Source organism: Williamsia herbipolensis (assembly GCF_036153515.1).
GTDB classification, from domain to species: Bacteria; Actinomycetota; Actinomycetes; order Mycobacteriales; family Mycobacteriaceae; genus Williamsia_A; species Williamsia_A herbipolensis.
In genome coordinates, this window is record NZ_CP108021.1 from 1,958,858 (window position 1) to 2,072,166 (window position 113,309).

The following is a 113,309-nucleotide window of genomic DNA, read 5'->3' on the forward strand; positions in this document are numbered from 1 at the left end:
CGCCGGCGCGACACCGCCGGTGAGCGTGATGTTGTTCATGAAGAACTGGCTGCCTGCCGTCACCTTGTCGTACTGCGGGACACCGACGCGGCTGACCGTGCCGCCGGAGCGGACCGCGCCGAGCGCCATGTCAATCGCGGCCTCGTGCCCGACGCATTCGAGCACCTTGCGGGTGCCGTCGCCGCCGGTGAGTTCGCGAACCTTCTCGATGCCCTCGTCGCCCCGTTCGGCGACGACATCGGTGGCGCCGAACTCGCGACCGAGATCGGTGCGCGCGGTGTGGCGCCCCATCAGGATGATCTGCTCCGCGCCAAGCCGCTTGGCGGCGAGGACCGCCGACAGGCCGACCGCGCCGTCACCGATCACGGTGACCGTGTCACCCTCGGAGACACCGGCGGTGACCGCGCAGTGGTGGCCGGTGGAGAACACATCCGACAGCGTCAGCAGCGACGGCAGCAGCGCCGAGTCCTCACCGACGGGGAGTTTCACCAGCGTGCCCTGGGCCTGCGGGACGCGAACCGCCTCGCCCTGACCGCCGTCGACGCCGTTCATGCCCCAGCCCCCGCCGTGGCGACACGAGGTCTGCAGCCCCTCGGCACAGAAGTCGCACGTGTTGTCGGCCCAGACGAACGGCGCGACGACAAGGTCGCCCTTCGCCAGTCCGTCGACCTCCGACCCGATGTCCTCGATGATGCCGAGGAACTCGTGCCCGATGCGGGCGCCCTCGTCGGACACCTCCTTCGACCCGTAGGGCCACAGATCGCTGCCGCAGATGCACGAGCGGACGACGCGGACCACGGCGTCGGTGGGGTCTTTGAGCTCGGGATCGGGGACGTTCTCGATGCGGATGTCGCCCTTGCCGTAGATGAGTGTTGCCTTCATGGTGATCCTCCGAAAAGCACGGCCGAGCCGCGCACAACGCATGTGAGGGCTTCGAGGTCTTCTTCGTCGACAGCCGCACGATTCAGCCTACGGGCGGCGACCGAACACGGTCGGGGATTTCGACCACCGCGGCGGGATCGCCGGGGTCGCTAGTGTGGCCTTGTGCCCCGCCCGAGTACGCCTCTGCTGTCGGTCGACCTCATCGTCGACACCGCGCTGCGTTCGGTCGACTCGACTGGCGACTTCACGATGCCGGGTATCGCTGCAGCACTCGGAGTTCGACCATCGTCGCTCTACAACCACATAGGCGGCCGCGGCGAGATCATCGAACTTCTCCGCGACAGAGCCATGGCCTCGGTGCGGATCGAAGCCGACACCGACACAGGGTGGGCCGATACCGTGGCCGCGATCGCACGGTCGTATCGCGACGCGTACGCCGCCCACCCCCGGCTCATCCCGCTGCTGACCACCCACACGGTGCGTAGCCGAGCAGCGCTCGCCATGTACGAAGCGCTGGCCCGCGCCTTCGACACCGCGGGTCTGACCGCGCCGCAGATCCTCGATGCGATCACCGTGCTCGACGCGTTCGTGCTCGGTTCCGCGCTCGATCTCGCGGCGCCCCAGCAGGTATGGGCTCACGACGATGTGACCGAACCCGCGTTCACAAGCGCGCTCGACCATCTCGACGACCCGGACCGCTCCCACCGCGCCTTCGAATCGGGCCTCGCCGCACTCCTTGTCGGCTGGGGTACCTGAGGCTCGACACCGTGTTCAGCTGGGGTCGCTTCCGCCGATCGCCGACGTCCAGATCGCGACGATCGCCGCCAGCACCGTCACCGCGATGAAGTCGACCACCCCGCCGCCGGCGACGAGCACCCACAGCAGCCCGATCACCGGGGCCCCCACCGCGGCGGGCGCATCGAGCACCAGCCGCCGTCGGATCGAGCCGAAGCGTTCACTGCGGGCTCGTAGGTCGGCGGGATTGAGGCGCGGTGCGTCGAGCACGGTTCCCTGTGGGCGTTCACTGCGTTCGCGTCCGACGGGGAGCGCGATCACCCCGTCCCCGATCTCACATGCCGCCCATCGACCCAGGCGAACGATGCGCGCGGGAGCGTCCGGCGCAATCGCCAGCAGACCCGTGTGGAAGTAGACCGGGACGTAGGTGATCGCTCCCCCGGCCTGGACCTCGAGCAGACCGCGCGACCGCATCCTGCGCTGCACCCGGACGCGCCGCACCACCACGCGGTCACCGCGGTCGCGCCCGAACCGTCGTCCGCAGGCGACCGCGGTGCCGAGCCGAAACACGCTGACCAGCAACACGATCAGGAACACCAGGGCGGAGAGCGCCCCGAGTACCGGGACCGTGGCCGCCGCGACGACCAGACAGGCCGCCGCGGCGCCGCGCGGGTACCGCAGACCGGCTATTTCAGGAACCCGACCTTGGACATGTCCTGGTCACCGAAGGCCGGCGCACCGAAGTTGGCCAGAGTCTTGGTCACCGCGTAGGTGGACGGCCGCTGGAACAACGTCAGGCTGTGGCCTTCGGCCCAGACGGCCTTGTCGAGAGCGTTGTAATCGGCGAGCCGCTTGGTGTCGTCGGTCTCGGTGAGCGCCGTGTCGGCGAGAGCGTTGATCTCTGGAGATCCGACCTGTCCGTAGTTCTGCAGCGTGATGCCCGGCGTGAGACGGTAGATGCCGTCACTGCTCGATGAGTACGGTGTTCCCTCCCAGGTGAAGTGCGTGACATCGAAATCTCCGACGAGGATGTACTTGTTGAAGAAGTCGTCCGACGGGACCGTGTCGATCGTGAGGTTGACGCCGACGTCCTTCAGGTTCTGCTGCATGATCTGCGCCTCCTGCGTCGCGTTCGGCGCACCGGACGGGATCACGTCACGAAGATCGAGCTGCTTGCCGTCCTTCTTGCGGAACTGTCCCGACATCGTCCAACCGGCCGCATCGAGTTCCTTCTTCGCCTGCTCCGGATTGAAGGTGATGTCACCGTTGTTGGCCTGATACCCCTTCTGCCCGTTGACGAAAACGTGGTTGTCCAACACCGCGGGCTTCGAGGTGATCTGGCCGAGCTGGGTCTGGGCGAGGTACGTCCGGTTGATCGCCTTCATCAACGCCAGGCGAACAGCCTTGTCGGACGTGATCCGACCCTTCGCGCCATTGAAGTCGAAGTGGCGGTACTGGTAACCGACACTCTGTCGGAGGTCGACGTTCGGCAATCCTCGTGCAGTCTTGAACGAATCGGCGTTGCTGCCGAGTTCCATCTGGTCGATCTCACCGCTCTGCAACGCGCCGATGGCTGCAGGAACATCGAGCGGAATGTAGGTGATGGTGTCCAGCACGGCCTTGTTCTCGCCCCACCAGTCGGGGTTGCGTTCCACGACGATCCGCTGCCCGCCGGGCGCGATCGAACGGATGCGGAAGGGTCCCGCCGTGGCGGGGAATGTCGTCACCGCAGCCTTGTTGAAGGCCTCGGGTGTGTCGACGCTCTCACGGGGCAGGAGCGGCGCGAAGTCACCCCTCCAGTCGCCGTACTTCTTGGCGAACGTGACGATCGCCTGCTGGTCGCTGGACCCACGGACGACCGATTCGATGCGGTCATAACCGGCGGTTGACGAAGCTTCGTACGCTGTGTCCTTGCCGCTCTGCGCTGTCCAGTTCGCGACGAGATCGCGGTAGTCGAGTGGGCGTCCGGTGCTCCACTTGGCTTTGGGGTTGATGTCGTAGGTGATCGTCTGTTTGCCGTTCACCTCGCTCTCGACGATGTTCGTGAAGTAGTTCTTGTTCACCGAGAGGCTTGCATCGGCAGCAGCGAGGAACGGAGTCGGCATGGTCGCCAGATAGACGCGGTTCAGATCGCCGAGCGTGCCGTCGATCTGGAGGTAGTTGTAGTTGGGGATCACCGACTCGATGCGGTAGTTCATGTTCCCGCCCTGCTTCAGGTCGCTGATCGGGTGCGGGTTGTTCTGCGCCTGGGCACTGAACGACGACGGCGCGTTGGCGTTCCCGCTGTTTCCCGACGAGCAACCGGCGAGCAGACCGGCGGTGGCGATGACCGCGGCCAGGGGCACGATCGCGCGGATTGTCCTGCGTCTCATGGTGTTGCCTCTCATATCTTCTCGGCCAGTTCGGCGGCGGTGGTGATGCGTTCGCGTTGTCGGGCGGGGTCGGGGACGGGGATGGCTGCGAGCAGGGCTCGCGTGTAGGGGTCGCGGGGGGTGGTGAACACCTGCTCGGTGGGCCCCTTCTCGACGAACACGCCGTTGCGCATCACGGCGACGTCGTCGGCGAGATGCCGCACGACCGAGAGATCGTGCGACACGAACAGATACGCCAGTCCGAGTTCGGCCTGCAGATCCTGCAGCAAATTCAGCACACCAGCCTGGATCGAGACGTCGAGCGCGGACACCGGTTCGTCGAGGACGAGGATCGACGGCCGCAGCGCGAGCGCCCGGGCTATGCCGATACGCTGCCGCTGCCCGCCGGAGAACTGGGTGGGATAGCGGTCGGCGAAGGCCGGTCGCATGCCCACGGTGTCCATGAGTTCCCGTACGCGGGTGGCACGTTCGGACGCCGCGACTCCGGTGATCTTCAGCGGTTCGGCGATGATCTCACCCACCGGCATCCGGGGGTCGAGAGATCCCATCGGATCCTGGAAGACCATCTGGATGTGCGCCCGGAGGTCGCGCTGCGCACCTCGTCCCAGCGCGTACGGCTCCTGTCCACGGATGGTGATCGACCCCGACTCGGGTCGGGTGAAGTCCATGATCTGCATCAATGTGGTCGACTTGCCGCACCCGGACTCACCCACGATCGCCAGTGTGTGGCCGGCCCGGAGGTCGAAACTGATCCCGCCCACCGCCTCGAACGACCCTGTGCGGCGCCGGATCACCGAGCCCTTGTACAGCGGGTAGCTCTTGTGCAGATCGGTCACCGACAACACGACATCGGAGGCCGTCTTCTCGGAGGCCGCGCCGGCATGCTGCGCCTCGACCTCCACGCCGAAGACCTCGGCGGCACTGCCACCGGTGGCGGACTCGATGTTGATGCAGGCGGCCCGATGGCCCTCGGCCACCTCGATCAGTGGTGGCTCGGCGGTGTCGCAGGCGTCGGTGTGGACCGGGCAGCGCGGGGCGAACGGGCACCCGACCGGTAGGTCGACCAACGCGGGTGGGTTGCCGTCGATGGGCACCAGACGCTGCTGCGCCGGGCGGTCGGGACGAGGAATGGAGCCGAGGAGTCCGATCGTGTACGGCATCGACGGCTGCGCGTACAGGTCCTCGACAGCAGCGGTCTCGACGGCGCGTCCGGCGTACATCACCATGACGCGATCGGCCACGCCCGCAACCACTCCGAGGTCGTGGGTGATGAACACGACACCGGCGCCGGTCACGTCGCGAGCGGTGCGCAGCAATTCGAGGATCTGGGCCTGGATGGTGACGTCGAGAGCCGTGGTCGGTTCGTCGGCGATGATCAGGTCGGGGTCGTTGGCGATGGCCATCGCGATCACCACGCGCTGACGCATGCCCCCGGAGAACTCGTGCGGGTACGACCGCGCACGGGTCGTCGGATCGGGGATGCCCACGAGGTCGAGGAGTTCGACGGCACGGGTCTGCGCCGCCGACCGCGACAGCGACGGGTTGTGGATGCGCACGGCCTCGGCGATCTGGTCGCCGACCCGGAAGATGGGTGTCAGCGCCGTCAACGGATCCTGGGAGATCATCGCCACCGAACGGCCCCGCTCGGTGGACATCTCACGGTCGGCGAGCCCCAGCAGCTGTCGTCCGTTCAGTTCGATCGACCCCGACACGCGCGCCGACGGTGGCAGCAGACCCATCACCGCCAGCGACGACACCGACTTGCCCGACCCGGATTCGCCGACGATGGCCAGCACCTCACCCCGGGTCACCGAGTAGTCGAGCCCGCGGACCGCGGTCACCGTTCCCTCTTCGCTGGGGAAGGTCACCTTCAGGTCGGAGACGTCGAGGACCTTCGCGTTCTCAGCCACGGGCTTGGCCTCTCGTGGAGGTGGGATCAAAGGCGTCGCGCAGGCCGTCACCGACGAAGTTCGCGGCCAACACGATGAGGACGAGTGCGCCACAGCAGAATCCGAAGAGCCACGGGTACGTGAGGGCGGACGAGGTGCCGTCGGCGATGAGCGTCCCCAGTGACACATCGGGGCGCTGCACACCGAACCCGAAGTAGCTCAGACTCGCCTCACCGATGATGGCGATACCCACGTTGAGCGTGACGTCGACGATGAGGATCGATGCCATCGACGGCAGGATGTGCTTGCCGATGATGGTTCCCGGCGCGGCACCCATGTATTTCGCGGCCCGGATGAACTCCCGTTCGCGCAGCGAGCGCGTGAGGGCACGCACGATGCGGGAGGTGATCATCCACGAGAACGCGGCGAGCAGGACGACCAGGATCATGAAGCTCTTGCCCCGGAAGTACGGGCTCGAGATGGCGATGATGAGAAAGCTCGGCACGACCAGCATCACGTCGGCGATCCACATCAGTCCCCGATCGGCCCATCCACCGAAATAACCTGCCATCGCGCCCACCACGCCGGCGACGACGGTCGAGATGAGTGCGACCAGGATTCCGATGATCAGCGACTTCTGCAGACCGCGCAGGGTCTGCGCGAGAACGTCCTGCCCGATCTGGTTGGTGCCGAACCAGTGGGTCGTGGTCGGCGGCGAGTTCAACGCGAATGCGTCGAGTTCCTCGTAACCGTAGGGGATCACGTAGGGCAGCAGGAACGCCGCGAGGAACATCGCGACCAACACCACGATCCCGAACAGCGCGAGTCGGTTGCGCAGGAAGCGACGCAGGATCAGTCGCCGTTGGCTGATCGGCGGCGCGAGCACCACGGCATCGACGGTGTCGAGTGCCTCGTCGCCGACCGGCCCGACGGACCCGTCAGCGGGACGGATGGGTACCGACATCGTCGGCTCCTCTCTCGACGGGGGGCATGGGGGTCGCGGCGATCGGATCGGTGGCCATCACACGCGGATCCGTGGATCGAGTGCCGCGGTGAGGATGTCGGTCAACATCCCCGAGATCAGCACCGACAACGCCGTGAAGAGCGACACCGCCATCGTGATGTTGACATCCTGGCTGGTGATCCCGTAGATCAGCCAATCGCCCATGCCGTACCACCCGAAGACGCGCTCGGTGAAGGTCGCACCGGTGATCACCGCACCCATCCCGAACGCGAACAGCGTCGCCATCGGGATCAACGCCGTGCGGAATCCGTGTTTGAAGATCGCCCGTCCACGGGTCAGACCCTTGCCGCGCGCGGTGCGGATGTAGTCGGAGTTCAGCTCGTCGAGCATCGAGCTGCGCATGTAGCGGCTGTAACTGCCCAGGGTGAACAACAACAGCACGAGGGTGGGAAGAACGAGATGTTGTGCGCGATCGATGATCTCGTTCCACAGACCGGGCGACAGCGTGGTGGAGGTCTCCCCGGTGTACTCGAAGAAGGTCGAGCCGGTCGACTGGTTGACCCTGACCGCCAGGTACTTCAGGACCGGCGCGAGGACCAGAACGGGGATGCTCAGCAGGACGAACGTCACGACGGTCGCGATGTGGTCGAAGATCTTGTACTGCCGCACCGCGCCGTACGCACCGACCAGGGTGCCGATCACCGCGCCGAGGACGGTTCCGAGCACCACCAGACGCAGCGACACGAGAATGCGGCGCCACAACTCGTCGTTCACCGATCCCGCCGCGATCGTCTGCCCGAAGTCCCCGGTGAGGACATCGCGGAGCCATTGGAAGTACCGCAGCACCGGGTTGTCGTCGAGATGCAATGCCTCGCGTTTCGCCGCGAGCACCCCCGCCGACGGCGGAGGGTTGCGTCCGAGGAGATTGGCCAGCGGATCGAACGTCAACGACGCCAACAGATACGTCAGGAAGGTCGCCACGAACAGCAGGACGATGTAGTTCAGGAGCCTCCGAACCAGATACCCCGCCACGCACCCCACCCTTCGAGAACCCTGTAAACAACTTGCGTCATTGTGCACACGTCGTGTTTCACATTCGTTTCGTTTTGCTCCGAAAGGTGAAATGTCGGTGCGTCTGCAGCGCTTGCCGGACCCGCGAACTGGCGTTATCTTTAAACGAACACCATTCGTTTAAAGACGAGGAGACCTGATGCGCACGATCGTCGCCCCCGCGGTGCCCGCGCCGCCGTGCCGGTACGAGGCCCCGACGCGCGATCCGTTGCGCGTCGCGCTGGTGCAGCATCAGTGGCACGCCGACCCCGACGACCTTCGGGCCGAGCTCGCCGAGGGGATCGCCGCAGCGGCGCGCGAGGGTGCCCGCGCGGTGTTCCTTCCCGAGCTGACCCTGCGGCGCTATCCCGCCTTCGAACGCGCAGGCACCGACCCGGGCGCCGACGCCGAGGACCTGCACACCGGACCCACGGCCACGTTCGCCGCCGAGATGGCGCGCACCCACGACCTCTTCGTCCATGCCTCGATGTACCAGCGGTCCCCCGCCCCGACCGGCTCGACAGACGACGGACTCGGGCTCAACACGGCGATCCTGGTCTCGCCGGCGGGCGAGATCGTCGCGCACACCCACAAACTGCACATCCCGATCAGCCCGGGCTATTACGAGGACACCTACTTCCGTGGCGGCCCGGCTGATGACCCCTACCCGGTGCACCGCCCCGAGGGACTCGACGCGGCGATCGGACTGCCGACCTGTTGGGACGAATGGTTCGCCGAGGTGACGCGCAGCTATTCACTGGCCGGGGCCGAGATCCTCGTCTATCCGACGGCGATCGGTTCCGAGCCCGACTTCCCCGAGTTCGACACCCAACCCCTGTGGCAGCAGGTGATCGTGGGCAACGCGATCGCCAACGCGACCTTCATGGTGGTGCCGAACCGTCACGGCAACGAAGGCGTGATCACGTTCTACGGGTCGTCGTTCATCTGTGATCCGTTCGGCCGCATCCTCGTTCAGGCCCCGAGAGACGAATCGGTGACCCTGGTCGCCGATCTCGAACTGGACCAGCGGCGCGACTGGCTGGCACTGTTCCCGTTCCTCGCGACACGTCGACCCGACACCTACGCATCCCTGACGGCTCCGGTGACACCGTGACCAGCGGCGGCAGGAACTGGCGGATGCCCGCGGAAACCGCGGTGCAGGAACGTGTCTGGATGGCCTACCCGGTAGCGGGGTATTCCCTCGGGGACACCGAGACCGAACGCGAAGAGGCACGGGCGACATGGGCAGCGGTCGCGCACGCGGTCGCCGAATTCGAACCGGTGACGGTGATCGCCGATCCCGGCGAGATCAGCCACGCGCGACGCCACCTGTCGACCGAGATCACCCTCGTCGAGGCACCGCTGGACGACGCCTGGGCCCGCGACATCGGCCCCACCTTCGTGCTCGACGAGAACGGGACGCTCGGCGCGGTCGACTGGGTGTTCAACGGCTGGGGCGCCGCCGACTGGGCGACCTGGGACAACGACCAGCACATCGCCACGCTCATCGCCGAACTCGCCGGCGCGGAACTCGTCGACTCGCCGATGATCAACGAGGGCGGCGGTATTCAGGTCGACGGCGCGGGGACCGTGCTGCTCACCGAGACCGTGCAACGGGGCGAGGGCCGCAACAGCACCTGGTCTCGTGAGCAGGTCGAGGCCGAACTCGCCCGCACCATCGGCACCACCACCGCGATCTGGCTGCCGCGCGGGCTGACCCGCGACAACGACACCTTCGGCACCCGTGGCCATGTCGACATCGTCGCGGCCTTCCCGACACCGGGCACGGTGCTGGTGCACGACCAGACCGACCCGACCCATCCCGACCACGCGGTGACCGCCGAGATCATCGACGTGCTCTCGGCTGCCACCGACGCCGCGGGTTCGACTCTGGATATCATCCGGGTGCCCGCTCCGCACAACCTCACCGACGCAGGTGGTTTCGTCGACCACAGCTACATCAATCACCTCGTGGTCAACGGTGGCGTGATCGCCTGCGCCTTCGACGACCCGTCCGACGCGCCCGCCGCCGAGATCCTGGCCGACGTCTACCCCGGACGCGAGGTGGTGACCGTCGACGCCCGGCCACTGTTCGACCGCGGCGGTGGCATCCACTGCATCACCTGCCAGCAACCGAGTCGACGGCACCCGTGAGCCGCGGGCCCACGGGTGCCGTTGTCGGAATCGGGCTCTGGGTCAGCTGGTGGATTCGGCCTCGATCGACCGCGGCGAATCCTTCTGGCGCACTTCGATCGTGCGGGGCTTGGCGCGTTCGGCCACCGGGATCGTCACGCTGAGGACCCCGTTCTCGTAGGAGGCCTCGATACCGGCGGCGTCGATGTTGTCGCCCAGGCTCAGCTGGCGTCGATAGGTGCCGGAGAACCGCTCGTTGGCCAACCACTGCACCGCATCGTCCGACCGCGCGGTGCGTTGCGCGGCGAGGGTGAGTGTCCCGTTGTCCACACTGACCTCGACCGATCCCGGGTCGACACCCGGCAGATCCGCGGTCAGCAAGAAATGGTCGTCCACCTTGCAGAGATCCATCGGCATGAATCGCGGGGTCCGCGTCGATCCCGTCGGCTGGCCGCTGAGCAGACCGCGGGCGAGTGCGTCCATCTCGGTGAAAGGATCAAATCGAAGCACAGCAACCCACCTCCTGTGTCGCCATGGCCCGCCCCGGTGACGAGCCCTCCATCACTGTGCAGCACCGACTTTAGCACTCGACACCCACGAGTGCCAGATCTTGTCGAGAAGATATTCTTCCCAGTCCTTCACCCGCACAGTATGTTCGGACCCTCGGCGCGCACGTCCACCCATCCGCAGTTATCGTTCCGTTATCCGACACGCCGACCACCGCTGTATTCCGGATGTCAACTGTGATCATCATTTCCGTCGAGCCCGGTCCGGCTCTGCGTAACGTGGGTATATGTCAGTCACCGATGCGGCAGTACCCGAAGAAGTCACCCCGGACCTGAGTGAGACCGGCGCCGACGACACCGTCGATCGTGAACTCCTGGTCGACAACCTGCGCTACACCCTCGACGGCCGCTGGCGTGAGACGCGTCAGTATGCGCGGCGCAACATGGACCGCGTCGATCTCCTTCCCGACCCGACCCTGACGATGCAGGAGTCGCGGGACCGGACGTTCGAGCACATCCGCGAACTCGGCAAGCTCGATTTCGCCGCCGCCGGATTCCGCACCGAGCACGGCGGCACGGGCGACGTGGGCGCGTCGATCACCGCGATCGAGATGCTCGGCTACGCCGATCTCTCGCTGATGGTGAAGGCCGGCGTCCAGTGGGGCCTGTTCGGCGGGGCGATCGAGAACCTCGGCACGCAGCGCCACCACGACAAGTACGTGAAGCCGCTCATCGACCTCGACCTCCTCGGCTGCTTCGCGATGACCGAGAAGGGCCACGGATCCAACGTCCAGGCACTGGAGACCGTTGCGACCTACGACCGCGAGACCGACGAGTTCGTCGTGCACTCGACCACGCCCTCGGCCACGAAGGACTACATCGGCGGCGCCGCGCAGCACGCCACCCTGGCGACGGTGTTCGCGCAGCTGGTGACCGCGGGTCCGGGGCAGGAGCCCGAAGACCATGGCGTGCACTGCTTCGTCGTGCCGATCCGCGACGACAACCACGAGCCGATGCCGGGCGTGACGATCGGCGACGACGGCCCGAAGGGTGGCCTCGCCGGTGTCGACAACGGACGCCTGAGCTTCGACCATGTCCGCATCCCGCGCGAGAACCTGCTCAACAAGTACGCCGACGTCGATGACGACGGCAGCTACCACTCCCCCATCGACAACCCGAACCGCCGCTTCTTCACCATGCTGGGCACGCTGATCCGTGGGCGCGTGTCGGTGGCGGCGACCGCCGGTGCCGCCGGCCGCAAGGCGCTGGCCATCGCCACGCACTACGGACTCGAGCGCCGTCAGTTCGAGGCACCCGACTCCGACAGCGAGATCGTGATCATGGACTACCTGGCGCATCAGCGGAAGTTGTTGCCGCTCATCGCCAAGTCCTACGCCCTGGCCTTCGCGCAGAACGAGGTCGTGGAGGAACTGCACGAGGTCCAGACGGCCAAACCCGAGGACACCGAGGGTGACGACTCGATGGCCGGCCGCCAGCGGGAACTCGAGAGCGCGGCCGCCGGACTCAAGGCGATGACGACCTGGCACGCCTCGCACGCGATCAACGTGTGCCGCGAGGCCTGCGGCGGCAACGGCTATCTCGACGAGAACCAGCTGTCGATCATGCGCGGCGACATCGACGTGTTCACCACGTTCGAGGGCGACAACACCGTGCTCACCCAGCTGGTCGCGAAGGAACTGCTCTCGGCATACGCCGAGGACGTCCGCGGACTGAACACCGTCGGCTGGGCACGCTTCATCGCCGACATGGCCCGCGACGTCATCCTGGAGAAGTCCGCCGCGCGTCAGGTGGTGCAGACCCTGCTCGACTCCTCCGGCGAGGACCCCGAGGAGTCCGAGCTGTCGAACCGCGCCACGCAAGTCCGCCTGTTCCGCAACCGCGAGGACCACCTGCTGCGTACCTGCGCCAACCGCCTGCGCCGCGCGACGGCCGAGGACGCCGACGCGTTCGCGGTGTTCAACAACGCGCAGGACCACCTGCTGAAGGTGGGCCACGCCCACATGGAGCGCGTGGTTCTCGAGGCGTTCATCGAGGGCATCGAGAACTGCGACAGCAAGGCCGCCGCCGACCTGCTCGGCACCGTCTGCGACCTGTTCGTCTACTCCGCGTTGGAGGATGATCTCGACTGGTTCCTCATGCACCGCCACGTGTCGGTGGAGCGCGCCAAGGCGATCCGGCGTGGCGTGAACGAACTGTGCAAGGAACTCCGGCCGCACGCACAGACCCTCGTCGACGCCTTCGGCGTTCCCGAGGCGTTGCTCACCGTGGCGATGGAGGGCTGAGAACCCCTGCTCCCGTGTCGCCGCGGCGGCGCGGGAGCACCCGGGTGACCGCGACGTAGGTGGCGACGACGGCGGCGAGGACGCACGCCGTCGCGCCGCCGATCCGGTTGCCGCTGTAGGTCGTCAACGAATACGGGCCACCCACAGTGCGGTCGTCGATCGTCAGCGGTGGGTAGTCGGCCGTGGTGACCGAGGTGAGTGCCAGCCACACCGCCAGCGCCACGAACACCAGCGCGACGACCACCGCCACCCCGGCGACCAGATGTCGTCGGCCGTTCACGACGTCTCGTCCGAGTCGTCGAGGTTCGGTGTGGGGTTGGGCTTCGAGTCGCTTCGTGGGCCGAGGCCCATCTGCACCGCGAGGAGCGCCTCGGTCAGTTCCTGACGAAGACGTCGATGATCGCGAGCCCACGCCTGGGTCAACTTCCCCGAGGTGAGGGTCAGGCCTATGCCGGTGCGCCGACGCGGCACACCCGACAGCTCACCGAGGGCCGAGGCGCTCTCCCAGTCCTTCGGATCGGGGGCGTTGTTCTCGGGGTGGATCTTCTCGATGTCGGTGAGCGGGATCGTCTTCACGCCCTGCCGCAGCGTGGTCTCGGTGAGGCACACGCTGACGTGTTGGCGCGCGGCGTAGACCTGGATGAGTGCGAAGCCGGTGAGCACCACGAAGAAGATCGACAGCACCGGCCAGTGGATCTGACCCGGGCCGGTCGCCTCGACCGCGACGACCGCCGCGATGAGCAGCGGCCCGATCGACACCACCCACCAGCTGCCGCCGTTCTCACGGAACAGCACCGCGCCGGCGTCCTCGTCGGATCCCGTGTCGGAGTCCTTCTCACGACCGGGGTCGCGCCGATCAGCCACCGATCGCACCCCCGCTGAACCACTTCTCGGCCGCGGGCCGGTACGCCATCATCGATCCGACGAGACCCACCAATCCGCTGACCAGGAGGAACGGGTCGAAGAACAGGACCGCGACCAGCATCCCGGCCATGGTGACCACCAGGGTCAGCACCGACACCGTCGACCGCCAGCGTGCGTCGGGCGTCGCGGCTCGGCGGCCCAGGATGTAGACCGCCGCGGCGATCGCGATGCTGATGACGCCCAGGCCGATGCCGAACGCGCTCGCACTGCCGATCCCGATCCACAGGAACCACACCGCCGAGACCCCGAACAACACCGCCGAGGCCAACCACAGCCTCGCGGCCCACACCGCCATCGTCGGGACGACGACGTCACCGCCGCTCATCGACGTGACTCGTCGTCGGAGGGGGCATCTCCAGAGGGGCTGTCCCCGGATCGATCGTCGGGCGCGGACAGGTCGCGCTCACGCACGTTCTCCCCCGTCGCCGGTCGCGCGGATGCACGGTCGTCGACGGGCGGTGACGGTGGCGACTGCTGATACGCCTGCGGATCGAACGTGCGGGGGTCATAGGCGTGCGGGTCGTAATAGGGGCTCGGCTGCTGCCCCTGGTTGTGCTGCTGCCCCGGGTACGGCTGCGTCGGTGGCTGGTACCGGTTCGGGTCGTACTGCGGGGAGGGCGGGTACTGGGCAGGCGGGTACTGACCCGGCTGCTGCGCGCCCGGCGGCGACGGGGCCGGCGGGTAGTGGGCCGGCGGGTATTGCGCGGGCGGATACGCGGTGGGCGGGTACGGGGCGGGCGGGTATCCGGGCGTGGGGGTCGCGCCTCCGCGGCGGTGCACCGCCATCTCACGGCAGTACTTCTCCGAGTCCTTTTGCAGCAACAGGTATCCCGCACCGAGAGCGGCGACCCCGCTGATGACCGACGGGATGGTCGTCCACGCGGGACCACCGTCACCGAAGAGCGAGAACACCGCCTGCACCACGAGGAAACCGCTGAGGAACGACAGCACCAGGCGCGCCCAGTTGTGCCCCGACCGCGCCAGCCACACCAGCAGCAACGACACCGCCGTCACGACCACACCGACACCCACGAACACCCCGACGATGAGACCCGTCGACGCCATGAGGTCGGACTGCTCGGTCGACGCCTCGCGCGCCGCCCTGCGCACCGAATCGGCCGCGGCGGAGTACTGACCGCCGTAGGCGACGGCCTGCATGACGATCACCACCAGCCACAGCTCGGTCCCGATCGCCATCGGCGTGGCCAGGGTCGGCTTCGTGTTCTGCGGACCGGACTCCGGATGGGTGCCCTGGTGGGGCGGCCCCGGCTGAGGCGGCCGCGGATTCGACGGGTACGACATGGCACACAGAGTAGTGCCCCAGCCACATCCGACGGTGTCCGCCCAGCTCAGGTGGCCGAAAGGGGGTCAGCCCAATCGCTGCGCGACCTCGGTCGCCCAGTAGGTGAGGACGATCGAGGCACCGGCCCTGCGGATCGAGGTCACCGACTCCATGATCGCGGCGTCGCGGTCGATCCACCCGCGCTCGGCCGCGGCGGTGATCATCGAGTACTCACCCGAGATCTGGTACGCCGCGATCGGTGCGTCGGTCGCGTTCGCCACGTCACGCACGATGTCGAGGTAGCTCATCGCCGGCTTCACCATCACGATGTCGGCGCCCTCGGCGAGATCGAGTTCGAGTTCCCGCATCGCCTCGTCGCGGTTCGCCGGATCCTGCTGATAGGTGCGCCGGTCCCCCTGCAACGTGGAGCCGACGGCCTCGCGGAACGGTCCGTAGAACGCCGAGGCGTACTTCGCGGTGTAGGCGAGGATGCCGGTGTCGGTGTGGCCGGCGTCGTCGAGCGCGTCGCGGATCACCCCGACCTGGCCGTCCATCATCCCGCTCGGACCGAGCAGATGCGCACCCGCGTTCGCCTGCGCGAGCGCCATCGACACGTAGCGGTCGAGCGAGGCGTCGTTGTCGACGCGACCGGAATGATCGAGCACGCCGCAGTGCCCGTGGTCGGTGAACTCGTCGAGACAGGTGTCGGCCATAAGCACGGTGGAGTCACCGAATTCGTCTCGCAACGCCCGCAATCCGCGGTTGAGGATCCCCTCGGGATCATCGGCCCCGGAACCGGTCGCGTCCTTGTCCTCGGCGCGCGGCACACCGAACAGCATGAGCCCTCCGACACCGGAAGAGACCGCCTCGGCGGCGGCTGCGCGCAGCGAATCGAGCGTGTGCTGCACGACGCCGGGCATCGACGAGATCGGCTGCGGCTCGTCGAGGCCGTCGGCCACGAACATCGGGAGCACGAGATGCCGTGGCTCCAACGATGTCTGGGCCACCAACCGACGCATGGCCGGAGTGGTGCGCAGCCGGCGCGGCCGGATGTAGGGATGCGAGGTCATGAGATCAGGACCGGGAGCGCCGGGCCTTCTTGCGCGGCGGGGGCAGAGCACCTTCGGCGCGCAGACGCGAGGCGTGCTCGGCGAGGGCGTCGACGAGATCGGGCACCGACGCCGACTCGGGCTGGACATCGACCCGCAGGCCGAATTCCGTTGCCGTCTCGGCGGTCTTGGGTCCGATGCACGCCACGATGGTGCGCGCATGCGGCTTGCCCGCGATGCCGACGAGGTTGCGGACGGTGGAGCTCGAGGTGAAGCAGACCGCGTCGAACCCGCCGGTCTTGATCATCTCGCGGGTGGTCGCCGGCGGCGGCGCCGCCCGCACGGTGCGGTAGGCGGTGACGTCGTCGATCTCCCAGCCACGATCACGCAGACCCTCCGAGAGCGTCTCGGTCGCGATGTCGGCGCGCGGCAACAGGATCCGGTTCACCGGGTCGAACACGTCGTCGTAGGGCGGGAAGTCGTCGAGCAGACCCAGCGACGACTGCTCGCCACTCGGGATGAGTTCGGGGTTGATGCCGAAGGTACGCACCTTCTCGGCGGTGGCCTCGCCGACGCAGGCGATCTTGACGCCGCTGAACGCGCGTGCGTCCAAACCGAATTCGGCGAACTTCTCCCACACCGCACGCACCGCGTTGGTGGAGGTGAACACCACCCACTGGTAGCGGCCGTCGACGAGACCCTTGACCGCACGTTCCATCTGCGCGGGACTGCGCGGCGGCTCGACGGCGATGGTCGGCACCTCCATGGGGATCGCACCGTGCACCACGAGCCGATCGCTCATGTCGCCGGCCTGATCCTTGGTGCGCGGCACCAGAACGGTCCAGCCGTACAGGGCACGCGACTCCCACCAGCTCAGCTTGCCGCGCTGGGCGACGACCTTGCCGATGGTGACGATGAGCGGTCCCTGCAGACCCGCACCCTTGTCGTTGAGCGTCGCCAGCGTCGCCTCGATGGTGCGCTGCTGGCAGGTGGTGCCGTTGACGGTGACCGCGACCGGCGTCTGCGCCGCCACACCGTGCTCGGTGAGGGCGCTGGCCGTCTCGGCCAGGTGACCTGCGGTGGCGTGGAGCACCAGCGGGCCGGGGGCGGCCGCGAGCGCGGCCCAGTCGACCTCGCCGCGGACGTCGGCCTCGGTGTGCGACGAGCCCAGCGGCATACCCGCGTAGCTCGGCACCGCGGCGGCGGCCGGGAGACCGGGGATGACCTCGAAGCCGACCGAGGTGCGGGCGACGGCGGTGACCTCGGCGAGAACGGAATCGGTGGTCAATGGATCGCCGGAGACCAGCCGGACCACGTCGTCGCCGGCCTTCGCGGCGGCGAGCAGGGTCTTGGCGACCTCACCCGGATCGCCCAGGGCCGGTCGGATGCGTGCGCCCGCGGCGTCCTGATCGTCCACGGCGGGCGGGGTGTCGACGGGGGCGTCGTCACCGTCGGCGGTCGCGTCGGCCGACGAGGGTTCGGGCCGGCGGACGACGGGCTCCTCGACCGGGATGTCGGCCCCGATGAGAGCGGTGACACCCGCGGGGACGTCGGCGTCGACGAACACGGTGCTCGCCGAGGCGATGGCGTCTCGGGCGCGAAGCGTCAGCAGTGCCGGATCTCCGGGGCCCGATCCGACAAACAGGATCCGACCCGGACTGGCCTTCTTCGTACGGCTCATTCGTGCGCTCTCCTGACCCGTGCGGGGGTCCGTTGCGTTCGGTGGCTACTGAGAACGCATGACCTCCGCGGCCCCGCGATCCAGCAGTTCTACGGCGAGTTCCCGCCCGAGATCGGCAGCGCGTTCGACCGGTCCCACCAGCGACGACCGGATCACATGGGATCCGTCCTCCGCAGCGACCGCAGCGCGCAGCGACAGCTCGGTGAAGATGCGCCCGTCGTCGTCGAGCGACTCCACCACCTCGGCGATCGCTCCGACCGGGGCCGTGCAGCCGGCTTCCAGGGCTGCCAACACGGCTCGCTCGGCATCGACCGCCGCCCGTGTGGGGGCGTCGTCCAACTCGGCGAGAATGCTCACCAGTTCGGCATCATCGGAGCGGCACTCCACAGCGAGGGCACCTTGTGCAGGTGCCGGAAGCAACACGACCGGGTCGAACGCCTCGGTGACCTCATCGGCACGACCGATACGAACCAGCCCGGCACGGGCCACCACCACTGCGTCGAGTTCGCCGCTGGCGACTTTGCCCAACCGAGAATCTAGGTTGCCTCGTAGGGGGCGGATTTCCAAACCGAGACCCAGTGCGTTAAGCTGCGCGATCCTGCGCGGCGCCGAGGTCCCCACGGTCGATCCCGGTGGCAGCTCGCCCAGCACCCGACCACCCGACGCGACCAGCGCATCACGCGAATCCTCACGCGGCGGGACGGCGGCGATCGTGAGCACCGGGTCGACCGCGGTCGGCAGGTCCTTGTAGGAGTGCACGGCGACGTCGATGTCGCGGGCGTGCAGCGCGTTGCGGATGGCGGTGGTGAACACGCCGACGCCGATCTTCTCCACCGGCTCGGCCGACATGTCGCCCGCCGTGGTGATGACGACCAGCTCCGCGTCGTGGCCCGCCGCGATCAACTGGTCACGGATGACCCCCGACTGCGTCGTCGCCAACAGCGAACCACGCGTTCCTATCCGGATGGTCAACGGTCGCTCCCCGTGACCGGCAGGCCGGTCTCGGGAGCCGAGACGGATTCGGCCGCACCGGGAGTCAGTTCGAACAGCTCGCGCAGCGCCTCGGCGTAGTGGTCGCCGTTGGGGGTCGAGGCGAGCTGCTTCACGCGCACCGTCGGCGCGTGCAGGAGCTTGTCGACGACGCGACGGACGGCCTTGGCGACCTCGTCACGCTGGGGGTCGTCGAGTCCGGGCAGCCGGGTCTCGAGGCGCATGATCTCGGCCTCCACCATCTCCGCGGCGCGCTGGCGCAGGGCGGTGACGGTCGGGGTGACCTCGGCCTGACGCTGCAGGGTGAGGTACTCGGCGAGCTCCCCGGCGACGATGGCGCGCGCGGCGGAGGCGTCGGCGGCCGCGGCCTGGGTCGCCCCGTCGGCGCGCAGGCCCTCGATGTCGACGATGTGGACGTGCGGCAGCTTCGCCGCGGCGGGATCGACGTTGCGCGGCAGTCCGAGGTCGCAGATGACCAGAGGCGTGGTGCGGGTGCGCTGCGCCAGGGCCGAGTGCACCTCACCGACGCTGACCAGCGAACCGACCGTGCCGGTACAGCTCACCAGGACGTCGGCCTCGGCGACCGCGGCGGCCAGGTCGGCCATCGGCACCGACGTCGCCCGCACACCGTGGTTCTTCGCGACGTTGGCCGCGAGGTGGTCGGCCTTCTCGGCCGTACGGTTGACGATCGACAGGTCGAGGACGCCATCGCGGGCGAGGTGGGCCGCGGCGAGCGCACCCATCGCGCCGGCGCCCAGCACGACCGCCGACCCGATGGCGCCGGGGGTCTCGCGGGTGCCCAGGAGCGCGCGGGCGCGGTCGAGGGCGACCGACACCACCGATGCGCCGGCGCGGTCGATGCCCGTCTCGGTGTGCACGCGCTTGCCGACGCGCAACGCCTGCTGGGCCAGTTCGTGCAGGACACGTCCGGCTGAGGAGTGCTCGTCGGCGCTGGCGTAGGCCGATCGGATCTGGCCGAGGATCTGCTGCTCGCCGACGACCATCGAGTCGAGTCCGGCGGCCACGGTGAACAGGTGCTCGACGGCGGCCTCGGAGTACCGGACGTACGCGTGCTGCGTCATCTCGTTCACGGTCATGCCCGAGTGCTCGCCGATCACCGCACCCACCGCCTCGAGCGCGGGGTGGAACGCGTCGACGACGGCATAGATCTCCACCCGGTTGCAGGTCGAGACCATCATGACCTCGGAGATCTGCGGGGTGTCGAGGAGTTGGTCGACCAACTTGGGTCGGTCACCGTCGGACACCGCGAGGCGTTCGAGCACCGAGACCGGCGCGCTGCGGTGGGACACTCCGAACAGGAAGATGCTCACACTGACACTGCTTTCTGGGTGGCTCCGCTCACGGCGTTCTCGGTCGATGCACTCGTCGAGTCGCGCCGCGAGGCGTTGAACGCGAGGACCTGGAGCTCGAGAGCCAGGTCGACGGGTCGGACGTGCACCGACGGCGGCGTGTGCAGCGCCACGGTCGTGAAGTTGAGGATCTGCCGCACGCCCGCCAGCACGAAGGTGTCGCAGGTCTGCTGCGCGATCGCGTCGGACGTCGCCACCACGGCGATGTCGACGTTCTTCGCTGCGCATTCGGCGGAGAGTTCGGTCATCGGTGCCACGATCATCTCAACGCCCCCGGTACCGAATGTGGTGCCCACGAGGTCGGGATCAGTGTCGAACATCGCAACCACGCGGAACCCGCGTCCGAATCCTGTGTGTGCGAGAAGGGCCCGCCCCAGGTGGCCGGCGCCGGCCAGCGCGACGTTGTGGGTGTCGGACGTGCGTAGGGCCAGCGCGATGCGGGCGGTGAGGCGACCGACGTCGTAGCCGACTCCGCGCACCCCGTTCGCGCCCACGTGGGAGAGGTCCTTGCGCAGGATCGCGGGGTTCACGCCCGCCGCGGTGGCCAGTTGCCCGCTCGACGCCACCACGACACCGTGCTCACTGAACGACCGCAGCACGTGCAGATAGGCAGCCAACCGCGCCACGGAGGCAGCGGGGATCGACGATGTCACGTCGTCGTCGGCATGAGGCACGGGTCGAGGGTATACCGCTTGTGAACGCGTTCACAAAGAAGGGCCGACTCACCTCGCGGCGTCGAGGTCGGCCCGCAGTCGGGGCATGTCCACCTCGCCGTAACTGTGCTCGCGCTCGTCGAGCAGCACCACGGGCAGACGATCACCGAACTCCGCGCGCAATGCCGGATCATGGGCGGCCGCGGCGTCGACGTCGACGATCTCCAACGCTGTGTCGTACTCGACAGAGACCGGCTGCAACTCCTCGAGCGCGCGGGCACACGCCGGGCAACCCGCGCGGGTCAGCAGGGTGATCACCATGGACACCGATTGTGCACCCGAACGCGCCGGACCAATCGGATGCTGTGGGCCGGGTGCGGTGGGCGGGGTGTGACGAGCGGGTGCGGCTAGGCTTGGAGTCCGAGGAGCAGGAGGCGATCTGGTGACCGATACGCCCGGCGACACCGACCCCGAGGGGTCGATGCACACCGGCCCCACCGGCGATGGTGCGCACGAGCCCGATGCCATCCCCCCGGTGCCCGCCGAGAAGTCCGTCGACGCCGTGACCAGCACAGGTCCTGTCGGTGCCGAGGATCGCGAACCCGGGGGCACCGTCAGCAACTGGATCTCCTCGCGAGCGAATCGCTCGGCACAGTCGGGGCGGGTCGGCCGCTTCCGGCAGTCCGCCGCCGAACTGCGACACTCCCTCGCCGGTGAGGCGAGCGCGCAGGCTGCCTACGCCACCCTCGAACGTCGCGGCCGGCTCGCCGGACCCGTGCACGACGACGACGAGCCCGGCGCACCCACCGACGTCCCGCCCGACCTGACCGCCGCCGCCTTTTTCGACGTCGACAACACGCTCGTGCAGGGCGCGTCGATCGTGCACTTCGCGCGCGGGCTCGCCGCTCGCGACTACTTCTCCTACCGCGACATGGCCGAATTCGCCTGGGCGCAGGCCAAGTTCCGCATCAGCGGGCGCGAGAACGCCGACGACGTCGCCTCGGGTCGGGAGAAGGCCCTGGCCTTCATCGCCGGTCGCTCGACGGAGGAACTGCGCAGGCTCGGCGAGGAGATCTTCGACGAGACCATCGCCGACAAGATCTGGCCGGGCACGCGCACCCTCGCGCAGATGCACCTCGACGCAGGGCAACAGGTGTGGCTGGTGACCGCCACCCCACTCGAACTCGCACAGACCATCGCCGACCGCCTCGGCCTCACCGGCGCCCTGGGCACCGTCGCCGAGAGCGTCGACGGGAAGTTCACCGGGCGTCTCGTCGGCGACATCCTCCACGGACTCGGCAAGGCCCACGCCGTGCGACAGCTCGCGGTGCGTGAAGGCCTCAACCTCAAGCGCTGCACCGCCTACTCCGACTCCCACAACGACGTCCCGATGCTGTCGCTGTGCGGGACCGCGGTCGCGATCAACCCCGACGCCGACCTCCGCGACGTCGCCCGCGTCCGCGGCTGGGAGATCCGCGACTACCGCACCGCCCGCAAGGCCGCCAAGATCGGTCTGCCCACCGCGGTGCTCTTGGGTGCCGCCGGCGGCGGCGCCGTCGCCGCGGCCCGTCGCCTCCGCGACTGACCGCTTCTCGCGACCGTTTCGTCCTCGCGCGACCGTCGCAACGGTCGCGCGAGGTGCAGTTGGTCGCGGGAGACGTGACGGGATCCGATCGGTTGTCGGCCGCGTCCAAGCTCCATGGCCACATTTCCCGTCGACGACAACGGTCTCGTACACCGCGACTCCGTCCTCCGCGTCGGCCTCGCTGACAAACACCTCGCGGCCGCAGTCCGCGAGGGCCGCCTGACGCGCCTGCGCGCGGGGACCTATCTCCTCACGACGCCCTCGTCGCCCGAGCACCGACACCGCTTGCGTGTCGTGGCATCGACGCAGCCCGACACCGTCGTCAGCCACCATTCCGCGGCGGTCCTGCACGGGTTCGCCATGCTGCGACCGGCATTCGAACGGGTGCACACGACGTCGGGTTCCTCGGCCGGCGGCCGGATCTCGCGCACCCGTCACATGCACGCGGGTCCGCTCGACGACGTCGACGTCGTCGGTCACGACGGACTTCTCGTCACATCCGCGGCGCGGACGGCGGTCGATGTCGCGTGTCACGGCGACTTCGATCAGGCGCTGGTCGTCTTCGACTCCGCACTCCGCGGCGGAGTGGAGGCCGTCGACCTCGCCGCCGAGCTGGATGGTCGCCGCCGTCGCGGGATCGGCGTCGCTCGACGAGCCCTCGCCGTCGCCGACGGGTCCTCGGCATCGGTGGGCGAGTCGTGGAGTCGCGCCCAGATGATCACCGCCGGACTCCCCATCCCCGTCCTCCAGCGTGAACGCCGCCTGTCGGGACGGCGCATCATCACCGACTTCGACTGGGACGACCGCCTCGTCGGGGAGTTCGACGGGCAGATCAAATACGGCCGGCTGCTCGCCCCGGGACAACGTATCGAGGACGTCATCGCCGACGAGAAAGCCCGAGAGGATCTGCTGCGGTGGAGCGACCGGATGGTGGTCCGATGGGTGTGGGCTCAGCTCGTCCGACGCGAGGTCGTGGGACTCATCCGTCCGTGGCTCGATCGGTTGGAACGCGTATGACCACATTCCCGCGACCGACTCGGCCACCGGCGACCATTGCGACGGTCGCCTGAGGCGGGAACGGTCGCGTGAAGCGTGGAGATCAGCCGAAGTAGACCGAACCGCGTCGGGAGAGCATGCGGAAGAGGGTCTGTTGGATCTCTTCGCGAACGTGGTCGGTGAGGTCGAAGACGACCATGGGGTCCTCGGCGGCCTGTTCGTCGTACTGGCTGGTCTCGATGGGCTTGCCGAAATGGATGTGCCACTTCGAGGGCAGGGGCACGAGACCCAGCGGGCCGAGCAGCGGGAACGTGGGCGTGACCGGGATGTAGGGCAGTCCGAGCACGCGGGCGAGCGGCTTCAGATCGCTGAGCATCGGGTAGATCTCCTCCGACCCCACGATGGACACCGGGATGATCGGCACGGCCGCCCGCAGCGCGGTGGTCACGAAGCCGCCGCGACCGAACCGCTGCAGCTTGTAGCGGTCCTTGTAGAGCTTGCCGACACCCTTGAAACCCTCGGGCCACACCGCGGTCAGCTCGCCGCCGCGCAGGAGTCGTTCGGCGTCGGCGGTGCAGGCGAGGGTCGAGCCGGTACGCCGGGCGAGCTGCCCGACGAACGGGGATTCGAAGGCGAGGTCGGCGGCGAGCATCCGGAGGAACCGCGCACGGGGGTGGTGATCGTGGACGGCGACAGATGTCATCAGCGCGTCGATGGGAATGGTGCCGGCGTGGTTCGCGACGAGCAGCGCACCACCCTCGTCGGGGATGTTCTCGATGCCGGTGACCTCGACGCGGAACCACTTGTCGAAGAGCACACGCATCGCGGGGAGGAAGACGCCCTCGGTGAAGTGGGGGTCGAAGCCGAAGTCGTCGACCTCGTAGTCGCCGGTCAGTCGCTCGCGAAGATAGCCGGCGCCGGAGATCACCGAATCGGCGACCGCGGACCGCAGTCCGGTCAGGCTGAACAGTGGGCTGCCGGTGCGCCCGACGGGCAGACCGGCGGCGTCGAGGCGCGCGACGACGTCGGCGTTGATCGGGGTGATCTCGGCGGTCGTGGCGTCGGCGTCGTTCGAGGCGACGATGTCGGAAGACGTTGGGGCCGAGGGTGTTGCCGGCTTCTGCTGCGACGGATGACGACGACGGACCTGCTCGCGACTGGGCGCGTCGGGTGGGGTCGCGTACAGCTGGATCACCTTGGCGGTCCGTGCGTCGGATGCGCCGTTGTTCTTGACCACTGTGCCGACACCCTTCCGCAAATCTCGCCGCGCTCTCCCCGACAACGTCTCCAGCCCCCGGTCGTGCCACCGCCTGCTCAGTGTAGAAGGTGGGGCAAGTCGGTGCCGGTTCAGACCAGCGAGCGCGCGGTCTCCGCGATCCGCTGTTCGAGGCGGTGCCACGCCCCCGCCGACACCACCGGCTCCAGGGGGCGCCGCGCGATGAAGTCGTCGAGCGTCTCGAGGCTCGAGTACCTCGGCGCGAAGCCCAACTCGGCGCGCATGCGGGCGGTGTCGAGGACGCGCCCGTAGGTGAGGTACGACGCCTGGTCGCCGTGCAACGTCGCCACGCGCATCCCGCGGAACACCCCCGCCACCGAACCCAACAGGTTCGCCGGCACCGGCAGTTCGACACGACCGGCACGACGGATCGCCTGGGTCAGTGTCACGACACCGTCGGCGGCGAGGTTGAACGTGCCGGGTCGGCCGAGCAGCGTCGCGTGCTCCAGCGCGGCCAGCGCGTCCTCCTCGTGCAGGAACTGCAGTCGCGGCTGGTAGCCGATGACGACCGGGATGATCGGCGAGGAGAAGTAGATGCTCATGCGGGTCGAGATCTTCGGGCCGAGCATGGCCGTCGGCCGAAGGATGGTGACGTCGATGTCCTGACGTCGGCGCGCCAGACCGCGGGCGTACGACTCGACGTCGAGCAGGTCGCGTCCGTATCCGGTGGTCGGTTCGACGCGAGCCCGGTTGTCCTCGGCGAAGTGCGCGGGATCGGCGGCGCTCGAGCCGTAGACCATCCCCGTCGACCGCAGCACCAGTCGCCGCACCGACGGTGCCCGCTGGCACGCGGCGCACACCTGCATCGCGCCGATGACGTTGAGTTCCTTGATCGCGGGCGAGTGCGCCACTGTGTCCATCACCGACGTCGCCGCGTGCACGACGGTGTCGACGCGCGCGTTCTCGATGACCTTCGCGATGGTGGGGCGCCGGATGTCGGCACGCACGAACTCGGCACGCCCCATCCTGCGGATCATGTCCTTGCTGGGGACACGCGCATCGACGGCCAGGACCCGTTCGATCGAGGGGTTCTGCGCGAGGCGGGTGGTGAGATAACCGCCGAGGAAGGTCGACGCACCCGTCACCAGCACCACCTTCGGTGCATCCGACCGTGCGTTGGCGTCGCTCATGGGGTCACCCTAGCCATCGCGGGCGTCGGGCGCAGATATGAGAAAACCCGCCGACCAGCGGCGGGTTTCGTCATAGGAGAACTCAGTCGATCACTTACCGAGTTTCCTGCGCTGCACTCGCGTGCGACGCAGCAGCTTGCGGTGCTTCTTCTTCGACATGCGCTTGCGGCGCTTCTTGATGACTGAACCCATCTGGGCACCCTCACGATCTGACCTAATGGTCCTTGCGGTCTGCGGACTGCACTCGTTCCGCAGAACCGCGGGGCCGGTGGGCCGTCGAGCACAACAATGGTCCACGTTACCGAACGCCGGCCCGGAGATGAAATCGGCGGGCCTGCGACGACGGCGATCGTGGACTCGGCGGGTGCCGGACAACACGGAGGTCGCAGGCACCCGGAGACGTCGGTGTCAGCCGACGTCGAAGTACGACGTCTCGAGGTAGTCGTGAACCGCCTTGGCGTGCACCCGGAACGAGCGCCCGACACGCACCGCGGGCAGTTCGCCGCTGTGGACGAGCCGGTACACGGTCATCTTGGAGACACGCATCAACGCGGCCACCTCGGCCACGGTCAGGAACTGGGTTCCCGAGCCGACAGCATTGAGTTGGCCGCCAGAGGCGGGAGTGCTCGAGCCGCTCGAGGCCGGTGTGACCGGTGACCCACTGGGGCCGTTCCGGTCGCCGGCATTACTTGCAGGCGCCATGAAATTCTCATACCTCCGGTGCACGCGTCGCGGCCGCGGGCTTCCCCTCCCGCGGACACCAGACACGCACGTGCTCCAGGGAGCTTAGCGTGGCGCGTGGGAAAGATGCGACGTGAGTGGGTAACCATTCTGAGATTGACCAGTTAGCGAACCGACATACGGCGTGTCGCGGTCAAACGTCGGCGTGGCGTGTGCAGACGCACACGCCGGCGGGGTCAGTCGCGGTCGGAGATGTCCGATGTCGAGGGTCCGGAACCGCCCGAAACGGGCCGCGCGTCGGCCGCCGCCATCGACACACTCGCCGCGACGTTGGCCCGCATGGCCTCGTAGAACGCGTGCCGGAAGCCGTTGGCCTCGAGCTGCCGGATCGCCTCGGCCGTGGTCCCGGCCGGCGAGGTGACCGCCGCGCGCAGGTCCACCGGCGACACCTTCGACTCGGTCAGCAGCACCCCGGCGCCGCGGATGGTCTGACCGGCGAGCTCGGTGGCGACGGCCCGGGTGAGCCCCAGCCCGACACCGGCGTCGATCATCGCCTCGGCCATGAGGAACGCGTACGCCGGACCCGACCCGGACAGCGCGGTGACCGCGTCCATCTGCTTCTCGGCCACGACGACGACCCGCCCCACCGACTCGAGCAACCCCACCACCGTCGCGACGTGCTCCTCGGTCGCGTATCGACCGGGCGCGACCGCCGACATCGCCTCGTTGACGAGCATCGGGGTGTTGGGCATGACCCGCACGACCGGCGCACCGGCGGGCAGGGTGTCCTCGTAGCGACGGGTGGGCAGACCGGCGACGAGGGTGACGGTGAGTCGTTCGACCTCGGCGTTGTCCTCCACCGCGGCGACCTTGGCCACGACGGCGTCGACATCGGCGGGCTTGATGGCGAGCACCACGATGGCCGCACCCTCGACGGCGTCGGCGACGTCGGTGACGCGGACGCCGTACTCCTCGACCAGCTCGGCCCGTCGCTCCTCGGACTTCTCCGCGACCACCAGGTCACGGGTCGGTCGGCCCGAACGGATCAGTCCGGCGAGCAGCGCCTCCCCGATCTTGCCGCCGCCGATGATCGCCACCCGCTGAGTCACACGCATCCCTCTCTGAACGAAGTCGGACCCCAGCTGATCACGGCGCGCCCTCCGGGATCAACGCGAGCTGCCGCGACTGGGCGACGAGCGCACCGGTGGAGTCGATCACCCGATGGTCCTCCTCGAACCAGCCGGCACCGACCTCGCTGGTCGACGACTCGATCCGCAGCCAGCCCGGTGCGGGTGCGCGACGCAGGTAGGCGGTGAGCTGCAGCGTCGGGGCCCAGCCGATGAGGCCGAGGTTCATCACCACCGGCGCCGACAGGTCGCCGCAGAGCACGGCGAACGGGCCGTCGGGATCGGAGTCGCTCGGTCGGGCCCAGATCCGCATCAGCGGCGCACCGGTCTCGCCACGGACCATGGGGGTGGTCGCGGGGTCGTAGGCCATGTCGATGGCGCCGGTGAGGTGCACGATGTCGGCCATCGCCGAGTCCTTCGTCCACTCGACGTCGGCGGGCGGTTCGACCGGCATCTCGGTGATCGCCTGCGGCGCGACGTAGTGCGGCTCGGCGGTGTCGGGACGGCCGAGGGTGATCGACGACGACACCCGGGTGCGACCACCCTGCACGATCTCGACCTCGACGAGCGAGATCCGACGCCCCCGTTTGCGCACCCACACCACGACCTCGACCTCGGCGGGGTCGGGGGCACCGAGGAAGTTGCTCGCGACCGCGATCGGGGCCAGGTCGGCGGGGACCTCTGTCCCGTCGGGCGCGGTGTCGGCGAAGGCGCGCAGCGCGGCGTACGACGAGATGGCCTGCAGCGCACCGCCGTGCACCTTGCTGCCGATGGTGAACACCGGATCGATGGTGATGAGATAGGTGCGGCGGTCGGCGGTGGCCTCCGCGGTGTCGCTGGGGCGTAGGTCGGCGAGCCGTTTCACCGGCGGTCTCCTTCAGGTCAGGTTCGGGCCAGATGCTCGCGCGCGAACGCGAGCGACCGGGCGAGGATCTCACTGCGTTCGGGCTTGGTGCGCGCCGAGCCCGTGGTGACCTCGAGCACCACTCCCCCGGCGAAGTCGCTCTCGGCGAGCCGACGGCACACCTCGACACAGGGCTGGTTGCCGTCGCCGGGCACGAGGTGCTCGTCGACCGCGGCCCCGACACCGTCGGTGAGGTGCAGGTGGTTGAGGTTCGAGCCCATGCGCTCGAAGAGGGCCAGGGCGTCGACGCCGGCGGTCGCGGTGTGCGACAGGTCGAGCGTGTAGTGCGCGAACCCGTCGTCGGTGGGGTCGATCGAGGTGCCGAAGGCCGAGACGTTGATGCCGGGGCCGCCGCGACGCTGCATCCGCTGCGCGGCCTCGTCGTACTTGCCGAAGACCCGGTCGGCGCGCATGGGGAACATGTTCTCCACCGCGACCGCGACACCGCTGTCGGCCTCGAGTTCGGCGACGAGCGTCGAGAACTGCTTCACGTAGCGACGCTGCCACCGGAACGGCGGGTGCACCACGACGGTCGAGGCGCCGAGCTCCTGCGCGGCGGTCACCGACCGCGCGAGTTTGGCGATGGGGTCGCGACCCCAGACCCGTTGCGAGATGAGCAGACAGGGCGCGTGCACCGACAGCACCGGCATGGCGTAGCGGTCCGACAGATAGTGGACGTGGTCGATGTCCTGGCTGACCTGTTCGCCCCACACCATCAACTCGACGCCGTCGAACCCCAGCTCGCTGGCGTACTGGAACGCGGCCTCGGTGTTCTGCGGATAGACCGACGCGGTCGACAGTCCGATGGGGATGTCGACCTCGACCGGCCCCCGATCGGCCATCAGTTGCCCGAGGCGAGCAGGGCGAGGGGTCCGATGGTGACGACGAGACCGACGGCGAGCGCGAGCAGGGTGCTGATCAGGTCCTGGCTGCGGCGGACCACGTGCACGAACGTGACGAGTCCGAAGATGACGACGACGCTGAGGACCAGCGCGAAGTAGACGTTCCAGCGCCAGAGTTCGGTGAAGCCCAGGAACAGTCCGACCCCGATCACCAGGCCGGCGAGAACCTGCAGGCCGAGCACGACCCACTGCCGCGTCGGGGACGCCTCCTCGGTCGCGGCGGCGCGGCGCGAGGCCCGGGTGGGGGTCGATGCCGTGTCGTCGACGGTGTCGGCGGTGTCGGTGTCGGCGATCGGTTCGAGGGACGTCGCGCCGAATGCCGAGGTGGGCGCGGCCGACCTCGGGGCGGTGTCGTACCCGCCGAGCTGCGCACGGTCGAGATCGACCACCTCGGTGTCGGGGTCGTCGTCCACGCGGTTCTCGACCACGGCACTGGGCTCGATGTGGTCGTACGGCAGGTCCGCGGGCGGGAGTTCGTCGAGATCGACGTCGTCGCGTTCGGGCTCGGGCGCGAAGCGGTACGGGTGATCGCGAGGCGCCTCGGCGACCGGATCGGCCGCCACCTCGTCGGTCGGTGTCGCCTCGGCGATCGGGGCGGGCTCGGCGGGGGCACGGTCGCCGCTCAGGCGCCGCAGCACGCCGCGCAGACCACCGGGCTTCGCCGGCGGCTCGACCTCCTCGGCGGGGATGTCCTCGAAGTTTCGGTAGCGCTCGAACGCCCGCTCGCGTTCCTCGGGCGACAGGTCGTCGAGGTCCTCGTCGGCGGGCAGCGTCGGCCACGCCACCAGCGGGCCGTCGGCGTAACGCGGGACGATCCCGGTCGCCTCCTCCCCCGCGGGCTGATCGGCGCCGAGTCGGTCCCGGACCGCGCCGGCGCTGATGTCGCGGGTCGGCGGGTGCACCGGCCGCCCGGTGTCGGGGCGGGCGGTGTCGGGGCGGGCGGTGTCGGGAGCGGCCCAGCGCGCGGTGTCGGCGACCGGTGGCCGACCCACCGGGGGCTCGGAGCGGGGGTACGGATCGGGGTCGCCAGCCGGGCGCGGCGCCTCCGACCGGGGGAACCGGCGCGACCGCGGTTCGTATCGCGGGGTCTCCGACGGCGCGATGTGCGCCTCGCCCGGGTTCGGGACGAACGAGGACTCCGCGGCGAGGGTGGCGTCGTCGGGTACGGCGTCACCGCTGGTCACGTCCCCGAAGGCGGTCGAACGGTCGATGGCGGCGAAGCTGCCGGAGTGCGCCGAACCGCCGCCGATGCGGGGTTGCTCACCGGTCAGTTCCGACACGGAGAACGAGCCGGCCCCACCACGACGGCGACGTCCGCCGCCCGAGTCGGCGGTGTTCGCGGCGTCCTGCGCATCCGCCTCGGCCCGCCGGGCGAGGATCTCCGCGACCGAGATCGGGCGCGAATCCGGATCGGGTTCTCTTGCCATCACGTACTGCCCTTTCTCACGAGCGAGATCAGCGTCATCGGGTGCCGGGCGCCCGCGGATCGCCGACAGGTGCCATCGGCTCCACGTCGAGCCTGCGCAGGATCACGCCCTCGCGCAGGGCCCACGGACAGATCTCGAGGGTATCGACCGACAACGCCCGCATCGACGCCTCGGCCACCAGCGCGCCCGCGACCAGCTGACCGGCGCGGTCGTCGCTGACCCCCTCCAGTTCGGCGCGGTCGCGCACCGACATCCGCGAGATGAACGCGATGAGCTGGCGCAGGCCGTTGCTGGTCAGGGTCCGGGTCACCCGCGGGCCCGCGCTCGACGGCGCGGCGCCGGTGAGTCGCGCCAGCGACCGGAAGGTCTTCGAGGTCCCGACCGCGAGATCGGGGGCACCGGCGTCGGCGAGCGCCTTCGCGGGACCGGCGAGTTCGGCGTCGAGCCAGTCGCGCAGGACCGCGACCCGTCGTTTGCCGGGCGGGTCCTCGGTCAGCCACTCACGGGTGAGACGACCGGCACCGAGCGGCAACGACAGCGCGACGTCGGGTTCCTCGTCGACACCGTTCGACAACTCCAGCGACCCGCCGCCGATGTCGAGGGCCAGGATCCGGCCCGCACTCCAGCCGTACCAGCGGCGGACCGCGAGCGACGTCAGCCGCGCCTCGTCCTCCCCGGTGAGGACCTCCACCTCGACGCCCGTCGCGGCGGCGACCTCGGCGAGCACGTGGTCACAGTTGGTGGCGTCGCGGACCGCGGATGTCGCGAACGCCATCACCTGCTCGCAGCCCGAGGTGCGGGCGATCGTGGTGAACTCGTCGACCGCCTCGACCAGCGCGCGAGCGCCGCTGTCGGACAGGCGACCGGAGCCGTCGATCTGCTCGGCCAGGCGCAGCGTCGATTTCGTGGAACTCATCGGCGTGGGGTGCCCACCGCGATGGGCATCGACCACCAACAGGTGGACGGTGTTGCTTCCCACGTCGAGAACTCCTAAGCGCACGCAGTACAACCTAGTGCGTCTACCGTTGGCTGTTGTGCAGGCAGCCACCGACAAGATGACACCCGCTCCCGAGGTCGAACTCGACTTCCCCCGGGAATGGTTCGATTTCTTCGATCCCGATGACCCCGAACACCTCATCAGCGCCGACCTCACGTGGTTGCTGTCGCACTGGACGTGCGTGTTCGGGACGCCCGCGTGCCAGGGCATCATCGAAGGGCGCGAGAACGACGGATGTTGCAGCCACGGGGCGTATCTCTCCGACGACGACGACCGCAAGCGGCTCGAACACGGGATGTCGATGCTGACGCCCGCGGACTGGCAGTTCCACAGCAAGGGCACCGGCAAGGACCCGCTGGGCAAGCGCGGTTACCTCGAGGAGGACACGCTCGACGACGAGCCGGCCATCAAGACACGGAAACACAAGGGCGCGTGTATCTTCCTGAACCGTCCCGGTTTCCCGGGCGGCGCGGGGTGTGCGCTGCACGCGATGGCGCTACGCAAGGGACTCGAGCCGCTGACCGTGAAGCCCGACGTGTGCTGGCAGCTACCGGTGCGCCGCGAGCAGACCTGGGTCGACCGCCCCGACGGCACCCAGATCCTCAAGACCACGATCACCGAGTTCGACCGTCGCGGTTGGGGTTCGGGCGGCGAGGACCTCGAGTGGTACTGCTCGGGCTCACCCGACGCCCATGTCGGTGCCACCCAGGTCTGGCAGTCGTACGCCCCCGAGCTGACCGAACTGCTCGGCCAGGCCGCCTACGACGAACTGGCCGCGGCCTGCCGTCGCCGTAACGGACTCGGCCTCATCGCCATCCACCCCGCCACCGCCGCGGCCACCACCCGCCGCGACACCGACATCAAGTACGTCGAACTCGACGCCGAATAGGCGCCGCTGCTGCTGAGATCGTCCCCCTGACGGGCCACCGAGGGCATATCGCCGCCGGACCCCGCTCACGGGGACGATCTCGACAGGATGTCGCCGGAACCGTCTGGTGCTCTGCCCCGTCAGAGCGAGATGACAAGCGGCGTCCACTCCCGAATCCGCCTACTCGCGCAGGGCCACACCGACTCCGACATCCGGCGAGCCGTGCGCTCGGGGGATCTGATCCGACTCCGGCCCGGCTGGTACGCGACGACGATCGCCGACCCCGAGACCGTCGCGGCGGTGCGCGCCGGCGGCGTGCTCGGGTGCGTGTCCGCGCTGAGGTTCCACGATCTCTGGATCCCACCCGGCCACGAGGGACTGCACGTGCGGACCAGCAAGTACGGGAAGGGGCGACGGCCGGGTTCGTGCCAGGGCGTCGGGCGGCCACTCCCCCTCGATGACGCCGTCGACTCGATACCCGTGGCCCTGCACTGCGCCGTCGGCTGCCTACCCGCCGACCATTGGGTGGTGGTCTGCGACTCGGCGTTGAACTCGAGGTCGGTCACCACCGACGAACTTCGAGCGTTGCTGCCGACGGCGACACGTCGGATCGACGAGTTGTTGGCCCGATGCGACCCGCGCTCCCAGTCCGGCACCGAGACTCTCGTCCGTCTGCGACTGCGGGCCGCGGGGTACGAGGTCCGTGTCCAACCGCGCATCCGCGGCGTCGGCAAGGTCGATCTGCGCGTAGGCCGTCTGCTCATCGAATGTGACTCGGTGTCGCACCACACCGGTTTGGCCCAGTACCGGAACGACCGTAGACGCGACCGGAAAGCCCTGGTGGGTCGATGGCTCAAGCTGCGGCTGACCTACGAGGAGGTGATGTTCGGCTGGGAGGAGGTGTTCGCCGACATCATGGCCATCACCCGGGCCGACCGTCACCGCCGCCGCGGCCGACATCGTCCCCGTGAAGGGTGACCGGCGGCGATTTGCCCTCGGTGACCACTCAGGGGGACGATCTCAGCAGCTCCGCCGGCTGCTACGGCTCGAGCTTGTAGCCCAGTCCGCGGACGGTGACGAGGTGTTCGGGGTTGCCCGGGTCGGATTCGATCTTCGAGCGCAGGCGCTTGACGTGGACGTCGAGTGTCTTGGTGTCGCCGACGTAGTCCGCACCCCACACACGGTCGATCAACTGCCCGCGGGTGAGCACCCGGCCGGCGTTGCGCAGGAGGTATTCGAGGAGGTCGAACTCCTTGAGCGGCAACGTGACCGGCGATCCGCCGACCTGCACGATGTGGCGGTCGACGTCCATGGTCACCGGGCCGGCCTCGAGCAGGCCTCCGTCGATGCCGAGGTCGTCGCCGGTGTCGACCCCGCGGCGCAGGACCGCGCGGATGCGGGCGATGAGTTCTCGGGCCGAGTAGGGCTTGGTGACGTAGTCGTCGGCGCCGAGCTCGAGGCCCACGACCTTGTCGATCTCGCTGTCGCGCGCGGTCACCATGATGACCGGCACGCTCGACTTCTGCCGCAGCGCCTTGCAGACCTCGGTGCCCGAGACCCCGGGGAGCATGAGGTCGAGCAGCACGATGTCGGGCGACACGCGTTCGAACTCGCCGATGGCCCGGGTCCCGTCGTTCACGACAGTGGTCTCGAAGCCCTCCTTGCGCAGGAGAAAGGCGAGCGGATCGGCCAAAGACTCCTCGTCTTCGACAATCAGGACATGCGTCACCGGTGGGATTCCTTTGTCTCGAGAACCCGTGTGGACGGGTTCGGGGTGTGGCTGAGGGCCGAGCGGGCGCGGGCGGCGGGTCCGTGTGACGAGGCGTCGCCGGCGCGGGGAGTGGACCGGCGCGGCGCGCGGGCCATCGGCACGGCGAGGGTGAAGGTCGAGCCGGTGCCGGGCTTGCTCCACAGCGTGATGGAGCCGTCGTGGTTGGCCGCGACGTGTTTGACGATGGCGAGTCCGAGTCCGGTACCGCCGGTGGCGCGCGACCGGGCCTTGTCGACCCGGAAGAACCGTTCGAAGACCCGCTCCTGATCACGCGGGGCGATCCCGATACCGCGGTCGGTCACCGCGATGGCGACCATGTCGTCGTCCCCGGCGACGACGCGTCGGCTCACCGACACCGGCGAGTTGGCCGGCGAGTAGGCGATGGCGTTGGCGATGAGGTTGTTGAGCGCGGTGAGCAGCAGCGTGCGGTCGCCGCGGACCACGAGGCCGCTCGGGGGGTCGGTGGTCAGCGAGATGCTCGCGGCCTCGGCACCGACCTGCGCGCGGTGGATGGCCTCGTCGACGAGGCCGTCGACGTCGACGTCGTCGGCGTCGGGCAGCTTCTCGGCGCCCTGCAGCCGCGACAGGGCGATGAGCTCGTTGACCATGTTGCCCATGCGGATCGACTCGGTCATCACCCGCTCGCCGAAGTGGCGGACGGCCTCGGGATCGTCCTGCGACTCGAGCAGCGCCTCGGTCAGCAGACCGATCGCCCCGACCGGAGTCTTCAGTTCGTGCGACACGTTGGCGACAAAGTCGCGCCGGGTGGCCTCGAGTCGCACGTTGTCGGAGTCGTCGTCGCCGTAGACCACGGCGTAGCGCTCGTTGCCGTCGGTGACCAGCCGGATGATGCACCGCACCGCGACGGGCGGGTTGATCGCGCGGCCGGTGGAGACGAACCCGTTGATCGGGTGGTCGGGGACCAGCTCGACGTCGCAGTCGGCACCGGTGTCGAGGACCGTGCGCGCGGCCTGCCACACGTGGTCGTCGAGAAGGTGGTCGTGGACGAGTCCGAGGGCATCGGCGCGCTTGTTGAACAGCACGACGTCGCGGTGCTCGTCGACGACGGCGATCCCGGTCTCGGTGGACTGGACGATCAACGCCAGAAGCGCGGCCTTCGACATGCGTCCGTCGACGATCTCGGTGCCCGGCTCCAGCAGCTCGGCCGGACCGCCGACCTGATTGCGCAGGTCGGCGTTCTCGCCGGGGGAGATGGCCTCGGGTTCGCTGCTCGTCGCGCTGCGCAGCGTGCTCACCGCGTCGGCTCTCCGCGCGGTACCCCGCCCGATCCGCCAACCCACAGCCGCGGCCACACACACCGCGACGACGGCGACCACGATGACGACCACCGTTGCGGTCATGTCACCCACCGTGCCCGCCGGGCGGCGAGCTCACTTCTGGCTGAACGCGACACTCCGCAAGAATGCGTGCTGCGCCCGTAGGTAACAAGCCAGGTGGACCTTGTTGGGATGGTGTTCACCGTGATTTCGCCCTCCCGCCCTCGCTTTCCGCCGCGAGGGGGTCGTCGGCGGGCGCACGGGAGCGGCGGTCAGGCCGAGGCCATCATCGGCGCGTACGCGGGGTTGTCGTGCACGAAACCGCGGACGAACGTGCAGACCGGCACCACCGGGCGTCCGGTGCGCGCGATGTCGTCGAGCACGTGGCGGACCAGGGCCGCCCCGAAACCGTGGTGGGTGTAGCGGTCGAAGATCACCGTGTGGGTGATCACGACCTGGTCGACCTCGCTGAGATAGTCGAGATACCCGACCAGTTCATCGTTGCCGTGCGCATCGAGGACGAACGCCTCGTAGCGCTCCTGGGCGGGCGAGTGTGCGAACCGGACCTGTGGGGTGTCACCGGCACCGGACGACGTGGTTGTGATCTGGGCCATATCCCAGGGTACCGCCGAATGCCCGGATTGTGGCTACTTCTTCTCCCCCTGGGCGGCGACCGCGGCGGCCCCGGCCTCGGCGGCCTCGGGATCGAGGTAGGCGCCCTCGCCGATCGGCATGAGGTCGTCACCGAGGTCGTAGCGACGCGGGTTCCCGGTGGGGATGTTGAGCCCGGCGATGTCGGCATCGGAGATCTGCTCGAGGTGCTTGACCAGCGCCCGCAGGGAGTTGCCGTGCGCGGCGATCAGAACGGTCTTGCCCGCCCGCAGGTCGGCGGCGATGACCTCGGTGAAGTACGGGATCATCCGCTCGACGACGTCCTTGAGACATTCGGTCAGCGGCACCTCGTCGAGGTCGGCGTACCGCGGGTCGGCCGACTGGCTGTACTCGGCGTCGGGCTCGATCGCCGGCGGCGGGGTGTCGTAGCTGCGGCGCCACAGCATGAACTGTTCGTCGCCGAACTTCTCCTTCGTGGCCGCCTTGTCGAGACCCTGCAGCGCGCCGTAGTGCCGCTCGTTGATGCGCCAGTCACGGGTCACCGGGATCCAGTGGCGGTCGGCGACGTCGAGCGCGATCTGCGCGGTCTGGATCGCGCGGCGCAGCAGCGACGTGTACAGCACGTCGGGCAGGAGATCGTGCTCGACGAGCAGTTCCCCGGCCCGCTTCGCCTCGGCGCGACCCTTGTCGGTCAGCGCGACATCCACCCACCCGGTGAACTGGTTGGACTCGTTCCACACGCTCTCGCCGTGCCGCATCAGGATCAGGGTTCCGGTAGCCATGCCGAGCAGTTTTCCACATCGGGGCCACACGCTCGTGCCCCCGAAACCGAGCGCACCCGGTGGCGCCGCAATATTCCCGGTTGTCCGCTTTATCCGTATGTAGACGTCGTCACACGATTTCGGATTGATTGCGCTCCACCACTACGTGCATGATGCAAGTAATGAGTACTTTACGCCTGGAGCCCACGCGCAAGCCCTCCCCGACGATGCTGATCGCGGTGCTGTGCTTCGGCGGCCTGTTGGCCTCCTACATGCAGACCCTCGTGGTCCCCATCGTCGGCCTGCTGCCGACGTACCTCCACACCTCCGCCGACAACGCGTCGTGGGTCATCACCGCGACCCTGCTCGCCGCCGCGGTCGTCATGCCGATCGCCGGTCGCGTCGCCGACATGTTCGGCAAGCGGTCGGTGATCCTCGCCAGCATCGGCCTGATGGTCATCGGCTCGGTCATCAGCGCCGTGTTCGACTCGCTGATCCCCGTCATCATCGGTCGCGGTCTGCAGGGCATGGCCATGGGCGTCATCCCCGTCGGCATCAGCCTCCTGCGTGACGAGCTGCCCCCGAACAAGATCGCCGGCGCGATCGCGACCATGAGCGCCACGCTCGGTGTCGGTGGCGCCATCGGTCTGCCCGTCGCGGCCTGGATCTCGCAGAACTTCAGTTGGCACGTGCTGTTCTGGACCTCGGCCGCGCTGGGCACCGTCGCGTTCCTGCTCGTGATCACCCTCGTGCAGGAGTCGCCGGCCCGATCGGGAGGCACGTTCGACAGCGTCGGGGCCGTCGGCCTCACCATCGCGCTCGTCTGTCTGCTGCTCGCGCTCAGCAAGGGGCGGTCGTGGGGCTGGACGAGCGACCTGACCCTCGGCCTCGTCGCGGCCGGACTGATCGTCTTCGCCGCGTGGGTCGTCTACGAACTCCGCACCAGCTCACCGATGGTGAACATCCGGGTGTCGGTGACCCCGCGCGTGGCGCTGACCAACATCGTCTCGGTGGTCATCGGGTTCGCGCTCATGGGCATCAGCCTCGCGTCGCCGCAGCTGCTGCAGCTCCCCCACATCCCCGGCGTCCTCGATTACGGCATGGGCCGCAGCATCATCGAGGCCGGCCTGTGGATGGCTCCGGGCGGACTGATGATGATGTTCCTGTCGCCGGTCTCGGCCCGACTGAACGTCACCATCGGACCGAAGTTCACCCTCCTCATCGGCACCGTCGTGATCGCGCTGGGCTACGGCCTCGCGATCGTGGCCGCCGCCGCGCCGTGGCAGGTCGCCCTCGCGGTCATGGTCACCAGCTCCGGTGTGGGGATCGCGTACTCGGCCATGCCGTCGCTGATCATGTCGGCGGTGCCGCTGAGCGAGACCGCGTCGGCGAACGGGTTGAACTCGTTGATGCGCTCGATCGGTACGGCCATCGCCTCGGCGCTGCTCGCGACGATCCTCGCCAGCTCGACGGTGAACATCGGTCCGACCAGCGTGCCCGACCGCTCGGCCTTCCAGATGGTGTTCATCATCGGCGCCGTCGCGTCGCTCGTGGCCGCGGCTCTCATCCTGCTGATCCCGGGCGACAAGAAGAGCGCGTTGCCGGGGACCCAGCCGGTCGACCTGCCCGAGCACAAGGATCGTGCCGACGAGTCGATCGCCGAGGAGATCCTCGACGGCGAGCTGCCGGTCGACGGCAGCGCCGACTACGGACGGCACGCCGCGCCCGCCGCTCGCTGACACCTCCCCGATTGCCACCGAGCAATCGATCGGTCAGGCTGTCTGCGTGACAGTTGCTGCCGAAGTGGAACGCCGAGCGCGTCCGGGCCTGATGGTCGCGGTGTTGTGCTCCGCCGGTGCGGTGTCCTCGTACTCCCAGAGCGTCATCCTGCTACCGATCGTCGGTCGTCTCGACGAGTACCTCGACACCAGCGCCGACAACGCCGCCTGGGTCATCACCGCGACCCTGCTCGTCGCCGCCGTCGCCCTGCCGACCGGTGGGCGTCTCGCCGACCTCTTCGGCAAGCGCCGGGTGATCCTCGTCGCGCTCGGCTCGCTGCTGCTCGGATCGGTGATCGCGGCACTGTCGGACAGCCTGGCACCGCTCGTCGTCGGGCGCGCGCTGCAGGGCGTGACCCTGGTGGTGATCCCGGTCGGGGTCAGCCTGCTGCGTGACCTCCTCCCACCGGAACGTGTTCCGGGCGCGATCGCGACGATGGGCGCGGCGCTCGGCCTCGGCGGAGCGGTCGGTCTGCCGCCCGCGGCGTGGATCCCCCAGCAGTTCGACTGGCACATGCTGTTCTGGGTCTCGTCGGTCCTGGCCGCCCTGGCACTGCTGGCGGTGCTCACGCAGATCCCCGAATCGCCGCGACGGTCCCCCGGCACCGTCGACGTCGTCGGCATCATCGGGCTCGCCATCGGTCTGGTGTGCCTGCTGTTGGTGATCAGCAAGGGCCGCGTCTGGGGCTGGGGCGATCCCGAGACCATCGTGACCGGTGTCGTCGGTGCGGTGACGCTGATCGCCTGGGCTGCATACGAGTTGCGGCGCGCCTCGCCGCTGGTGAACCTGCGCCTCGCGGCGCGCCCGACGGTGCTGGTGACCAATCTGGTGTCGGTGCTCATCGGGTTCACCCTGCTCGGGATGCTCCTGGTGTCACCATGGTTGATGCAGGTCGAGATGGACCAGACGGTGCTCTCGTCCGGATTGTGGGTCGCACCGGCGGGTTTCGCGATGCTGGTGATGTCCCCGTTCTCGGCGCGGTTGGTCACCGCGTTCGGCGCGCGGTCGACCCTGCGGGGTGGGACCGCGGTGATGGGCCTGGGCTACCTGTTCGTGATCGTGTGGATGGACTCGCCGTGGCAGGTCATGGTCGGGGTGACCATCACCTTCGCCGGCCTCGGCGTCGCCTACGCCGCGATGGTGGGGCTCATCATGGCGTCGGTGCCGCTCGGCGAGACCGCGGCCGCCAACGGACTCAACTCGCTGATGCGGTCGATCGGCACCTCGACGGCGTCGGCGGTGATCATCGCGGTGCTCGCCGCATCGACGGTCACGCTGACGACGGACGGCGGGATGCGCACCGTGCCGAGCCGCTCCGCGTTCGAGCTGGTCTACGTCATCGGTGCGATCGCCGCCGTCGTCGGGGTCGCTCTGATCACCGCGATCCCGCGGGTCAGCTCCGCGTCCGGAGATCCTTCCGAAGAATCTTCCCCGACACCGACTTCGGGATCTCGCCGATGAACTCGACCTGACGGACCTTCTTGTACGGCGCGACCTTGCCCGCGACGAACTCCATCACGGCGTCGGCGGTGACCTCGGTCCCGCTCTGGCGCACGACGAACGCCTTGGGGATCTCCTCGCCCGACTCCGCGTCCACGACACCGACGACGGCCGCATCGGCTATCTCGGGGTGGCTGAGCAGCAGGGCCTCGAGCTCGGCCGGCGGCACCTGGTAGCCCTTGTACTTGATGAGCTCCTTGAGCCGGTCGACGATGAACACGCATCCGGTCGGGTCGACCTGTGCGAGGTCGCCGGTGTGCAGGAAGCCGTCGGAGTCGATGGTCTCGGCGGTGGCCGCATCGTTGTTGAGGTACCCGGCCATCACGTTCGGGCCGCGGAACCACAGTTCACCGGTGTCGCTGAGACCCTCACTCGGCAAGGGGATCTCGTCGCCGGAGACGGGATCGACGAGCTTGCTCTCGGCGTTGGGCACCGTCCAGCCCGACGAGCTGAGCTTCGCGTTCTCGCCGTCGAGCAACGACTGTCCGCCGTCGAAGGGGATGACGTGGCTGACCGGGCTGAGCTCGCTCATGCCGTAGCCCTGCACCATGCGGCACCCGATGCGCTTCTCCACGGCGTGGCCGAGGTCCGCGTCGAGCGGCGCCGCACCCGACATGATCGTGTGCATCGACGACAGGTCGTAGGAGTCGACCAGCGGGTGCTTGGCCAACGCCACGGCGATCGGCGGCGCGATGTAGCCCATGGTGCACTTGCGGTCCTGGATGTTCTCGAGGAACTCCGTGAGATCGAAGCGCGGCATGATCACCAGGCTCGCGCGGGCGTGCAGCGCGGCGTTGAGCAGCACCGTCATGCCGTAGATGTGGAAGAACGGCAGCACCGCGAGGATCGCGTCGTCGGCGGTCATGCCCTGCAGCGGGCGGATCTGGCAGACGTTCGACACCAGGTTGCGATGGGTGAGCATCACGCCCTTGGGGTTGGCCGTGGTGCCCGAGCTGTACGGCAGCACCGCGAGATGGGTCGCGGGATCGAAGCTCACCTCGGGGGCAGCGTTGTTCTCCCCCAACAGATCTGCCGCGTTGGGGTGTCCGCTGGCCTCGAGCCCCTCACCGTCGAGCACGATGAGGTGATCGTCGGCGATCCCGAGCTTGTCGATCGCCTCCTTGGCGCCGGGCGCCAGCACGCTCACCGTCACCAACATGGTCGCCTTGGCGTCGGTGAGCTGCTTGGCGATGTCATTGGGCGTGAAGAGCGCGTTGATGGTGGTGGCGGTCGCGCCGGCGCGCAGGATGCCGTGGAAGGCGATCGCGAAGGCCGACGAGTTGGGCGAGAGCAGTCCCACGACGTCGCCGACGGCGATGCCGCGTGCGGCCAGCGCACCGGCGAACGCGTCGATGCGGCCGACGAGGTCACGGTAGGTGGTGGTGGCGTCGGCCTTGGCGTCGATGAGTGCCGGGCGGTCGAGGTCGGAGTCCGTGATACCCCCGAAAAGGTAGTCGTAGACGGTCGTCTCGGGGACGGTCACCGCGGGGAACGGACTCGCGAAACTCATGGAACCTCCGTTGATCGGCACGACCGGAGACGTTGGTGAAACCGGCCGTCACAGCTAGCTGCCGCCCAGACTAGCAACGGCCACAGTGCGCCGAGGCGGGGTTCACCCAGATACCGCGGTCGACCCCTCGCTCTCCTGCGCACGTTCGGCGACCGGGGTCACGGTCTTCTCCGGGGCGATGTACGGCAGCGATTCCTCGTCGATGAGGTGCTCGAACGCGAGGAGGTTCTTCAGCGATTCCCCGCGCGACACCCGCCACGCCCATTCGCGCCGGATGGAGGTGTAGAAGCCCAGCTCGAGGAGCGTGTTGAAGTCGCCGTCGGCCGCCTCGAGCACCTGCCCGAGCACGCGGTCGAGTTCATCGGGGGTCACCGACTCGGCCGAGAACCGGCCGACGAGGTAGATGTCACCGATGTTGTCGATCGTGTAGGCCACGCCGTACATCCGCCGGTTGCGCTTGAGCATGAACTTGTAGACGCCCTCGTGGTTCTCGTCGGGTCGACGACACACGAACGCCTCCACCCGCACGCCGGGCTTGCCGACGGTGAGCAGGACGGTGGTCTTCAACTTGCGTTCGCCGGGCAGCTCGATGACGAGGTGCTCGGTGTCGGCGCCGCCGGAGTTCTTGAGCGCGAACGTCACCCCGCGTTCGCGCAACGCCTTCTGCAGCGAATCGGACTGCTCCACGATGCCCGGTGGGCGCACCTGCTGGCTCATGCTCGTACTCCTGACCGGCGACGTGACCATCGCCGAGTTCCACGGGTGGACGGGGTGGGGATCTGTTCGGGGCGCGAGACGGCACCGTCGTAGGTGGCCACCGCGCGGTGGTAGCTCTCGAGGAGCTGGTCGGCGGTGTGGTCCCACGAGAAGTTCTGCGCGTGGGTCACCGCGGCCGCGCCCATCTCGGCCAGGCGCCGCGGGTGGGCCAGCAGGCCGTCGATCGCCGCGGTCCAGTCGTCGATGCGGTGGCCTCCGACGAGCATCCCGGTCACGCCGTCGTGGACCGCGACGCCGAGACCACCCACGTCGGCCGCGATGACGGGTACGCCGCTGGCCTGCGCCTCGATCGCGACGAGGCCGAAGCTCTCCGAATAGCTCGGTACGGCAACGAGATCCGATGCACGGTAGACCGTCGCCAGCATCTCGGGTCGCTGTGGGGGAAGGAAGGTGACCTCGTCGGCGATACCCAGTTCGGCGACGAGGTCGATCAGTGCGGTGGGCCGGGCGAGGCCCGAGCCCGACGGTCCGCCGACCACGAGGACACGCACCCGGCGACCCGATGCGCGCGCACGGTCGATGATCGGCGCCGCCGCGCGGATGAGCACGTCGGGGGCCTTGAGCGGTTGGATCCGTCCGACGAACGTCACCACGACCTCGCCCGGGTCGAGACCGAGTTCGGCGCGCGCGACGTCCCGCGGTCCGGGCCGGTAGGTCGTGAGATCGACTCCGGGGGTCGCGACGTCGACACGGTCGGGGTCGGCGTGGTGGATCGAGATGAGCTGCTGCGCTTCGGCATCGGTGTTCGCGACCAGACGGTCGGCCTCGGCGACGACCTGCTGTTCGCCGACCTGGCGGAGCATCGGTTCGGGTTCGTCGCCCGCGGCGAGCGCGAGATTCTTGACCGCGGCGAGCGTGTGGGCGGTGTGGACGAGCGGCACGCGCCAGCGGTCGCGGGCGAGCCACCCGACCTGTCCGGACAGCCAGTAGTGCGAGTGCACGAGGTCGTAGTGTCCCGGCGGGTGCATCGCCTCGGCGCGCAGGACCCCGGCGGCGAAAGCGCAGAGCTGCGTGGGCAGATCGCGCTTGTCGAGGCCCTCGAACGGCCCGGCGACCACGTTGCGCACCAGCACCCCGTCGGCCGCTCGGACCGAGGGCGCGTCGGCCGATGATGTCGCGCGGGTGAAGATCTCGACGTCGATGCCCCGCTGGGCGAGCGTCCGGGCGGTCTGCCACACGTAGACGTTCATGCCGCCCGCGTCACCGGTGCCCGGTTGCGCCAGCGGCGAGGTGTGCACCGAGATCAGGGCGATACGCCGAAGTTCCGGTCGCCTCATACCGTCGCCCCCACATCCGAGCCGATCGATCCGGTGAACGCCAGGACCGACTCGGCGAAGCGGTCGGGGTCCTCCACGAACGGCGCGTGCCCGGCGTCGTCCCAGAGGTCCACGCGCGCATGGCCCACGAGGTCGGCCGCGTGCCGGGCGGCGGACACGTCGACGACGGCGTCGGCGGTGCCGTGGACGATCAGCACCGGGATCGTCAGATCCCGCAGCATCGGGTCGTGGTCGGCGGTGCGGGCGAAGAGCCCGGCGCGTGCGCTGGGCGCGGTGGCGAGCGACGTGCCGAACAGCTGCTGACTCACCGCACCGAGCTCGGGCCGGTGGGCCGGGACGAGCGCGCTGCCGAACGACCCCAGCGCGCGGATCGCGGTGCGGGGGTCGGCCGAGCACGCGTCGGGCAGGGCCGCGCGCATCGCCGGTCCGATGCGGCCGCCGGCCGCCCCCCGACCGAGCGAGCTGATCGCACCGACGAGGACGAGGCCGACGACATCCCCGACACCATCGGTGCGGTCGAGTCGGGCGGCGAGGAGATCGCACGACACGAGGCCGCCGTAGGACCAGCCGGCGAGCACGACACCGGCGTCGGTGACGGCGGGCTGGTCGAAGGCCGACGTCGTCGTCGACGCCTCGGCCGCCAGCACCGCCTCGATGTCACCGGCGAAATCCGCCGCGGAGTACGAGGCGCCCACGGCGTCGCCGCCATGCTGCGCGGGTACCCCAGAGGCTCCGTGCCCGCGGAGGTCGACGGCGATCACACGATGGGTCTCGGCGAGACGGTCGAGGAGACCTGTCCCCCAGGCCGCCGCCGACTGCGCCCAGCCGTGGATCAGCACCAGGGCGGGTGTCGGCTCGGCAGGCGGCGCGCTGACCCGGTAGGCGATCTCGACACCGCCGGGGCCGGTGACCGAACGCGTGCGGAAGTGCGTCATCTGCTCAGCGTATCGCCGGAACAAATCGGACCGCGGTCCGGTTACATGGGGCAGAATGACGGACACGCACTCGTGCCGAGGAAAGAAGGAGGACACGATGCCCGCGATCACCGCAGACACTTTGACCCTGGACCGGTTGGCACAGGCCGCCCCGTCCGACACCGAGCGCCCGGTGCGTGCGGTGACCACCGGACCCCGCGGCTACGAGGGCGAGGGCTTTCCCGTCGTCCGTGCCTTCGCCGGCGTCAGCAAGGCCGATCTCGACCCGTTCATCCACATGGACCAGATGGGCGAGGTCGACTACGAGCCGGGCGAACCGCGCGGCACCAGCTGGCACCCGCACCGCGGGTTCGAGACCGTGACCTACATGATCGACGGCCGCTTCGAGCACCAGGACAGCCACGGTGGTGGCGGCCTCATCGAGAACGGCGCCACCCAGTGGATGACCGCAGGCTCGGGCATCCTGCACATCGAGACCCCACCCGCCGAGCTCGTGGCCAGCGGCGGCGTGTTCCACGGCATCCAGTTGTGGGTCAACCTGCCGAAGTCCGACAAGTTCACGACACCGGCCTACCAGTCCATCGAGGGCGGGGAGGCGACGCTGGTGTCGTCGAGCGATGGCGGCGCCCTGGTCCGGATCATCGCCGGCGAGATCGGCGAGTACTCCGGCCCCGGCTCCACGCGCACGCCGATCACCATGGCGCACGCCACGATCGAGCCAGGCGCGCAGCTGAACCTGCCGTGGAACCGGAAGTACAACGCGCTGGTCTACGTGCTGAGCGGTGACGGCACGGTGGGACCGCTGCACCATCCGGTGACCGGCGGCCAACTCGTCGTCCTCGGCCCCGGTGACCGGATCAGTGTGAGCGCCGACGGCACCCAGGACTCGAACCGCCCGGCGATGGAGGTCCTGCTGCTCGGAGGGCAGCCGATCCGTGAACCGGTGTTCGCCTACGGCCCGTTCGTGATGAACACCAAGGCCGAGGTCATCGCCGCGATCGAGGACTTCAACTCGGGCAAGTTCGGCGTCATCCCGCCCGACGCATTGATGCCGCACACCGGGTAGAGGCCTCCTTGACACATCTTACGATGTGTCTCACGCTCGGTACATGACAGCAACAGTGTCGGCCGGACCGCACTTCACCCTGCGGTCCGGCCCGACCTGGCGGGATCCCTTCGGCATGTACGCCGACCTGCGAACTCACGCGCCGGTGCACCACACGAGCACTCGAGACGCCGATTTCTGGGTGCTCACCCGACACAGTGACGTCACCGCCGCGGCTGCCGACACGGCGACGTTCTCCTCGGCCGGCGGTCTGACCGTCAACCACGGCGAACTCGAGGCCATCGGCCTGGCCGACAACCCGCCGATGGTGATGCTCGACCCGCCGGTGCACACCGACTTCCGACGGATGGTGGCGCGCGGTTTCACACCGCGGCAGGTCGAGTCGCTCGAACCGGTGGTGCGCGCGTTCGTCGTCGACCGCATCGAACGGTTGCGCGCCGAGGGCTCCGGCGACATCGTCGCCGAACTGTTCAAGCCGTTGCCCAGCATGGTGGTCGCGCACTATCTCGGCGTACCGGAATCCGATCGCGCGAGCTTCGACCGGTGGACCGATGCCGTGGTCGCCGCGGCTGCCTCCGACGGCGGGTTCGCGACCGCCACCGCATCGGCAGGTGCCGCGATCGGCGAGATGATGGCCTACTTCGATTCGTTGATCACCCATCGGCGGACGCACCCCGGGGACGACACGGTCTCACAGCTCGTGGCGGCCGGGATCGGGGCCCACGGCGACACCGCGGGGCTGCTGTCGATCCTGGCCTTCACCTTCACGATGGTGACCGGCGGCAACGACACCACCACCGGAATGCTCGGTGGCGCAGTGCAATTGCTGCACACCCACCGTGACCAACGGCAGATCCTCATCGACGATCCCGGATCGATCCGGATCGCTGTCGAGGAACTGCTCCGACTCACCTCACCCGTGCAGGGACTGGCCCGCACCACCACTCGAGATGTCGAGTTCGCGACCGCCACCATCCCTGCAGGCGCCAAGGTCCTGCTCTGTTACGGCGCGGCGAATCGTGACCACGACGTCTACGGCGAGGACGCCGAGGACCTCGACGTCACCCGCGACCCCCGCGGGATCCTCACCTTCAGCCACGGCGCCCACCACTGCCTCGGCGCGGCCGCGGCACGCATGCAGGCACGCGTCGCCCTGGAGGAACTGCTGCGACGCTGTCCGAACCACGATGTCGACCTCGACACCGTCGAGTGGGCGGGCGGCAACTACGTGCGCCGGCCGACGTCGGTCATGGTGCACGCGCGATGAGCCCGGAGCGAGCCTGGCTGGCCGACGAGAGGTCGTCGGTCGCGCGCGACAGGATCCTGACCGTCGCCGAGGAGTTGTTCTTCCGTGACGGCGTCGCCGAGGTCACGATGCGTCAGATCGCCGACGCCGCGGGCTGCTCACGGGCGACGCTGTACCGATACTTCCCCGGCCGCACCGATCTCGATCTCGCCTACATCGACCGGACCACCGGCGAGATCGCACGCATCATCGGCGAGAAGACCGCAGGCATCGCCGATCCGTCCGACCGCCTGGTCGCGGCGGTGCGCACCGCGATCGCCGGAGTGCAGGACAACCCGGCGTTGATGGCCTGGTTCTCGCCCGATTCCGCTGCGGCGACCGGCGCGCTGGCCATGTCGTCGGACATGATCAACGCCGTCACCGGCCGATTCGTCGCACTCCTCGGCGGACCGGGAGACGCGTCCGATGTCGCGTGGATCGTCCGTGTCGTGGTCTCGTTCCTGATCGTGCCGGCCTCCGAGGACATCGACCATCTCGTGCGCCGCTACGTGGTTCCGGTGATCGTCACAGGAGACGAGCGGGCACCATGATCCCCGTCACCGTCCGGGGTTGTGACTTCCCACATGAGCGGATGGCCGCGGTAGGAGCTCGGACCAGACTTCAGGTCTTTTCTGTGGCTTGGGAAACAATTTAAGGTCCCTTTAACAATTGCTGGCTAGGTTGACGCCCATGCACCTGCCAGCAGCATTGACATCGATCAACGTCCGCGACGTACTGCGGTACGACGTACCGGCGTCGCTCGTCGTATTCCTTGTCGCACTGCCACTCTCGTTGGGCATCGCCATCGCCTCCGACGCCCCGGTCATGGCGGGGCTCATCGCCGCCGTCATCGGCGGCATCGTGGCCGGCGCACTCGGAGGGTCGATCCTGCAGGTCAGCGGTCCGGCCGCCGGTCTCACCGTCGTGGTCGCCGAGTTGGTCGCCACCTTCGGCTGGAAGGTGACCTGTTTCATCACCGTCGGCGCCGGTGTCCTGCAGATCGTGTTCGGCCTGAGCCGGATCGCGCAGGCCGCGTTGGCGATCGCGCCGGTGGTGGTGCACGCCATGCTCGCCGGTATCGGCATCACCATTGCGCTGCAACAGATCCACGTACTGCTCGGCAGCGACTCGCAGAGCTCCGCGTGGGAGAACCTCAGCGCCATACCGGGTTCGCTCATCGACATGGACTGGCACACCGTCGTCATCGGCGGTCTCGTCGTCGTGACCATGCTGGCGTGGCCGTCACTCCCCGCGCGCTACCGCAAGGTCCCGGGGCCGCTGGTCGCGATCGTCGGCGCCACCGTCGTCGCGCTGGCCGCCGGCTTCGACATCGACAAGATCACCTTGGACGGCAACTTCTTCGACGCCCTCGCCCTCCCCGAACTGCCCAGCGGCAATTGGGGTGCCGTCGCCCTCGGCGTCATCACGGTCGCGTTGATCGCCAGCGTCGAATCGCTGTTGTCGGCGGTGGCCGTCGACAAGATGCACACCGGTCCGCGCACGAACTTCAACCGCGAGATGCTCGGTCAGGGCAGCGCGAACATCCTGTCGGGCATGGCCGGTGGCCTGCCGGTGACCGGTGTGATCGTGCGCAGCTCCACCAACGTCGCCTCCGGTGCCCGCTCGCGCGCCTCGGCCGTCCTCCACGGCGTCTGGATCCTGGTGTTCGCGGTGCTGTTGACCTCACTGGTGCAACAGATCCCGATGGCTGCGTTGGCCGGACTGCTCGTCGTGATCGGCATCCAGCTCGTCAAGACCGCGCACATGAAACTCGCCCTGCGCACCGGCGACATGTGGGTCTACGTGATCACCGTGCTCGCGGTGGTGTTCCTGAACCTGCTCGAGGGTGTCGGCATCGGTCTCGCGGTCGCCGTCGCGATCGTCGTGGTCCGGGTGGTGCGTGCCAGCATCACCTCCGCCCCGTTCGGCACGCCCGGTTCGCGCCAATGGGAGATCCGCATCCACGGATCGTTGAGCTTCCTGATGCTGCCGCGACTGAACAAGGCGCTGGCGAAGGTGCCCGCCGGCGCGCACGTCACCATGCACATCGACGCCGACTTCCTCGACAACGCCGCCTCGGAGATGATCGCCGACTGGCAGTGGGCGCATGAGGCCGTCGGCGGCACCGTGGTCATCGAGGAGACCGGGCACGCGCTGCTCGTCGATGCCCCCAAGGCGCCTCCGCGCCGTCACCAGGTCGCCACGCGCGTGTTGGGTCTCGCGCCGTGGAAGGCGTCGGCGTCGAGCCACGACGCCGACGAGTCACCGACCCTGCGGTCCATCAAGAGCGGCGTGCACGAATACCACCGGCTGACGGCCGACGCGTTGCTCGAACACATGGAGGGACTGAGCGATGCGCAGGATCCCGACTCGCTGTTCCTCACGTGTTCGGACTCGCGGGTGGTGCCGAACGTCATCACCGCCAGCGGCCCGGGTGACCTGTTCACCGTCCGCAACATCGGCAACCTCATCCCGACCGCGCCCGGCGCTGACATCTCGGTCGAGGCGGCACTCGAGTTCGCCGTCGACAACCTCGGGGTCAGCTCGATCGTGGTCTGCGGACACTCCTCGTGCGGCGCGATGACGGGACTGCTCGCCGAATCCGGTCCGGGTGGCGCGGTCGGGACGTGGCTCGAACACGCCGCGCCCAGCCTCTCGGCGTTCCGCAGCGGACACCCCGCTGGTCGAAGCGCGGCCGACGCCGGCTTCTCCGAGGTCGATCAGCTCGCCATCGTCAACGTCGCCGTGCAGATCCAGACGCTGCAGCGCCACCCACTGGTGGGTCGTGCGGTCGCCGACGGTCGACTGCGCGTGGCCGGGCTGTTCTTCGACATCGCCACGGCGCGGGTCATCGAGGTGTCGAGCACGGCGGTCACCGTCACGGCCTGATCGCGCCGTCGGCACTCGAGTTGGTGGCTCTTTTCGATAACGGTTACCATTTGCGTCGCAGTCGTCGAGGAGTGGAGTGTGCGATGAGTTCGAAGACCGTTCGTGGGGTGTCGGCCCGGGTTGCGGGTCTGGCCGCAGCAGTGATCGCCGCGACGGTGGTCGCCGGGTGTTCGGGCGACACCACCGAGGCCGCGGGCGCCCCCGGGGAGCCCGTCGTCGTCGCCTCCACCGACGTGTGGGGTTCGGTCGCCGCCGCCGTCGCGGGCAAGGACGCCGGCGTCACCTCGCTCTACACCTCGCCCGACGGTGACCCGCACGAGTTCGAGGCCACCGCGCGCGACACCGCGAAGGTGTTCGACGCCGACGTCGTGGTGCTCAACGGCGCCGATTACGACGCCTACATGGAGAAGGCGCCGAAGAACCCCGACGCCAAGGTGATCAGCGCGTACGACGCCTACAAGAAGATCAACCCGAGCGCGCCCACCGGCGCCGGCGAGGTCAACGAGCACTTCTTCTACGACTTCGACGTCGTGAAGGCCGTCGCATCCGACATCGCCGACGCCCTGGCCGAGAAGTTCCCGGCCGACAAGGACGCCTTCGCCGCCAACGCGAAGCAGTTCGAGGACAAGGTCACCGACCTGCAGACCACGTTGGCCTCGATCAAGGCGGCCCACGCCGGCGCGAAGGTCGCCCAGACCGAGCCGCTCGCGGCGTACCTGCTCGCCGAGGCGGGCCTGGTCGACGCGACGCCGTCGTCGTTCACCGACGCCGTCGAGGCGGGCAACGACCCGCCCGCCGCCGCAGTCGCGACCACCGAGGACCTGGTGCGCAACAAGACCGTCTCGGCGCTGCTCTACAACACCCAGGCCGTCGACGAGACGACCAAGCGCCTGCTGGCCGCCGCCGACTCCGACGGTCTCCCCGTCGTGAAGTTGACCGAGACCCTGCCGTCCGGAGTCACCGACTACGTGGCCTGGCAGAAGGCTACGGTGGATGCGATCGCGGCCTCCCTGTCGCGCTGATCCATCTCCACTCGCCACCTCTCGACACCGGAGCATCGCCATCACCGCCAGCGTCCCTGCCATCGACATCCGTGGTGCGCGACTGCGCTTCGGTGACCGCGTGCTGTGGTCGGATTTCGACCTGACCGTCGCCCCCGGCGAGTTCGTCGCGGTACTCGGGCCCAACGGGTCGGGCAAGACCTCGCTGCTGCGCACGCTGCTCGGTCAGTACCGACTGGACGCGGGCACCATCTCCATCGACGGCCGCAACGGCACCGACCGGTCGAAGATCGGGTACGTGCCCCAGCAGCGCCCGCACGACGAGGGGGTGCCGCTACGCGGACGCGACCTCGTGGGCATGGGCGTCGACGGCCGCGCGTGGGGTGTGGGGTGGCGCAACCGTAAGGCCCGAAAGGCCGCAGTGGATCTCGCGATCGATCAGGTCGATGCCCGCGCCTTCGTCGACGCCCCGCTCGGCCTGCTCTCCGGTGGCGAGCAGCAGCGGATGCGGGTGGCCCAGGCCCTCGCGAGCGACCCCGTCGTGCTGCTGTGCGACGAGCCGCTGCTCAGTCTCGATCCGGCGAATCAGGCACGCGTGGCGCAGCTGATCGACCGTCGACGTCGCGCGGCGGCGACCGCGGTCGTGTTCGTCACCCACGAGATCAATCCCGTTCTCCCCTACGTCGATCGCGTCGTCTACCTCGTCGACGGCCGGTTCCGGATCGGCACCACCGACGAGGTGATGAACTCCGCGGTGCTCAGCGAGTTGTATCGCACGAAGGTCGACGTGCTGCGCGTGCGCGACCGCCTCGTCGTCGTGGGTGCCGACGAGGCCGCCTGCCACGGCGCCGAGGCGCTGTGAGCACCGTCGACTGGGGCAGTTTCCTCGACGTCGGTCTCGCGGGAGACCTGCTGGCGCGGCCCTTCGTGCAGCAGTCGTTGCTGGCGTTGGCGCTGCTCGCGCTGCTCGGCGGCCTCCTCGGTCCGACGGTGGTCGCGCGCCAGATGTCGTTCGCCGTGCACGGCACCGCCGAGTTGTCCTTCACCGGTGCGGCGTTGGCCCTGCTGCTCGGCGTCAGCGTCAACATCGGCGGCGTGGTGGGTTCCATCGTCGCCGCGCTCATCTTCGGGTTGCTCGGCAGCCGTGTGCGCGAACGTGATTCGGTGATCGGCGTGGTGATGGCGTTCGGACTGGGTCTCGGCGTGCTGTTCATCGCGACCTACGGTCGTACCGGCACCGGTTTCGCCCTGTTGACCGGACAGGTGGTCAGCGTCGGGGCCGACGGTCTGACCGCCGTCGCGATCACCACCGTCGTCGTGGTCGCCGTGCTCGCGGTGATCTACCGCCCACTGCAGTTCGCGAGCACCGACCCCACGGTCGCCGAGGCGCTCGGGGTGCCCACGCGCACACTGTCGTTGGTGTTCGCGGTCCTGCTCGGCGCCAGTGTCGCGCAGGGGGTGCAGATCATCGGCGCCCTGCTGGTGATGTCGCTGTTCATCACCCCCGCCGCCGCGGCCACCCGCGTGACCTCCACCCCGACCACGGTGGTGCTGCTGTCGATCCTGTTCGCCGAGATCGCCGCGGTGGGCGGACTGATCCTCTCGCTGGCACCGAATCTGCCGGTGTCGGTGATGGTCACGACCATCTCGTTCGCGATCTACGTCGTCTGCCGCCTCGTCGGTGGCCGCAGGCTCCGTTCGGCCGGACGCGTACGGGTGCCGTCGGCGACCTGATGCCCTGGGTAGGCGTGCACCTGGGCGGTGGCCAGGCGTGGGACGCCGTCGATCAGCGCGTGTTCGGCACGGTGGGCGAGCGCATGGGCGTCGCGCAGCGCGGTGTCGGGCGCGACGTCGAGATCGGCCTCGGCGTGCAGGGTGTGCCCCACCCATCGCATCCGTAACCCGGCCACACCGTCCACCCCGGGCATCGAGGCGAGCACCTCCTCGGCCGAGCCGACGATCTCCGGGTCGACGCCGTCCATGAGGCGCCGGAACACATCTCGTGCCGCGCCGACGAGCACCATGAGGATGGCCGCGGTGATCACCAACCCCACGATCGGGTCGGCGATCGGGAAACCGGCCGCCGCACCGGCGGCGCCGACGAGCACCGCCAGCGAGGTGAACCCGTCGGTGCGTGCGTGTTTCCCGTCCGCGACGAGAGCGACCGATCCGATGCGACGGCCGATGGTGATGCGGTACCGCGCGACGATCTCGTTGCCGACGAACCCGATGGCACCGGCCGCGGCGACCCAGGGCAGATGCGACAGGGGCGCGGGCTCGATGAGACGCCGCACCGCCTCGACCCCGGCGACCACCGCCGACGCGAGGATCATCAGAACCACGAACAGCCCGGCGAGATCCTCCGCGCGGCCGAACCCGTAGGTGTAGCGCCGAGTCGGCGCGCGGCGACCGAGGACGAACGCGATCCACAGCGGCACCGAGGTGAGTGCGTCGGAGAAGTTGTGGATCGTGTCGGCGAGCAGTGCCACCGACCCCGACACCACGACCACGGCGAGCTGCACGATCGCCGTCGCCAGCAGCACCGCCATGCTGATCTTCACCGCGCGGATGCCCTGTGCGCTCGACTCCATGGCGCTGTCGACCTTGTCGGCGGAGTCGTGGCTGTGCGGCGTGAAGGCGTGTGTCAGCGCATGCCGCCACCCACGGTGGTGGTGATGGTCGTGATGATGGTGGGGATGGTCGCCGGTCATGCGCCGCCGGCCTTCTCGGACGGCACGATGGCGATCGGGGCGTCGACGTGGGCGTCGGGACGGTGATGCCCGGGGGTGCCGGGTCCGGCGTGTTCGGCGTTGAACACCGCGTCGACCACCATCTGCCGCACGTGGTCGTTCTCGAGACGATAGAAGACCGAGGTCCCCTCCTTGCGGGTACGCACCAGGCGCGCCATGCGGAGCTTGGCGAGGTGCTGACTCACCGACGGCGCCGGTTTGCCGACCTTCTCCGAGAGCTCGTTGACCGAGCACTCGCGGTCCACCAGCGCCCACAGCATCTGCACACGGGTGGCGTCAGAGAGCATGCGGAACACCTCGACCACCAGGGCGACCTGGTCGTCGGCGAGTGTCCGACGGCAAACACCCTTATCTGCATTCATACGCAGATAGTAGCGTTCACTCCTCGGCGCCACCAGGGTTGCAGCGGTCGTCGATCATCTGTTGGGCGCTGACCACCGGACGCCACGGTTCGAGATTCCAGCTCGGTTTGTCCGGCGCGACGATGCGCGCGAACGTCCAGTGACAGTCGAACTGCGCGCGCATGCCGGGGGTGTCGGCGCCGGGATCGTCGGCGAGCACCTCGGCCCAGGCGGTCGCGTTGTCACCCGCACCCTGCGCCGCCCGTCCCGACGCCGTCGGGTAGACCTGCACGCTCGTGCCCGACGGCAGCTGAACGACCTGCACCCGCTCGACGAACGGCGGCTCGGCCGGGGCCTGCGAGGCGGTGATCACCTCGGGCGTCGTGCTCGGTGGAGGTGTCGACACCGTCGCGTCGGTGCCACTGTCGGTCGAGCAGGCGGAGGCGACCATCGCGGCGCCGAGAACCAGACCGTAGGCGGCGTGGCGGCGTCGAGTTGACATCGATTGAGCCTCGTTTCGGTGATCGCGACACGGCCTCTGCGAGCATGGGGCGCATGTCCAGCCTGTCCGGTGCCGACGATACGCACACCCTGCGACCGGTCGACGGTGTCCACAAGGTCGACGGGGGTGAATACATCGACGTCGCCGGCCATCCCGTGTGGCACTTCGTCGACGGCGAGGGCACCCCCGTGGTGCTGCTGCACGGCGCGTTCGCCGGGGCGTCGTCGTTCGGCGCCCAGATCCCCGAGATCCTCAAGGCCGGGTGGAAGGTCCACGCACCGGAGCGATGCGGGCACGCCCACTCCCCCGATACCGACGCCGCCTTCAGCTACTCGACGATGGCCGACGACACGATCGCCTACCTCGAGGTCGCGATCGGCCGCCCGGCACATCTGGTGGGGTGGAGCGACGGCGCCGTGGTGGCCCTGCTGGTCGCCCAGCGCCGCCCCGACCTCGTCGACCGGATGGTCCTCGTCGGGCAGTACTTCAACAGTTCCGGACGTGTCGCCGACGGCATCACCGACGGACTCCTCGCCGACAGTTCCGCGATGACGTTCCTGCGCGCCGAATACGATGCGGTGTCACCCGACGGGCCGGAACATTTCAAGACCGTCTACCGCAAGACCATCGACATGATCGCCGCCGAGCCCGAGATCGATCTCGCGTCACTCGCGTCGGTCACCACACCCACCCTGGTCGCCCAGGGTGACCGCGACGAGGTGACCGTGGCGCACAGCGTCGACGTGGTGGCCGCACTCCCCGCGGGACGCCTGGCGGTCCTGCCCGGCACGCATCTGTTGCCGCTCGAATCGCCTGACGTGTTCAACCCGCTGATGCTGTCATTCCTGGCCGGGGATCCCCCCGCCCAATGGGACCTCTGAGTACTCGCGGTAGCGGCTCCACGCCTCGCGGCGCTGCGCGTGCGGGTCGAGTTCGATGCGACTCGGATCGTCGATGACCTTCACCGCACGCGTGGTGGTCTCGTAGCGACGCCATCCTGATCGGGGTGCGCCGGTGGCCGCGAACGACGCCCAGTCCGACTGCATCCCGGCGGTGACCCGGCGCGCCGAGCGTCGGTCTCCGGCAAAGGTGAGCAGACCGCCGACGCGTGAGGTGAACAGCCCGAACACCCCGAACAGCTCGATGCCGTGGGTGGCACCGAACCCGCTGATGTCGAGGATCCGGGTGGAGTAGTCGAATCGGTACATGTAGGTCGGCGAGTGGGCGCTGTGCCCGTCGGCGATCGCGACCGACGGCGCCCAGAAGATCATGTCCGCCATGATCTGTCGGCAGGCCGCGGGTTCGGGGTAGTCCGGGTAGGAGTCGAGGATCGCGGCGCGTACGTCGGGGTCGGCACCGGCGAGTACCCGCTCGAGTGCCGAGGGCGAGGTGGGCAGCACCGGGAACACCTTGGCGAAGAGGTTCGCCTCGACGAGGTTGCTGCCGAGCAACAGCGGCACGGCGTGCGTCTCGCCGCGATCGGCGGCCTCGAGCGGATCGATCGGCAGCAGATCGCCGTCGACGGTGGGACCGAAAGGCAGTGCGCCGGGGATCATCTTCGCGACGCGGCGGGAGAGCTGATCGCCCGCGCGGCCCAGTTCGGCGGGGGTCGCGGTGTGCAGGGCGGCGACCGGGTCGTCGTGGGTCTCGGCGAGGATGTCGACGAACGTCGAGGCGAACTGTGTCGCCCACTCGGCCTTCAACGTCAGCGCCGGCGCCGAACTCTCGGCGATCGCCTTGTGGAACAGTCCGGCCGCCGAGGGGACGGCGAGCAGGGTGGTGACCGCGTTGCCCCCGGCGCTCTCACCGAAGATCGTCACGTTGTCGGGGTCGCCGCCGAACCCGGCGATGTTGCGCTGCACCCACTGCAGTGCGGAGAGTTGGTCGCGCAACCCGAGATTGCTGTCGAAAGTGCGCGTGTCCGAGGAGTATTGGCTGAGATCGAGGTAGCCGAGGGTGCCCAGTCGGTAGTTGATCGACACGTAGACGACGCCGCCCGCGCGGACCAGGGAGTCGCCGCGGTAGGTGAGCGACGAGCCCAGGATGTAGGCACCGCCGTGGATGAACACCATCACCGGCAGCGGCCCGGACCGCTTCGCCGGGGCGAGCACGTTCAGGGTGAGGCAGTCCTCGCTGACCGGCTGGTGCTTGTTGATGCCGATCGTCGTGTACCGACGCGCCTGCGGGGCGGCGTTGCGGAAGCTGTGTGCGAGTCGGACACCCTCCCACGGCGTGGCCGGCTCGGGCGCGCGGAACCGTCGATCACCCATCGGGGGCGCGGCATACGGGATGCCGCGCCAGCTGTGCAGACCGTCGTGATCGACACCCTCGACGACGCCGTCGGTAATGGTCACGCGTGTATCGGAGTGGGACATCCCACGACATTAATCGCTACCCTCGGCTGATGACATCGTCGGACACCCGTGTCGATCTCAACGCCGATCTCGGCGAGGGGTACGGGGTGTGGCGCCTCGGGGACGACCACGCGATGCTCGAGGTGGTCACGAGCGCCAACATCGCGTGCGGATTCCACGCCGGGGACCCCACCTCGTTGCGGGGGACCTGCGCCGCGGCGGTCTCGGCCGGTGTCGCGATCGGGGCGCAGGTGTCCTATCCCGACCGCGTCGGTTTCGGGCGCCGCTTCCTCGACATCGCCCCCGGGGATCTCACCGCCGACGTGATCTACCAGATCGGCGCCCTCGACGGTATCGCGCGCTCGGTCGGCGGTGCCGTCTCCTACGTCAAACCCCATGGGGCGCTGTACAACAGCATCGCCTCCCACCGGTCTCAGGCCCAGGCGGTGGTCGATGCCGTGGTCGCGCTGAACCGCGATCTGCCGCTGTACGGACTACCCGGATCGGTGTCCGCGCGGCTGGCGGAGGCCGCGGGGCTGGCCACCGTCGCCGAGGCCTTCGCCGATCGCGCCTACCGCCCTGACGGCTCGCTGGTCCCGCGATCCGAACCGGGATCGGTCATCACCGACACCGCCACGATCTGCGCGCGGGCATTGCGGATGGTCGTCGACCACGAGGTCGTCGCCGACGACGGCACGGTCGTGGCGGTCGCACCGTCGACGCTGTGTCTGCACGGCGACACCCCCGGCGCGGTCGAGCACGCGCGAGCGGTCGCCGCAACCCTGCGTGAGGAAGGTGTCACCGTCGCTAGAGTGACGTGATGGCCGGTCTCGACACACCTCTGACCCCACTCCGGTTTCTCGAGCGTGCCGCCGAGGTGCACCCCGACGCGATCGGGATCGTCGACGGCGATCGCCGGATGACCAACCGCGAGTTCGCCGATGCGGCGCAGGCACTGGCCGCGGCCGTACGTGCCGCGGGTGTCGATGCCGGTGAACGGGTGGCGTTCCTCGCCACCAATCGCGCGGAGCTGCTGATCGCCCACTTCGGCGTGCCGCTCGCGGGCGCGGTCCTCGTCGCCGTGAACACCCGCCTGTCGCCCGACGAGATCGCCTACATCTGCGAGCACTCGGGCGCGAAGATCCTCATCGGCGAATCCGACCTGCTCGCACCGCTCGCGGATCTGTCCGTCGACGACGTGATCGACCTCGATTCGGGATACGACGCGTTCCTGGCCCGCGGTGACGGAGCAGCGCTGCCGTGGGAGGTGGAGGACGAGACCGCCACGATCACCATCAACTACACCTCCGGGACCACGGGCCGCCCGAAGGGCGTGATGTACACCCACCGCGGCGCCTACCTGAACGCACTGGCCGAGGTGGTGCATCAGGGCTTCGAGCACGCGAGTCGCTACCTGTGGACGTTGCCGATGTTCCACTGCAACGGTTGGTGTACCACGTGGGCGGTGACCGCGGTGGCCGGACGGCACATCTGCCTGCGCGCGGTGCGCGGCGACGACATCTGGCGACTCATCGACACCGAGGGCGTCGACCACATGTGCGGCGCGCCCACCGTGCTGTCGACTCTGGCGACCGCACCCGAAGCCCATCAACTCGACGGACCGTTGACCGTCGTGACCGCCGGCGCACCACCCTCGCCGACCGTGGTGGGCCAGATCCGTTCCCTCGGTGCCACTCTCGTGCACGTCTACGGACTCACCGAGACCTACGGCCCGTACTCGATCTGTGAGCCACAGGATTCGTGGGCCGACCTCGATTCCGACGAGCTCAACGTCGTGATGTCGCGGCAGGGCGTGGGGATGGTGACCGCCGATCGCCTGCGCGTGGTGCGCCCCGACGCCGCCGACGACGGATCGCTGGCCGACGTCGAGCCCGACGGAGTCGAGATGGGCGAGATCGTGATGCGCGGGAACTGCGTCATGAAAGGCTATTTCGCCGATGACGACGCAACCGCGGAGGCCTTCGCCGGCGGCTGGTTCCACAGCGGGGATCTCGGGGTGATGCGCCCCGACGGCTACGTGAAGTTGCTCGACAGGGCGAAGGACGTGGTCATCTCCGGTGGCGAGAACATCTCCACCATCGAGGTCGAGCAGGCCCTCGCCAGTCATCCCGCCGTCGCCGATGTCGTCGTCATCGGTGTCGCCGACGACAAGTGGGGCGAACGCCCGAAAGCCTTCGTGGTCCTGACCGATGGCGCCTCGGTCGAGGCCGCGGAACTCACCGCGCACGTGAAGACGCTCCTCGCCTCGTTCAAGGCACCCCGCGACATCGAGTTCACCGACGCCATCCCCCGCACCTCCACCGGCAAGGTCCGCAAGAACGAGCTCCGGGACGCCGAGCGAGGAAAGAAATGACCTCGCAGGCGTTTGCGTCACTGCATCATGTTCAACTGGCTATGCCGGCTGGTGCCGAAGATGCGGCCACCGCGTTCTACGCCGGAGTACTCGGTATGCAGCCGATCATTAAGCCGCCCGAGCTTGCCGGTCGAGGCGGTGTCTGGTTCCGCTCAGGGGCCGTCGAACTTCATCTCGGTGTCGACGCGGATTTCGTTGCCGCACAGAAGGCTCATCCAGGGATCCTCGTCGACGACCTCGACGGGCTGAGTCGCCTGCTCGCAGACAGCGGATACCCCGTCACTCTCGATGATGCGTTCCCCGGATTTCGCCGCTTCTATGCCTCCGACCCCTTCGGCAATCGCCTCGAGTTCTTGCAGCCACTGCAGTGACGTTCGCCGCACGGCCACGAAGGTCAGATCTGTGAACCCCGCTCAGTTCTACAATCTGCTCAACCCATGGGGCCACAGCGACGACTTCTACCTCGATCTCGTCATGCACGCCGAGACCGTGGTCGACATCGGTTGCGGTACCGGCACACTGCTGCACCGCGCACGCGAGACCGGCCACCGCGGGCGGCTCATCGGTATCGATCCCGATGACGACATGCTCGCCATGGCCCGCCGCCGCGACGACATCGAATGGCAGACCGCAACCGCTTCCGACGTGCGCGGTGTTGCGGCCGACCTCGTCACCATGACCGGTCACGCGTTCCAGACGCTGGCGAGCGACGACGATCTCACGTCGTCGCTGCGTGCGATCGTTGGCTCCATGGCTGCAGGAGGTCGTTTCGCGTTCGAGACGAGGAACCCGATGGTGCAACCGTGGACCCGGTGGGACGAAGAGTTCACGGTCAGCGACGACCGCGGCGACACTCTCACGGTGACACGCCAGGTGGTGTCGGTGCAGGATCAGATCGTGACGTTCGACGAGACATTCTCCATCCCGACGTTGTCGGAGCAGAAGGTTGTTCGCTCTTCTCTTCGGTTTCTGACGGTCGACAACCTGTCGACCGCCCTGAGGTCGGCCGGCCTGGTGATCGAGGAGCAGTTCGGCAACTGGGACCGGAGTCCCGTCACACCGGAGAGTCCCGAAATCATCACCATTGCCTCGACACCTACTGCGGGATAAAGGTTTTCCACAGGACTGCAGAGTCGATCATGGCGGCTGTCGGTGGCTGCAGGTAGTATCGAACACATGAGCGGCGAGGGTGTGGGAGCGACAACAGTTGCGCTGCAATCATTCCTGTCGTCGCTCACTGGCCTGGACGATGCTGGTGACGAGGCGGAGGCGATCGATCGGATCGCGATCCTCGAGGCGATCAAATCCGGATGCGCTGCGGCGCAAACGGTCGAGACGATGCGACTGGAAGAACTTCGCCGTGAGGCCGAGTCCGCAGCGGGTGTGGCCGTTGCGCGACAGGGCCGTGGGTTGGCCGCCGAAGTCGCACTGGCCCGCAAGGCCTCCGGGTCCGCCGGCGGCCGGTATCTCGGGTTCGCACGCGCGGTGATGCGCGAGATGCCCCACACCCGTGCGGCGTGGGCGACCGGTGTGCTCACCGAGTGGCGGGCGACGATCCTGGTTCGCGAGACAGCGCACCTCACCCCGCATGACCGCGCCGAGATCGACCGCCGGTTGTGTGCCGACGTGTCGGCGCTGGAGGGTGTCGGCGACCGGGCACTCGACGCCGAGGTCAAACGCCTCGCCTACGAACTCGACCCACAGGCCGTGGTCGACCGGCACGCCCAGTCGGCCAAAGACCGCCGCGTGTCGACCCGACCCGCACCCGACGGGATGGTGCGCCTGTCGGCGTTGCTGCCGCTGGTGTCGGGGATCTCGGTCTATGCCTCGCTGAAGAGACACGCCGATGCCACCGTCGGCGCCGACGACCGCACCCACGCGCAGATGATGGCCGACGCACTCGTCGAACGCGTCACCGGCGCCGCGACAGTCGACGCCCTGCCGGTGGCGGTGAACGTCGTGATGTCCGACGAGGTCTTGACCGGGAACGGCAGTGCGGCAGCCCATGTCACCGGCTACGGCCCGATCCCCGCCGACACCGCCCGCGACATGGTCTCCACCTCCCTCGATGCTGACGCCGCCACCACCCTGCGCCGGATCTACAAGTCCCCGACGAGCGGCGCACTGGTCGCGATGGACTCCACCGCACGCCTCTTCCCGACCGGACTCAAACACTTCCTCGACCTGCGCGACGAGTCGTGCCGCATCCCGTACTGCGATGCACCGATCGCCGAATACGACCATGCCGACCCCCACTCACGAGGTGGTGACACCTCGGCATCGAACGGTGGCGGCATGTGCCTGACCCACAACCGAGCCAAACAGAACCCCGGCTGGCGAATGACCACCGCCGACCACACCGACACCACCCGGCACACCGCGACCGTCACCACACCCACCGGGCACGCCCACGTCTCCCGAGCCCCGGCGCCCCCGGGCCACCACGACGAACCCAACAGTCTCATCGAACGACACCTTCGAGCTCTGCTCGACGCCGCCTGACCTCGACATCGGCATAATCGACGTCACCATGCGCGAACTCGTCTACTACGTGGCCGTCAGTCTCGACGGCTTCATCGCCGACCCCGACGGCGGATTCGACGCCTTCCCCATCGAAGGTGATCACGCGGCGGTCGTGTTCGACGAGTACGCCGACGCATTACCCGTCCACGCGTTGACGGCACTCGGGATCGAGCCGTCACGAACACGATTCGACACCGTCATCATGGGGTCGAACACCATGGCGCCTGCCCTGGCCATCGGGATCACGAGCCCGTACCCGCACCTGCGGCAGTTCGTCGCCAGCAGACGACCACCTGATCACGACCCTGCGATCACCGTGACCGACGATCCCCTCTCCACCGTTCGAGACCTGAAGACGCACGACGGCCTGGACATCTGGTTGTGCGGCGGCGGTGAACTCGCCGGCGCACTCCTCCCCGAGGTCGACCGTCTCGTCCTGAAACGACAGCCACTCGTCTTCGGATCCGGCGTCCCGCTGTTCGGGCGCGCGCCCTACAAGCCACGCGCCTTCACCCGAATCCGAACGCGCCCGTTCGAGTCCGGTGTCGTCGTGGAGGAGTACGCCGCTTCCGGGCCCCGTCACACCTGACGGCGCCCCGTGGAGAGTCTGATCGAACGTCATCTCGCGGCACTGCTCGCTGCCTGAGAACGGCCGGCACAACGGCAGCGGCGCAGAGACCAGCCGCGAGCACGAAGGCCGCCGCGTATCCCAACGTCCCGACCATCCCACCCAGCGCCGCCGAACCCACCGCCTGTCCCAGTACCAACGAAACGAACAGCAACGCCGTCCCCTGCGCCGCGCCGGCGCGATCGATCCTCGCGCTCCAGGCGATGAGCGCCGACGTGGCTGCCGTGAACCCCCAGCCGAAGCAGGCACACGCCACGAGCGCTGTCACGATCTGTTCGCGGCCCACACCCAGCGCCGCGACCGAGACAACCAGCACCCCGCACGTCACGGTCCACGCCGACCTCGGCGCGAGACGGCTCATGGCACCCGATGTCGCGATCACCGTCGTCGCACCGACGCCCAACAGCACCCACGCGCCGACACTGCCCCGCTCTCCGACGACACCCGCATCGACGAGAACCCCACGCCCGTAGGTCCACATCGCGCTCGACCCGGCCCCCATGAGGACCGCGGCCACCGCGGGTGCTGCGTGAGCGCGCAACCATGCCGAGTCCATGCGAGTGGAGACCGTCGTGGGCGCGGACCCCGTCCCGCGATCGGCCGCGAGCAGCGCCACGGCGATCACCGCGGTCGCCGCACCGACCACCCACCACGCCGTCCGCCACTCCGGCAGCACGACCAGCGCCAGCACCCCCGCACCGACCACCCCCGGCCCCGTTCCCGCATTCACCACCGACTGCGCGCGGCTCACCCGATCCGGGGCAACCGATCGCCCGACGATCGTGACAAGCGCAGGCGACGCCAGCCCCGCACCGGCCGATCCGACGATCGCGGACACGGCAAACCACGCGACCCCGTCGGCCGCCGCCATGCCCCACACCCCGACCACCCCCGACACCGCGGCGACCGCGACCTGCCCACGCGCCCCACGGCCACCGAGCACCAACCCGGCGACGGCGGCCACGCAGTAGAACAGCGACGATCCCGATGACACGAGGCCCGCGACGCCGGAGGACATCCCGATGTCGGCCTGCACGTCGGGCAGGAACAACCCGTACGCCAGACGCACCAGACCGTAGGTGGCCGCGATGAACGCGACACCCGACAGCACCGCAGGGACCTCGGCTAAGCTCGTAAACGAAAACGATCGTTTCATATTTGTCAGCCTAGTCTGAGGACCATGCCGATGCGCAAGAGCTCCGAGCAGAAATTGCTCGACGCGGTCGACGAGCTGCTGTTCACCCAGGGGATCGAGTCGACACCTGTCGATGCGGTGTTGGCCCGCGCAGGCGTGTCGGCGGCGACGCTCTACCGCGGCTACCGCAGCAAGGAGGCCCTCGTCGCGGCCGCACTCGAACGACGCCACGAACGGTGGCGCGACGAATGGGACCAGGCCGTCGCCGCAGCCACCGACGACGAGGACAAGCTGCTCGCGGTCTTCGACGCGCTCGAGTCGTTCCACACGCGCACCGACAGTGCGAGGTGGTGCGCGTTCCTCGGCGCGGCGGCCGAATATGCCTCGCCGCCCGACGAACTCGCCGACGCCATCGCCCGTGACACCCACCATTTCCGGACGCGACTGCGCGAACTGGCCGAGAAGGCCGCGTGCACCGATCCGGATGATCTGGCCGAGGACCTGTTGCTGGTCATCAGCGGCGAGCTCACGATGCGACTGCGCGACCCCGACGGATCAGCGGGACCGGGACGGCGCATCGCGACCGCACTGGTGCGGGCCGCGCGTCAGACCTGACGGCGCTGGCGGGCGAACTCTGCGAGCACGACACCCGCGGCGACCGAGGCGTTGAGGCTCTCGACCGGGCCGGCCATGGGGATGGACAGGATCGAGTCACAGGACTCGCGGACGAGTCGCGAGAGGCCCTTGCCCTCCGAGCCGACCACGATCACCGTGGGACCAGTGCCGTCGTAGGAGTCGAGTTCGGTGTCGCCGTCGGCGTCGAGACCGACGAGCTGTGCCCCGTCGGCTGCCCAGTCCTTCAGCGTGCGAGTGAGATTGGCGGCCTGCGCGACCGGCAGACGCGCCGCCGCACCGGCACTGGTCCGCCACGCGACCGCGGTCACGCTCGCACTGCGGCGTTGCGGGATCACGACACCGTGCCCGCCGAACGCGGCCACCGAACGGATCACCGCACCGAGGTTGCGGGGATCGGTGATGTTGTCCAGGGCCACCAGCAGCGGCGGGGTGCCGCTGTCGACGGCGAGCTGCATGAGATCGGACGGATGGGTGTAGCGATACGGCGGCACCTGCAGGGCGATGCCCTGATGCAGCCCGTTGGTGCTCATGCGGTCGAGCTCGGACTTCTGCGCCTCGAGGATCGCGATCCCCTTGTCGCCGGCCATCTTCACGGCCTCCGACACCCGCTCGTCGGGCGTCCCGCCGATCATCACGTACAGCGCGGTCGCGGGGACCCCGGCGCGCAGACACTCGACGACGGGGTTGCGGCCCAACACGTACTCGGGGCCCTCCTCGTCACGGCGCTTGGCCGCGGTCGACCGCCCACGACCGGCACCGGTCGCCGACGCGCTCGCGGCCTTCGCCCGCTTGTGCGCCGCGTGGTACGGCCGGTCCACCGCCTTGGGCGTCGCGCCACGGCCCTCGAGCCCGCGACGCCGGTTGCCGCCGGACCCGGCGACCTGCCCCTTCTTCGTGCCGTCCTTGCGGACTGCACCCTTACGTTTCGAGTTGCCTGCCATCAGTTGCGCCCCTTCAGATTCCACTGGGCGCCGTCGGCGGTGTCGGTCACATCGACACCCGCCTGGGCCAGTCGGTCGCGCACCGCGTCCGCGGTGGCGTAGTCCTTGTTCGCGCGCGCCGTCGCCCGGCGATCCAGTTCGGCGCGGATCAACACGTCGAGAGCCGAGATGGCCTGCGAGTCGTCGTCGGCGGTGTGCCACCGTTCGTCGAGAGGATCGACGCCGAGGACACCCATCATCGCGCGTACCGACGACGCGGCCGCGCGTGCGGTGTCGCTGTCACCGGCCTCGAGTGCGGTGTTGCCCGCACGCACGGTGGTGTGGACCACGGCCAAAGCGGCGGGCACTCCGAGGTCATCGTCGAGCGCCGCGGCGAAATCTGCGCCCACCTCACCGACAGCCACCGGTCCGAACCGCGAATCGACGCGCTGCACAAAGGATTCGACGCGGCGGTACCCGGCCGCGGCCTCGTTCAGCGCACCCTCGGAGTACTCGAGCATCGACCGGTAGTGCGCACTGCCGAGGTAGTACCGCAGTTCCACCGGACGCACCCGCTGCAGCATCGCCGGGATGGCGACCACGTTGCCCAGTGACTTGCTCATCTTCTCGCCACCCATGGTGACCCAGCCGTTGTGCAGCCAGTACTGCGCGAATCCGTCTCCGGCGCCGTGACTCTGGGCGATCTCGTTCTCGTGGTGCGGGAAGATGAGATCCATCCCCCCGCAGTGGATGTCGAACTCGCCGCCGAGCAGCGACGTCGCCATCGCCGAGCACTCGAGATGCCACCCGGGTCGACCCGGTCCCCACGGCGTGGGCCACGACGGCTCGCCGGGCTTGGCGGCCTTCCACAACGTGAAGTCGCGGTCGTCGCGCTTGCCGGTGCCCGCGCTCTCACCCTGGTGCACGTCGTCGAGGCGGTGACCCGACAGCGCGCCGTATTCGGGGAGGCTGCGCACATCGAAGTAGACGTTGCCGTCGGAGGCGTAGGCGTGACCGCGGGAGATGAGACGCTCCATGTACTCCACCATCTGCGTGATGAAGCCGGTCGCGCGAGGTTCGGCCGACGGTGGCAGCACACCCAGTGCGTCGTACGCCGAGGAGAACGCGCGCTCGTGGGTGGCCGCCCACTCCCACCACGGACGGTCGGCGTCGGCGGCCTTGGTGAGGATCTTGTCGTCGATGTCGGTGACGTTGCGGACGAACAGCACGTCGAGACCGGAGTGCAGCAGCCAGCGCCGGAGGATGTCGAACGCGATACCGCTGCGGACATGGCCGATGTGCGGGACGCCCTGCACGGTGGCGCCGCACAGGTACACCGATGCCTGTCCGGCGTGCAGCGGTGCGAATTCACGCACGTCACGCGCGGCGGTGTCGTACAGGCGAAGGGTCACGACGTGCGATCCTACTCAGTCGGCGACGAGCAACAGTGCGGTGGCGACCGCGGCGACACCCTCGCCGCGCCCTGTCAGGCCGAGTCCGTCGGTGGTGGTCGCCGACACCGACACCGGTCCCCCGGCCAGATCCGACAGCAACCGCTGCGCGGCCTCGCGGCGTGGACCGATCTTCGGGCGGTTGCCGATCACCTGCACCGCGGCGTTGCCGACGACGAAACCGGCGTCGGACACGAGCCCGCGCACGTGGGTGAGCATCGTGGCGCCGTCGACACCGTCCCACTCGGGACGGCCGGTGCCGAAGACCGCACCGAGGTCGCCGAGACCCGCCGCCGAGAGCAGCGCGTCACAGAGCGCATGGACCCCGACGTCGCCGTCGGAGTGACCCTCGCACCCGTCGTCGTCGGGGAAATGCAGGCCCACCATCCAGCAGGGTTTACCCGGCTGGACGGGATGGACGTCGGTGCCGATCCCCACGCGCATCTACCGGACTCCTGTCGACTCGAGCAGCATGCGGGCGATCCGCAGATCCCACGCGGTGGTGATCTTGAAGGCCATCAGGTCGCCGGGCACCACGTGGACGGCGTAGCCGGCGGCCTCGGCCAGGCCGGCGTCGTCGGTGGCGTCACCGGCCGCGGCGTGAGCGCGCCGCAGCGCTTCGGGGCGGAAACCCTGCGGGGTCTGTACCGCGCGCAGCGGCGTGCGGTCGACGGTGGCGACGACGGTCTCGACGGCCCCGGACTGCTGTGTGACGACCCGCTTGAGGGTGTCGGTGACCGGGACGGCAGGGACCACGACGTCGGAGCCCTGGCTCACCGCGTCGATCACGCGGGTGAACACCTCGGGTGGGGTGAGTGCGCGGGCGGCGTCGTGGATCAGCACGACATCCGACGCGGACGGACCGACCTCGGCGAGACAGGCGCGGACGGAGTCGCTGCGCACCGACCCGCCGATCACCACGTGGACACGCGGGAGCATCGACCGGGTGGCGTCGAGCAGTTCGGCCGGGACGGCCACGACGACCTCGTCGACGCCGGCGGCGAACACACCGTCGACCGATCGCTCGAGGATGGTGCGGCCGCCGAGGTCGACGAACGCCTTGGGCATCCCCGCACCCAACCGGGTACCGGACCCCGCAGCCGGGATCAGCGCGACGGTCGTCACGGGTGGGGGATGAGCGGCCTAGGAGGCCGCTGCGAGAACCTCGTCGAGGATGATGGCGGCCTTGGCGTCGTCGGTGCCCTGTGCGAGCGACAGCTCGTCGACGAGGACACGACGGGCGCGGGTCAGCATGCGCTTCTCACCCGCGGACAGACCGCGGTCCTGCTCACGACGCCACAGGTCACGCACGATCTCCGAGACCTTGATGATGTCGCCGGAGATGAGCTTCTCCTGGTTGGCCTTGAACCGGCGCGCCCAGTTCGTGGGCTCCTCGGTGTGCGGGGCACGCAACACGTCGAACACCTTGTGCAGACCCTCCGACCCGACGACGTCGCGGACACCGACGTACTCGAGCTTGGTGGACGGGATCTGGACGGTCATGTCACCGTCGGCGATCTTCAGGACGACGTACTCGACCTGCTCTCCCTTGATGGTGCGGATGACGATGTCTTCGACCTTCGCTGCACCGTGATGGGGGTATACAACGGTGTCACCGACTTTGAAATTCAATGTTCCAAGCCCCTTTCGATTTGCCCAGTCTAACACGGGACTGTTTCGCACATCACACAACAGTGCAGGTCAGCGGCCTACCAGCAGCGATCACCCGTGAAGTGTCGATGATCGGTCCACGGCACACCCGCGGGGGCCGACGCCAATTCGCCACCCGAACGCGCTCGAACCGGTCACGGCCACTACGCTCCGTAGTGCAAGATCGGCGCGACCCGTCAGGGTCGACGAGGCAGAAGAGGAAACCCGGTGTCTGTGCTCACTCCCGCGAAGGTCCCCGCTCGCACCCCCGGCCGTCGTGCGGCGCGCGCCGTGGCGATCGCAGCGCTGGGCGGCGCACTGGCGCTCGGTGTCTCGGCCTGCGGCGCCGGTCAGATCGCGCAGACCGCGAACCAGCAGGCCGCGGTCAACGGCTCGTCGGCCACGCTCGGCGACATCGCCCTGCGCGACGTCCACATCGTGTTCCCGAGCCAGGGCACGCAGGCCTTCGCCAACGGCAGCCCGCTCGAGGTCGCGTTCCTCATCTCGAACAACAGCCCGTACCAGGACGACAAGCTCGAGTCGATCACGCTGCCCGGCGGCGGGAGCGTCTCGTTCTCCGGCGCCACCGACATCCCGGCCACGAAGTCGCTGCGCGCGGGCCAGCCCTCGCAGCTGCTCGTCGCGGCCGAGTCGTCGGTCACGTCGGCCTCGCCGACCAGCCCGTCGGCGCCGGACAACAATGCGTCCGACCCCAGCGAGACCCGCATCACCGTCACCGTGAGCGGATACGGCAAGCAGATCACCCCCGGCCTCACCGTGCCGATGGAGTTCGCGTTCGCCAAGGCCGGCAAGACCACCGTCCGCGTCCCGATCGACGCCGGCTCCGAACTGCAGCGTCGCGCCGACCAGCTGCTCAACCCCGAGCCCGCCGAGGGCGGCGAGGGCTGATCGGCTCGGCACTCGCCCCACCCACCCCTGTCACAGCCCGCATCTAGGGTTCACGAGTGGCCAAACCCCGCTCGTCGTATCGCTGTCGTTCGTGTGGCCATCAATCGGCCAAGTGGGTCGGCCGGTGCCCGGAGTGCGGTGAGTGGGGCTCGATCGACGAGGTCGCCACCGCCGCGAGCGCGAGCCGTGGATCGACCGCCGTCGCTCCGTCGTCCCCGGCCCGCCGCATCACCGAGATCGACCCGACGGCGGCCGCGGCGTTCCCCACCGGCATCGGCGAACTCGATCGTGTCCTCGGCGCGGGTGTCGTACCGGGGTCGGTGGTCCTGCTCGCCGGCGAGCCCGGCGTCGGGAAGTCGACGCTGCTGCTCGAGGCCGTGAAGCGATGGGCCGAACAGGGCAAGCGGTCGCTCTACGTGACCGGTGAGGAATCCGCGGCGCAGGTGCGTCTGCGCGCCGAACGCACCGGCGCCGTGCACCCCGAGGTGTTCCTCGCCGCCGAGTCCGATCTCGACACCGTGCTCGGCCACGCCGAACAGGTCGCGCCGACGCTCATGATCGTCGACTCGGTGCAGACGATGGTCGCGTCGGGGTCCGACGGAGTGAACGGCGGTGTCACACAGATCCGTTCGGTCACCACGGCACTCACGTCGCTCGCGAAGAACACCGGCATCGCGATCGTGCTGGTCGGTCACGTGACCAAGGACGGCGCGGTCGCCGGCCCGCGATCACTGGAACATCTCGTCGACGTCGTGCTGGCGTTCGAGGGCGACAAGCACTCGTCGCTGCGCATGGTCCGCGGCATCAAGAACCGGTTCGGTGCGTCCGATGAGGTCGGTTGTTTCGAGCAGCGCGGTGACGGCATCCACGAGGTCCCCGACCCGTCCGGGCTGTTCCTGCACCACCGCGACTCCGACGTGCCGGGCACCGCCATCACCGTGGCGATGGACGGCAAGCGGCCCATGGTCGGTGAGGTGCAGGCGTTGGTCGCGCCGACGCAGAACGGCTCACCACGGCGCGCCGTGAGCGGCCTGGACTCGCAGCGGGTGGCGATGATCCTCGCCGTCCTCGAGGGACGGATCGCGGTGAAGGTGTCCGACGTGGAGGTCTACGTCGCGACCGTCGGCGGCATGAAGCTGACCGAACCCGCGGCCGATCTCGCGGTCGCCCTCGCCGTCGGGTCCATCGTCCGCAAGAAGGCCCTGCCCCGGTCGACGGTCGCGATCGGCGAGGTCGGCCTGGCCGGCGAGGTCCGACGCGTCTCCGGCGTCGGCCGCCGGGTCGCCGAGGCCAAACGGCTGGGGTTCCGGCACGCGATCGTGCCGGCGGGCTCACCCGACCTGCCCAAGGGCATCAAGATCACCGAGGTCGCCGACCTGCACGAGGCGGTGCGTGCGGCGCTCGTGACGAGCGTGGACACCTATTCCTTCTGACCGAGATCTCGCGTCGGACCGAAGTGGGCGTGCGGGTCGACGATCACGAACAACCCGTGGGCACCGGCGACAGGTTCCCCGGCCGCGCGGTCGGCACCGAGGACGGTCGCGGTCGCCTCGGCGTAGACCTGTCGGCGTCGGGTCCCGAGCACGCGGGCGTCGAGACGCAGTCGGGTGCCGATGGGAACGGGGCGGGCGTAGTCGATGTCGAGGACCACGGTGACCGCGGTGAGACCCATCAGCATGAGGCCCAGCCCCATCGACTCATCGAAGACGCTGGCCAGGATGCCGCCGTGGATCACGCCGGGACCACCCTCGAATCGCGGCTCCACCAGCAGTTCACCGGTCGCGGTGACGCCCTCGCCCGCGATCATCGACAGGTGCAGACCGTGCGGCGAACGCGGGCCGCAGCCGTAACACATGGGGTTGTGCGGGGGGATCGTGTCGCCGGGTGCGACGACGTCGTCGCCGCGGCGGGGGGCGTCCAGATCGTCGGGCACGACAAAGGTTGTTCTCACCCGCAGTTAATCTAGTGCACGGTAAACACCCGTAACGAAAGGCTGTCGCGATGGTGGACACGGCGCACGGCGATCTCCTGCGCGCCACGATCGGACGGGTGGCACCCGGAACCGGTCTGCGCGACGGGCTCGAACGCATCCTGCGCGGACGCACCGGCGCGCTGATCGTGCTTGGGTACGACGAACTCGTCGAACGCATCTGCGACGGCGGCTTCCACCTCGACGTTGAGTTCGCACCCACCCGCCTGCGAGAGCTGTCGAAAATGGATGGGGCGGTGGTCCTCTCGACCGACGGCACCCGAATCCTGCGCGCCAACGTGCAATTGGTGCCCGATCCGTCGATCCCTACCGAGGAGTCGGGCACCCGGCACCGAGCCGCCGAACGCACCGCGATCCAGACCGGGCACCCGGTGATCTCGGTGAGCGCGTCGATGTCGATCGTGAGTGCGTACGTCGACGGCATCCGACACGTGGTGGAGGGGTCCGATCCGATCCTGTCGCGTGCCAACCTCGCGGTGGCGACGTTGCAGCGCTACAAGACCCGACTCGACGAGGTCAGTGCCGCGCTGTCGCGCGCCGAGATCGAGGACTACGTGTCGCTGCGTGAGGCGATGACCGCGGTGCAGCGCATGGAGATGGTGCGGCGGGTGTCTGTGGAGATCGAACAGTACGTGCTCGAACTCGGCGCGAACGGACGCCAGTTGTCGTTGCAGCTCGAGGAACTCGTCGGTGACAACGACTCGATGCGCGAACTCGTGGTGCGCGACTACTACTCGAGCCCGGAGCCCGCGACCATCGAGGAGGTGCGTCAGGCACTCGAGGCGATCGAGGCCCTCAACGACACCGACCTGCTCGACTCGACGCTGCTCGCCGGGGCATTCGGCTACCCCACCACGCTCGACGCGCAGGACACCACGATGAGTCCGCGCGGCTACCGCCTGCTGGCCCGTATCTCCGGGCTGCAGTTCGCGCACCTCGACCGTCTCGTGCGCAGCTACGGGACGTTGCAGTCGTTGCTCGCGACGAGCGCGTCGGATCTGCAGGCCATCGACGGCATCGGCGAGATCTGGGCCCGCCACATCCGAGAAGGACTGTCGCGCCTGGCCGAGACGACCATCGAGCGGTTCGACTGACCCCGGCTCTACTGGCGCGGCGGGTCGGCGAAGTTGAACGTGATGGGAGCGCTCAGCTTCTCCCCCAGCGAGCCGACCGCCTGGTACGGACCGGCCGCGGCCACACGACGCGGGGTCTTGCACCCCGGCGTGCTGGTGGTCCCCGACCACACGATGGTGTCCTTGAACTGCTGGGCCGGCTTGAGCAACTGGTTGTTGATCGTGTTGATCGGTGAGCAGTCGGTCGCCGACCAGATGTAGCGGGTGCCGTCGAGACTGCGGACCGTCACGTTCTGCATGTCCTTGCCGACGTCACGGGTGCACTCGGCGAGGCCGGCGTTGGTGATCACGATCGTGAACACCGGCTTGTCGCCGACGGTGTAGGTCGGCTTGTCGGTGTAGAGAACCGCCGAGATGTTCTGGTCGGGACACAGGCCGCTCGCGGGCACCGCCGTCGGTGCCGCCGACGAGGACGACGAAGCGCCGGGCACCACACCCGAGGCCACCGAGCCCGACGCCTGCGACTGGCCGGGGACACCGCTGCCGCCCGAACCGGACCCGCCGGATCCGCCCGACCCGCCGGCGATGCTCTCCGAGGCGTCGGCGCTCGAGGGCACCGAGGTCAGCGACGGACTCGACGAGACACTCGCGCTGGTGTTCCGGGGGGACTCATCGGAACCACCGGAGGCCCAGATGATCAGACCGATCACGACGATGAGCGCGAGGACGACCACACCGACCGCGAGCGCGCGCCGACGCCAGTAGATCTCGGGTGGCAGCGGGCCCTGCGGTTCCAACACACACCAACGCTAACGGTCGAGTGGTCCGCCCCGTCCGACCCGCGGCGGCGTGTCGTCGCCGCGGGTGCACATCACACCTTCTGCAGGGCGTGATCGCTGTCGGGCTGATCGTCGACCTCGCCCACCGCCTCGCGAAGATGCGCCTTGCCCTCGGCGAGGCTGTAGGTGAGGCCCACGATGCCCAGGGTGCCCGCCTCGATCGCGTCGGCGATGATCTGGCTGCGATCGGTGAGGAGCTTGGTGGTCTCCTGCACGTGTCGCGCCTCGAACTCGTCGACGCGGGTCAGGCCCTCGGCCTTGCCGGCCAGAACGCTGGGCGTCACCTTCTCGACGACGTCGCGGATGTAGCCGCCGGGGATCTGCGCCTCGTCGACGGCCTTGATCGTGGCACCGACCGCGCCACAGCTGTCGTGGCCGAGCACAGCGATCAGCGACACCTTGAGCACGGCGACGGCGAACTCGATCGACCCGAGGACCGCGGAGTCGATGGCCTGCCCGGCGGTGCGGACGACGAAGAGATCGCCGAGCCCCTGATCGAAGACGATCTCGGCGGCGACGCGGGAGTCCGAGCAGCCGAACAGCACGGCCTTCGGGGCCTGCCCGCCGGTCAGTCGGGTCCGGTCGTCGATACCCTGACTGGGATGTTTGGGTTCACCGCCGACAAATCGGTCATTACCTTCGCGCATCTCGCGCCACGCCTGTGCGGGAGTCATGGTTGCCATGGCTGACATTGTGCCGAATTCGGACGTGACGCGCCGCCTGCTGGCGTGGTTCGACGACCACGAGCGCGATTTGCCCTGGCGCGCAGAGGGAGTCACGCCCTGGCAGATCCTCATGAGCGAGATCATGTTGCAGCAGACACCGGTGGCGCGCGTCGCACCGATCTGGCTCGAGTGGGTCGCGCGGTGGCCGGTGCCCTCGGCGATGGCCGCCGCCGGGGTCGGCGAGGTGGTGCGCGCCTGGGGCAAACTCGGCTACCCGCGACGCGCGATGCGCCTGCACGCCTGTGCGACGGTGCTCGCGCAGGATCACGGCGACGTCGTCCCGTCCGACGTCGACACCCTCCTGACACTGCCGGGTATCGGCGACTACACCGCACGCGCCGTCGCGTGTTTCGCCTACGGCCAGTCGGTGCCGGTGGTCGACATCAACGTCCGCCGCGTCATCGCCCGCGCCCTGCACGGGCGTGACGCCGGCAACCCGACCCGGTCGGACATGGACGACGCGGCGGCCCTGCTCCCCCGGGATCGGGATGTCGCACCTCGCTTCTCGGCAGCCCTGATGGAGCTCGGCGCGCTGGTCTGCACCGCACGCAACCCACGGTGCGGGGATTGCCCGCTGCCGCAGTGCCTCTGGGTCGAGATCGGCCGGCCCGCGCTCGACACCCCGCGCAAGGTCCAGAAGTTCGCGGGCACCGACCGTCAGGTCCGCGGCCTCATCCTCGACCAACTCCGCGCCGCCGACGGTCCGGTCGGACGCGACCGCATCGACGCGGTGTGGCTCACCGACGTCGGCCAACGCGAACGGGCCCTGGACTCCCTCCTCGCCGACGGCCTCATGGAGACCACGTCCGACGGCCGCTTCTGCCTCGCCGGCGAAGGCGGCTGACCCCGACCCGCCGTGGCCCGCTCAGTCGAACATCGACGACAGGAACGCCTCGACCGCGCCGCGGTACATCCCCGGGCGGTCGTCGTGGGCGAGGTGCCCGGCCACCGGGATCATCAGATGGGCTGCACACGAGTTCATCTCGGCCATCATCGTCATCTGCCCCGGCGGGGTGACGCCGTGCTCGGCCTCGAGCAGCAGGGTCGGCACCTGGACCTGACGCCACTGCGACCAGAAGTCGCGACCACCCCACTCCTGGGCGATGGCGGCGAAGATCTCGACGTCACCGTGCAGGCGACCGTCGTCGAAGGCCTCGTAGAAGTAGCGGCCGGCGATGGGGCCGAACATGTCGTCGGCCGCCGACCGGGAGTCGAACCGCTGCGGCCACGAGGCGAACCACGGTGTCCAGTCCGCTGTCGTGCGGCCGCGGAAATCCGGTGCCATGTCCTCGATCACGAGCGCGGAGACCAGTTCCGGGTACTCCGCGGCGGTGCACCAGGCGTGCAGGCCACCCATCGAGTGCCCGACCAACACCGCCGGACCGCGATCGATCCAGACCAGGGTCTCGGCGACGTCGGCGACGAATCGCTCGGTGGCGATCTCATCGGCGGCCACGTCGTCGATGTCGAACCCGGCGTCGGCGCCGGTGTGGAAGGCCGCGTCGACGGTGAACACGCGCCCGTGTCTGCGCAGCCAGGGGATCTGACGTCGCCAGGTGCGTCCGCGCCCCATGAGTCCGTGCAGCAGGACGATCGTGGGTGCGTCCGCGCCGAGGTCGGAACCGTGGTCCCGCAGGCCCGTCTCCGCCCACCGCTCGTCGGCTGTCACGACCGATACGATAGCGACCATGGCCGTGGTGAAGATCAACGCGATATCGGTGCCCGAGGGTGCCGGACCCGAGCTCGAGAAGCGGTTCGCCAACCGAGCACACACCGTCGACGGGACGCCGGGCTTCCTCGGCTTCCAGCTGCTGCGCCCGGTCAAGGGCGAGGACCGCTACTTCGTGGTGACGCAGTGGGAGTCCGACGAGGCGTTCGAGGCGTGGTCGGGCGGACCCGCACGCGCGGCCCACGCCGGCGAGCGCGCGAACCCGGTGTCGAGCGGCGCCGACCTGCTCGAATTCGAGGTCGTCCTCGACGCCAAGCCCAGCTGAGTCACCTCGAACGGCCGCCGGCGTTCACCCTGCGCCGCGCTGAGCCGACCGATGCTGAACAGCTCGCCGAGGTGCACGTCGCCTCGTGGCGGGAGGCCTACACCGACCTCGTCGCCCCCGAGGTCGCAGCGACCTTCGACGTCGCCGAACGTCGCGAGCTCTGGACACGTGCGCTTTGCACCGACCCCACCCCTGGAATGACCACGCACGTGGCCGAGGTCGACAAGAGCATCGTTGGATTCGCCACAACTGGACCACCCCGTAGCGAACGCGTGCGGGATATCGAGTTGCGAGGCCTCTACACGCTGGAGCGAACACATGGGACCGGTCTGGGTGGCGCGCTTCTCGACAAAGCCCTCGGCGACCGGTCGGCGCAGCTGTGGGTGCTGACGGACAACGCGCGCGCCATCGCGTTCTACCGCAAGCATGGCTTCGCCGAGGACGGCACGGCCGGATGGTTCGAGCGATGGAACGTCGCCGAGATACGCATGGTCCGCTGAGCGGATCACCTCCCGGCGCCGCGGCGACCATGGCCGATCGGTACCGCACGGGTCTACCGTTGACCCATGGCAGTGTCACCCGGTTCGCCGACGCCGATGTTCCCCCTCGGCATGGCGCTGCTGCCCGGTGAAATCCTGCCGCTGCAGATCTTCGAGCCGCGCTACCGCGAGATGCTCGCCGAATGCCTCCGCTCCGACAACCCCTCGTTCGGGGTGGTGCTGATCGAGCGCGGGCGTGAGCTCGGTGGTGGCGACGAACGGCATTCGGTGGCGACGGATGCGAACATCGTCGAACACCACATCAAGGACGACGGCCGCGCGTTGCTGCGCTGCGTGGGCACCGACCGCATCCGCGTCCGCGAGTGGCTGCCCGACGATCCGTACCCGAGGGCGATCGTCGAGGACTTCCCCGACGAGGCGATCGAGACCGTCGGCGACTCGGAGAGCCTGGAGGCGCAGTACACCGAGGTCGCCGCGAGCATCCGGTCCCTGTTCGAGCTGGTGCGCACCGCGGGCCGATCCGACGCGGTGTTCGACGACACCGTCTACGGAGACGTCGACCGGTCGTTCGGATGGGCAGGTCAACTCCCCCTCGGGCAGGCCGACCGGTACGCGATCCTCGCCGCGCCGTCGCCGCTCGAGCGGATCGCCGTGCTGTCGGAGGCGGTCGAATCGGTGTCCGCCGCGATCCAGTTCCAGTTGATGGACTGACCCGCGACCAGAAAACTGGAACGTGTTCTAGTATCGGTGTGAGCAGGACCACCCTCGACCGCACTGGAGCATCCCGCAATGACCGACACCGTCGCGACCGCCCCGTCTGATCCCCGCGCCGATTCCGCGCACGACCACGACACCCTCTACATCGGGGGAACGTGGACCGCACCGCACTCGACGGCCACGCTCGACGTGTACTCCCCCGCGACCGGTGAGCGGGTGGGTCGCGCACCCGACGGCGACGCCGTCGACATCGACGCCGCCGTCACCGCGGCCCGACGCGCCTTCGAATCCGGTGTGTGGAGCCGACGGTCGCCCGCAGAGCGCGCCGACGTGCTCGACCGGGTCGCGGACCTGATCGACGAGCGCGGCGAGGCGATCCAGGCACTGGTCTCCGCCGAGATGGGTGCGATGCCCTCCGACGTCGGCATGTTGCAGCAGCTCCCCGGCACCGGCGTGCTGCGCGCCTACGCCGCCGCGGCCCGCGAGTACCCGTGGGTCGAGCACCGCACCGGCCTGTTCGGCACCACACGCATCGAGCGCGAGGGTGTCGGGGTCGTCGGCGCGATCACGGCGTGGAACGTGCCGCTGTTTCTCATGTGCAACAAGCTCGGTCCCGCGCTCGCCGCCGGTTGCTCGGTGGTCCTCAAACCCGCACCCGAGACACCGATCTCGGCGCTGTACCTCATCGAGATCTTCGCCGAGGCCGGCGTCCCCGAGGGCGTCCTGTCGGTGGTCACCGGCGGCGTCGAGACCGGCAAGGCACTCGTCGAGCACGCGGGCGTCGACAAGATCACCTTCACCGGCTCCACCGCGGCCGGCCGCGTGATCGGGTCGCGCTGCGGCGCACTGCTCAAGCGCTGCCAGCTGGAACTCGGCGGCAAGTCCGCAGCCATCGTGCTCGACGACGTGAACGTCGACGAGATCGCCGCGATGCTCGCCTTCTACGGCCTGTTCAACACCGGGCAGGCGTGCGTTGCACAGACCCGCATCCTGGTGCCGCGCTCACGCCACGACGAGATCGTCGACGCCGTCGTCGCCGCGGCCGCCGCCATGACCCCGGGCAAGCCGGGCGACCCGGAAGCGCGGCTGGGACCGATCATCACCGAGAAGCAGCGCGACAAGATCGAGGGCTACATCCGCACCGGCACCGAGCAGGGCGCCACACTCGCCCTCGACGGCGGGCGACCCGAGGGCCTCGAGTCGGGCTACTTCCTGAGCCCGACGGTGTTCACCGGCGTCACCAACGACATGACCATCGCGCGCGAGGAGATCTTCGGGCCGGTGCTGTCGATCATCGACTACGACACCGTCGACGAGGCCGTCGACATCGCCAACGACTCCGAATACGGGCTCGCCGGCGCGATCTGGACCGCCGACGTCGAGCGCGGCATCGAACTCGCCGGACGGATCCGCACGGGCACCCTCGGCATCAACTGGTATGCGATCGACCCGGCGTCGCCGTTCGGCGGCTACAAGAACTCCGGCATCGGCCGCGAGAACGGTCGCGAGGGACTCGAGTCCTACCTCGAGCACAAGTCGATCATCCTGCCGATGGGCTACACCCCGGAGAGCTGAACCCTTCCGCTGCGCTACCGTCGCAGGCGACATCTGATCCTGCGACGAAATGGACATCCCTGTGCGGCGAAGTGTGACGATCTCGAGTTCGGTTCTCGCAGCGTGTGTCGCGATGGGCGTCCTCGCCGGGTGTGGCGACGACTCGTCGGACTCGGCGTCGGCCTCGTCCACCGCGGCGACATCGGCCACCGAGACCACCGCCGCGTCCGACGGCGGCACTCAGGCGACGACCCCGGCGGCGGCACCGCGCAGCGGCACCCCCGGATCGGCCGGTATCCCGGCGATCACCGAGAACGCGACCGACACCTCCAAGGAGGCGAAGATCGCGGCCGGCACCGGGACACCGTCGTCCGATCTGCTGATCGCCGATCTCGTCGCGGGCAACGGCAAGGTCGCCGCGTCGGGCGACACCGTGAACGTGCGCTACACCGGCGCCCTGTACACCAACGGCGAGGTGTTCGACGCGTCCTGGAAGAGCGGCGACGCGCCCGTCGAGTTCCCGCTGAGCGGCGTGGTCCCCGGCTTCGCGCAAGGCATCGAGGGCATGAAGGTCGGCGGTCGCCGCGAGATCGTGATCCCGCCCGCACTGGGTTACGGCGCCTCGGACTCCGGGCCCATCCCCGGCGGATCGACCCTCGTGTTCGTGGTCGATCTGGTCGGCATCAGCTGATCGCCGGCGACGCCGTGCACGATCTCAAGGTCTGCTACGACGCCGAGCGCGGCGTCGAGCGATGGGCCGAGGCCGGTGCCACGGACGGTCGCGCACCCGATCTCTGGCCCTACGGTCTGCACCGTTTCGCCGAGCTGGGCGTCGATGTCGTCCACACCGACAACCCGCCCCTGACGACGTCGGAGGCGCTGCGCCAACTCGTGTCGCCGTCGTACCGCAGAGACGGCGCCGGCGGCCCGCCCGCGCAGGTGTCGATCGCCTGGGACGAGGGCGCGGCGAAACGACTCCTCGTCCGCGACCGGTCCGAACGGAACCACTGCGGCGTGATCTGGGTCAACGACATGACCAAGCGGACCGATCCGCCGCTGGTGTGGGACGCCCGGCGGGTTCTGCTGCAGATGGACTCGGTGTGGTGCCTGTCCCGCGCGCAGGTCGGACCGCTCGAAGAACTACTGCCCGGCATCCGCGTCGATCCGCTCCTGTTCGGGATCGACCCGGACTTCTTCGCCGCACGCGACTACCCGGACAGCCAGGCGGTCTGCAGTTTCGGCGGCGACCGGCACCGTGATCCCGACACCCTGTTCGCCGCGCTGGAACGGGTCCGACAGAGCCACCCCCATGCCACGTTCGACGTGCAGAGCACCTCCACCAGCCCGCCGGAGTGGCTGACGCTGCTGCCGAGGATGTCACCGAGCGGCGTGCTGGACGTCTACGCGCGCAGCGCCGTGGTCGTGGTGACCACGCGATCCAACCTGCACGTGTCCGGCATGACCGTGGCCCTGGAGGCCATGGCCACCGGACGACCCGTCGTCATCACCGACAGCCCGGGAATGGACGACTACGTCCAGGACGGGGTGACCGGCGCGGTCGTGCCCTCCGGTGACGACGCCGCGGTCGCTGCCGCGGTGTCGCGCTACCTCGACGATCCGGCGCTGGCGGCCGAGCACGGACGCAACGGGCGACGGCTCGTCGAGTCGACGTTCACCACAGCGCGAATGTGCGCCGACCTGGCGACGATCCTCGGACTCCGCTAGCCCTGGGGTGCCGGGGTCGGGGCCGCCGAGGTCGAGGGCGGCGGGCCGAGATGGAGCTTGTCGCGCAGCGAGTCGTCGGTGATGACGGCGATGTCGTCGATCAACCAGCGGTCGCCGGACTTGCGCATCGAGTACTGCACGCGGCTCGGCTCGACGCGCACCAACTGGGTGTCGCCGCGCACCACCGACTGGTTCATGAAGATCAGCACCACGGCACGATTCGCGTCGGCCGAGACCACGCCGGCCTGCTGGATCGAGACCGTCGAGTTCACCTTCTGCTTCTTCACCTGTGCAGAGAGGTCGCTGCCGGCCATGATCTGGTCGTAGGTGGTGCGGGCGTTGCCGACCAGGGCGCTCTTCGCGGCCGCGACGTTGGCGTCGACATCGGCCGGGGTGAAGCCGAACATGACCGTCGCATAGCGCTTTCCGGCGTCGAGCGCGGAGGTGCGCGCGTCCCGGTCGTCGACGGCGGACGACCATCGCAGACCCAGCACCGTCGTGGCGGCCGCGGCGGCGATGATCAGGACCACCATCACGCCGGTCACGATCCGCGCCCGCGTCGACCGCAACACCTGCGGTGCCATCACGTCACCCACTCGATGTCGGTCAGCTTCATCGCGCCGTTGATCTTGGTGACGACCACCTTCCAGCGGAAGGTCTGCACCACGGTGTCGTCACCCGTGACCGGCGGGACCGACGAGCCCTGGGCCGGCGCCGGGTTCTGCTGGGCGGGATTCTTCATGGTCCAGCCCGAGACGATCAGCACGGTCGCCGAATCGGCATCGCTGTCGACGACCGCGTCGGAGAGGATCGTGCCCTTGGTGCTGACGCCCTGGGTCTTGATGAGGTCGGTCGTCTGCTGCATGGTGTCCTGCAGCTGCTGAAGGGCCTTGCCGCTGGTGTCGTTCTGGAACGTGTCGACGGCGGTGTCGATGGTGGTGGGGCTCAGCGAGGTCAGGTTGACGATCATCTGACGCGCGAACGCCGCGTACTGCGCCCGCTGCGTCGACGCCTCGTCGATCGACGAGGTGTTGACCGCGAACAGCGTGGAGGCGACGACCAGCGCGACGAGGACGACCGCACCGAGACCACCCGCGAGGAGCAGTCCGAGTCGAGACCGGTCGATGCCGCTGCGGGCCGTCGTGACCGCCGTCCGTCGCTGCCGGTAGCCGAGCGCGGCACCCCGCGTCGTGGTCACGGCCGACTCCGCGACCGCCGGCGCCGTGGTCACCGGAGCGGTGGCCGCGGGTGTCGCTTTGCGCAGCTTGCCGACGGGCGAACTCTTGCGCGGCACCGTCGTCGACGACGGACGCGCGGTCGGGGCGGTCATCGTCGATCCCGCGGCGCCGCCGACGGGCGGACCCGCGGGCCGTCGCACCCGGCGTCGGGTGCGCGGACGATGGGCGTCGTCGCTCATCGCTGCACGGTCCCGGTGATGAGGCTCTGCAATGTGGCGCTTCCTCCCTGCGACGATGTCCCCGCGCCGAGTCCACCGACGGTGTAGGTCTTGCCGTCGGGACCGATCGCGGAACCCGACCCCGGATCGTACGCCGCACCGTAGACCGCGGGAGCGCCGTCGAACGACGACGGCGTCGCCGGGGTGAGCTGCCCGTTCGGCAGTCCGGTGACACCGGGGATGCCCTTGGGGAACGGCACGTTCTCGGCGAGCGGCTTGTAACCCTCGCGGCATTCCTCGGGCGTCGACGCCCGGCGCCCGGGGAACTCGACACACGGGAAGTTGCGGCTGCCGCGCACCGCGAGGTTGGAGTCCTGCGGCACCCGGCACAGCAGTCCCGGCGGCAGGTCACGCGAGGTCATCGTCGACGCCGGGCGGCGGTCCTCGGCGGGCAGGAAGCCGACGGTGCACACGCCCGGATCCTGGAACCCCAGCGCGAAGTCGACGTTCGCACCCTTGCGGGGGTCCTCGGTGTTGATGGCGGTGATCAGCGCCTGGATCAGTCGCGGGTAGAGCACGAGCACCTGCTGCAGGTTCGGCAGGTACACCGCGAGGGTGCGACCGGCGGTGGCGAGATTGTCGAACAGCAGCGGCAGGCTCTGGTCCATCGACGCGAACAGTTCCTGCGCCTGGTCGGTGACGCCCGGTCCCTTCGCGAGGATGTCGCGCAGCTGCGGATCGTTCGCCCGCAGCTGATCGGTGAACCGCGCGACGTTCGAGGTCCACTGACGGATGGCACCGACCGTGGCGGTCTGCGTCTCCAGCAGTGGCGCGGCCTGTTCGACGAGCTTCGCGGTCTGCTCGGAGTTCTTGTTCGCCTCGTCGGCGAACAGCGACAGCGAGTCGAGCAGCCGCTGCAGATCCTCGCCGGAACCGTTGAAGGCGTTGAACGATTCGTCGAGCACCCGTCGCAGCTTGGTGCTCTGCACCTTCGCCAACAAGGCGTTGGAACGGTCGAGCAGCGTCGACACCTCGGTCGGCACCTGGCCGTCGCGGACCACCGACCCGTCGACGAGATCCCGCGGATCCCCCGACGCGTCGGCGTCGGGCATGAACTGCACGAACTGCTCGCCGACCGCCGAGACACTCTGCACCGAGGCCGTCGACGAGGCCGGGATCTTCCGATCGCTCTCGATCGACAGGTCGGCGCGGACCCCGGTCGAGGTCAGGGTCACCGACGACACCTTGCCGACGGTGACACCGCGGTAGGTGACGTTGGCGTTGGGGTAGATGCCGCCGGTGCTCGGGAGCTCCACGGCCACCGAGTAGCGGCCGACGCCGAACATGGCGGGGACCTGGATGTAGAAGAACCCGACGACGACGAGCGAGATCACCGTGATGATCGAGAAGATGATCAGCTGGATGCGGACGAACCGTGAGATGGTCACCGGCCCTTCACCTCCGGGGCGTCCTCCCGGAGCGGTGCGGTGAACGGGTTCGCGCCCCGCTTGGCCGCGCCGGCCGGACTGCCGAGCACCGCCTCGGGTCCGTACACCGCCGACGGTGCGGCCGCACCGATGCTGGCGAATGCGCCACGCGAGAGCCTGCCGTTGGTGAGGTCGAGGTTGATGACCGCGTTGACGTAGTCGCCCTTGACGATCTTCGGGATCACCGACTCGGCGAACGGGAAGGTCACGAGGATGTTCAGCGACTGCGTCAGCGATTTCCCACTGGCCTGTAGCTGATCGAGCACCGGTACGAGGTTCTTCACGATCGTGGTCAGGTCGTCGCCGTTGGCTTTCAGGATGTCGTCGGTGTTGCGGCTCAGCCGCCCGACCGACGCCAGGGTGTCGGTCAGGTGGACCCGCTGGTCGACGAGCACCTTGAGGATCCGCGGACCGTCGGCCAGCGCCCGGTCGATGGTGTCGCTCTGGGCGTTGAAGCTGCTGCTGAGCCTGTCGAGCCCCTCCACCGCGCGGACGATGTTGCCGCGCTGGCGATCGAGGTCGGTCACCAACGTCGTCAGTCGCGGGATCAGTTCCCGGATGGTGTCCTGACGGCCGCCGAGCGTGGCGTTGAGTTCGTGGATGACGTCGCCGATCTGCGAGAGACCGCCGCCGTTGAGCACCACCGACAGCGAGCTGAGGACCTGCTCGACCGTCGGATAGGTGCACTGGGCGACCTGCTGGGCGGAGGTGATGTCGGCGACCGGCGCCGCGGTGGTCGGCGCGGCGATGTTGTCCTGCGTCGGGCACTGCGAGGCGGGGATCTCCTGGCCGTCGCGCATGAATCCCTGCGTCGGCGAATCGGGTTGCACCACCTGCAGGTTGAGTGATCCGAGCACGCTGGTGATGCCGACCATGACGTGGGACCCGACCGGGATGCGTGTGCCCTTGTTGAGCCGCAGCGTCACCAGGGCCTTCCAGTCGCGCACGGTGATGGCACCGACACTGCCGACGGTGGCGTCGTTCATGAGGACCGGCGCGTTCTGGACGAGGTTGGCGGCGTTGGGGATCAGCGCGGTGACGCGGAACGACCCGTCGCCGGTGCCCTGCGCGCCCGGCACCGGTAGCGAGTTCAGGCCCTGGAACGAGCACGCCGACGTGGCGAGGACGGCGGCACACGACACGGCCACGGCGAGACGGCGCATCACAGCACCCCGCCGCGTCATCCCTGACCCCCGAACGGGACGAGCAGGTTCGCCAACCCGACGTTGCCGCCGTACGAGCGTCGCGTCGCCGCGTCCTGTTGGACGATCCCCTGCTGGGCGCGCGCCTTCACGCTGGAGTTCTGATACTGGATCTGGTTGGGCCGGGCGTTGATCCCGGTCACCGGGTTCACCAGCGCGGGTGGGTAGTTGATCGAGATCGACGACAGGATGGGCCCGAGGACGTCGACACATTTCGTCACGTCGGCCTGCGAGGTCCCGGGGCGGTCGTTGCCGGCCAGGGTGCCGCACAGCAGGTCGACGAGGTTGCCGAACTGTCCGAGACCGAAGACGCCGCTGAGGGAACCGGTGAGCGGGTTGTAGATGTTGTAGAAGTTCGACAGCTGCGTCGGCGCCGAGTGCAGCAGCCCGCGGATCTGTTCGTCCTTCTGCGCGAGGATCGACGTCGCGTTCGACAGCCGCCCGACCGACTCGCTCAGTTTCTGGCCGTTGGTGTCGATGAACGACTTCAGGTCGGTGAGCGCGGAGTCGAGGTTGGTGAGCGCGCCGTCGAGATTGGCCGTGTTGTCCGCGAGCACCTGGCTCACCGACGCGATGCGGCCGTTGAACTGCACCAGGTCCTCGTGGCTCTTCGACAGCGCATCGGTGAGTGTCTGCAGGTTCCGGATGCTGGCGAACAGGTCGCCGCGGCTGTTGGCCAGTGTCGAGGCGAGGTCGGACAGCTGCGCGACCGAACCGCGGATCGCGGTGCCGTTGCCCTCGAGGTTGGCGTCGGCGGTGTTCACCAGTCGCGCCACCGACCCCTCGTCGGCGCCCTGGGGGCCGACGGCGGTGGTGAGCTGGGTGAGCTCGCGTTTGATGTCGTCCCACTCGACCGGCACCGCGGTGCGGTTCATCGGGATGTCGGAGCCCGTGGCCAGCTGCGGCCCGCCCGCGTACACCGGCGAGAGCTGGATGAACCGGCCCGTCACCAGGCTGGGCGCCACGATGACCGCCGAGACCGTGCGCGGGACGTCGACATCGCGGTCGACATCGAAGCGCACCTTCACGTCTCCCGACCGCGGCGTGACCGAACCGACCGTGCCGACGTCGACACCGAGCACCTTGACGGGATCACCGGGATAGAGGTTGTTCACCTCGGTGAAGTACGCGGTGTAACTCTTGTAGAAGGCCTTCTGGTAGCCGATGTAGCCGGCGAGGGCGAGCACGATGATGATCAGCAGCGCGATGGCGATCTGCCACAGGCGACGGCCCGGTAGGAACCGGCTCATGACGGACCCCCGTCCCGTGGGGTGCCGTTCTCGGGGATCGAACGGTCCGGGTCGCTCTCCTGATCGGGGCGCAGGAACAGCTTCGGCGGGAAGAGCCCGGTGTACCCCAGTGCCTTGGCCGCCTCGGGGTACTTCTGCTGCAACAGGTTCAGGAACAGCGAGGTGTAGTCGCCGAAGCTGGGCACACCGACGAGCGACGAGAAGTAGGGGCCGCTGGAGACGGCCTCACCCAGGACGTTGGCGTAGGGGCCCAACCGGTCGAGGGTCTGTTTCAGGTTGTCGCTGTTGTCGGTGAGGATCTTCGTCACCCCGTCGAGCTTGGTGAGCACGGGCGTGAGCTGCGCGTTGTTGTCGGCGATGAACCCGCTCACCTCGGCGGTGACGTTCTTGATCCCCTGCAGCAGTTGGCCGATCGCGAACCGGCGGGTCTGCAGTTCACCGAGCAGTGCGTTCGCGTCGACGAGCAGCTCGTTGATCTGACCGCTGCGCTTGGCCACGACACCGGTGACGCTGTCGGCGCGCGAGAGGAGTTGGCGCAGTGCGTCGTCGCGGTCGTTGATCGACTTCGACAGCCGCGCGACGCCGTCCACCGCGCCCCGCACCTCACCCGGGGTGTCGGCGAAGGCCGCCGACACCGTGTTCAGCGCATCGTTGAGCTGCGCGGGGTCGGTCTGTTCGAGGGTCGTGGTGGTGTCGTCGAGGGCATCGGTGAGCGAGTACGGCGCCACGGTGTTGCGGTTGGGGATCTCGCCGCCGGGTTCGAGGCGCCCCGACCCGCGTGGGGTGATCGTGAGATTGCGGCGGCCCAGCACGGTCTCGGTCTTGATCGACGCCTGGCTGTCGAGTCCGACCGCGACGGTGTCGCTCATGCTGAAGCTGATCTTCGCCTTGGTGCCGTCGCGCGTCGAGGCGAGACCGATGCCGGCGACCGAGCCGACATCGACACCCGAGACCACCACCACGTCACCGGTTCTCAGGCCACCGGCGTCGTCGAAGTAGGTGGTGTAGACGCTGCCCGTCGACAGGTAGGGCAGCTTGTCGACCTGGAGCGCGACGATCACCACCAGGGCGGTGACGACCACGCCGATGATGCCGATCCGGGCGCGGGAACGAGGGGTGTCGAACTTGCTGACGGTGGTCATTTCGGGGTCGCACACCTCCCGCCCGGGTTGACGTTGTTGCCGGTGTTGTCCAGCGAACGGTAGACGATCTCCTTGTGGTCGGGACCGGTGAAGAAGATGTCGACGCGGCACAGCCAGATCTGCAGCCACGCACCGTAACTGCCGAGATTGCTCAGGGCCTTGAAGTCGCCGGGGAACCGTTGCAGGAGCCCACGGACGAACGGCTCGTCGGAGAGCACCTGCTCGGACACCTGACCGGTCTCGGACACCACACGTTTGAGGTTCGGCCGGTTGGTGTCGAGCAGGCCCGCGAGGTCGTTGGTGAGCGCCGAGGTGTCGGTGATCGCCCGACCGACGGTGTCCCGCTGCGACGACAACCCGGAGATCAACTGCTGCAGGCGATCCAGCGAGGTGTCGAGGCCGGACTTGTCGTCATCGATCGTGCCGAGTGTCGCGTTGAGGTTGTCGACGACCTCGCCGATCAACTGGTCACGGTCGGCGAGGGTGTTGGTGAACGACGCGGTGCTGGCGAGGAGCTGGTTCAGCGCCGGTCCCTGCCCCTGGAACACCGCGATGAGCGATCCCGACAGTTGGTTGACCTCGGCGGGCTTGAGGGTCTTGAACAGTGGCTTGAAGCCGCCGAGCAGTTTGTCGAGGTCGAGTGCGGGTTCGGTCTGCGACTCGGGGATGTGGCCGCCGTCGGGCAACAGCTGCGAGGGGTTGCCGGTGCCCTCACCGAGTTCGAGATACCGGTCCCCGGTGAGGTTCTCGTACCGGATCATCGCCTGCACCGACGTCGGGAGGCGGTACTGGCGGTCGACGGTGAAGTCGACGTTCGCGGCGTTGTCACGGGTGAGGGTCACGTCACCGACGGAACCCACCTCGACGCCGGCGATCCGCACCTTGCTGCCCGGTTTGATCTGCGAGGCGCTGCTGAAGGTGGCGCTGTAGCCGTTGGTCGACCCCGACCGGTACTGACTGAACACCACCACCAGACCGACGAAGATGAGCAGCATCACCACGGCGAACACACCGAGCTTGATCGCGGTCGCACGGAACACGCGGTCACGCCGCGTCCGGTACTCAGCCACGGGGCACCGGTCCGAACATGATCTGGAACAGCTTGCGCGGGTCGGCCTTCGGCGTGGTGCGGGGCTGGTAGGGCTGCGGGGCGGTGTCACCCACGTAGAACGGGGCGTGGGCGGTGGCGTTGATGTCCGACAACCCCAACGCGCACGTCGGTGGACCCTGCACGCCCACCTTCGGCAGATCCTCGGGGTAGCGGTAGGGCTCCTTGCCGGGCAGCACGCCGGCGTTGAGCGAGAGGTAGCCGGTCTTCTCGCCGAAGATCGGCAGTGCCTTGCGGCCGGCACCGTCGGTGGCACGCAGGAAGCAGGCGAGTCCCGGCGAGTAGTAGCCGAGCAGCTGCGACACCGGGTCGAGGTTGCTCAGCGCGGTCATGATCGTCGCCTTCTTCGGCGCGACGATGCCGTTCACCGTGTCGGCGAGGCCGGTCGTGTTGACCAGCAACGCATCGAGGTTGGTCGAGCGATCGGCCAGGGTGTTGCCCGTGCGCGTGAGGTTGTCGATGACGCGGGACAGGTCGGGGAACGCGTCGGCGTAGGTGTCGGTGACGGTCGCGGTGGCGCGGATGGTGCGGTTCAGTTCCGGCAGGGTCGGATTGGTGCGTTGCAGCAGCTTCGACAGGTCGTCGAGGCCCTGACCGATCTGATCGCCCTTGCCCGACAGCGCCGTGTCGATGGCGCCGAGGGTGGCGTTCAACTTCTCCGGCTGCAGTTTCGCCAGCACGTCCACGAGTCGCGCGAACACGGTGTTGAGTTCCACCTGCACCCGGTCGGCGGCGATGGTCGACCCGGCCCGCAGGCGTGCCGGCGACGGGTCGGGTGGCAGGGCGAGATCGACCGATTTGGCGCCGAACACGGTGTTGGAACGGATCTGGGCCTCGACGTTGGCGGGGACCTTGTTCAGCTGGTCGGTGTCGATGTCGAGGTCGAGCTGCACGCGATCGCCCTGGGGGCTGATCCGCGTGACGCGTCCGATGGTCACCCCGCGCAGTCGCACCTTGGCGTCGGGGTTCATCACGAGCCCGGCGCGCTCGGCGGTCAACGTGACGCCCGACGTCGAGCGGAAGGTGTTGTTGAACTGCATGACCGCGAGCGCGAACGCCGCGACGATGACCGTGACGAGGACCAGTGCGCCGATGCGGCGCTGGGTCGTCGAGTGCTCGGTCCTCATGCGCGGGGTCCCGGTGCCGGGGTGGTGTGTGCTGTCGTCATCATCTGCCTACCCCGAGAGGTTGAACTTCCCGTCGGCGCCGTAGATGGCGAGCGAGAGGAGCAGGGTGATCACGACGACGACCACGAGCGAGGCCCGCACGGCGTTGCCCACCGCGATCCCTACGCCGACCGGGCCGCCGGAGGCGTTGTAGCCGTAGTAGGTGTGGATCATCATGACCGCCACGGCCATACAGATCGCCTGCACGAAGGACCAGAGGATGTCCGAGGGTATGAGGAACGTCGAGAAGTAGTGGTCGTAGACGCCCGAGGACTGCCCGTAGATGAACACCGTCGCGAACCGGCTGGCGAGGAACGACGCGACCGAAGCCAGCGCGTAGAGCGGGATGATCGCGATCAGGCCCGCGACGATGCGTGTGCTCACGAGGTATGGGATCGACGAGATCGCCATCGACTCCAGCGCGTCGATCTCCTCGCTGACACGCATGGCGCCGAGCTGTGCAGTGGCTCCGGCTCCGATCGTCGCCGCGAGCGCGATCCCGGAGATCACGGGCACGGCGATGCGCACGTTGATGAACGCCGAGAAGAACCCGGTGAGCACCTCGACGCCGATGTTCGACAGCGAGCTGTACCCCTGCACCGCGATGGTGCCGCCGGTGAAGAGGGTGAGGAACCCGACGACGACCACCGTGCCACCGATCATCGCCAACGCACCCGTGCCCATGGAGATCTCGGCGATGAGACGCAGCGTCTCCTTCTTGTACAACCGCACCGCGCGCGGGATCGCCGCGATGCTGTCGTAGTAGAACATCGCCTGGTCGCCGATGCGATCCCACTCACCGGTCGCGCGTGCGCTCGAGCGCGAGGCGCGCACGAAGATGCTGTGTCCCAGGACCATGGCGCTACCCCGTCGCCTTCAGGCCGACGGCGGTGACCACGACGTTGACCACGAACAGCGCCATGAACGAGTAGACGACGGTCTCGTTGACCGCGTCACCGACGCCCTTGGCGCCGCCCTTGACGTTGAGGCCGCGGTAGCAGCCGACGAGACCGGCGAACAGTCCGAACAGGGCCGCCTTCACCATCGAGATGACGAGTTCGCCGAATCCGGTGAGCAGCGTCAGGTTGGCGATGAACGCACCCGGGTTCACATCCTGCAGATACACCGAGAACACGAAGCCGCCGCCGAGACCGATGGTGCACACCAGGCTGTTGAGAAGCACCGCGACGCCGGTGGAGGCGATCACGCGCGGCACCACCAGACGGTGGATCGGGTCGATGCCGAGAACTTTGAGGGCGTCGATCTCCTCGCGGATGGTGCGGGCCCCGAGGTCGGCGCAGATGGCGGTCGCACCGGCACCGGCCACGATGAGCACGGTGACGATGGGGCCGATCTGGGTGATGGTGCCCAGCGCCGCGCCGGCACCGGAGAGGTCCTGCGCGCCGATCTCGCGCAGCAGGATGTTCAGGGTGAAGCTGACGAGCACGGTGAAGGGGATCGCGACGAGGACGGTCGGCACCATCGAGACCCGGGCGATGGCCCACGACTGCTCGATCGTCTCGCGGGTCTGGAACGGTCGCCGCGGCAACTCGCGGGCGGTCGCCACCGCGAGGGCGACGAAATCGCCGACTCCGACGAAGGGAGCCGCCAGGCGTGCGTTCACCGACTCTCCTCACACAACGGTGTACCGCGGGACGTACCCCGGTTCGGCCCCGCTCCGCCTGAGGTCCGGCAACCATAACGTGTTCCAGTTACGTTCATGACTGTTTTCCGATTGCCGCCGATAATGGCCTGAACTGCAGTGATCGGCGCATCGTCGCGATCGACGATCTCCGACGAGCTGAACTTAGCATGCGTCCAATTGGTGGCCGGACGGTTCACCGGCTCACTGCGCAAGAGCCTGGGCGGCGGAGAAGGTGACGCCGGGGTCGCGGCCGTCGAAGTACCGCCCGACCGCGGCCGCGAGATCGTCGGGATCCCACGCCGCACCCGGTGCGGTGAACGTCTCGGCGACGGTCGGCGCGGCCATCAGGGTCACCTTCGGGCCGTAGACGATGAACACCTGTCCCGACACCGACGCCGACTCGGGGCCGGCGAGGAAGCCGACGAGGGAGACCACGTGGTCGGTCGACAGGGGGTCGACCTCGCCCTCGGGCGCCTCTCCGAACACCGCAGCCGTCATCGCGGTGCGGGCACGCGGACAGATGGCGTTGGCGGTGGGGCCGTATCTCGCGAGGACGCGCGAGGCCGACAGCGTCAGAGCGGTGATGCCCGCCTTCGCGGCGCCGTAGTTGGCCTGCCCCTCGGGACCGAGCAACCCGGCCTCCGACGAGGTGTTGATGATGCGCCCGTACACCGGTGCGCCCGCCGCCTTCGAGGCCGACCGCCAGTGCGCGGCGGCGTTGCGGGTCAGCAGGAAGTGTCCGCGAAGGTGGACCGCGACCACGAGATCCCAGTCGTCGTCGGACATGTTGAACAACATCCGGTCACGCACCACACCGGCGTTGTTCATGACGATGTCGAGCGCGCCGTTGTCCTCGACGGCGACACGCATGATCTCCGTCGCGGTCGCCGAGTCGGAGATGTCGCCCGCGACGGCGACGGCCTTGCTGCCGTGCGCCGCGATCTCGTCGACGACGTCGCTGGCGTCCAGCGCGCCGGCGAGGTCGTTGACGATGACGGTGGCGCCGAGCGCGCCTAGCCCGATCGCCTCCGCACGGCCCAGGCCGGCGGCAGCGCCGGTGACAACAGCTACGCGTCCTTCGAGTGCACCCACGGGCTAGAACCTGTTCTAATTTCGCCCGAATGTCAAGCGTCTGGGGTCGAGTCGCCCGGTCACGGGCACCCCCGAGACGTCACTCGATCGACAGGGCCGCCTTCGGGCAGTTGGCAACCACCTGACGCATCTCGTCGAGACGGTCCTCGGGCACCTCTTCCTGCAGGATCACCAGGTAATCGTTGTCATCGAGATCGAACACGTCGGGTGCCATCCCCACACACACGGCGTTGGACTCACAGAGGTCGAAATCGGCCTTGATACGCATCTTGTTCAGACTCCTCGGATCACGGCGCGGTGTTGACGCGCTACGCTGACAAACGCTAGAACGTGTTACAGAACTGCGCTCACTCAGGGCTGGTGATCGCAGTTGGAACGTCCGAGTCCAATCGTCTCATGGAGCACCGATGCGCATCGCCTATACCGAGGCACAGGAAGAGCTCCGTCGCGAACTGCGGACCTACTTCGCCGAACTGATGACGCCCGCGCGGCGCGCGGCGCTCGCCTCGGATTCCGGAGAGGTCGGCGAGGGCGACGTCTATCGCGAGGTCGTGGCCCAGATGGGCGCCGACGGGTGGCTGGCTTTGGGTTGGCCCACCGAGTACGGCGGCCAGAACCGCCCGATGATGGATCAGCTCATCTTCACCGACGAAGCCGCCATCGCCGGTGTCCCGGTGCCGTTCCTGACCATCAACTCCGTGGCGCCGACGATCATGAACTTCGGCACCGACGAACAGAAGTCGTACTTCCTCCCTCGCATCGCCGCGGGCGAGCTGCACTTCTCGATCGGATACTCCGAGCCCGGGGCCGGCACCGACCTGGCGTCACTGCGCACCACCGCCGTCGCCGACGGCGACGAGTTCGTGATCAACGGCCAGAAGATGTGGACCAGCCTCATCCAGTACGCCGACTACATCTGGCTGGCGTGTCGTACCGACCCCGAGGCCTCCAAGCACAAGGGCATCTCGATGCTGATCGTGCCCACCGACGCCGAGGGCTTCGGCTACACGCCGGTGCACACGATGGCCGGGGTCGACACCAGTGCCACCTACTACTCCGATGTGCGCGTACCGAAGTCGGCGCTCGTCGGCGAGCTGGGCGGCGGCTGGCCGCTGGTCACCAACCAGCTCAACCACGAGCGCGTCGCACTGTGTTCGGCGGCACCGATTCAGCAGGCACTGCTCGAGACGCGACGCTGGGCGCAGGAGACCAAGCGGGCCGACGGTCAGCGGGTCATCGACGCCGAGTGGGTGCAGCTCAATCTCGCACGGGTCCACGCCAAGGTGGAGTTCCTCAAGCTCATCAACTGGAACATCGCCTCGGAGGCGACACAGGGAGATTCGCCCTCGCCGGCCGACGCCTCGGCCACGAAGGTGTTCGGCACCGAGTTCGCCACCGAGGCCTACCGACTGCTGATGGAGGTGCTCGGTCCCGCCGCGACCCTGCGGCGCGGGTCACCGGGCGCGGCGTTGATGGGACGGATCGAACGGTTCCACCGCTCGTCGCTCATCCTCACCTTCGGTGGCGGCACCAACGAGATCCAACGCGACATCATCGCGATGCTCGCGCTCGGCCAACCTCCCCAGAAGCGATAGAACACCGAAGCGATAGGGCGTAACGATGGATTTCCGACCCACCGAGGCGAGTACCGATCTCACCGGTCTCGCCCGCGACATCGCGGCGAAGATCTCGACCCCTGAACGGATCGCCGAGCTCGAGACCTCGGGCGCCGCGGTCGACGAGCAGCTGTGGCGCGCACTCGCCGACGCCGGACTCCTCGCCCTGGAGGCGACCGAGGACGCCGGGGGTGCAGGACTGGGTGCGGCCGAGAACGTCGCGGTCGCCGAGGAGCTGGGCCGGCACCTCGCCGTGGTCCCGTTCGGTCCGCACTCGATCGCGGCGCTGCCCGCGGTGGCGGCCGCCGGCGGCGCACTCGCCGACCGCTGGCTGAGCGGTATGTGCGACGGGACCACCGTGGTGACCGTCGCGATCGACGACGAGCTCGCCGACGATCCCCTGGCCCCGACGACCTCGGCCCGCCGCGACGGCGACCGGTGGGTGATCGACGGGTGCAAGGTGTCGGTGCCGTTCGCCGAGACCGCCGCGGCGGTCATCGTCACCGCATCGAGCGACGACGGCCTCGTCGCGCTCGTCGTGCCGACCGACGCACCGGGCGTGACGATCAGTGCGGCGCGCACGACGGGGCTGGTCCCGACGGCGTTGATCGAGTTCGCCGATGTCACCCTCGGCGACGACGCGGTCGTCGGTCGGCGTGAGGCCGTGGTGGCGCTGGTGGACCGTATGACGTTGGCGCAGTGCGCCGAACAGGCCGGTGTCGTCGCAGGCGCACTCGACCTCACCGCCGCCTACGGCCGGGAACGCACCCAGTTCGGGCGACCGATCGGCTCGTTCCAGGCGGTCGCGCAGCGTCTCGCCGATGCCTACATCGACGTGCGGGCGGCGAAGCTGACCGTCGTGCAGGCGGCGTACCTCGTCGGCGAGGGACTGCCCGCCGAGACCGAGCTCGCCACGGCGAAGTTCTGGGCCGCCGACGCCGGACACCGGGTCGCGCACACCGCGGTCCACGTCCACGGCGGTGTCGGGATCGACACCAGCCACCCGCTGCACCGCTACTTCCTGCGGGCCAAGCAGAACGAGTTCGCGCTCGGCTCGGCCACCGCGGCGCTGCGACGCATCGGTCACGTCCTGGCGGCGGAGCCGGCCTGACCACGCCCACCATCGCCGACCTCCTCGTGCCGCTCGCCGACACGGAGACCTCGGGCGTCTGGTTCGAGGGCGAGTTCACCTCGTGGCGTGACCATCTCGCGCGGGCACGCGTGTGGTCGCGTGCGGTGCGGGCGCGTCTCGACCCGGATCGACCGCCGCATGTCGCCGTGTTGCTCGACAACGTGCCCGAGTTCGGACTGTTGCTCTGCGCGGCCGCCCTCGACGGCCTGGTGCTGGTCGGGCTGAACACCACGCGGCGCGGCGCGGCGCTGCGCCGCGACATCGTGACCGCCGACTGCGGGCTCGTCCTGCACTCCCCCGACACCGCGCATCTGCTCGTCGACATCGACCTGGGGCCGTCGGTGCCGGTCATCGACATCAGCTCTCCCGCATGGGCGCATCGACTGCGTCAGGCGGCGGATGCACCGACAACCCGGGGTGGTGTCGCACCGACGCCCACGGATCTCCTGATGCTGATCTTCACCTCGGGGACCAGCGGTGAGCCGAAGGCGGTGCGCTGCGACCACAGCAAGTTCGCCGGCGCCGGGGTGATGCTGGCCGACCGATTCGACCTCGGTCACGACGACGTCGTGTACCTGTCGATGCCGATGTTCCACTCGAACGCGATCATCGCCGGGTGGAGCGTCGCCGTCGCCGCGGGAGCGTCGATCGCCCTGCGACGTCGGTTCTCGGCGAGCAACTTCCTCGACGACGTCCGACGCTACGGCGTCACCTACGCCAACTACGTGGGCAAACCGCTGAGCTACATCCTCGCCACCCCCGAGCGGGCCGATGACGCGGAGAACCCGCTGCGCGTGGTCTACGGCAACGAGGCCTCCCCACGGGACATCGTGGAATTCGAGCGCCGCTTCGGGGTGAGGGTGGTCGACGGTTTCGGGTCGACCGAGGGTGGCGTCGCGATCGCGCGGACCCCCGACACCCCACCCGAGGCGCTGGGTCCCCTGGTGGCGCCCGTCGCCATCGTCGACGTCGAGACCGGGACACCCTGCGGCACAGACGAGATCGGCGAGATCGTCAACACCTCCGGGCCCGGACTCTTCACCGGGTACCACGGCGATCGCGATGCCTCCGATGAGCGGATGCGCGGCGGGATCTATCACACGGGCGATCTCGGCTGGGTCGACGCCGCGGGCTACATCCACTTCGCCGGCCGCCTCGGCGACTGGGTACGCGTCGACGGCGAGAACCTGGCCACCGGACCGATCGAGCGAATCCTGCTCCGCCACGACCGGATCCGGCTGGCCGCGGTCTACGGCGTGGGCGCCGACGTCGGTGACGAGATCGTCGCGTCACTGGTGGGCGACGCACTCGACCCCGACGACCTCGCGGAGTTCCTCGCCTCCCAGACCGATCTCGGTCCGAAGCAGTGGCCCCACCACGTCTGCGTCGTCGACGAGCTACCGCGCACCGCGACGTTCAAGGTCCTCAAACGGGAACTGGCCGGTGCCGCGATCGACCCCACGTGGACGCTCGACCGCGGCACCCGCCGCTACCACCCGTCAGGCGGGTGAACGCTCGGCGACCGTGGTCGACAGGCGCGCCACGGTCTGCTCGTACTCGGCGACGAGTCCGTCGATGAGTTCGGCGACCGGCGTGATGGCGTTCATCCGCCCCACGATCTGACCCGCCGGCATGGCCACGACGCTGGCGTCGTCGGCGGCCGAGATCCGGGCGTGGGCCTCACTCACGAGGATGTTCTGCAGCGGCATGGGCAGCGGCTCAGGCGCATCGGCGGCGTCCCAGGCGTCGGTCCATTTGGTCTTGAGCAAGCGCGCGGGTTTGCCCGAGTAGATGCGGCGGCGCACCGTGTCGTGTGACGTCGCGGCGAGCAGCGCCTCCTGGATGACGGTCGGACCGTCTCCGTGGGCGCCGAGTCGGTACTCGGCCGCGGTCAGCCAGTAGGAGCCCATCCACACACCCTGGGCACCCGAGGCGAGTGCGGCGGCCATCTGCCGTCCGCTGCCGACACCACCGGCGGCGAGGACCGACGCGTGGCCCTCGACCGCGTCGACGATCTCGGGCCACAGCACGATCGAGGTGATCTCGCCCGTGTGGCCGCCCGCCTCGTATCCCTGGGCGATGACGATGTCCACACCCGCGTCGACGTGATGCAGCGCATGGGCTTTCGCACCCGCCAACGCGGCGACCGACACCCCGTGGTCGTGCGATTTGTCGATGACGTCCTTGGGCGGTGAGCCCAGTGCGTTGGCGATGAGCTTGATCTGGCCGTAGCGGTCGGCGTGCTCCATCGCGATGTCCACATGCGACCGCGCCACCGAGTGCAGCCACCCGAGGACGCCGGCGTTGACCCGTTCCTCGCCCGGCAGTCGCGGCACCTTCAGTTCGTCCAGCGTGCGCTCGACGAACGCGCGGTGCTCGTCGGGGATCATCGAGTCCAGATCGACCTGCGTTCCCTCGGTGGGGATCTTGGCCGGCATCACGATGTCGACGCCGAACGGCTTGCCGTCGGTGTTCTCGTGCATCCACTCGAGCACGCGGTTGAGTTCGTCGGCCTCGTTGAACCGCACGCACCCCAGCACACCCATGCCACCGGCGCGACTGATCGCCGCGGCGACGTGCTCGGATGGGGTGAACCCGAAGATCGGGTACTCGATCCCGAAGCGTTCGGTCAATTCTGTTCTCATCGTGGATCTCTCGTTTCGTTTGTACGCGGTCTAGACGCGGGTCGAACTGACCGCGAGGGTCTCGTCGGCCTCACGCGATTCGGTGATCCCGGTTCCCCACCGATAGTCGGGCTTGCCGGCCGGCGAGCGCTTGATGGTGTCGACGAACCAGACGCTGCGAGGGCACTTGTATCCGGCGATCTCGGTGCGGGCGACCTCGTTGATGCTCGCCAGGGATGGTCGGGCGTCGTCACGCGTGGCGACCACCGCCGACACACGCTGGCCGTAGCGCTCGTCGGGAACGCCGACGACGACGGCGTCGAACACATCGGGGTGGGCCTTGAGTGCCTGCTCCACCTCTTCGGGGTAGATCTTCTCGCCACCGGAGTTGATGGACACCGAGCCGCGACCCAGCATCGTGATCGCGCCGTCGGACTCGTACCGGGCGAAGTCGCCGGGAATGGAGTAGCGGACACCGTCGTAGACCTTGAACGTTTTGTCCGACTTCACCGGATCGTTGTAGTAGCGCAGCGGGATGTTCCCGGTGCGGGCCATCACGCCGACCTCCTCGGAGCCGACCGGGATCACCGTGCCGTCCTCGCGCAGCAGCACCGTGTTCGGGTCGGCCTTCACGCGAGGTCCACCGGCGTGGTCGGCCCCCTTGGTGATGGCGGCGAGGCCGCCGAAGCCGGTCTCCGACGAACCGATCGCGTCGATGATCATCGCGTTGGGGAACCGGTCGACGTACTGGTCCTTGACGCTCTGGGAGAACAACGCCGCCGACGAGGCGATCGAGAACACCGAGGAGGTGTCGTAGTCCTTCTCGAGCAGGGCGTCGATCATGGGACGCGCCATGGCGTCTCCGGTGATGAAGATGACGTTGACCTTGTGGCGCTCGACGATCTCCCACGTCTGGTGGGCCCCGAACTCCGGATAGATGATCGCCTTGCCGCCGCCGTAGAGCGCCTGGAACACCGCCCACTGCGAGCCACCGTGGATGAACGGCGGGATCGGGAAGCGCACCAGCTGGCCGCCGGCGGCGCCGTCGTTGGCGAACTTCCACTCGTCGTCGATGGGGACGCCGTTGAACCAGTCGGTGCCGCCACCGAGGACGCGGTAGACGTCCTCCTGGCGCCACACCACGCCCTTGGGGTGTCCGGTGGTGCCGCCGGTGTAGAGCATGTACAGGTCGTCGTTGGAGCGCTCCTCGAAGTCGCGTTCCGACGAGTTGTTCGCGATGGCATCGGTGAACTCGATCGCGTCGGCCGTCAGGTGCCCGTGGTTGAGCGCGTCGGCGATGTCGCGGCTCACGCCGTCGGCGGCAAGAGGGCCGACTTCGTCGGGGATGACGATCAGGTGCTTGAGCTTCGGCGCCTTCGGCAGCACCTTGGCGACCTTCTGCGTGAACTGGCGCTCGTAGATGAGCACCTTCATCTCCGAGTCGGTGAAGATGTGCTCGAGTTCGCTCTCCACGTAGCGGAAGTTGACGTTCACCATCACGGCGCGGGCCTTGAAGATCGCGACCATCGCCTCGACGCACTCGAGGGTGTTGCGGCTGTAGACCCCGACGGTGTCGCCGGGGGCGATCCCGAGGGCGCGCAGCTGGTGGGCCAGCGCGTTGGCGTCGGCCTCGAGCTGGGCGTAGGTCCGCGCATCACCGTCGGTCTCGAGCGCCGTGCGCTCGGGCATCAGGTCGACCGCGTGCTCGATGAAGTCGGCGATGTTGTAGGCCATGACCACAAAACTAGAACGTGTTACCGTTTTGGGCAAGCGTCCGATCACCCACGTTGCCAGCGGGAAGAAGTGAGCATGTCCGTGTCGACACCCGAGACCCCGACCACCGCGACCGGCGGGGCCGACGCGCAGCCCCACTGCCTCGTCGAGCAGCGCGGACACACCCTGATCGTGACCATGAACCGACCGCAGGCTCGCAACGCGCTCTCGGGCGAGATGATGCAGATCATGGCCGACGCCTGGGACCGGGTCGACGCCGATCCGAGCATCCGGACCGCGATTCTCACCGGTGCCGGCGGCTACTTCTGCGCGGGGGCCGACCTCAAGGCCATGAACAAGCGTGCGCCCGGCGACGGCTTCGCCTCGGGCGGCTGGGATCTCACGAAGATGCCGGCGCTGCTCAAGGGCCGTCGCCTCACCAAGCCGCTCATCGCCGCGGTCGAGGGCCCGGCCATCGCCGGCGGCACCGAGATCCTGCAGGGCACCGACATCCGCGTGGCCGGCGAGAGCGCCAAGTTCGGTGTCTCCGAGGCCAAGTGGGGCCTGTTCCCCCTCGGTGGGAGCGCCGTGCGGCTCGTCCGCCAGATCCCGTACACGATCGCGGCCGACATCCTGCTCACCGGTCGTCACATCACCGCGACCGAGGCGCTCGACTACGGGCTGATCGGCTACGTCGTCCCGGACGGCACCGCGCTGGACAAGGCGCTGGCCATCGCCGACCTCATCGCCGCCAACGGTCCGCTCGCCGTGCAGGCGATCCTCAAGACCATCCGCGACACCGAGGGCATGCACGAGGAGGAGGCGTTCACCGTCGACGCCGAACTCGGCAAGCAGGTGTTCATGAGCAAGGACGCGAAGATCGGGCCGAAGGCGTTCGCCGAGAAGCGGACCCCGGAGTTTACCGGGGAGTGACGTCGCGCTCCGCGAGGATCTCGCGCAGTCCCTCGGGGAGGATGTCCGGCGAGAGTCCGGCGACCGCACCGAAGAACGCCGACATGCACATCGCCATGACGTCGTCGGTGCGGACGCGCTTGTCGGACAACATCTCGTAGCTCGCCGCGCGCAGCAGGTAGATCCAGCTGCGCAGTGCCACCAGCAGCATCGGTGCCGGATCGTTGCCGCCGCCGGTCGCCACGAGAATGCGTTCGACCTGACGATCGATCGAATTCGCGACGATCGCGACGATCTCGGGGTCGCTGCTCACCGCGCCCCGGAACACCGCCCGCACGCCGAACTCGTGTCGCACGCAGTAGTCGAGAAAAGCGTCGACCCCGTGGCGCAGTTGTTCGACGGGGGTGAGTGCCGGATCCGGCGCGGTCTCGTCCAGCAGTGCCGCGTCCTCACGGATCAGCATGGCGACGAAGAACTCCCGTTTGCCGGGAAAGTAGTGGTAGAGCAGCCCCCGCGAGACGCCGGCGAGCTCGGCGACGCGTTCGATGTGGACCTCGTCGTACGGGTGCGACGCGAACAGCTCGGCACCCAGGTCGAGCAGCTGATCCCGACGTTGCTCGGGGGTCATGCGCGTCCGGGTGGCCATCGCCCCGAGCCTAGTCCGCCCCGGGGATTCGACTACTTGACACGAGTTCAGTAGCGGAGCATCCTCGGGTCGTGGTCTGGAGAATTCGCAACAACTGGTCCGGTCAGCAGTTCCCGCATGCGGGTCGGCGCCTCCCCCTGGTCGGTGACCTGCTCACCTTCCAACCGAGTCGTCCGATCCAGAGCATGCTGGAGAACTCCGTCGGTCTCGGACCGATCTTCGAGTTGCAGGCGTTCCGCCAGAAGATCGTGTTCGTCGGCAGTGTCGAGCTCGCCGCCGAACTGTGCGACGAGACCAGGTTCGGCAAGGCGCTACCGCCCGCGGTGGAGGCGCTACGCGACTACGCCGGCGACGGTTTGTTCACCGCACACAGCGACGAGCCCAATTGGCAGCTGGCACATGAGCTCCTCATGCCGGCGTTCACGAAATCGGCGATGGCGTCGTATCACCCGATCATGGTGGAGACCGCGACCGAACTGTTCGACTACTGGCGCCCCCGGATCGCCGACGGCCCGGTCGACATCTCGCGCGACATGACCAAGCTGACGATGGAGACGTTGAGCCGCAGCGCGTTCAGTCACGACTTCGGTTCGTTCAGCACGGCCAAGCCGCATCCGTTCGTGAAGGCGATGGTGAGTGCCCTCGAGAACGGGCGTCGCAAAGGGGCCTTCCGGGCGATCCCGGGCGGCGAGGTGCTCGCCCGCCTCGCCGATCGCCGGTACGCGCACCATCAGGCCTACAACGACCGGATGCTCGACGAGTTGATCGCCGCCCGCGACGGTTCGACCGATCAACACGATCTCCTGGGCATCATGCTGAACGTCGCCCATCCGGAGACCGGCGAGAAGCTGTCGCCGGTCAACATCCGGCACCAGATCCTCACGTTCCTCGTCGCAGGCCACGAGACGACCTCGGGCGCACTGTCGTTCGCGCTGTACTTCCTGGCCCGCAATCCGCAATGCCTGGCTCGCGCCCAGGCCGAGACCGACGAGATCCTCGGCGACGACCCCGCGGCGATGCCGTCGTTCGAGCAGGTCAGCAAGTTCCGCTACATCCGGCGGGTTCTCGACGAGTCGTTGCGGATCTGGCCAACGGTCCCCGGCTTCGCCCGCAGTCCTCGCGAGACCACCACGCTCGCCGACAAATACACGATGCGGCCGCAGGACTACGCCGTGGTCTCACTCGGTCTCGTGCACAAGGATCCCGCGGTGTGGGAGAACCCCGACGAGTTCGATCCCGACCGTTTCCTCGCCGTGAACGTGAAGAAGCGACCGGCGCACAGCTACAAGCCTTTCGGTGCCGGAGCGCGTGCCTGCATCGGTCGCCAGTTCGCCATCCACGAGGCGGTGCTGGTGCTGGCCTCGATGCTCCACCGGTTCGACCTCAGCGGCGACCCCGACTACCAACTCGACGTCGACGAGCGTCTCACCATGCTGCCCAGGGGCTTCGAGCTCAGCCTGCGGGCGCGCTCACCGCAGATGGCGGAGTCGACCTCCTAGGCAGCGTCGAGGAGCGCTCGGAGCTGTCGTTCGATGAGGCTGACGGGTTCGTCGTGGTGGCCCGGGGGCGCCGGGGCTCGGGAGACGTGGGCGTGCCCGGTGGGTGTGGTGACGGTCGCGGTATGGCGAGTCGTGTCGGTGTGATCAGCGGTGGTCATCCGCCAGCCGGGGTTCTGTTTGGCCCGGTTGTGCGCCCGGCACATGCCGCCGCCATTCGACGCTGAGGTGTCACCACCCCGGGCATGGGGATCGGCATGGTCGTATTCGGCGATCGGTGCATCGCAGTACGGGATGCGACACGACTCGTCGCGCAGGTCGAGGAAGTGTTTCAGTCCGGCAGGGAACAGTCTCGCGATGGAGTCCATCGCGACCAGGGCCCCGCTCGTCGGGGACTTGTAGATCCGGCGCAGGGTGGTGGCGGCGTCAGCATCGAGGGAGGTGGCGACCATGTCGCGGGCGGTGTCGGCGGGGATCGGGCCGTACCCGGTGACGTGCGCTGCCGCATCGCCATTGCCGAGCAGCACCTCGTCGGACATCACGACGTTCACCGCCACCGGCAGGGCATCGACCGTCACCACACCGGTGACCCGTTCGACGAGAGCGTCGGCCATCACCTGCGCGTGGGTCCGATCATCGGCGCCGACGGTGGCATCGGCATGCTTTCTCAACGCCGCGTACACCGAGATCCCCGACACCAACGGCAACAACGCCGACAGGCGCACCATCCCGTCGGGCGCGGGCCGGGTCGACACGCGGCGGTCTTTCGCTGCCTGGGCGTGCCGGTCCACCACGGCCTGCGGGTCGAGCTCGTAGGCATCCGCTTCACCTCGGCGTCCAACGCCCGATCCCCGACACCCTCGAGCACCGACACGTCAGCACACAACCGGCGGTCGATCTCGCCGCGATCACGCGGGGTGAGGTGCGCGGTCTCGCGCACGAGAATGGTCGCCCGCCACTCGGTGAGCGCACCAGCCGCCAATGCCGCACGCGTGTGCGGCATCTCGCGCATCAACGCGCGCGCAAACCCGAGATGCCGACCACCGGCGGACCCCGACGCTTTCCTGGCCAGCGCGACCTCGGCGGCCAACCCGCGACCCTGTCGCGCAACGGTCACACCCGCTGCGGACTCGGCCTCACGGCGAAGTTCTTCCAGTCGCATCGTCTCGACCGCCTGCGCCGCAGCGCATCCCGCCTTGATCGCCTCGAGGAGCGAGATGCGTTCGACCGCTTCGGACTCGGTGGAAGCGCTACCCAGATCCCGCAACGACGACACCACGCGCTGCAGAGCAGCGACATCGGTCTCGTCGAGCGCGATCATGAATCCCCCCGGATATCGAATACATGTTCGAGACTACCGTCCGCCGGCCCGGATGTCCAGTAAGTGGTTGCCATACAACATATTTGAACGAAGATCCGCGATCGCACACATCACGGTGATGACGCCCGGGAGGTACCGAACAGCTCAGTAGCCGTGTCCGGACCGCTCGCCGTCATGCTCGACGCGAATGCCCGGTAGGTATCCGAATCGGTATCCGGCGCGAAGTAGCTTGCGGCGCTTCTTGTCCTCGGACCAGCGGCGGCGGGGCCAGCCGGCGGCGAACACCGATCCCCGCCACACGGACGGGTTGCCGGTGAATGTCGCCGCGTGTTCGATGACGCCGTCGACCTCGCGGAACTCGTGGCCGTCGGCCTGGAGCGCTTCGATCACCCCGCCGTGCTCGTGCTCCACGGGGAAGTGGGGCCCGCGGAGCAGTGCGAGCTGTGCGAGGTACGGCCGGTGGGTGAGGATCTCGTCCATGTGATCGAGGTCGATGTCGGTCACGGCGGTGAAGTCCTCTTCCCACCACAGGGACATCTCCCCCTCGGCCGCGGCACAGGCGGCCCTCATCGCGCGTCCGTAACCGGATCCACCGGTCTCCACGACGGTGCCGAATGTCCGCAGATAAGAGGCGTTCTCGCGGTCACCGGAGTCGTCGATGAAGACGAACTCGGTGACGCCTGTGACGTGCGCTCGGAGGGAGTCCAGCGCACGGTCGATGTACTGCCGTTTCCGATACGTTCCGATGATCGCCTTCATCGGGCTCGTGAACCCATCTGATCAGACGGGCCCTGAGCCCTTTCGACGGTGGGCATCTCTCGGCGTCGTTGCATCAGAGCCGAGCCTTACATGTGTACGACTAGCGGTCAAGGAAACAGAGCCCACTTCGGGGCTACCGCGTCACCGTGGATCGTCGTCCGCGACGATGGAGGGAAGCCCCGATCCGACCGGGTCGAGGACCGCGCGGGCTCGCGTCCCCCACCGTTCGTGCGCCGACTGACGACTCATCCCGGTCGCCCGACCGATGACCGCCCACGGCGCGCCCTGCACCCGGAGCACCACCACCGTCTCGATCCCGTCGAGTCCGGCGGCGACCTGAATGCGCAGGCTCAGCAGGTGCCAGGCGATCGACCTCTCCGCAGGCGTGGCGGTGGACTGCTCGGCATCCCACTCGGGGGTGCCGGGCAGAGGGCCGGTGCCGATGACCTCGTCGGCACAGCGACCCGCTTCGATGGCCGCCGCCGACGTGACCTCTCGAACGTGAGCGGCGACGTCGACATCACACGCCGTATCGATGTAGGACATCGCCGACCTCCTTCGTGTCAGGTTCAGCCTGACGCACGAAGAAGTCTTCTGTCAAGCATTCCCTGACAGTCAGATGGCGCGTTCGGCGCGCTCCCAGTACGGGTCGCGGAGCTTGCGCTTGTACAGCTTGCCGTTGTCGTCGCGGGGCATCTCGTCGACGTAGTCGATGGAGCGCGGGAGTTTGAACTTCGCCAGGCGTGCGCGGGCGTAGTCCATCAGCTCCTCGCTCAGCGCGTCGTCTCCGACCACACCGTCGGCGGGCAGCACGACGGCCTTGATCTCCTCACCCCAATCGGAGTGCGGGACACCGAAGACCGCGACATCGGCGACCTTCGGGTGCACGACCAGCTCACCCTCGATCTCGGCCGGATAGATGTTGACCCCGCCCGAGATGATCATGTCGTTCTTGCGGTCGAGCAGGTAGAGGAAGCCCTCGTCGTCCATGTACCCGATGTCGCCGGTGGTGAACATGTTTCCCACCCTTGCCTTCTGGGTCTTCTCCTTGTCCTTGTAGTACTCGAACGAGGAGCCCTTCATCTCCATGTAGACCTGTCCGCTCTCGCCGCGCGGCACCTCGTTGCCGTCGTCGTCGAGGACCTTGACGATCGAGTACGACCACGCCTTGCCCACCGAACCGGGATGGGTGAGCCACTCGTCGCCGAAGATGGTGGTCCCGCCGCCCTCGGTGGCCGCGTAGTACTCGGTGACCACCGGGCCCCACCACTCGAGCATCTGTTGCTTCACCTCACGCGGACACGGCGCGGCTCCGTGGATCATGTTGCGCAGCGACGAGACATCGTATGTCGCGCGCACCTCTTCGGGCAGCGCGAGCAGGCGGCGGAACTGGGTGGGCACCATGTGGCTGTGGGTCACGCGGTGCTCCTGGATCAGTCGGAGCATCTCCTCGGGATCCCACTTGTCCATCAAAACGACGTTGTGGCCCAACTGGATCGAGATCATCACGAAGTTGACGACAGCGGTGTGGTAGAGCGGGGATCCACAGATGTGCACGTGGTCGTCGTGGGGCACGAGTCCCATCACGCCGAAGAAGCCGATGCCGCCCATCGCCGCCTGCTCGGGTGCGACACCGGGCAGCGGTCGCCGGACACCCTTCGGTTTGCCGGTGGTGCCCGAGGTGTACAGCATGGGCGCACCGGTGGTCCGGTCGGACGGTTCGGAGTCGTCGACGTCGGCGACCAAGTCGTCGAGATCACGGAACCCGTCGATGGACCCGTGCGCGAAGAGGTCGGCGGCAGCCATGCCGGCCTCGCGGGCCGCGATGACCGCGGACTCGGCGAAGCGCTCGTCGGCGACGAAGATCTTGGCCTCGCTGTCGCCGAGGATGTAGGCGATCTCGGGTCCGGTGAGGTGCCAGTTGACCGGCGCGAGATAGAGCCCGATCTGCAGAGCGGCGAACTGCAGGCACACCGTCTCGATGCAGTTCGGCATCGCGATGACGAGGGTGTCGCCGGTCGACAGTCCGTGCGCACGCATCCCGTTGGCGAGCCGGTTGGCCCGCGACACGAGCTCGCCGTAGGAGATCTGCGAGCCCGACGGATCGATCAGCGCGACCGCGTCGGGTGTTGCGCGAGCGATGTTCCACAGACCGATCGGAGCTTCGTTGTCCGCCATCTGCGACCTCCAAAATGAGAACGTGTTCTACCTGTCGGGGTCAGAGTAGACCAGAGCACCCAACTCGCGAACAAGGTCGACCGAGCGGGCGGTCACCATGAGCATCGAGACCCCTGCCGATTCCCACCGACCGATCTCCGCGCGCACCTCCTCGGCGGTGCCGACGATCATGGTCTCGCGCACCATCTCGTCGGGGACCGCGGCGACGGCGGCCTCCTTCCGACCGGCCCGGAAATGCGCCCCGATCTCGTCGACGGCGTCGCCGTACCCCATCCGCCGATAGACCTCGGCGTGGAAGTTGAGCTCCTCGGCGCCCATGCCGCCGACGTACAGCGCGGTGCTGGGCTTATAGCGCGCGATCGCGGCCGGCACGTCGTCGGTGATCTCGACCTGCACCGTTGCCGCCACCTCGAACTCGTCGCGGGTGCGTCGCGCCCCCGGTCGCGCCATGCCCTCGGCGAGGCATTCCTCGTAGTGGTCGGCCAGTCGCGGGGTGTAGTAGATCGCGAGCCACCCGTCGGCGATCTCGCCGGTCAGAGCGATGTTCTTCGGTCCCTCGGCCCCCAGCCAGATGGGGATGTCGCTGCGTAACGGGTGCGTGATCGGCTTCAGGGATTTGCCGAGACCCGTCGACCCGGGCGCATCGGCCGGGTACGGCAGCCGGTAGTGCGGGCCGTCGTTGACGACCTTGCCCTCACGTGCCAGGACATCGCGGATGACCTGCACGTATTCGCGCGTGCGGGCCAGGGGCTTCGCGAACGGCTGGCCGTACCACCCCTCCACCACCTGCGGGCCGGAGACACCCAGACCGAGGATGTGCCGGCCACCGCTGAGGTGGTCGACGGTGAGCGCGTGCATGGCGACCGATGTCGGCGGCCGGGCCGCGATCTGCGCGACGGCGGTCCCGAGCCGCACCCTCGACGTGGCGCTCCCCCACCACGCGAGCGGGGTGAAGGCGTCCGACCCCCACGACTCTGCGGTGAAGACCGCGTCGAACCCCGATTCCTCGGCCGCGGCGATGAGCTCCGGGGCGTTGTCGATCGGGCCCGCGCCCCAGTAGCCGAGTTGGAGTCCGAGCTTCATGACCGACCGTCTTTCCGTCGAGGCGAGGGCGCTTCCTTGCGCCCAATTCTAGAACCTGTTCTACTCCCATGGTGACCATCAGTGAGACCACGCCCGGGTACGTCGCCGCGGCGAGAGCAGAGGTGCCCCCACCGGCGACACCGGTGCTCTCCGCGCCGTTGAGGAACAGCTTCGACTACACCCGCTCGCTCGGCCCGGTGTTGACGAGATTCGCCGAGGGACTGCTCGCCGGCGAGATCGTCGGCGGTCGGTCCGCGGACGGCCGCGTGATCGTCCCGCCGAGCGAGTTCGATCCGGCCAGCGGCGCCCCGACGACAGATTTCGTCACCGTCGGCCCCGCCGGGGTGGTCACGACGTGGTCGTGGCAACCCGAACCGCTGCCCGGGCAGCCCCTCTCCGAGCCGTTCGCATGGGCGCTCATCCGCCTCGACGGCGCCGACACCGACGTCCTGCACGCGGTGCGGGTGTCCACACCCGACGAGATCACCTCCGGCGCGCGGGTCGTCCCCGTGTGGTCGGAGCAACGCACCGGACGCATCGACGACATCTCGTGGTTCGTTCCCGGCGACACGGCCACCGACGCCCCGGCGAATGCCGGCGAGGGACCGGCCACACCGGGCATGATCACCACCCCGATCGGCCTCGCGATCGACCACACCGCCACCGTCGAGGAGAGCTGGTACCTCGAGGGCCTCAAGAACGGCAAGTTGTACGGCAACCGCACCGCCGACGGCGTGTACTTCCCTCCGCGACAGGCGAGTCCGGCCACCGGCGAGCCCGCGGGTGAGCGGGTGGAGTTGCCGGACCACGGCATCATCACCACGTTCTGCATCGTCAACGTGCCGTTCCTCGGCCAGCAGATCAAGCCGCCCTACGTCGCCGCGTATGTGCTCCTCGACGGCGCCGACATCGGCTTCCTGCACCTCATCCTCGAGGTCGAGGCGAGCGAGGTGCGGATGGGGATGCGTGTGCAGGCGGTGTGGCGTGACGAATCCGAATGGGACCACACGCTGCGCAACATCAGTCATTTCCGTCCGACCGGGGAGCCCGATGCGGACTACGACTCCTACAAGAGCCATCTGTGAGGACGCGACCGTGACCATGCCCCGTATCGCGATCATCGGTTTCGCGCACAGCCCACACGTCGAGCAGACGTTCGGCACCACCAACGGCGTCGAGATGTTGATGCCCTGCTTCGCGAAGCTCTACGCCGAGCTCGGCATCAGTCGTACCGACATCGACTTCTGGTGCAGCGGATCGTCGGATTATCTGGCGGGGCGGGCATTCTCGTTCATCTCCGCCATCGACTCGATCGGCGCGGTGCCGCCGATCAACGAATCACACGTCGAGATGGACGCCGCGTGGGCCGCGTACGAGGCGTGGGTGAAGATCGCCACCGGCGAGGTCGACCTCGCCCTGGCCTACGGTTTCGGCAAGACCTCCGCCGGCACCATGGATCTCACCCTCGCGCTGCAGACCGACCCGTACACCGTCGCGCCGCTGTGGCCCGACGCGCGGTCGTTGGCCGCACTGCAGGCCCGCACCGGACTGGAGTCGGGGGCCTGGACCGAGGCCGACATGGCCGCGGTCGTCGCGCGCACCACCGGCGCCTCGGTCGAGGAGCTGCTCGCCGCTCCCCTGGTCGCCGATCCGCTTCGTGCTCACGACCTCTCGCGCTACACCGACGGCGCGGCCGCGGTGATCCTCGCCTCCGAGGACCGTGCACGCGAACTGGTCGCGAACCCGGCGTGGATCACCGGGTGGGACCACCGCATCGACTCGCCCAACTTCGGCGCGCGCGACCTCACCGACTCCCCGTCGACGAGGCTGGCCGCCGACACCGTGCTGGGTGACCACCGTGCGGTCGACGTCGCGGAGATCTACGCGCCGTTCACCCACTCCGAGCTCATCCTGCGCACGGCGATGAAGCTGCCCGACTCGGTGCGGATCAACCCGTCCGGCGGCGCCCTGGCCGCCAACCCGATGTTCGCCGCAGGACTCGAGCGGGTCGGTTTCGCGGCCTCGTCCATCCTCGCCGGCGAGGCGAACACCGCGGTGGCCCACGCCACCAGCGGTCCACTGCTGCAACAGAACATGGTGGTGGCGCTCTCGAGCGACGCTGCTGCCGGAGATGAGAACTGATGGGGCGCAATCGCGCGGCGGTCATCGGGACCGGCCAGACCAAATACGTGGCCAAGCGGCACGACGTGACCATGGCCGGGATGTGCCGCGAGGCCATCGACGCCGCACTCGCCGACGCCGGCTACACGATGGACGACATCGACGCCGTGGTGGTCGGCAAGGCACCCGACCTCTTCGAGGGCGCCATGATGCCGGAGCTCGCGATGGCCGAGCACCTCGGTGCCGTCGGCAAGCGACTCATCCGCGTGCACACCGCGGGTTCGGTGGGTGCGTCGACCGCGGTGGTGGCGTCGTCGCTGATCAGCAGCGGTGTGCACCGCCGGGTGTTGGCGGTGGCGTGGGAGAAGCAGTCGGAGTCGAACGCCATGTGGGCGTTGTCGATCCCCGTCCCGTTCACCATGCCGGTCGGCGCGGGTGCCGGCGGGTTCTTCGCCCCGCACGTGCGCTCCTACATCCGACAGTCCGGTGCGCCCGAGCACATCGGGGCGATGGTGGCGGCGAAGGATCGCCGCAACGGCGCCAAGAACCCCCTCGCACATCTGCACCAGCCCGACATCAGCGTCGAGTCGGTGATGGCCTCGCAGATGCTGTGGGACCCGATCCGCTACGACGAGACCTGTCCCTCGTCGGACGGCGCGTGCGCGGTCATCATCGGCGACGAGAAGGCCGCCGACGACGCCGTGGCGGCGGGGACCCCGGTCGCGTGGATCCACGCCACGGCGATGCGCACCGAACCGTTGTCGTACGCCCACCGCAACCAGGTGAGCCCGCAGGCCGGTCGTGACGCCTCGGCTGCTCTGTGGAAGGCCGCCGGCATCACCGACCCCCTCGAGGAGGTCGACACCGCCGAGATCTACGTCCCCTTCTCGTGGTTCGAGCCGATGTGGTTGGAGAACCTCGGTTTCGCCGCACAGAACGAGGGGTGGAAGCTCACCGAGAAGGGCGAGACCGACTTCGGCGGACGCATGCCGGTCAACACCTCCGGCGGCGTCCTGTCGTCCAACCCCATCGGGGCGTCGGGCATGATCCGCGTCGCCGAGGCGGCGATCCAGGTGCAGGGCAAGGCGGGCGATCACCAGGTCCCCGACGTCCGAAAGGCCTTCGGCCACGCCTACGGTGGTGGGTCGCAGTACTTCTCCATGTGGCTGGTGGGTGCGGAGAAGCCATGATCACGACAACGGAGTTTCGGAGCAGCCCACCACGTCGTGTCACAGTGGGTGCGGAGAAGCCGTGAGCAAGCCTGCCTATCTCGACATCGATCGCGAGAACAACCCGGCCGTGGTGGCGGGCAGGATCTCGCGGGAGATGGTCGCCGTCCGCGACAAGCAGGGGTGGCTGGACAACTTCGCCGACGACGCCGTGGTCGAGGACCCCGTCGGCCCGTCGATGTTCGACGAGCACGGGAACGGCCACCGTGGCCGCGACGCCATCTCGGCGTTCTGGGACATGACGATCGCGACCACCGAGCGGCTCGATTTCGAGTTCGACGAGGAGATCATCTGCGGCAACGAGGTCGCCTACATCGGGCGCATCGTCAGCCACATCGGCGGCCATGTCACCACCTCGCGCGGTGTGTTCACCTATCGCGCCGATGCGAGCGGCAAGCTCGTCGCCCTGCGCGCCTTCTGGGAGGTCCAGAAGACGATGGAGTCCCTCCGGCCCGAGTGAGAGCGTTCAGGCGGCGCGCGCGACGAGCGACGCCACCCGGGCGATCACCGCGTCGGCGGCCGTGGCGTCGGGGACGTCGCGGGCGTTGCGGGTCTGCACGACCAGCAGGATGCGTCGGCCGCCGGGTCCGATGAGGAGCCCGGCGTCGTCGGCGCTGCCGTAGTCGCCGGTCCCCGTCTTGTCCGCCGTGGTCCACCCTGCGGGCAGATCGGCCCGGAACCTCTTGTCCGACGTGCGGGTTCCGCGCATCCACCTGACGAGCGTGGTGCGATCCCGCGGGTCGAGACGGGTGCCCACCATGACCGCCCGCAGGCCCGCGGCCCACGCCTGCGGGACGGTGGTGTCGCGGACGTCGCCGGGGAACGCGGTGTTCAGTGCCGTCTCCTGTCGCACCATCAGCGTGGCCGGGTCGCCGGTACTGCGGGCGAACGCGGTCAGCGCACGCGGGCCGCCGATCGCGGCGAACATGAGGTTCGCCGCGGTGTTGTCGCTGAGCTGCAGTGCGGCGACGGCGATCTCGGGACAGGTCATGGTCCCGCCGACGTGCTTCCCGGTCTCCGGCGAGTTGGCGACGATGTCGCTCGCGCGCACCGGCACCGGCCTGGTCAGCGAGAGGCGTCCGTGGCGTGCGGCGTCGAGGACTGCCGCGGCGAGGTACACCTTCGACATCGACAGGACCGGGAACCGCTCACCGGCGTTCACCGCCGCGATCACCCGACCCGTCCGCAGGTCACGAGCCCACACCCCGATGGTCGTGTCGGCCTGTTTCGCCGACGCCACGATCTGCGCGTCGATCGAGATGGGTTGCGGCGCCGCGCTCGCCGACGCGGCGAGCACCCCCGAGGTCACCGACACCGAGACGAGGACGACGGCGAGACGGCCGAACATGCGCATGGCGAACAATCTGCCATCGCACCGGCGCGGTGTCGAGGCTCAGGTGTAGCGGACCTGCATCTCCTTGATGCCGTTGATCCATCCGTGGCGCAGGTATCGCGGATCGGCGACCTTGGTGATGTCGGGCATGTGGTCGGCGATGGCGTTGAAGATGAGGTTGATCTCCATGCGGGCCAGGTTCGCGCCCACGCAGTAGTGGGCGCCGTGGCCGCCGAACCCCACGTGCGGGTTGGGGTCTCGGGTGATGTCGAAGGTGAACGGATCGGCGAACACCGCCTCGTCGTAGTTGGCGGATCCGTAGAACATCCCGACCCGCTCGCCCTTGCGGATCTGCACGCCCCCGAGTTCGAGGTCGCGGCGCGCGGTGCGTTGGAAGCAGTTGACCGGCGTGGCCCAGCGGACGATCTCGTCGGCGGTCGTCGCGGGCCGTTCACGCTTGAACAGCTCCCACTGGTCGGGATGGTCGAGGAACGCGTCCATGCCGCGCGAGATCGCGTTGCGGGTCGTCTCGTTGCCGGCGACGGTCAGCATGATGAAGAAGTAGCCGAACTCGATCTCGTCGAGGGCGAGACCGTCCATGTCGGCGTGCACGAGCTCGGTGACGATGTCGTGCATCGGGCAGGCCTTGCGCGCCTCGGCCATCTGATAGGCGTAGCCGAGGATCTCCGCGGCCGCGATCTGACCGTCGTCGGCGAACTCGGGATCGTCGTAGTTCATCATCGCGTTCGACCACGCGAACAACTTCTGCCGATCCTCCTGCGGCACGCCGAGCAGATCGGCGATCGCCTGCAGGGGGAGCTCGACGGCGACGTCGTGGACGAAGTCGCCGACCCCGCCCTTGGCCGCGGCCTCGGTGACGATCTGACGCGCCCGGTCGGCGAGGCCCTCCTCGAGCGCGTGCACCGCCTTGGGCGTGAACGTCTTCGACACCAGCTTGCGCAGACGCGTGTGCTCGGGCGGGTCGTGGTTGATGACCAGCGCCTTGGTGATCTCGAGTTGTTCGGGATCCAGGTCGTCGTCGTAGCGGATGATCACGCCGTTGTCGTTGGCCGACCACAGTTCGTTGTTCTTCGAGATGGCACGGATGTGTTCGTGCTTGGTGACCACCCAGTAGCCGCCGTCGTGGAACCCGCCGCCCTTGCCCTCGGCCTGGGCGTTCCACCAGATCGGCGCGGTCTGGCGCAGCTGCGCGAAGAGCTCGGCGGGGATGCCCTGCTGCAGCAGGTCGGGA

Annotated in this window: 113 protein-coding genes and 1 pseudogene (2 of these 114 running past the window's edge); 44 read left to right on the top strand and 70 right to left on the bottom strand. The window is 68.7% G+C overall.

The genetic code is table 11. From position 1 onward, the window contains the following. On the bottom strand, positions 1-882 hold the 5' portion of the coding sequence (locus OG579_RS08765) for a zinc-binding dehydrogenase (protein ID WP_328858820.1). 153 nt of this gene lie to the left of the window's left edge; only the first 882 of its 1,035 coding nucleotides appear in the window; its start codon is at positions 880-882; its stop codon lies beyond the left edge, outside the window. A gap of 162 nt (positions 883-1,044) precedes the next feature. Here OG579_RS08765 and OG579_RS08770 point away from each other — a divergent pair, with 162 nt between their 5' ends. After that, positions 1,045-1,638, top strand: coding sequence for a TetR/AcrR family transcriptional regulator C-terminal domain-containing protein (locus OG579_RS08770; RefSeq protein ID WP_328858821.1), 594 nt, complete (start codon positions 1,045-1,047; stop codon positions 1,636-1,638). 15 nt (positions 1,639-1,653) lie between these two features. Here OG579_RS08770 and OG579_RS08775 read toward each other — a convergent pair whose 3' ends face one another. The 5 genes from OG579_RS08775 to OG579_RS08795 form a co-directional block, all read right to left on the bottom strand. Continuing rightward, entirely contained in the window at positions 1,654-2,202 is a 549-nt protein-coding gene (locus tag OG579_RS08775; protein ID WP_328858822.1) for a hypothetical protein, read from the bottom strand. A 101-nt stretch (positions 2,203-2,303) separates the two neighbouring features. Next, on the bottom strand, positions 2,304-3,989 hold the full coding sequence (locus tag OG579_RS08780) for an ABC transporter family substrate-binding protein (RefSeq protein WP_328858823.1): 1,686 nt from the start codon (positions 3,987-3,989) through the stop codon (positions 2,304-2,306). A gap of 11 nt (positions 3,990-4,000) precedes the next feature. Continuing rightward, on the bottom strand, positions 4,001-5,899 hold the full coding sequence (locus OG579_RS08785) for an ABC transporter ATP-binding protein (protein WP_328858824.1): 1,899 nt from the start codon (positions 5,897-5,899) through the stop codon (positions 4,001-4,003). Next, entirely contained in the window at positions 5,892-6,842 is a 951-nt protein-coding gene (locus OG579_RS08790; RefSeq protein ID WP_328858825.1) for an ABC transporter permease, read from the bottom strand. The genes OG579_RS08785 and OG579_RS08790 overlap by 8 nt, the downstream gene beginning before the upstream one ends. A 57-nt stretch (positions 6,843-6,899) precedes the next feature. Continuing rightward, positions 6,900-7,874, bottom strand: coding sequence for an ABC transporter permease (locus OG579_RS08795; RefSeq protein ID WP_328858826.1), 975 nt, complete (start codon positions 7,872-7,874; stop codon positions 6,900-6,902). Positions 7,875-8,052: 178 nt separating this feature from the next. Here OG579_RS08795 and OG579_RS08800 point away from each other — a divergent pair, with 178 nt between their 5' ends. After that, positions 8,053-9,006, top strand: a complete 954-nt coding sequence (locus OG579_RS08800) for a nitrilase-related carbon-nitrogen hydrolase (RefSeq protein WP_328858827.1) — start codon at positions 8,053-8,055, stop codon at positions 9,004-9,006. Between the two features lie 23 nt (positions 9,007-9,029). Continuing rightward, positions 9,030-10,046, top strand: coding sequence for an agmatine deiminase family protein (locus tag OG579_RS08805; protein ID WP_328858828.1), 1,017 nt, complete (start codon positions 9,030-9,032; stop codon positions 10,044-10,046). A gap of 42 nt (positions 10,047-10,088) precedes the next feature. On the opposite strand, the gene OG579_RS08810 is transcribed toward OG579_RS08805, so the two are convergent. After that, entirely contained in the window at positions 10,089-10,535 is a 447-nt protein-coding gene (locus OG579_RS08810; protein ID WP_045823937.1) for an Hsp20/alpha crystallin family protein, read from the bottom strand. 283 nt (positions 10,536-10,818) lie between these two features. Here OG579_RS08810 and OG579_RS08815 point away from each other — a divergent pair, with 283 nt between their 5' ends. Further along, positions 10,819-12,834 carry an acyl-CoA dehydrogenase family protein gene (locus OG579_RS08815; protein ID WP_045823938.1) on the top strand — a complete coding sequence of 672 codons (2,016 nt, stop codon included), beginning with the start codon at positions 10,819-10,821 and terminating at the stop codon, positions 12,832-12,834. Here OG579_RS08815 and OG579_RS08820 read toward each other — a convergent pair. From OG579_RS08820 to OG579_RS08865, 10 genes are all read right to left on the bottom strand, one after another. Then, on the bottom strand, positions 12,812-13,114 hold the full coding sequence (locus tag OG579_RS08820) for a hypothetical protein (RefSeq protein ID WP_328858829.1): 303 nt from the start codon (positions 13,112-13,114) through the stop codon (positions 12,812-12,814). The two genes, OG579_RS08815 and OG579_RS08820, sit on opposite strands and share 23 nt — an antisense overlap. Beyond that, positions 13,111-13,698 (bottom strand): DUF3093 domain-containing protein, encoded by a 588-nt coding sequence (locus tag OG579_RS08825; RefSeq protein WP_328858830.1) that lies wholly within the window; start codon positions 13,696-13,698, stop codon positions 13,111-13,113. The genes OG579_RS08820 and OG579_RS08825 overlap by 4 nt, the downstream gene beginning before the upstream one ends. Next, positions 13,691-14,083 (bottom strand): hypothetical protein, encoded by a 393-nt coding sequence (locus tag OG579_RS08830; protein WP_052688984.1) that lies wholly within the window; start codon positions 14,081-14,083, stop codon positions 13,691-13,693. The genes OG579_RS08825 and OG579_RS08830 overlap by 8 nt, the downstream gene beginning before the upstream one ends. Beyond that, the gene (locus OG579_RS08835; protein ID WP_328858831.1) at positions 14,080-15,060 is read right to left on the bottom strand and encodes a hypothetical protein; all 981 of its coding nucleotides are present in this window, start codon (positions 15,058-15,060) and stop codon (positions 14,080-14,082) included. The genes OG579_RS08830 and OG579_RS08835 overlap by 4 nt, the downstream gene beginning before the upstream one ends. Before the next feature lie 66 nt (positions 15,061-15,126). Further along, positions 15,127-16,110, bottom strand: a complete 984-nt coding sequence (hemB, locus tag OG579_RS08840) for a porphobilinogen synthase (RefSeq protein WP_328858832.1) — start codon at positions 16,108-16,110, stop codon at positions 15,127-15,129. A gap of 4 nt (positions 16,111-16,114) precedes the next feature. Further along, positions 16,115-17,770 carry a bifunctional uroporphyrinogen-III C-methyltransferase/uroporphyrinogen-III synthase gene (locus tag OG579_RS08845; protein ID WP_328858833.1) on the bottom strand — a complete coding sequence of 552 codons (1,656 nt, stop codon included), beginning with the start codon at positions 17,768-17,770 and terminating at the stop codon, positions 16,115-16,117. Between the two features lie 45 nt (positions 17,771-17,815). Continuing rightward, the gene (gene hemC, locus OG579_RS08850) at positions 17,816-18,742 is read right to left on the bottom strand and encodes a hydroxymethylbilane synthase (RefSeq protein ID WP_328858834.1); all 927 of its coding nucleotides are present in this window, start codon (positions 18,740-18,742) and stop codon (positions 17,816-17,818) included. Then, entirely contained in the window at positions 18,739-20,091 is a 1,353-nt protein-coding gene (locus OG579_RS08855; protein WP_045821902.1) for a glutamyl-tRNA reductase, read from the bottom strand. The genes hemC and OG579_RS08855 overlap by 4 nt, the downstream gene beginning before the upstream one ends. Next, complete coding sequence (locus tag OG579_RS08860) at positions 20,088-20,804, bottom strand: redox-sensing transcriptional repressor Rex (protein WP_328858835.1); 717 nt, start codon at positions 20,802-20,804, stop codon at positions 20,088-20,090. Before OG579_RS08860 ends, OG579_RS08855 begins: the two co-directional genes overlap by 4 nt. Before the next feature lie 48 nt (positions 20,805-20,852). Beyond that, the gene (locus OG579_RS08865) at positions 20,853-21,104 is read right to left on the bottom strand and encodes a glutaredoxin family protein (protein WP_045821900.1); all 252 of its coding nucleotides are present in this window, start codon (positions 21,102-21,104) and stop codon (positions 20,853-20,855) included. A 160-nt stretch (positions 21,105-21,264) separates the two neighbouring features. Between OG579_RS08865 and OG579_RS08870 the strand changes: the two genes are divergently transcribed. Beyond that, positions 21,265-22,368 (top strand): HAD family hydrolase, encoded by a 1,104-nt coding sequence (locus OG579_RS08870; RefSeq protein ID WP_408068817.1) that lies wholly within the window; start codon positions 21,265-21,267, stop codon positions 22,366-22,368. Between the two features lie 114 nt (positions 22,369-22,482). Further along, a complete protein-coding gene (locus tag OG579_RS08875; protein WP_328858837.1) occupies positions 22,483-23,385 on the top strand; it encodes a type IV toxin-antitoxin system AbiEi family antitoxin domain-containing protein in 903 nt (300 codons plus the stop codon). A gap of 82 nt (positions 23,386-23,467) precedes the next feature. Here OG579_RS08875 and OG579_RS08880 read toward each other — a convergent pair whose 3' ends face one another. The 9 genes from OG579_RS08880 to OG579_RS08920 all read right to left on the bottom strand — a co-directional run bounded on the left by OG579_RS08880 (position 23,468) and on the right by OG579_RS08920 (position 31,811). Further along, the gene (locus tag OG579_RS08880; protein ID WP_328858838.1) at positions 23,468-24,601 is read right to left on the bottom strand and encodes a lysophospholipid acyltransferase family protein; all 1,134 of its coding nucleotides are present in this window, start codon (positions 24,599-24,601) and stop codon (positions 23,468-23,470) included. A 110-nt stretch (positions 24,602-24,711) separates the two neighbouring features. Continuing rightward, positions 24,712-25,770: an NAD-dependent epimerase/dehydratase family protein gene (locus tag OG579_RS08885; protein ID WP_045821897.1), complete on the bottom strand. Its 1,059-nt coding sequence runs from the start codon at positions 25,768-25,770 to the stop codon at positions 24,712-24,714. Positions 25,771-25,860: 90 nt separating this feature from the next. Continuing rightward, a complete protein-coding gene (locus tag OG579_RS08890) occupies positions 25,861-25,962 on the bottom strand; it encodes a 30S ribosomal protein bS22 (protein WP_003402602.1) in 102 nt (33 codons plus the stop codon). Between the two features lie 216 nt (positions 25,963-26,178). Beyond that, positions 26,179-26,472 (bottom strand): helix-turn-helix domain-containing protein, encoded by a 294-nt coding sequence (locus tag OG579_RS08895; protein WP_082502166.1) that lies wholly within the window; start codon positions 26,470-26,472, stop codon positions 26,179-26,181. A 215-nt stretch (positions 26,473-26,687) separates the two neighbouring features. After that, the gene (gene proC / locus OG579_RS08900) at positions 26,688-27,560 is read right to left on the bottom strand and encodes a pyrroline-5-carboxylate reductase (protein ID WP_328859199.1); all 873 of its coding nucleotides are present in this window, start codon (positions 27,558-27,560) and stop codon (positions 26,688-26,690) included. Between the two features lie 37 nt (positions 27,561-27,597). Further along, complete coding sequence (locus OG579_RS08905) at positions 27,598-28,443, bottom strand: thioesterase family protein (protein WP_328858839.1); 846 nt, start codon at positions 28,441-28,443, stop codon at positions 27,598-27,600. A gap of 17 nt (positions 28,444-28,460) precedes the next feature. Then, a complete protein-coding gene (locus tag OG579_RS08910; protein WP_328858840.1) occupies positions 28,461-29,324 on the bottom strand; it encodes a sugar phosphate isomerase/epimerase family protein in 864 nt (287 codons plus the stop codon). Then, positions 29,324-30,811: a hypothetical protein gene (locus OG579_RS08915; protein ID WP_328858841.1), complete on the bottom strand. Its 1,488-nt coding sequence runs from the start codon at positions 30,809-30,811 to the stop codon at positions 29,324-29,326. Before OG579_RS08915 ends, OG579_RS08910 begins: the two co-directional genes overlap by 1 nt. Positions 30,812-30,845: 34 nt before the next feature. Continuing rightward, entirely contained in the window at positions 30,846-31,811 is a 966-nt protein-coding gene (locus OG579_RS08920; RefSeq protein WP_045821893.1) for a Ppx/GppA phosphatase family protein, read from the bottom strand. 55 nt (positions 31,812-31,866) lie between these two features. On the opposite strand from OG579_RS08920, the gene OG579_RS08925 reads away from it, so the two are divergent. After that, positions 31,867-32,697: a hypothetical protein gene (locus OG579_RS08925; protein WP_328859200.1), complete on the top strand. Its 831-nt coding sequence runs from the start codon at positions 31,867-31,869 to the stop codon at positions 32,695-32,697. A 129-nt stretch (positions 32,698-32,826) separates the two neighbouring features. Further along, positions 32,827-33,654 (top strand): hypothetical protein, encoded by an 828-nt coding sequence (locus tag OG579_RS08930; protein WP_328858842.1) that lies wholly within the window; start codon positions 32,827-32,829, stop codon positions 33,652-33,654. 61 nt (positions 33,655-33,715) lie between these two features. Here the strand turns inward: OG579_RS08930 and OG579_RS08935 are convergent, their stop codons facing one another. From OG579_RS08935 to OG579_RS08950, 4 genes are all read right to left on the bottom strand, one after another. After that, complete coding sequence (locus OG579_RS08935; protein WP_045821892.1) at positions 33,716-34,405, bottom strand: response regulator transcription factor; 690 nt, start codon at positions 34,403-34,405, stop codon at positions 33,716-33,718. Next, a complete protein-coding gene (locus tag OG579_RS08940; RefSeq protein WP_328858843.1) occupies positions 34,402-35,808 on the bottom strand; it encodes a sensor histidine kinase in 1,407 nt (468 codons plus the stop codon). Before OG579_RS08940 ends, OG579_RS08935 begins: the two co-directional genes overlap by 4 nt. Positions 35,809-35,996: 188 nt before the next feature. Next, complete coding sequence (locus tag OG579_RS08945) at positions 35,997-36,338, bottom strand: GNAT family N-acetyltransferase (RefSeq protein WP_328858844.1); 342 nt, start codon at positions 36,336-36,338, stop codon at positions 35,997-35,999. A 33-nt stretch (positions 36,339-36,371) separates the two neighbouring features. After that, the gene (locus OG579_RS08950) at positions 36,372-37,118 is read right to left on the bottom strand and encodes a phosphoglyceromutase (RefSeq protein WP_328858845.1); all 747 of its coding nucleotides are present in this window, start codon (positions 37,116-37,118) and stop codon (positions 36,372-36,374) included. A gap of 161 nt (positions 37,119-37,279) precedes the next feature. Between OG579_RS08950 and OG579_RS08955 the strand changes: the two genes are divergently transcribed. Both OG579_RS08955 and OG579_RS08960 read left to right on the top strand, forming a co-directional pair. Further along, complete coding sequence (locus tag OG579_RS08955) at positions 37,280-38,836, top strand: MFS transporter (RefSeq protein WP_082079901.1); 1,557 nt, start codon at positions 37,280-37,282, stop codon at positions 38,834-38,836. A 46-nt stretch (positions 38,837-38,882) separates the two neighbouring features. After that, positions 38,883-40,337 (top strand): MFS transporter, encoded by a 1,455-nt coding sequence (locus OG579_RS08960; protein WP_328858846.1) that lies wholly within the window; start codon positions 38,883-38,885, stop codon positions 40,335-40,337. On the opposite strand, the gene OG579_RS08965 is transcribed toward OG579_RS08960, so the two are convergent. The 4 genes from OG579_RS08965 to OG579_RS08980 all read right to left on the bottom strand — a co-directional run bounded on the left by OG579_RS08965 (position 40,270) and on the right by OG579_RS08980 (position 44,875). Beyond that, positions 40,270-41,886, bottom strand: coding sequence for a 4-coumarate--CoA ligase family protein (locus OG579_RS08965; RefSeq protein WP_328858847.1), 1,617 nt, complete (start codon positions 41,884-41,886; stop codon positions 40,270-40,272). The two genes, OG579_RS08960 and OG579_RS08965, sit on opposite strands and share 68 nt — an antisense overlap. A gap of 102 nt (positions 41,887-41,988) precedes the next feature. Further along, the gene (locus OG579_RS08970; RefSeq protein WP_055793192.1) at positions 41,989-42,603 is read right to left on the bottom strand and encodes a type III secretion system chaperone family protein; all 615 of its coding nucleotides are present in this window, start codon (positions 42,601-42,603) and stop codon (positions 41,989-41,991) included. Next, the gene (gene mshA / locus OG579_RS08975; RefSeq protein WP_328858848.1) at positions 42,600-43,940 is read right to left on the bottom strand and encodes a D-inositol-3-phosphate glycosyltransferase; all 1,341 of its coding nucleotides are present in this window, start codon (positions 43,938-43,940) and stop codon (positions 42,600-42,602) included. Before mshA ends, OG579_RS08970 begins: the two co-directional genes overlap by 4 nt. Beyond that, positions 43,937-44,875, bottom strand: a complete 939-nt coding sequence (locus tag OG579_RS08980; RefSeq protein WP_328858849.1) for an alpha/beta fold hydrolase — start codon at positions 44,873-44,875, stop codon at positions 43,937-43,939. The genes mshA and OG579_RS08980 overlap by 4 nt, the downstream gene beginning before the upstream one ends. Before the next feature lie 97 nt (positions 44,876-44,972). Here OG579_RS08980 and OG579_RS08985 point away from each other — a divergent pair, with 97 nt between their 5' ends. The 7 genes from OG579_RS08985 to OG579_RS09015 all read left to right on the top strand — a co-directional run bounded on the left by OG579_RS08985 (position 44,973) and on the right by OG579_RS09015 (position 52,850). After that, on the top strand, positions 44,973-45,941 hold the full coding sequence (locus OG579_RS08985) for a pirin family protein (protein WP_328858850.1): 969 nt from the start codon (positions 44,973-44,975) through the stop codon (positions 45,939-45,941). 43 nt (positions 45,942-45,984) lie between these two features. Beyond that, positions 45,985-47,208: a cytochrome P450 gene (locus OG579_RS08990; protein ID WP_328858851.1), complete on the top strand. Its 1,224-nt coding sequence runs from the start codon at positions 45,985-45,987 to the stop codon at positions 47,206-47,208. After that, positions 47,205-47,777, top strand: a complete 573-nt coding sequence (locus tag OG579_RS08995) for a TetR/AcrR family transcriptional regulator (protein ID WP_328858852.1) — start codon at positions 47,205-47,207, stop codon at positions 47,775-47,777. Before OG579_RS08990 ends, OG579_RS08995 begins: the two co-directional genes overlap by 4 nt. Positions 47,778-47,916: 139 nt before the next feature. Further along, complete coding sequence (locus OG579_RS09000) at positions 47,917-50,115, top strand: bifunctional SulP family inorganic anion transporter/carbonic anhydrase (protein ID WP_328858853.1); 2,199 nt, start codon at positions 47,917-47,919, stop codon at positions 50,113-50,115. An 83-nt stretch (positions 50,116-50,198) separates the two neighbouring features. Then, a complete protein-coding gene (locus OG579_RS09005) occupies positions 50,199-51,137 on the top strand; it encodes a metal ABC transporter solute-binding protein, Zn/Mn family (protein WP_328858854.1) in 939 nt (312 codons plus the stop codon). Beyond that, complete coding sequence (locus OG579_RS09010) at positions 51,109-51,978, top strand: metal ABC transporter ATP-binding protein (RefSeq protein WP_408068770.1); 870 nt, start codon at positions 51,109-51,111, stop codon at positions 51,976-51,978. The genes OG579_RS09005 and OG579_RS09010 overlap by 29 nt, the downstream gene beginning before the upstream one ends. Beyond that, the gene (locus OG579_RS09015; RefSeq protein ID WP_328858855.1) at positions 51,975-52,850 is read left to right on the top strand and encodes a metal ABC transporter permease; all 876 of its coding nucleotides are present in this window, start codon (positions 51,975-51,977) and stop codon (positions 52,848-52,850) included. Before OG579_RS09010 ends, OG579_RS09015 begins: the two co-directional genes overlap by 4 nt. Here the strand turns inward: OG579_RS09015 and OG579_RS09020 are convergent. From OG579_RS09020 to OG579_RS09030, 3 genes are read right to left on the bottom strand one after another with little or no spacing between them, the layout of a single operon-like run. Further along, entirely contained in the window at positions 52,775-53,827 is a 1,053-nt protein-coding gene (locus OG579_RS09020) for a cation diffusion facilitator family transporter (protein ID WP_328858856.1), read from the bottom strand. The genes OG579_RS09015 and OG579_RS09020 overlap by 76 nt on opposite strands. Beyond that, on the bottom strand, positions 53,824-54,228 hold the full coding sequence (locus OG579_RS09025) for an ArsR/SmtB family transcription factor (protein ID WP_328858857.1): 405 nt from the start codon (positions 54,226-54,228) through the stop codon (positions 53,824-53,826). Before OG579_RS09025 ends, OG579_RS09020 begins: the two co-directional genes overlap by 4 nt. 16 nt (positions 54,229-54,244) lie before the next feature. Then, positions 54,245-54,709, bottom strand: a complete 465-nt coding sequence (locus tag OG579_RS09030) for a DUF2599 domain-containing protein (protein ID WP_328858858.1) — start codon at positions 54,707-54,709, stop codon at positions 54,245-54,247. A 53-nt stretch (positions 54,710-54,762) separates the two neighbouring features. Between OG579_RS09030 and OG579_RS09035 the strand changes: the two genes are divergently transcribed. Continuing rightward, positions 54,763-55,590 (top strand): alpha/beta fold hydrolase, encoded by an 828-nt coding sequence (locus OG579_RS09035; RefSeq protein ID WP_328858859.1) that lies wholly within the window; start codon positions 54,763-54,765, stop codon positions 55,588-55,590. Here the strand turns inward: OG579_RS09035 and OG579_RS09040 are convergent. After that, positions 55,549-57,063 (bottom strand): carboxylesterase/lipase family protein, encoded by a 1,515-nt coding sequence (locus tag OG579_RS09040; protein ID WP_328858860.1) that lies wholly within the window; start codon positions 57,061-57,063, stop codon positions 55,549-55,551. The genes OG579_RS09035 and OG579_RS09040 overlap by 42 nt on opposite strands. A 50-nt stretch (positions 57,064-57,113) precedes the next feature. Between OG579_RS09040 and OG579_RS09045 the strand changes: the two genes are divergently transcribed. The 6 genes from OG579_RS09045 (at position 57,114) to OG579_RS09070 (ending at position 62,549) form a co-directional block, all read left to right on the top strand. Beyond that, a complete protein-coding gene (locus tag OG579_RS09045; RefSeq protein ID WP_328858861.1) occupies positions 57,114-57,884 on the top strand; it encodes a LamB/YcsF family protein in 771 nt (256 codons plus the stop codon). Next, positions 57,884-59,437, top strand: a complete 1,554-nt coding sequence (locus tag OG579_RS09050) for an AMP-binding protein (RefSeq protein WP_328858862.1) — start codon at positions 57,884-57,886, stop codon at positions 59,435-59,437. Before OG579_RS09045 ends, OG579_RS09050 begins: the two co-directional genes overlap by 1 nt. Then, positions 59,434-59,808, top strand: a complete 375-nt coding sequence (locus OG579_RS09055) for a VOC family protein (RefSeq protein WP_328858863.1) — start codon at positions 59,434-59,436, stop codon at positions 59,806-59,808. The genes OG579_RS09050 and OG579_RS09055 overlap by 4 nt, the downstream gene beginning before the upstream one ends. Beyond that, positions 59,729-60,547, top strand: a complete 819-nt coding sequence (locus OG579_RS09060; RefSeq protein WP_328858864.1) for a class I SAM-dependent methyltransferase — start codon at positions 59,729-59,731, stop codon at positions 60,545-60,547. The genes OG579_RS09055 and OG579_RS09060 overlap by 80 nt, the downstream gene beginning before the upstream one ends. Positions 60,548-60,613: 66 nt before the next feature. Next, positions 60,614-61,939 carry an HNH endonuclease gene (locus tag OG579_RS09065; protein ID WP_328858865.1) on the top strand — a complete coding sequence of 442 codons (1,326 nt, stop codon included), beginning with the start codon at positions 60,614-60,616 and terminating at the stop codon, positions 61,937-61,939. Positions 61,940-61,967: 28 nt separating this feature from the next. Next, entirely contained in the window at positions 61,968-62,549 is a 582-nt protein-coding gene (locus tag OG579_RS09070) for a dihydrofolate reductase family protein (protein WP_328858866.1), read from the top strand. On the opposite strand, the gene OG579_RS09075 is transcribed toward OG579_RS09070, so the two are convergent. Next, positions 62,470-63,699, bottom strand: a complete 1,230-nt coding sequence (locus OG579_RS09075) for an MFS transporter (protein WP_328858867.1) — start codon at positions 63,697-63,699, stop codon at positions 62,470-62,472. The two genes, OG579_RS09070 and OG579_RS09075, sit on opposite strands and share 80 nt — an antisense overlap. 69 nt (positions 63,700-63,768) lie before the next feature. On the opposite strand from OG579_RS09075, the gene OG579_RS09080 reads away from it, so the two are divergent. Beyond that, positions 63,769-64,338 carry a TetR/AcrR family transcriptional regulator gene (locus OG579_RS09080; RefSeq protein WP_328858868.1) on the top strand — a complete coding sequence of 190 codons (570 nt, stop codon included), beginning with the start codon at positions 63,769-63,771 and terminating at the stop codon, positions 64,336-64,338. On the opposite strand, the gene rlmB is transcribed toward OG579_RS09080, so the two are convergent. Genes rlmB through OG579_RS09105 form a run of 5 tightly spaced genes read right to left on the bottom strand, consistent with a single transcriptional unit; the run spans position 64,329 to position 68,362 of the window. Further along, positions 64,329-65,300, bottom strand: coding sequence for a 23S rRNA (guanosine(2251)-2'-O)-methyltransferase RlmB (gene rlmB / locus OG579_RS09085; protein ID WP_328858869.1), 972 nt, complete (start codon positions 65,298-65,300; stop codon positions 64,329-64,331). The genes OG579_RS09080 and rlmB overlap by 10 nt on opposite strands. Beyond that, positions 65,300-66,691, bottom strand: a complete 1,392-nt coding sequence (gene cysS / locus OG579_RS09090) for a cysteine--tRNA ligase (protein WP_328858870.1) — start codon at positions 66,689-66,691, stop codon at positions 65,300-65,302. Before cysS ends, rlmB begins: the two co-directional genes overlap by 1 nt. A 15-nt stretch (positions 66,692-66,706) precedes the next feature. Further along, positions 66,707-67,174, bottom strand: a complete 468-nt coding sequence (gene ispF, locus OG579_RS09095; RefSeq protein ID WP_045821878.1) for a 2-C-methyl-D-erythritol 2,4-cyclodiphosphate synthase — start codon at positions 67,172-67,174, stop codon at positions 66,707-66,709. After that, complete coding sequence (ispD, locus tag OG579_RS09100; RefSeq protein WP_328858871.1) at positions 67,175-67,855, bottom strand: 2-C-methyl-D-erythritol 4-phosphate cytidylyltransferase; 681 nt, start codon at positions 67,853-67,855, stop codon at positions 67,175-67,177. An 18-nt stretch (positions 67,856-67,873) separates the two neighbouring features. Beyond that, entirely contained in the window at positions 67,874-68,362 is a 489-nt protein-coding gene (locus OG579_RS09105) for a CarD family transcriptional regulator (RefSeq protein WP_045821876.1), read from the bottom strand. 246 nt (positions 68,363-68,608) lie between these two features. On the opposite strand from OG579_RS09105, the gene OG579_RS09110 reads away from it, so the two are divergent. Beyond that, positions 68,609-69,289, top strand: coding sequence for a hypothetical protein (locus tag OG579_RS09110; protein ID WP_328858872.1), 681 nt, complete (start codon positions 68,609-68,611; stop codon positions 69,287-69,289). Between the two features lie 56 nt (positions 69,290-69,345). After that, positions 69,346-70,722, top strand: a complete 1,377-nt coding sequence (gene radA / locus OG579_RS09115; RefSeq protein WP_045821874.1) for a DNA repair protein RadA — start codon at positions 69,346-69,348, stop codon at positions 70,720-70,722. Here the strand turns inward: radA and OG579_RS09120 are convergent. After that, positions 70,710-71,240 carry a PaaI family thioesterase gene (locus OG579_RS09120; RefSeq protein ID WP_328858873.1) on the bottom strand — a complete coding sequence of 177 codons (531 nt, stop codon included), beginning with the start codon at positions 71,238-71,240 and terminating at the stop codon, positions 70,710-70,712. The two genes, radA and OG579_RS09120, sit on opposite strands and share 13 nt — an antisense overlap. A gap of 50 nt (positions 71,241-71,290) precedes the next feature. Between OG579_RS09120 and disA the strand changes: the two genes are divergently transcribed. Next, positions 71,291-72,373, top strand: coding sequence for a DNA integrity scanning diadenylate cyclase DisA (gene disA / locus OG579_RS09125; protein WP_045821872.1), 1,083 nt, complete (start codon positions 71,291-71,293; stop codon positions 72,371-72,373). 8 nt (positions 72,374-72,381) lie between these two features. On the opposite strand, the gene OG579_RS09130 is transcribed toward disA, so the two are convergent. Both OG579_RS09130 and OG579_RS09135 read right to left on the bottom strand, forming a co-directional pair. Beyond that, complete coding sequence (locus OG579_RS09130) at positions 72,382-73,152, bottom strand: hypothetical protein (protein ID WP_045821871.1); 771 nt, start codon at positions 73,150-73,152, stop codon at positions 72,382-72,384. Positions 73,153-73,223: 71 nt separating this feature from the next. Continuing rightward, entirely contained in the window at positions 73,224-73,874 is a 651-nt protein-coding gene (locus tag OG579_RS09135; RefSeq protein WP_045821870.1) for a carbonic anhydrase, read from the bottom strand. On the opposite strand from OG579_RS09135, the gene OG579_RS09140 reads away from it, so the two are divergent. Then, a complete protein-coding gene (locus tag OG579_RS09140; protein WP_328858874.1) occupies positions 73,873-74,760 on the top strand; it encodes an A/G-specific adenine glycosylase in 888 nt (295 codons plus the stop codon). The genes OG579_RS09135 and OG579_RS09140 overlap by 2 nt on opposite strands. A gap of 21 nt (positions 74,761-74,781) precedes the next feature. Here the strand turns inward: OG579_RS09140 and OG579_RS09145 are convergent, their stop codons facing one another. Continuing rightward, entirely contained in the window at positions 74,782-75,585 is an 804-nt protein-coding gene (locus OG579_RS09145) for an alpha/beta fold hydrolase (RefSeq protein WP_408068771.1), read from the bottom strand. Between the two features lie 19 nt (positions 75,586-75,604). Between OG579_RS09145 and mhuD the strand changes: the two genes are divergently transcribed. From mhuD to OG579_RS09175, 6 genes are all read left to right on the top strand, one after another. Continuing rightward, positions 75,605-75,910, top strand: coding sequence for a mycobilin-forming heme oxygenase MhuD (gene mhuD, locus OG579_RS09150; protein WP_055793265.1), 306 nt, complete (start codon positions 75,605-75,607; stop codon positions 75,908-75,910). Between the two features lie 71 nt (positions 75,911-75,981). Then, on the top strand, positions 75,982-76,410 hold the full coding sequence (locus OG579_RS09155; RefSeq protein WP_328858875.1) for a GNAT family N-acetyltransferase: 429 nt from the start codon (positions 75,982-75,984) through the stop codon (positions 76,408-76,410). A gap of 66 nt (positions 76,411-76,476) precedes the next feature. Beyond that, positions 76,477-77,121: an LON peptidase substrate-binding domain-containing protein gene (locus tag OG579_RS09160; RefSeq protein WP_045821867.1), complete on the top strand. Its 645-nt coding sequence runs from the start codon at positions 76,477-76,479 to the stop codon at positions 77,119-77,121. 78 nt (positions 77,122-77,199) lie between these two features. Beyond that, positions 77,200-78,702 (top strand): aldehyde dehydrogenase, encoded by a 1,503-nt coding sequence (locus OG579_RS09165; RefSeq protein WP_045821866.1) that lies wholly within the window; start codon positions 77,200-77,202, stop codon positions 78,700-78,702. Between the two features lie 112 nt (positions 78,703-78,814). After that, entirely contained in the window at positions 78,815-79,372 is a 558-nt protein-coding gene (locus OG579_RS09170) for an FKBP-type peptidyl-prolyl cis-trans isomerase (protein WP_082502234.1), read from the top strand. Between the two features lie 14 nt (positions 79,373-79,386). Beyond that, the gene (locus tag OG579_RS09175; protein WP_328858876.1) at positions 79,387-80,406 is read left to right on the top strand and encodes a glycosyltransferase family 4 protein; all 1,020 of its coding nucleotides are present in this window, start codon (positions 79,387-79,389) and stop codon (positions 80,404-80,406) included. Here the strand turns inward: OG579_RS09175 and OG579_RS09180 are convergent. From OG579_RS09180 to OG579_RS09235, 12 genes are all read right to left on the bottom strand, one after another. After that, positions 80,403-80,990 (bottom strand): hypothetical protein, encoded by a 588-nt coding sequence (locus tag OG579_RS09180; RefSeq protein WP_328858877.1) that lies wholly within the window; start codon positions 80,988-80,990, stop codon positions 80,403-80,405. The two genes, OG579_RS09175 and OG579_RS09180, sit on opposite strands and share 4 nt — an antisense overlap. Next, complete coding sequence (locus OG579_RS09185) at positions 80,990-81,823, bottom strand: hypothetical protein (protein WP_328858878.1); 834 nt, start codon at positions 81,821-81,823, stop codon at positions 80,990-80,992. Before OG579_RS09185 ends, OG579_RS09180 begins: the two co-directional genes overlap by 1 nt. Next, positions 81,820-83,250 carry an MCE family protein gene (locus OG579_RS09190; RefSeq protein WP_328858879.1) on the bottom strand — a complete coding sequence of 477 codons (1,431 nt, stop codon included), beginning with the start codon at positions 83,248-83,250 and terminating at the stop codon, positions 81,820-81,822. The genes OG579_RS09185 and OG579_RS09190 overlap by 4 nt, the downstream gene beginning before the upstream one ends. Then, positions 83,247-84,452: an MCE family protein gene (locus tag OG579_RS09195; RefSeq protein ID WP_328858880.1), complete on the bottom strand. Its 1,206-nt coding sequence runs from the start codon at positions 84,450-84,452 to the stop codon at positions 83,247-83,249. Before OG579_RS09195 ends, OG579_RS09190 begins: the two co-directional genes overlap by 4 nt. Before the next feature lie 17 nt (positions 84,453-84,469). After that, complete coding sequence (locus OG579_RS09200; protein ID WP_328858881.1) at positions 84,470-85,741, bottom strand: MCE family protein; 1,272 nt, start codon at positions 85,739-85,741, stop codon at positions 84,470-84,472. Continuing rightward, positions 85,738-86,883, bottom strand: a complete 1,146-nt coding sequence (locus OG579_RS09205) for an MCE family protein (RefSeq protein WP_328858882.1) — start codon at positions 86,881-86,883, stop codon at positions 85,738-85,740. The genes OG579_RS09200 and OG579_RS09205 overlap by 4 nt, the downstream gene beginning before the upstream one ends. Continuing rightward, positions 86,880-87,953 carry an MCE family protein gene (locus tag OG579_RS09210; protein ID WP_055793293.1) on the bottom strand — a complete coding sequence of 358 codons (1,074 nt, stop codon included), beginning with the start codon at positions 87,951-87,953 and terminating at the stop codon, positions 86,880-86,882. The genes OG579_RS09205 and OG579_RS09210 overlap by 4 nt, the downstream gene beginning before the upstream one ends. Beyond that, the gene (locus OG579_RS09215) at positions 87,946-89,118 is read right to left on the bottom strand and encodes an MCE family protein (RefSeq protein ID WP_328858883.1); all 1,173 of its coding nucleotides are present in this window, start codon (positions 89,116-89,118) and stop codon (positions 87,946-87,948) included. The genes OG579_RS09210 and OG579_RS09215 overlap by 8 nt, the downstream gene beginning before the upstream one ends. 48 nt (positions 89,119-89,166) lie before the next feature. Further along, positions 89,167-90,015, bottom strand: coding sequence for an MlaE family ABC transporter permease (locus tag OG579_RS09220; RefSeq protein WP_055793296.1), 849 nt, complete (start codon positions 90,013-90,015; stop codon positions 89,167-89,169). 4 nt (positions 90,016-90,019) lie between these two features. Further along, complete coding sequence (locus OG579_RS09225) at positions 90,020-90,781, bottom strand: MlaE family ABC transporter permease (RefSeq protein ID WP_045821859.1); 762 nt, start codon at positions 90,779-90,781, stop codon at positions 90,020-90,022. 222 nt (positions 90,782-91,003) lie between these two features. Further along, positions 91,004-91,894, bottom strand: a complete 891-nt coding sequence (locus OG579_RS09230) for a 3-oxoacyl-ACP reductase (protein WP_328858884.1) — start codon at positions 91,892-91,894, stop codon at positions 91,004-91,006. 79 nt (positions 91,895-91,973) lie between these two features. Beyond that, positions 91,974-92,162 (bottom strand): ferredoxin, encoded by a 189-nt coding sequence (locus OG579_RS09235; protein WP_045821857.1) that lies wholly within the window; start codon positions 92,160-92,162, stop codon positions 91,974-91,976. A gap of 139 nt (positions 92,163-92,301) precedes the next feature. On the opposite strand from OG579_RS09235, the gene OG579_RS09240 reads away from it, so the two are divergent. The 3 genes from OG579_RS09240 to OG579_RS09250 are packed head-to-tail and all read left to right on the top strand — an operon-like array spanning position 92,302 to position 96,153. Next, the gene (locus tag OG579_RS09240) at positions 92,302-93,489 is read left to right on the top strand and encodes an acyl-CoA dehydrogenase family protein (protein WP_328858885.1); all 1,188 of its coding nucleotides are present in this window, start codon (positions 92,302-92,304) and stop codon (positions 93,487-93,489) included. Between the two features lie 25 nt (positions 93,490-93,514). Beyond that, positions 93,515-94,621, top strand: a complete 1,107-nt coding sequence (locus OG579_RS09245) for an acyl-CoA dehydrogenase family protein (RefSeq protein WP_328858886.1) — start codon at positions 93,515-93,517, stop codon at positions 94,619-94,621. 26 nt (positions 94,622-94,647) lie between these two features. Beyond that, entirely contained in the window at positions 94,648-96,153 is a 1,506-nt protein-coding gene (locus OG579_RS09250) for a long-chain-fatty-acid--CoA ligase (RefSeq protein WP_328858887.1), read from the top strand. Here OG579_RS09250 and OG579_RS09255 read toward each other — a convergent pair. Together OG579_RS09255 and OG579_RS09260 are read right to left on the bottom strand one after the other, a co-directional pair. Further along, a complete protein-coding gene (locus OG579_RS09255) occupies positions 96,142-97,287 on the bottom strand; it encodes an NAD(P)H-dependent flavin oxidoreductase (protein ID WP_045821854.1) in 1,146 nt (381 codons plus the stop codon). The two genes, OG579_RS09250 and OG579_RS09255, sit on opposite strands and share 12 nt — an antisense overlap. A 30-nt stretch (positions 97,288-97,317) precedes the next feature. After that, positions 97,318-99,000 (bottom strand): acyl-CoA synthetase, encoded by a 1,683-nt coding sequence (locus OG579_RS09260; protein ID WP_328858888.1) that lies wholly within the window; start codon positions 98,998-99,000, stop codon positions 97,318-97,320. A 75-nt stretch (positions 99,001-99,075) separates the two neighbouring features. Between OG579_RS09260 and OG579_RS09265 the strand changes: the two genes are divergently transcribed. Then, a complete protein-coding gene (locus OG579_RS09265; RefSeq protein WP_328858889.1) occupies positions 99,076-99,912 on the top strand; it encodes a crotonase/enoyl-CoA hydratase family protein in 837 nt (278 codons plus the stop codon). Here OG579_RS09265 and OG579_RS09270 read toward each other — a convergent pair. Beyond that, positions 99,899-100,537, bottom strand: a complete 639-nt coding sequence (locus OG579_RS09270) for a TetR/AcrR family transcriptional regulator (protein ID WP_328858890.1) — start codon at positions 100,535-100,537, stop codon at positions 99,899-99,901. The two genes, OG579_RS09265 and OG579_RS09270, sit on opposite strands and share 14 nt — an antisense overlap. 71 nt (positions 100,538-100,608) lie before the next feature. Here OG579_RS09270 and OG579_RS09275 point away from each other — a divergent pair, with 71 nt between their 5' ends. Beyond that, the gene (locus tag OG579_RS09275) at positions 100,609-102,036 is read left to right on the top strand and encodes a cytochrome P450 (protein WP_328858891.1); all 1,428 of its coding nucleotides are present in this window, start codon (positions 100,609-100,611) and stop codon (positions 102,034-102,036) included. Here the strand turns inward: OG579_RS09275 and OG579_RS09280 are convergent. The 5 genes and pseudogenes from OG579_RS09280 to OG579_RS09300 all read right to left on the bottom strand — a co-directional run bounded on the left by OG579_RS09280 (position 102,033) and on the right by OG579_RS09300 (position 107,374). Beyond that, positions 102,033-103,300 (bottom strand): annotated as a pseudogene (locus tag OG579_RS09280) (DUF222 domain-containing protein). The gene OG579_RS09275 and the pseudogene OG579_RS09280 sit on opposite strands and share 4 nt — an antisense overlap. Before the next feature lie 198 nt (positions 103,301-103,498). Further along, entirely contained in the window at positions 103,499-104,113 is a 615-nt protein-coding gene (locus tag OG579_RS09285) for a glycosyltransferase (RefSeq protein WP_328858892.1), read from the bottom strand. A 141-nt stretch (positions 104,114-104,254) separates the two neighbouring features. Beyond that, complete coding sequence (locus OG579_RS09290) at positions 104,255-104,659, bottom strand: hypothetical protein (RefSeq protein ID WP_328858893.1); 405 nt, start codon at positions 104,657-104,659, stop codon at positions 104,255-104,257. A gap of 69 nt (positions 104,660-104,728) precedes the next feature. Further along, a complete protein-coding gene (locus OG579_RS09295) occupies positions 104,729-106,291 on the bottom strand; it encodes an acyl-CoA synthetase (protein ID WP_328858894.1) in 1,563 nt (520 codons plus the stop codon). A 27-nt stretch (positions 106,292-106,318) separates the two neighbouring features. Continuing rightward, positions 106,319-107,374: an LLM class F420-dependent oxidoreductase gene (locus OG579_RS09300; protein ID WP_328858895.1), complete on the bottom strand. Its 1,056-nt coding sequence runs from the start codon at positions 107,372-107,374 to the stop codon at positions 106,319-106,321. Positions 107,375-107,442: 68 nt separating this feature from the next. On the opposite strand from OG579_RS09300, the gene OG579_RS09305 reads away from it, so the two are divergent. From OG579_RS09305 to OG579_RS09320, 4 genes are all read left to right on the top strand, one after another. Beyond that, positions 107,443-108,459, top strand: a complete 1,017-nt coding sequence (locus tag OG579_RS09305) for a Zn-ribbon domain-containing OB-fold protein (RefSeq protein ID WP_150116601.1) — start codon at positions 107,443-107,445, stop codon at positions 108,457-108,459. Between the two features lie 10 nt (positions 108,460-108,469). Beyond that, the gene (locus tag OG579_RS09310; protein WP_328858896.1) at positions 108,470-109,516 is read left to right on the top strand and encodes a thiolase domain-containing protein; all 1,047 of its coding nucleotides are present in this window, start codon (positions 108,470-108,472) and stop codon (positions 109,514-109,516) included. After that, entirely contained in the window at positions 109,516-110,685 is a 1,170-nt protein-coding gene (locus OG579_RS09315; RefSeq protein WP_328858897.1) for a thiolase domain-containing protein, read from the top strand. Before OG579_RS09310 ends, OG579_RS09315 begins: the two co-directional genes overlap by 1 nt. A 61-nt stretch (positions 110,686-110,746) precedes the next feature. Next, positions 110,747-111,184, top strand: a complete 438-nt coding sequence (locus OG579_RS09320) for a nuclear transport factor 2 family protein (RefSeq protein WP_045824377.1) — start codon at positions 110,747-110,749, stop codon at positions 111,182-111,184. 6 nt (positions 111,185-111,190) lie between these two features. Here OG579_RS09320 and bla read toward each other — a convergent pair whose 3' ends face one another. Together bla and OG579_RS09330 are read right to left on the bottom strand one after the other, a co-directional pair. Then, a complete protein-coding gene (bla, locus tag OG579_RS09325) occupies positions 111,191-112,078 on the bottom strand; it encodes a class A beta-lactamase (protein ID WP_328858898.1) in 888 nt (295 codons plus the stop codon). Between the two features lie 39 nt (positions 112,079-112,117). After that, positions 112,118-113,309 carry the 3' portion of a cytochrome P450 gene (locus OG579_RS09330; protein WP_408068772.1) on the bottom strand. The gene runs 65 nt beyond the window's last position, so 1,192 of the gene's 1,257 nt are visible here — the last part of the coding sequence; its start codon lies beyond the right edge, outside the window — the gene reads right to left on this strand; the stop codon is at positions 112,118-112,120.

What these genes read in the sequence shown, in the direction of transcription:
- OG579_RS09180 (WP_328858877.1), bottom strand. Translation starts at nt 80,990, where the DNA reads ATGGCACCGCAGGTGTTGCGGTCGACGCGGGCGCGGATCGTGACCGGC.
- OG579_RS09140 (WP_328858874.1), top strand. Translation starts at nt 73,873, where the DNA reads ATGGCTGACATTGTGCCGAATTCGGACGTGACGCGCCGCCTGCTGGCG.
- OG579_RS08990 (WP_328858851.1), top strand. Translation starts at nt 45,985, where the DNA reads ATGACAGCAACAGTGTCGGCCGGACCGCACTTCACCCTGCGGTCCGGC.
- bla (WP_328858898.1), bottom strand. Translation starts at nt 112,078, where the DNA reads ATGCGCATGTTCGGCCGTCTCGCCGTCGTCCTCGTCTCGGTGTCGGTG.
- OG579_RS09160 (WP_045821867.1), top strand. Translation starts at nt 76,477, where the DNA reads ATGGCAGTGTCACCCGGTTCGCCGACGCCGATGTTCCCCCTCGGCATG.
- OG579_RS08815 (WP_045823938.1), top strand. Translation starts at nt 10,819, where the DNA reads ATGTCAGTCACCGATGCGGCAGTACCCGAAGAAGTCACCCCGGACCTG.
- OG579_RS08915 (WP_328858841.1), bottom strand. Translation starts at nt 30,811, where the DNA reads ATGGCAAGAGAACCCGATCCGGATTCGCGCCCGATCTCGGTCGCGGAG.
- OG579_RS09185 (WP_328858878.1), bottom strand. Translation starts at nt 81,823, where the DNA reads ATGAGCGACGACGCCCATCGTCCGCGCACCCGACGCCGGGTGCGACGG.
- OG579_RS08780 (WP_328858823.1), bottom strand. Translation starts at nt 3,989, where the DNA reads ATGAGACGCAGGACAATCCGCGCGATCGTGCCCCTGGCCGCGGTCATC.
- OG579_RS09255 (WP_045821854.1), bottom strand. Translation starts at nt 97,287, where the DNA reads ATGAGAACAGAATTGACCGAACGCTTCGGGATCGAGTACCCGATCTTC.
- OG579_RS08890 (WP_003402602.1), bottom strand. Translation starts at nt 25,962, where the DNA reads ATGGGTTCAGTCATCAAGAAGCGCCGCAAGCGCATGTCGAAGAAGAAG.
- OG579_RS09170 (WP_082502234.1), top strand. Translation starts at nt 78,815, where the DNA reads ATGGGCGTCCTCGCCGGGTGTGGCGACGACTCGTCGGACTCGGCGTCG.
- OG579_RS09050 (WP_328858862.1), top strand. Translation starts at nt 57,884, where the DNA reads ATGGCCGGTCTCGACACACCTCTGACCCCACTCCGGTTTCTCGAGCGT.
- OG579_RS08945 (WP_328858844.1), bottom strand. Translation starts at nt 36,338, where the DNA reads ATGGCCCAGATCACAACCACGTCGTCCGGTGCCGGTGACACCCCACAG.
- OG579_RS09260 (WP_328858888.1), bottom strand. Translation starts at nt 99,000, where the DNA reads ATGGCCTACAACATCGCCGACTTCATCGAGCACGCGGTCGACCTGATG.
- OG579_RS08955 (WP_082079901.1), top strand. Translation starts at nt 37,280, where the DNA reads ATGAGTACTTTACGCCTGGAGCCCACGCGCAAGCCCTCCCCGACGATG.
- OG579_RS09215 (WP_328858883.1), bottom strand. Translation starts at nt 89,118, where the DNA reads ATGAGGACCGAGCACTCGACGACCCAGCGCCGCATCGGCGCACTGGTC.
- OG579_RS08870 (WP_408068817.1), top strand. Translation starts at nt 21,265, where the DNA reads ATGCACACCGGCCCCACCGGCGATGGTGCGCACGAGCCCGATGCCATC.
- OG579_RS08950 (WP_328858845.1), bottom strand. Translation starts at nt 37,118, where the DNA reads ATGGCTACCGGAACCCTGATCCTGATGCGGCACGGCGAGAGCGTGTGG.
- OG579_RS08845 (WP_328858833.1), bottom strand. Translation starts at nt 17,770, where the DNA reads ATGAGCCGTACGAAGAAGGCCAGTCCGGGTCGGATCCTGTTTGTCGGA.
- OG579_RS08875 (WP_328858837.1), top strand. Translation starts at nt 22,483, where the DNA reads ATGGCCACATTTCCCGTCGACGACAACGGTCTCGTACACCGCGACTCC.
- OG579_RS09045 (WP_328858861.1), top strand. Translation starts at nt 57,114, where the DNA reads ATGACATCGTCGGACACCCGTGTCGATCTCAACGCCGATCTCGGCGAG.
- OG579_RS09305 (WP_150116601.1), top strand. Translation starts at nt 107,443, where the DNA reads ATGGTGACCATCAGTGAGACCACGCCCGGGTACGTCGCCGCGGCGAGA.
- OG579_RS09295 (WP_328858894.1), bottom strand. Translation starts at nt 106,291, where the DNA reads ATGGCGGACAACGAAGCTCCGATCGGTCTGTGGAACATCGCTCGCGCA.
- OG579_RS08865 (WP_045821900.1), bottom strand. Translation starts at nt 21,104, where the DNA reads ATGGTGATCACCCTGCTGACCCGCGCGGGTTGCCCGGCGTGTGCCCGC.
- OG579_RS09070 (WP_328858866.1), top strand. Translation starts at nt 61,968, where the DNA reads ATGCGCGAACTCGTCTACTACGTGGCCGTCAGTCTCGACGGCTTCATC.
- OG579_RS09080 (WP_328858868.1), top strand. Translation starts at nt 63,769, where the DNA reads ATGCCGATGCGCAAGAGCTCCGAGCAGAAATTGCTCGACGCGGTCGAC.
- OG579_RS09205 (WP_328858882.1), bottom strand. Translation starts at nt 86,883, where the DNA reads ATGACCACCGTCAGCAAGTTCGACACCCCTCGTTCCCGCGCCCGGATC.
- OG579_RS09035 (WP_328858859.1), top strand. Translation starts at nt 54,763, where the DNA reads ATGTCCAGCCTGTCCGGTGCCGACGATACGCACACCCTGCGACCGGTC.
- OG579_RS09235 (WP_045821857.1), bottom strand. Translation starts at nt 92,162, where the DNA reads ATGCGTATCAAGGCCGATTTCGACCTCTGTGAGTCCAACGCCGTGTGT.
- OG579_RS08885 (WP_045821897.1), bottom strand. Translation starts at nt 25,770, where the DNA reads ATGAGCGACGCCAACGCACGGTCGGATGCACCGAAGGTGGTGCTGGTG.
- OG579_RS08995 (WP_328858852.1), top strand. Translation starts at nt 47,205, where the DNA reads ATGAGCCCGGAGCGAGCCTGGCTGGCCGACGAGAGGTCGTCGGTCGCG.
- OG579_RS08985 (WP_328858850.1), top strand. Translation starts at nt 44,973, where the DNA reads ATGCCCGCGATCACCGCAGACACTTTGACCCTGGACCGGTTGGCACAG.
- OG579_RS08790 (WP_328858825.1), bottom strand. Translation starts at nt 6,842, where the DNA reads ATGTCGGTACCCATCCGTCCCGCTGACGGGTCCGTCGGGCCGGTCGGC.
- OG579_RS09240 (WP_328858885.1), top strand. Translation starts at nt 92,302, where the DNA reads ATGCGCATCGCCTATACCGAGGCACAGGAAGAGCTCCGTCGCGAACTG.
- OG579_RS09265 (WP_328858889.1), top strand. Translation starts at nt 99,076, where the DNA reads ATGTCCGTGTCGACACCCGAGACCCCGACCACCGCGACCGGCGGGGCC.
- OG579_RS09220 (WP_055793296.1), bottom strand. Translation starts at nt 90,015, where the DNA reads ATGGTCCTGGGACACAGCATCTTCGTGCGCGCCTCGCGCTCGAGCGCA.
- OG579_RS09025 (WP_328858857.1), bottom strand. Translation starts at nt 54,228, where the DNA reads ATGAATGCAGATAAGGGTGTTTGCCGTCGGACACTCGCCGACGACCAG.
- OG579_RS09270 (WP_328858890.1), bottom strand. Translation starts at nt 100,537, where the DNA reads ATGGCCACCCGGACGCGCATGACCCCCGAGCAACGTCGGGATCAGCTG.
- OG579_RS08940 (WP_328858843.1), bottom strand. Translation starts at nt 35,808, where the DNA reads ATGACCGCAACGGTGGTCGTCATCGTGGTCGCCGTCGTCGCGGTGTGT.
- OG579_RS08835 (WP_328858831.1), bottom strand. Translation starts at nt 15,060, where the DNA reads ATGTCGTACCCGTCGAATCCGCGGCCGCCTCAGCCGGGGCCGCCCCAC.
- OG579_RS09200 (WP_328858881.1), bottom strand. Translation starts at nt 85,741, where the DNA reads ATGAGCCGGTTCCTACCGGGCCGTCGCCTGTGGCAGATCGCCATCGCG.
- OG579_RS09010 (WP_408068770.1), top strand. Translation starts at nt 51,109, where the DNA reads ATGCGATCGCGGCCTCCCTGTCGCGCTGATCCATCTCCACTCGCCACC.
- OG579_RS08910 (WP_328858840.1), bottom strand. Translation starts at nt 29,324, where the DNA reads ATGGCCGATCGGGGGCCGGTCGAGGTCGACATCCCCATCGGACTGTCG.
- OG579_RS09065 (WP_328858865.1), top strand. Translation starts at nt 60,614, where the DNA reads ATGAGCGGCGAGGGTGTGGGAGCGACAACAGTTGCGCTGCAATCATTC.
- OG579_RS08970 (WP_055793192.1), bottom strand. Translation starts at nt 42,603, where the DNA reads ATGAGCCAGCAGGTGCGCCCACCGGGCATCGTGGAGCAGTCCGATTCG.
- OG579_RS09060 (WP_328858864.1), top strand. Translation starts at nt 59,729, where the DNA reads ATGCGTTCCCCGGATTTCGCCGCTTCTATGCCTCCGACCCCTTCGGCA.
- mshA (WP_328858848.1), bottom strand. Translation starts at nt 43,940, where the DNA reads ATGAGGCGACCGGAACTTCGGCGTATCGCCCTGATCTCGGTGCACACC.
- mhuD (WP_055793265.1), top strand. Translation starts at nt 75,605, where the DNA reads ATGGCCGTGGTGAAGATCAACGCGATATCGGTGCCCGAGGGTGCCGGA.
- OG579_RS09030 (WP_328858858.1), bottom strand. Translation starts at nt 54,709, where the DNA reads ATGTCAACTCGACGCCGCCACGCCGCCTACGGTCTGGTTCTCGGCGCC.
- OG579_RS09285 (WP_328858892.1), bottom strand. Translation starts at nt 104,113, where the DNA reads ATGAAGGCGATCATCGGAACGTATCGGAAACGGCAGTACATCGACCGT.
- OG579_RS08980 (WP_328858849.1), bottom strand. Translation starts at nt 44,875, where the DNA reads ATGACGCACTTCCGCACGCGTTCGGTCACCGGCCCCGGCGGTGTCGAG.
- OG579_RS09195 (WP_328858880.1), bottom strand. Translation starts at nt 84,452, where the DNA reads ATGCGCCGTCTCGCCGTGGCCGTGTCGTGTGCCGCCGTCCTCGCCACG.
- rlmB (WP_328858869.1), bottom strand. Translation starts at nt 65,300, where the DNA reads ATGGCAGGCAACTCGAAACGTAAGGGTGCAGTCCGCAAGGACGGCACG.
- OG579_RS09165 (WP_045821866.1), top strand. Translation starts at nt 77,200, where the DNA reads ATGACCGACACCGTCGCGACCGCCCCGTCTGATCCCCGCGCCGATTCC.
- ispF (WP_045821878.1), bottom strand. Translation starts at nt 67,174, where the DNA reads ATGCGCGTGGGGATCGGCACCGACGTCCATCCCGTCCAGCCGGGTAAA.
- OG579_RS09055 (WP_328858863.1), top strand. Translation starts at nt 59,434, where the DNA reads ATGACCTCGCAGGCGTTTGCGTCACTGCATCATGTTCAACTGGCTATG.
- OG579_RS09315 (WP_328858897.1), top strand. Translation starts at nt 109,516, where the DNA reads ATGGGGCGCAATCGCGCGGCGGTCATCGGGACCGGCCAGACCAAATAC.
- OG579_RS08930 (WP_328858842.1), top strand. Translation starts at nt 32,827, where the DNA reads ATGACAAGCGGCGTCCACTCCCGAATCCGCCTACTCGCGCAGGGCCAC.
- OG579_RS08895 (WP_082502166.1), bottom strand. Translation starts at nt 26,472, where the DNA reads ATGGCGCCTGCAAGTAATGCCGGCGACCGGAACGGCCCCAGTGGGTCA.
- hemB (WP_328858832.1), bottom strand. Translation starts at nt 16,110, where the DNA reads ATGACCTCGCATCCCTACATCCGGCCGCGCCGGCTGCGCACCACTCCG.
- disA (WP_045821872.1), top strand. Translation starts at nt 71,291, where the DNA reads ATGGTGGACACGGCGCACGGCGATCTCCTGCGCGCCACGATCGGACGG.
- OG579_RS09245 (WP_328858886.1), top strand. Translation starts at nt 93,515, where the DNA reads ATGGATTTCCGACCCACCGAGGCGAGTACCGATCTCACCGGTCTCGCC.
- OG579_RS09000 (WP_328858853.1), top strand. Translation starts at nt 47,917, where the DNA reads ATGCACCTGCCAGCAGCATTGACATCGATCAACGTCCGCGACGTACTG.
- OG579_RS08830 (WP_052688984.1), bottom strand. Translation starts at nt 14,083, where the DNA reads ATGAGCGGCGGTGACGTCGTCGTCCCGACGATGGCGGTGTGGGCCGCG.
- OG579_RS08925 (WP_328859200.1), top strand. Translation starts at nt 31,867, where the DNA reads ATGACACCCGCTCCCGAGGTCGAACTCGACTTCCCCCGGGAATGGTTC.
- OG579_RS09005 (WP_328858854.1), top strand. Translation starts at nt 50,199, where the DNA reads ATGAGTTCGAAGACCGTTCGTGGGGTGTCGGCCCGGGTTGCGGGTCTG.
- OG579_RS09135 (WP_045821870.1), bottom strand. Translation starts at nt 73,874, where the DNA reads ATGGCAACCATGACTCCCGCACAGGCGTGGCGCGAGATGCGCGAAGGT.
- OG579_RS08800 (WP_328858827.1), top strand. Translation starts at nt 8,053, where the DNA reads ATGCGCACGATCGTCGCCCCCGCGGTGCCCGCGCCGCCGTGCCGGTAC.
- OG579_RS09300 (WP_328858895.1), bottom strand. Translation starts at nt 107,374, where the DNA reads ATGAAGCTCGGACTCCAACTCGGCTACTGGGGCGCGGGCCCGATCGAC.
- OG579_RS09290 (WP_328858893.1), bottom strand. Translation starts at nt 104,659, where the DNA reads ATGTCCTACATCGATACGGCGTGTGATGTCGACGTCGCCGCTCACGTT.
- OG579_RS08965 (WP_328858847.1), bottom strand. Translation starts at nt 41,886, where the DNA reads ATGAGTTTCGCGAGTCCGTTCCCCGCGGTGACCGTCCCCGAGACGACC.
- OG579_RS08805 (WP_328858828.1), top strand. Translation starts at nt 9,030, where the DNA reads ATGCCCGCGGAAACCGCGGTGCAGGAACGTGTCTGGATGGCCTACCCG.
- OG579_RS09020 (WP_328858856.1), bottom strand. Translation starts at nt 53,827, where the DNA reads ATGACCGGCGACCATCCCCACCATCATCACGACCATCACCACCACCGT.